This window comes from Hyphomicrobium sp. MC8b (genome assembly GCF_905067615.1).
In the GTDB taxonomy this organism is placed as follows: Bacteria; Pseudomonadota; Alphaproteobacteria; order Rhizobiales; family Hyphomicrobiaceae; genus Hyphomicrobium_B.
Genome location: NZ_LR898465.1, coordinates 113479 through 224702, shown reverse-complemented (window position 1 = coordinate 224702; position 111224 = coordinate 113479). Strand labels below are relative to the sequence as shown.

Below are 111224 nucleotides of genomic sequence, written 5' to 3'. Positions count from 1 at the left end.
TTGCAACGGCAATAGGTGGCTGGCTCAACGCCTATCTGCTGTGGGCCACACTGAGCCGCCACAGCGATTTCGTCGCCGACAGCCGCATCAAGCGCAACATCCCCCTGATCCTGTTGGCCAGCGCGGTCATGGTCGCGGCCCTCCTCGCCATCAGCCACTGGCTGTCGCCCCATTACGGGCACGATACAGGGTTTTTGGTAAAAGCCTCGATTCTCGGGATCGAGATCGGCGCCGGCCTGATCATTTACGCCCTAATCATCTTGGCAACCGGCGTCATGACGCTCGGCCAGCTCGGCCGTCTGGCGCGCAAGCAACGTTAGGCAACAACGTTAGACAATGAGCAAGACTTGCGCGGCGGCCGCATGCACGCGATAAGGCCGCCAAATCATTTCAACACCGGTACGGATCCCATGAAAATCACGCCGCGCGTCTTCTCGGGCATGCAGCCGACAGGCAGCCTGCATCTCGGCAACTATCTCGGCGCGATGGTCAACTGGATCAAAATGCAGGACACGCACGAGTGCATCTATTGCGTCGTCGATCTGCACGCGATCACAGTAGCGCAGGACCCGGCCGAGCTTCGCACCGCCATCCGTCAGGTCACGGCCGCCTACATCGCCGCCGGTCTCGATCCGAAGAAGAGCATCCTCTTCAACCAGTCGCAGGTCTCCGCCCACGCCGAACTCGCCTGGATCTTCAATTGCGTCGCCCGCTTGGGTTGGCTCAACCGCATGACGCAGTTCAAGGAGAAGGCCGGCAAGGATCGCGAGCAGGCCTCCGTCGGCCTGTATGCCTATCCCAACCTGATGGCCGCCGATATTCTCGCCTATCGGGCGACGCACGTTCCCGTCGGCGAAGACCAGAAGCAGCATTTGGAACTCGCTCGCGATATCGCACAAAAGTTCAACAACGACTATTCGGCTTCGATCATCGAGAACGGCTTCGCCGACGGCATTTTCTTCCCCCAGCCGGAGCCCGTCATCACCGGGTCGTCGACGCGCGTCATGAGCCTGCGCGACGGCACGAAAAAAATGTCGAAGTCCGACCCATCCGACCTCTCGCGCATCAACATAACGGATGACGCCGATACGATCGCGAAAAAGGTCCAGAAAGCCAAAACCGATCCCGAACCGCTGCCAAGCGACGAGACAGGTTTCGCAGGCCGCCCGGAAGCCGAAAACCTGATCGGCATCTACGCGACGCTTGTCGATAAGCCCGTTGATGCCGTTCTCGCCGAGTTCGGCGGTCAGCAGTTCTCGTCGTTCAAGAAGGTCCTGGCGGACGTGCTCGTCGCCCGCATCGAACCCATTGCTATCGAGATCAAGCGGCTGTCAGCCGATCCTGCCGAGATCGACCGCGTCCTGGGTAACGGCTCGGCGCGCGCCCGCGAAATCGCGTCGCCGATCATGGACAAGGTCAAGGATATCGTCGGCTTCATCCGCAGCTGATCGCTTACCCACACGTTCCCTGAAGTTGCATATGGCGGCAGCACTTGCCGCCATTGCGGCCGCAGGGCGGGAGTGGCAGCATCCGGACCATGAAACCGCGTCGCTCATTCGAAGAAGGCCATCGCCGCAAGTTCCTGATCGTCGTCGACGAGAGCCAGGAAGTCGAAAGCGCGCTCTATTACGCTGCGAGCCGCGTCCAGCGCTCTTCGGGCATGATCATCATGCTCTACGTCATCGAGCCGAGCGAGCTGCAGAACTGGGCGGGCGTCCGTCAGATGCAGATCGACGAAGAGACGACGAAAGCCAAGGCCCTGTTCCGCCTCTTCCGCCGCAAACTCGCCCACGCCGGTTTCGAGGCTGTCGAAACCGAAGATGTGATCCGCGAAGGCCGCACGCCCGAAGAGGTCAACAAGCTCATCGCCGAAGACGAAGACATCGCGATCCTGGTGCTCGGCGCGTCTATCGACGCCAAAGGCCCCGGACCCCTTGTCGCATCCCTGGCGGCAGGCCGTGCGGGCGGCGGATTTGCGGTTCCCGTAACGGTCGTGCCGGGCCAACTTTCACTCGCGGAAATCAAGGCATTGGCCTAAATTGGCCACAAATCCGAGCCGGGCGATAACCTCGACACGGCGATTTGGCGTACCTATATTGGAAGCGTTCCAATCACCCGCCGGCGGGCGATGCTCATTCGGCATCGGACACGAAGTGAGGCCAGCATGTTTATTCAGACCGAAGCGACGCCAAACCCGGCAACGCTGAAGTTCATCCCCGGCCGTGACGTCCTCGCTGACGGCACCGCCGATTTCCGCTCGAAAGGCGACGCTGTAGCCTCACCGCTTGCGGCCCGGCTTTTCGCGATCGACGGCGTCAACGGCGTGTTCCTTGGCTCAGACTTCATCTCGGTGACCAAAGGCAACATCGAGTGGCAGCACCTGAAGCCGATGGTCCTCGGCGCGATTATGGAACACTACATGTCCGGCGCCGCGGCAACGGACGAGGAAGACGCTAACGACAGCAGCGCCGAAAACTATGATCCGCAGGACGAATCGATCGTCGCCACGATCAAGGAGCTGCTCGAAACCCGTGTGCGCCCCGCTGTCGCACAGGACGGCGGCGACATCACCTTCTCAGGCTTCCGCGACGGTGTCGTCTACCTGCACATGCGCGGCGCCTGCTCGGGCTGTCCCAGCTCGACCGCGACGCTGCGGCACGGCATCGAAAATCTCCTGAAGCATTTCTTGCCGGAAGTGCAGGCCGTAGAACCGGTCTAAACTGAGAATTTCTTCCTTTGAACCCCGCCTCGGCGGGGTTCTTCGTTTCTGGACCTAAAAACAACCACGGAAATGGAAATGACCACACCACTCGATCATGCCGCATTCGATCAATTGTTTGATAAGGCACGCACAAACAATAAATGGCAGCCGCGCGACGTGCCTGACGATCTATTGAAGCAGATTGTCGAGCATATGAGATGGGGTCCGACGAGCGCCAACTGTTCGCCCGCTCGAATTGTTTTCGTGAAATCGCCAGAAGCGAAGGAGCGTCTAAAACCGCACCTCAGCCCTGGAAATGTCGATAAAACAATGGCCGCACCCGCGACCGCGATTATCGCCTACGACTTGAAATTCTACGAATATCTGCCGCGCCTCTATCCGCCGGCAGACGCCAAAAGCTGGTTTGTCGGCAAAAAAGAGCACGCCGATACGACGGCATTTCGAAATGGCAGCCTGCAAGGCGGCTATTTTATTCTGGCAGCCCGCGCGCTTGGCTTGGATTGCGGGCCAATGTCAGGCTTTAACAATGCCGCCGTCGACGCCGAGTTCTTCGCTGGAACCGACATAAAGGCGAATTTCCTATGTAATCTGGGATATGGCGACCCTGCGGGTGTTTATCCACGTTCGCCACGATTTAGCTTCGACGAAATGGCATCAATCGTATAAAAAGCCGCCCGGAATGAATATTCTTTCGCTCGATACCTGTTTTGATGCCTGCTCCGTCGCGGCGGGCCGGGGGCTTCGTTCGCTCACCCCCGGCATTTCGTTCGCATTCGAGGGTATGCAGCGCGGCCATTCCGAGCGATTGATGCCCATGATCGAAATGGTCATGGCCGAAGCATGCCTGAAATTCAAATCGCTCGACCGCATTGCGGTCACGTTTGGACCGGGCACATTTACAGGCACGCGCATTTGCGTTTCTGCAGCGCGCGCGCTTGCTCTCGCGACGGACGCTCAATTCGTCGCGATTTCGAGCCTCAAGCTTATGGCGATGAGTCCGAGAATACCCGCAGCACCGACTCGCTATGTCGCTATCGCGACCGACGCTCGGCGTGACGAAGTTTATATTGAGGTTTTCGATCGCCATTCGCTGCAAAGCCTTGCCGCTCCGCAATGCCTTGCAATCACCGACGCGGTAAAAGCCTTAGGGACAGCGCCCATCGTCGTCGCCGGTTCCGGTGCTGAAGCGCTTGCCGCAGCCGCCAACCGCGAAGGCATCGAAGCAACGGCGATCCTGCCGGACCTGCTGCCCGATGCCCTCGATCTGCTGTTTCCGGCCTGCGAGATGCCGGTAACGGATAGCCTCCGCCCGCTTTATCTCCGCCCGCCCGATGCCAAGCCGCCTGCCCCAAGCCCGTTCCTCGGAGCCGGTGCATGACGAACGTCACGCCGTTTCGGAACGTGAAACACGCAAGCATGCTTTGGGCGTCGCCGGATCGAGCGGAGGAAATCGCGGCGCTGCACGCTAAACTCTTCAATCCGGCCTGGGACACCGATGCGATCAAGGGCCTGCTCGAACACCCCGCCGCCACTTCGTTGATCGCCGTCGCCGGCGGCCAGAAAAAATCCGTCATTGCCTTTGTCATCGGCCAGCTCGCCGCCGATGAAGCCGAAATCCTTTCCATTGGCGTCTCGCCCGATTGGCAGCGGGTCGGCCTTGCCACCGGTCTGCTGGAGGGCTTGAGCCGGGCCGCCCGCCGTGGCGGCGCCAAACGCATCTTCCTTGAAGTTGCAGAGGACAACGAAGGCGGCATCGCGCTTTATCGCAAACTCGGCTTTACCGAAGCCGGACGCCGCAAGCGTTATTACGAACGCCCCGGCAGCACAGCCGTCGATGCTTTGACGCTCGTTCTCGATCTCGACGCCGCGAAAGCCTAGCGTCGATATAGACGCGAAGCCTTGCCACAGCCTATATGGCCGCCATACTCGGGCGATGAGGAATCGTCTTCAGCCAAAGCTTGATCGTCATGACCGCACCTTCGGCGAAGTCCGAGACATCCATCGAAAAACGATGCACGGAGTATGGCCTGCGCATGACCGGCCAGCGGCGCGTCATCGCCCAGGTCTTATCGGCAGCAACTGATCATCCCGACGTCGAGGAGGTGCACCGGCGGGTCGTCGCCGTCGACGCACGCATTTCGCTTTCGACGGTCTACCGCACGCTGAAGCTTTTCTCGGAAAAGGGCATCCTGGAACGCCACGACTTCGGTCATGGCCGCGGCCGCTACGAACCGGCGCCCAGAGAGCACCACGACCATCTGGTCGATATCGAAACCGGCCGCGTGATCGAATTTTCCAACTCGGCGATAGAGGCGCTACAGGAGCGCGTCGCGCGTGAGCTGGGCTTCGAGCTTGTCGGCCATCGACTGGAGCTCTACGGCGTGCCGCTCGGAAAAAAGAAGTCGTCCGCCCGGAGAGGCTAGGCCAGATGGCACAGGGATCGCTCCGCGCTTCGGCTGTTCTTACAGGCTTCTTCGGCTTCACGCTGCCGCTGATGCCGGTGCAGGCGCTGCTGCTTAAGGTTTCGCCCGCCGCCGCCCGCCGCTTTCCCAATTGGTATCATCGCAACGTCTGTCGGATTCTCGGCGTCAAACTGAAAATCGAAGGACAGGTCGTTGACGACAAGCCGGTGCTGCTCGTCTGCAATCACACATCCTGGCTCGATATTCCGGTGCTCTCTGCCGTTGCTCCGGTGTCGTTCGTCGCCAAGCTCGAAGTCGGTAGCTGGCCGTTCGTCTCGGCGCTCGCGCGGCTTCAGCGCTCCGTCTTCGTCGATCGCACGCGACGACAAGCAACCGGCGACGCCGCAATCGAAATCATGAAACGGCTGAAACTCGGCGACACCATCGTACTGTTCGCCGAAGGCACATCGAGCGACGGCAATCGCGTACTGCCCTTCAAGACATCTCTGTTCGGTGCAGTCTCGGGCCAAGGCGCGACGGGCAACGGCGACGCCGTCGTACAGACCGCGGCCGTCGTCTACACCCACCTCCGCGGTGTCCCCCTGACCCGCGCCGACCGCCCGCGCATCGGTTGGTACGGTGACATGGAAATGACCTCGCATGCCTGGGGTGTGCTCAAATCCGGGCCGATCACGGCAACGATCAAGATCAGCCCGCCCGTCCCGCTTTCGGAATTCAAGGATCGCAAGGACCTGGCGCTGAAGACCGAACGCGCCGTACGTTCCGCCGTCCTCGGCATTCTCCGCGGCCGCCCCGGCGACCCCGGTCTCGTTCCCGTCGAGCCGAGCCAGGAAATCCGCCGCCAGAAACTGGGCTTGCCCGCGGCCCGCAGCGAGAAATGGACATAACCGGACTATTCTGTGCTATGCGCTTGCCTCTCAGGAAGCCTGAGCCAAAACCCCAATCTTAATTGGCCTATCGACGTGCAGCGCCCGAACACCAAAAGCTATTTTCTGAAGACCTTCGGTTGCCAGATGAACGTCTACGACAGCGAGCGTATGACGGAGGCGCTGGCGCGCGACGGCTATGCCGCAACGGACGACATAGCTAGCGCCGATCTCGTCATCCTCAATACCTGCCACATCCGCGAGAAAGCCGCTGAGAAAGTCTATTCCGATCTCGGCCGCATTCGTGACATGAAGGATGCGCGAAAGCGCGACGGCAAGGAAACCGTGATCGCCGTGGCAGGCTGCGTGGCGCAAGCCGAAGGCCGCGAGATCACAACCCGTCAGCCTGCGGTTGATCTCGTCATCGGTCCGCAAAGCTATCATCGTTTGCCCGAACTGATCGAACGCACAGCTAATACCCGCGAGCACATCGTCGAAACCGAATTTCCCGGCGACGAAAAGTTCGAGCGCATGAAAGCGCCGCGCCGCGTGTCGTCGCCATCCGCATTTCTGACCGTGCAGGAAGGCTGCGATAAGTTCTGCACCTTCTGCGTCGTACCCTACACACGCGGCGCTGAGTTTTCGCGCTCTCTCGTAAAGCTCGAAGCCGAAGCCCGCGAGCTGATCGCGGCAGGAGCCAAAGAGCTTGTGCTGCTTGGCCAGAACGTCAACGCCTATCACGGCGAAGGCCCTGGCGGCCGCACGATCGGCCTCGCCGAATTGATCCGCAGGCTGGCGGATATCGAAGGCATCGAACGCATCCGCTACACCACAAGCCACCCGCGCGACATGGACGCCGATCTGATCGCCGCCCATGCCGAAGTTCCCCAGTTGATGCCGTTCCTGCACTTGCCCGTGCAGTCTGGCTCCGACCGCATGCTGGCTGCCATGAACCGCAAGCATCGCGCCGAGGAATATTTGGACCTCATCGGCCGCCTGCGCTCCGCCCGCCCCGACCTGGCCCTGTCGAGCGATTTCATCGTCGGCTTTCCCGGCGAAACCGACCAGGATGCCGAAGACACCCTTTCGCTCATCAGGGCAGTCGGTTTTGCTCAGGCCTTTTCTTTCAAATACAGCCCCCGCCCCGGAACCCCGGCTTCAACCCACGAGGGTCAGGTCCCCGAAGAGGTCAAATCCGAACGTCTCCAGCGCCTTCAGGCGCTGCTGGACGACCAGCAGGCCGACTTCAACGCCCAGGCCCTCGGCACGATTGTTCCGGTGCTGTTTGAACGCCGTGGCCGCCAGCCGGGTGAATTTGTCGGCCGGACACCCTATCTACAGCTCGTTCACGTGGCCGCCGAGGGCGACCTCGTGGGGTCCACGGCAAACGTGGCCGTGACCGATGTTCGCCGCGTCAGCCTGTCGGGTGTCATCGCGGCAGCATAATCGGAAGATAGGGGTGAACCGCGCTTGTTGTGCGTTAACCACACCTCGCTGTGCCGAAGGCATATTCCGCATGCTAACGTTGCTTCTACGGTCGATTCGATTTTGACTTCTGCGCGTAGAAAAATCGCAACCAAAGGAGAGTCAGGATTGGCAGCATTCCGCGGGTCCTCCGCGTCAGCATCGAGACGGCCCAGCCCCGCCGGCAAGGCCGAACTTGAAACTGCTCGCGTCGTTGTACCCTTTGAAGACAACCGGCTGCTCACGCAGCTGCTTGGGGAATACGATAGCCACCTGGCCCTTATTGAAGACCGATTGGGCATTGATGCCCACGCCCATGGCAACGTCGTCATCCTGACCGGCCCGGCCGCCGCCTGCGACATCGCCCGAAACGTTCTGGAACGCCTCTACGCCCGCATCCGCAAGGGTGAGACGGTTGGCGCTGGCGACATCGACGGCTTGATCCGCCACGCCCGGACCGAGGGCTCGGAAACCGACGGGCAAGCCCAGATCGCGACGCGCCGCAAGGTCGTCAAAGCCCGCACGCCGACACAGAGCGACTACATGCGCGCGATCCAGAAGAAGGATCTCGTGTTCGGCGTCGGCCCTGCCGGTACCGGCAAAACCTATATCGCCGTGGCATTCGCCGCCCATTGCCTCGAGCGCGGTCTCGTCGAGCGCATCATCCTGTCTCGCCCCGCCGTTGAAGCCGGTGAGCGTCTGGGCTTCCTGCCCGGCGACATGCGCGACAAGGTCGACCCTTATCTTCGCCCGCTTTACGACGCCCTGTACGACGTCCTGCCGCCTGAAAAGGTCGAACGCGACATCGAAACCGGCGTCATCGAAGTGGCGCCTCTCGCCTTCATGCGCGGCCGTACGCTGTCGAATGCCTTCGTCATCCTCGATGAAGCGCAGAATACGACCAGCATGCAGATGAAGATGTTCCTGACCCGTATCGGCGAGGGCTCGAAAATGATCGTGACGGGCGACCCGTCCCAGGTCGACCTGCCGTTCGGCACCAAGTCCGGCCTCGTCGAAGCTGTCGAGCTGCTCGCAGGAGTTGACGATATTTCCATCATCAACTTCATGGCTGGCGACATCGTCCGCCGCGACCTCGTCGCCAAGATCGTCGACGCCTACGAAAAGCCGAAGTGAACCAATGCCTGCGTCACCAAATGCGGCTAAGCCCGTCTTCGAGGTCGAAATCGTTGAGGACGACGGGGACTGGTCGCAGATTTCTGATCTCGATCATTTGATCGAGACCGCTGCCCAAGCTGCCGTTGCGGCAGCCGAGGGACAAATACCGGGTTTTGTTTCCGTCGCCCTGTCTTCCGACGCGATCGTCACCGACCTCAACGGCCGCTTCCGCGGCAAGCCTAAGCCCACGAATGTCTTATCTTTTCCGGCTGGGGACGGGGCGCCCGACGGTCAGATTGGCGACATAATCCTCGGGCTTGAAACGGTCGAGCGAGAAGCCGCCGAGCAAGGCGTCCCAATCGCGCATCATCTGCAGCATTTGGTCGTCCATGGCGTGCTGCATCTTTTAGGCTATGATCACGAAACCACGGCAGATGCGGAACGCATGGAAGCCATTGAAATAGATATACTTTCTAAATTAAGCATCGCAAATCCCTACACGGGCGAGCTGGAAACCGGTACAAGTGAGTGACCGGGTTTCAACCCATGACCATGACTGACAACACACAAGATAAGCCTCTGTCCGATAGTTTAGCCGATGAGGCGCGGGCATTCGGTTCCCTGGGCTGGCTTCACCTGCTGCGGTCGAAGCTGGGCTTGGTGGTCCCGCAGAACGTTCGCGACGCGCTCGAAGGCGCGTTGAAGACCGGCGGCACCGACAATTTCACGGAAGCCGAACGCAAGATGTTGGAGCGGCTGCTCCAGTTCGGCTCAAGCCGCGTCGCTTCACTGATGGTGCCGCGCGCCGACATCACGGCGCTCGATGAGAACGAGCCGATATCGGAGCTTCTGCAGACCTTCAACGAGGCAGGTGTCTCGCGCATCCCGCTGTTCCGCGAAACGCTCGACGATCCGCGCGGCATGATCCACATCAAGGATGTGCTGCGCTGGCTGATGGCCGAAGCAACCGGCCAGTCGTCAAAAAACGGCAAAGTCGATCCCGACGCTCCGGCGCCGGTGAACCTGTTCGATCTGCGAGCGATCGACCTCAACAAGCCGATCACGACGGTGAAGATCCGTCGGCAGATCCTCTACGTGCCGCCTTCGATGCCGGCCGTGGATCTTCTCATCCGCATGCAGTCGACACGCATCCACATGGCGCTTGTCGTCGACGAATACGGTGGCACCGATGGCCTCGTCACCATTGAGGACCTAGTCGAGCAGGTCGTCGGCAACATCGAAGACGAACACGACGACGACGACGAAACGAACATCATCGTCGATCCGAAACTCGGCATCGTCGCCGTCGCCCGCACGCCCATCGAGGAACTCGAAAAACACCTTGGCGTGAAGCTTGTTCCGGACGACGAAGAAACCGACGTCGATACGATTGGCGGCCTCATCTTCTCGATGCTTGGCCGCGTACCGGCGCGCGGTGAGCTGATCCGCCACCCGACCGGCGTCGAGTTCGAAGTTCTCGACGCCGACCCGCGTCGCGTCAAAAAACTGAAAATCCATCCGCCGCGTCCGCCTCTGACCAACACCAAGTCGTTGCCCGAAGCGCCGAAGGCGTGATGGACGCTGTCCCAGCCATCGCGCCGGAACAACCGCCGCTGATCGCGCGTATGCGCGAGAAAATCATGGCGCTCCGCGGCTGGCGGCGCGTGCTACTTGCAATAGCGGCAGGCGGCCTTTCGGCCTTGGCGTTCGCGCCGATGTTCGTAACGCCGATTCTGTTTCTGACGCTTCCCGTCTTCATCTGGCTGATCGACGGCAGCGCGAATTGGCGACGTGCCTTTGGCGCCGGCTGGCTGTTCGGCTTCGGATATTTCTTCTGCAATCTCTTTTGGATTGGAGAAGCGTTCCTCGTCGAAGCCGATAAGTTTGCGTGGCTCTTGCCCTTCGCGATTACGCTCCTGCCTGCCGGGCTTGCGCTGTTCTGGGGCATTGGCGGTGCAGCGGCGCGACTGTTTTGGAGCGACGGCCTTTCGCGTGTTTTCGTCTTTGCCATCGCACTCTCGATCGTCGAATGGCTGCGCGGACATATCCTGACAGGCTTCCCCTGGGACCTGCCGGGCTACGCGCTGACCTATCCGTTGCCGCTGATGCAGGGCGCGGCACTGTTTGGCGCCTATGGATTGACGGCGATTGCGTTGTTTGTCTTTCCCGCCCCGCTCGTCGCCCTGAGCGACAAGCGCAAACGCCCGCCCCTGCGTACCGTCTCAACCGCCTTGCTTCTCGCCGTCGGGCCGATCGGCCTGCTGTGGGCTTACGGTGTCTGGCGTCTGCAATCGCCGCAAGAGTTCGTCCCGAATGTAAAAATGCGCATCGTACAGCCGAGCGTTCCCCAGCGCGAAAAATGGATGGCGGAGTACCAGCGCCGCATCTTCGATGATCACGTCGCGCTGTCGCTAACGAACCCCTCCGGCAAAATGGATTCGCTTCAGGGCATCACCCACGTCATTTGGCCCGAAGCGGCGATGCCGTTCTTCCCCCTTGAAGCCCCTGTCGCGCTCGACATTCTCGCGAATATCCTGCCGCCCGGCACGACGCTGATCACCGGTGCGCTCCGTCACGATCCGACGCTGCCGCCCGGTTCGCCAATCACGCCTGAGACGCGCACGCTCAACAGCATTCTGGTGCTGAACGAGAAGGCCCAGCCGATTGCGACCTACGACAAAACCCATTTGGTGCCGTTCGGCGAGTACCTGCCCTATGAGAAAACGCTCTCCGCCATCGGCATCGAAAAACTGACGCAGGGCCGCGGCTCCTTCGCCACCGGCCCCGAACCGCGCCCGCTGATGCACATTCCCGGCCTGCCCCCGGTTTTAGGCCTCGTTTGCTATGAAGCGCTCTTTCCCGGGAATGTCGTTCAGGGCCACGAGCATCCCGGCGTCATGATCAACGTGACCAACGACGGCTGGTTCGGCGAGACGACGGGACCGTATCAGCATTTCCATCAGGCCCGCGTCCGAGCCGTCGAAGAAGGCGCTCCGCTCGTCAGGGCCGCCAATAATGGGATATCGGGCGTCGTCGATCCCTTCGGCCGTGTCCTGGCGTCCCTTGGCCTCGATGTCCGTGGCCAGATCGACAGCACCCTGCCCAAAGCCGTGCCGCTACCCCCCTATGCGCGCCTCGGTGACTGGCTCCTTGCCGCCATTCTCGCGCTTTTTGCCGTCTTGGCTGCCGGGCTCAGGAAAAAAGGCCGTTAATCAAAGTCTTGAAGTCAACTTGTCGCGGAAGCGCTCGGTCATTGACGCCTTGCGCCCGTGCACCTACGAAGTGCAAAGCCTTTGCCTTTGGAACTGCTGGCTGTACGAGTGATGGTGGATCAAATCTCTATCGAAGACGATTCGAGCGAAGAGGCCCCGAAGGGATCTCGCCGCGCTAACCCCATGGATGTCCATGTTGGATCACGCGTCAGGTTGCGGCGCATGCTTCTCGGCATGAGCCAGGAAAAGCTTGGCGAGCATCTGGGACTGACGTTCCAGCAGGTTCAGAAATACGAAAAAGGCGTCAATCGTATCGGCGCCAGCCGCCTCTTCGACCTCGCCAAGGTCTTGGGAGTTCCGGTTCAATTCTTCTACGACGAAGCCCCTTCCGGCGCCCAAAGCGCCGGCGCTGCAGCGCCGGGCTTCGCCGAGCAACCCGACGAAAGCTACGTCGTCGATTTTCTCGGCACCCGCGAAGGCCTCGAGTTGAACAAGGCTTTTGCCCGTGTCACCGATCCGAAAGTTCGCCGTTCGATTGTCGAACTCGTTCGCGCGCTTGCTGGCGAGGAAAGCTGAAGCCTTGCTGTTTTGTGACGGATTGGCTCGCCTCCGATAAAACGGAAGGGCGCTAGGTCGCGGCCCATTTCGCGTCTCTCGGCGCACCTCGGCTTGACCGGGCGCAACAAGATTGCGACAACCCGGCGCCTTTCGTCGGTTTGAAATCCGCACAGTGTTGCGGCGTTCGTCCCGCAAATCTTCAAAACATGGGGGCCAAAGTGGCGCGCAAGTCCTTCCTTTTCACAAGCGAATCCGTCTCCGAAGGCCATCCCGATAAAGTCTGCGATCGTATTTCCGATGAGGTCGTCGATGCGTTCTATCGCGAAGGCGCGAAGGAAGGGCTCGATCCCTGGACGATCCGCGCCGCTTGCGAAACGCTGGCAACGACCAACCGCGTCGTGATCGCCGGTGAATCGCGCGGCCCCAAGGGCATCACTGTCGCAGCCATCGAAGACCTGACCCGCAACGCGATCAAGGATATCGGCTACGAGCAGGACGGCTTCCACTGGGCCAACTGTAACATCGAAGTTCTGCTGCACTCGCAGTCGGCCGATATCGCAGCCGGCGTCGATGCCCAGCAGCCGACGAACCAGGAAGAAGGTGCGGGCGACCAGGGCATCATGTTCGGTTATGCCTGCAACGAGACGCCGGAACTGATGCCGGCGCCGATCTACTACGCGCACAAGATCCTGTTCGATCTTGCGGCCGCACGTAAAGGCAAGGTCGGCGACGCCGCAAAGCTCGGCCCCGACGCCAAGAGCCAGGTCACCGTCCGCTACGAAAACGGCAAGCCGGTCGGCGTGACGCAGATCGTCGTCTCACACCAGCACATCGTCGAAGACCTGAGCTCCCGCCAGGTTCGCGAGATCATCGAGCCCTACGTCCGCAAGGCACTTCCTGAGGGCTGGATCGGCAAAGACTGCATCTGGCACATCAACCCGACGGGTAAGTTCTTCATCGGCGGCCCTGACGGCGACACCGGTCTCACCGGCCGCAAGATCATCGTCGATACCTACGGCGGCGCGGCTCCCCACGGCGGCGGCGCGTTCTCCGGCAAGGACCCGACCAAGGTTGACCGCTCAGCAGCTTACGCAGCCCGCTATCTCGCCAAAAACGTTGTGGCGTCCGGCATTGCCGATCGTTGCACGATCCAGCTCTCCTACGCCATCGGCGTCGCCAAGCCGTTGTCGATCTACGTCGACACCTACGGCACCGGCAAAGTTGATGAAGCCGTCATCGAGAAGGCTCTCGGCGAGGTCATGGATCTGACGCCGCGCGGCATCCGCAACCAGCTCGACCTCAACAGGCCGATCTACGCGCGCACCGCGGCTTACGGTCATTTCGGCCGCCACGCCGAAGCTGACGGCGGCTTCTCGTGGGAGCGCACCGACCTCGCCGATAAGATCGCGAAGGCCGTCGGCTAAAGCCGCACGCACGAATTGAGTTTCGGAAAACGGCTGCGAAAGCGGCCGTTTTCTTTTACCGGATTTTGTTTCAACTAGCGCCCCATCGACGCGGAGTGCGTATCGCCAATGCCGACGCAAAAGCCTGCAAAACCCGCTGTTTTCTTCTGGTAACACATCATGTCTGACAGCGAACACGAGCTGAGATCGTTTGGACGGCGCCGCGGCCGCAAACCGAGCGCGCGCCAATCGGCACTGCTTCTCCATGATCTTCCGCGCCTCGCGTTCGATCCTGCAGCCCCGCCCGAAGGCTTCGCGCAAACATGGCTCGAAATCGGCTTCGGCGGCGGCGAACACTTGCTCTGGCAGGCGCGGCACAATCCGGGTGTTGCGCTGATCGGCTGCGAGCCGTTCGAAGACGGCATGATCAAAGTCCTGACGGCCGTCACCGAAGAGAATTTGAAAAATATTCGCCTGCACATGGACGACGTGCGCGACATCCTGCGCGCCGCTCAGTCAAACAGCATAGATCGCGCCTTTATCCTGTTTCCGGACCCTTGGCCGAAACGAAAGCACCGGAAGCGCCGCTTGGTTAATGCTTCGTTACTGGCGCTGCTCGCGAACGTGATGCGCCCCGGCGCTGAGCTGCGCATCGGCACGGACATTGGCGACTATGCCCGCACGATGCTTGAAGCTTTCGCCCACGAACCGCGCTTTCTCTGGCAGGCCGCAAGCCCCGGAGACTGGCGCATTCGCCCCGCCGACTGGCCCGAGACACGTTACGAAGCAAAGGCCGTTCGCGAAGGCCGCAAACGCTATTATTTCCGATTTCTGCGGGCCTGACGCCGCCGAAGCCTTGCGCAAAAGGCCAAAGTCGCCTATTTAGCTGCTATTCCAATAACACGACGCACTGATTGGAGAGTGGACCGCAGGGCCCGCTCCGAACGGACTTTAAACTCAGGAACGCCATTGCAAGACACGGTTGCCAACGATCAGGATCAGGCTTCGCCTGCAGAAAACGCCGATACGACGCGTTTTTTGCGCGAGACCGGCATTGCGGCTGAAATTGCTGCCATTGTCGAGCCGGTGCTTGCCGATCTCGGCTTTCGCTTGGTGCGCGTGAAAATTCAGGGCGACGGCCGCGACCGCATCGTGCAGTTGATGGCGGAACGGCCAGACGGCTCGATCACGGTCGATGATTGCGAGGCGATCTCCAAGGGCGTTTCTCCGGTCCTCGACGTCGCCGACCCAATCTCCGGCGCCTACCGGCTCGAAGTCTCCTCGCCCGGCATCGACCGTCCGCTGGTCCGCCCGAGCGACTTTGAAGACTGGTCCGGCCACGAAGCCAAGATCGAGCTGAAAGAAGCCGTTGACGGCCGCAAGCGTTTCAAGGGCATCCTTGAAGGCTTCGAAGACGGTGAGGTCCGCATCAAAGCCGATACCGGCGAACAGGGCATTCAGCACTTAGGGCTGCCCGTTCATCTCATTTCGGATGCCAAGCTCGTTTTAACCGACGAATTGATCCGCGAAGCGCTGCAACGCGCCAAAGAGCGCCATTCAACCCGGCCCGGCGACGGCGCTGAACTCGACGAAGACGATCTGGAGGATTGATCCCATGGCCATGGCAGGCATCAGTGCCAACCGCCTTGAGCTTCTGCAAATTGCAGACGCCGTCGCCCGCGAAAAGACGATCGACAAGAAGATCGTTATCGAGGCGATGGAAGACGCCATCCAGAAAGCCGCGAAGTCGCGTTATGGCGCGGAAAACGACATCCGCTGCGAAATCGATCCGAAGACCGGCGAAGCCAAGCTCACGCGCGTGCTCGCCGTCGTCGATGAAGTCGAGAACGACGCCACACAGATTACCGTCGAAGACGCCAAGAAGCGCAACCCCGATGCCAAAGCCGGCGACATGATCGCCGAAACGCTGCCGCCTCTCGAATTCGGCCGCGTTGCCGCTCAGAACGCCAAGCAGGTTATTGTCCAGAAGGTGCGTGAAGCTGAGCGCGACCGCCAGTTCTCCGAATTTAAGGACCGCACCGGCGACGTCATCAACGGCACCGTGAAGCGCGTCGAATACGGCAACGTCATCGTCGATCTGGGCCGCGCCGAGGGCATCATCCGCCGCGATGAGATGATCCCGCGCGAAAACGTCCGCCTCGGCGATCGCATCCGCGCCTACATCTACGAAGTCCGCCGCGAACAGCGCGGACCGCAGATTTTCTTAACGCGCGCCCGCCCCGAATTCATGTCGATGCTGTTCCGCTCCGAAGTGCCGGAAATCTACGATGGCGTGGTCGAGATCAAATCGGTTGCCCGCGACCCTGGCTCCAGAGCGAAAATCGCCGTCATATCCAAGGATTCCTCGATTGATCCGGTCGGCGCCTGCGTCGGTATGCGCGGCGCTCGTGTCCAGGCCGTCGTCAACGAATTGCAGGGCGAGAAAGTCGACATCATCCAGTGGAACCCGGATGCTGCGAGCTTCATCGTCAACGCGCTTGCTCCGGCCGAAGTCACCAAGGTCGTGCTCGACGAAGATTCAAATCGCATTGAAGTCGTCGTCCCCGAAGCCCAGCTTTCGCTCGCGATCGGCCGTCGCGGCCAGAACGTGCGGCTGGCCTCTCAGCTCACCGGCTGGGACATCGACATCCTGACCGAGCAGGAAGAAAGCGAACGCCGCCAGAAGGAATTCGCCGAGCGCACACAGCTTCTCATGGATTCGCTCGACGTCGACGAGGTCATCGCACAGCTTCTCGTCACCGAAGGCTTCGCGACGATCGAAGAAGTCGCCTACGTCGACATCGCGGAAATCGCGCACATCGAAGGCTTCGACGAGAATACCGCCGAGCAGATCCAGAGCCGCGCCCGTGAATACCTCGAACAGCAGGAAGCCGAACGCGATGCCAAGCGCCGCGAGTTGGGCGTTGCCGACGACATGGCCGAGATTCCGGGCATCACGACCGCGATGATGGTTGCGCTCGGCGAGAACGGCGTCAAAACCGTCGAAGACTTTGCCGACTGCGCGACCGACGAACTGATCGGCTGGACCGAGCGCAAGAAGGAAAAAGATTCAGAGCCGGTTCGTCACAAGGGTTATCTCGACGGCTTCGAGCTGTCGCGGACCGACGTCGAAAGCATGATCATGGCGGCGCGCGTGCACGCGGGCTGGATCAAGGCCGAAGATCTCGAACAGCCTGCTGAGGCTGAAGGCGAAGCTGAAGCTGCTGATGCCTCCGGCGTCAGCGCCGAAGGCTAATAGGAATGACCGGAAGGACGACAAACGCGCGTGATGGCGAAGCGACAACAACGGTCGATGCTGGACGACACGGAACAGGGTTCCGGCGTTGGTCCCGAGCGCCTGTGCGCCGTCACGCGGGAAAGCCGTGATTCGAGCGAACTGATCCGGTTCGTCTTGTCGCCGGAAGGCATTGTCGTTCCTGATCTCGACCGGCGGTTACCCGGACGTGGCGTCTGGATCGGTTGCGACAGAAAGTTGGTGGAAAAGGCCATCTCGACGCAGGCCTTTTCAAAAAGCCTTAAAACGAAGGCCGAAGCACCCAAGGATCTTGCAGATCTCGTTGACGCTCTTATCCTTAAGCGCGTGGCGGGAACGCTGTCGCTGGCCAATAAGGCCGGTCTCGCAGTCGCCGGTTTCGAAAAGGTTTTTGCGGCTCTCGAGAAAGGGCCGGTCCGCGTCATCCTGCATGGCGCCGATGCTGCCGCCGACGGCTGCTCGAAAATTGATCGAAAATACAAGGCTATTCAGGCAGATCGTGGCCAACCGGCTGCCATCGTCAATGTTCTGACGATCGCGCAAATGAGCTTGGCCATTGGGCGCGGAAGTGTGGTACATGCTGCGCTCATACCCGGAGGACTGTCGGATCGGTTTCTGGAGGAAGCGGAGCGGCTTACCCGCTACCGGCGCTCCACGATTGAAGCCGCCCCCGAAACCGCCCCTGGGGCGGCCGATGATATTTCTGAACTTTCTAGTGAAGGCTGAACGGACAACGCATGACGGATTCGAACGACCAGACCGATAAGACCATCCGGGTCGGAGCGCGAAAGCCGCTATCGCTGCAGCGAACGGTCGAGTCTGGCCACGTGCGGCAGAACTTCAGCCACGGGCGATCCAAGTCCGTTGTGGTCGAGAAAAAGAAGACCAGGCGATTGGGATCCGAGGGCGAGGGCGCTGCGCCTCCCGCTCCGAGCGCCGTAACGATCGAGAAATCGCAGGCACCGCATCGCGTGCCCCCGGCACCGCCGAGCCAATCGTCTGGCGACCGTTCCGCTGGCCGCGTCCTTTCGAATGAGGAACGCGCCGCTCGCGAACGCGCGCTTGCTGCAGCCCGCGCCGAGGATACGAACCGTGCGCCGGAAGTCGAACCGGTTCGCTTCGAGCCTGTCGCTCGACCGCCCGAGCCGCAGCCGCGCGCTGAAGAACGGCCGCAGCCGACGGCAACGGAGCCTGCAGTTGCCGCAAGCGCTGCTCCCGCTGCGCAAGCGCCCGAGCAAGCAGCGCCGCAGACCTCGGCTCCGGCATCCGCTCAGCCTTCGTCTGCTCCGACACCGCCGCCTGCCGGACGTGGAAACGCCCCGCAGCGTGAGCCGCGCCACGAAGGACGCCATGAAGGCCGCCGTGATGGCGGTCGCGACGCCGGTCATGCGCCGCGCGGCGATGGCGGCCGTCCGCAATTCAACCGCGGTCCACGTCCGTCGGGCAACACTGCATTCATGCCGCGTGAAGCCGGTCGCCCGCGCGAGATCGAGCTGCCGATCCCGGCCCGCCGTGGCGCGTCCGCAGGACCGGCCGATGCGACGACGATTGAAAAGCCGTCCCGCCCGGTGCGTCCCCCGGTCGTTCGCGAGCAGGTCGAAGAGGATGATGCTCGCAAGCGCGGCCCCGGCGGCGTCAAGGTTCCGCGCCCGGCCGTCAAAACCAACGATGATGGCCGCCAGCGCCAGAAGCTGACGATCACGAACTTCGATCGCGAAGCTCAGGTCCGCTCGCTCGCATCCTTGAAGCGCAAGCGCGAGAAAGAAAAGCTGAAAGCCATGGGCATTCAGCAGACGCGCGAAAAGATCGCCCGCGAGGTCGTCATTCCTGAAGCCATCACGATTCAGGAACTCTCCAACCGTATGGCCGAGCGCGCCGTCGACCTCATCAAATACCTGATGCAGCAAGGCGCGATGCATAAGATCACCGACGTGCTCGACGCCGACACGGCTGAGCTGATCGTCCAGGAATTCGGCCACACATCGAAGCGCGTTTCTGAATCGGACGTCGAAATCGGTTTCGTCGGCGAGAAAGACGTTGACGATTCCTCGCTCGAATCGCGTGCGCCGGTCGTCACGATCATGGGTCACGTCGACCACGGCAAAACGTCGTTGCTCGACGCCATCCGTCAGGCCAACGTCGTCTCGGGCGAAGCTGGCGGCATCACCCAGCATATCGGCGCTTACCAGGTGACTGCGCCCGACGGCGACAAGATCACGTTCATCGATACACCAGGCCACGAAGCGTTCACCGCCATGCGTGCACGCGGTGCCAAGGTGACAGATATCGTCGTGTTGGTCGTTGCAGCTGACGACGGCGTCATGCCGCAAACGGTTGAAGCCATCAATCACGCCAAGGCTGCGAACGTGCCGATCATTGTTGCCATCAACAAGATCGACAAGCCGCAGGCCGATCCTAACCGCGTCCGCACCGAGCTTTTGTCCTACGAGATCGTGGTCGAAAGCATGGGCGGTGAAACGCTCGAAGTGCCGGTCTCGGCGCTGAAGCACACCAACCTCGATAAGCTGCTCGAAGCGATCCGCCTTCAGGCCGAAATTCTCGACCTCAAGGCCAACCCGAACCGCACGGCCGATGGCGTCGTCATCGAAGCCAAGCTCGAGCGCGGCCGTGGTCCGGTCGGCACCGTCCTTGTTCAGCGCGGTACGCTGCACGTCGGCGATATCATCGTCGCCGGTACGGCCTGGGGTCGCGTCCGTGCACTCCTCAACGATCACGGCGCCAACATCCAGGCGGCTGGTCCCTCGGTTCCCGCCGAGGTCCTGGGCTTTGACTCTGCACCGGAAGCTGGCGATCAGTTTGCGGTCGTGGAAAACGAAGCCCGCGCACGTGAGCTGACGGATTACCGCGTCCGCAAACGCCGCGAGACGCTTGGCTCTGCTGGCACCAAGAGCACGCTTGAGCAAATGATGCAGCAGCTCAAGGATGCTGGCCGCAAAGAATTCCCGCTCGTCGTCAAAGGCGACGTGCAGGGTTCTGTCGAAGCCATCGCTGGTGCGCTGAAAAAGGTTGGCAACGACGAAGTCGAAGCCCGTCTCGTGCACTCGGGCGTCGGTGGCATCACCGAGTCTGATATCGCGCTGGCAGCTGCCGCCAAGGCCGTCGTCATCGGCTTCAACGTCCGCGCCAACGCGCAGGCGAAACAGGCCGCCGACACCGCGGGCGTCGAAATCCGCTATTACAACATCATCTACGATCTCGTAGACGAAGTGAAAGCGGCGATGTCGGGTCTTCTGGCTCCGACCCGGCGCGAGATCTTCCTCGGCTACGCCACGATCAAGCAGGTCTTCAATATTTCGAAGTCAGGCAAAGTTGCCGGTTGTATTGTTACCGAAGGCAAGGTCGAACGCGGCGCCAAGGTCCGTCTGCTCCGCGACAACGTCGTTATTCACGAAGGCACGCTTGCGATCCTCAAGCGCTTCAAGGATGACGTCAAAGAAGTTGTCTCAGGTCAGGAATGCGGCATGTCTTTCGCCAACTACCAGGACATCCGTGAAGGCGACCAGATCGAGTGCTTCCAGGTCGAGACGATTGCTCGATCGCTCTAAGCATTTAAACCAAGCGATCCCGCGCGAATATTCATCGCGCGGGCTTGCGCGGATGTGAGACGATCCGCTACTCCCTCGACCCAGTAACCTATTTCTATCAAGAGGCCGCGCGCGGTCCCATCCCGCGGCGGATAACAAATGGCAAAGAAACCAGCCCCATCGGGCGCCAAAGGCCCGTCGCAACGCATGTTGCGCGTTGGCGAACTGATCCGTCACAAACTTTCCGAACTGCTGTCTCGCGGAGAAATCCACGACGACGTGCTGGCTTCCCACGTCATCACCATTCCGGAAGTGCGTCTCTCGCCGGACCTGAAGCTCGCAACGGTCTACGTCATGCCGCTTGGCGGCAACGATGTGAAACCCGTCATCGAAGCCCTCACGCGGAACAAGAAATACATCCGCGCCGAAGTCGCGCACACGCTGAACCTGCGTTATGCGCCCGACCTTCGCTTTCGCGAGGACGAAACCTTCGAAGAAGCAACCCGCATTGACCGTCTTCTCGATAGCGAGCGCGTTCAGCGCGACATCAAGAAATAACGAACATGGCACGACGCAAAAAAGGCAACGCCGTTCACGGCTGGCTCATTCTCGACAAGCCGATCAACATGACCTCGACGCAGGCTGTTGGTGCGGTTCGCCGCGCCTTCAACGCGCAAAAGGCCGGACATTCCGGCACGCTCGATCCGCTCGCAACAGGCATCCTCCCGATCGCGCTCGGCGAAGCCACGAAGACCGTATCGTTCGCGGTCGATGGCGAAAAAGCCTATCGCTTCACCGTGCGTTGGGGTGCTGAGACCGAGACGGACGACACCGAAGGCGCCGTCTCAAAAACGAGCGACAAGCGCCCCGAGCGCGCGGAGATCGAAGCTCTGCTGCCGCGCTTTCACGGCGAGATCATGCAGGTGCCGCCCGCCTATTCGGCGATCAAGATCGACGGCAATCGCGCCTACGATCTGGCACGCGACGGCGAAACGGTCGTCCTTGAACCGCGACCCGTCGTGATCGAGAGCCTGAAGCTTGTCGACATGCCGGATGACGCGACAAGCGTATTCGAAGCCCGCTGCGGCAAGGGCACCTACGTCCGCGCACTGGCCCGCGATCTCGGCCGGCTGATGGGCTGCTATGGCCACGTCATCGCGCTCCGGCGTACCGAAGTCGGCCCCTTCGACGAAGCTCGCGCCATCAGCATGGACACGCTCCTCGCGGCCGCGCAGTCGGAAGATCCGGGAGAGATCGCCAAGTTGCTGCTGCCCGTTGAGGCGGCCCTCGCCGATCTCCCCGAGTTGCTCGTCTCCCAAAGCGACGCCGCCACGCTGGCGCGCGGCCAAACGGTAATCATTCGCGGCCGTGACGCGCCGATCATGACCGGCCCCGCCTACGCGACCTCGAAGGGTCGCCTAATCGCGCTCGGCGAGCTTGCCAAGGGCGCGCTGCACCCGACGCGCGTCTTCAATCTCGGCTAATTTTCGTTAATTCATTGAAGAAAATCACGAAATTTCCCACGAAATCCGCCTCGCCTTTGGCTGAGGTTCGTGTATAAGTAGCGCACCCGCGCGGGCCTCGTTCCCGCGCGGCTTTCGTTTGCGACCCCGCTGGACGACATCCCGGCCGTGGCCGCTGATCTCAAACTCCCAATTTCGAAAGGAGCATTCGATGTCGCAGATCGCACCTCACCGCCGTGAGGCCAAGACGGCTATCATCAAGGACAACGCCACGAAGGCCAACGACACCGGCTCGCCGGAAGTCCAGATCGCCGTCCTGACGCATCGCATCAACGAGCTGACCGAGCACTTCAAGGCGCACAAGAAAGACAACCATTCGCGCCGTGGCCTGCTCAAGATGGTCAGCCAGCGCCGCCAGCTCCTTGACTACGTCAAGGCCAAGGACAACGCCCGCTATCAGAAGATCATCGAGAAAAACGGCATCCGCCGCTAATTGCGCGCTCGCAAGAGCGTCCAAGACAGGACGGGCCCCGATGGCCAGTCACGCGATCTACTGAACAAGAAGAACGTCGGCGCCCCGATCGGTGCCGGCGCGATACGCGCTCTACCGGCATGAGGCCGTTTGAGCTGACCGACCGAACAGAAAAAGCGAAAACGAAAGATCAAACATGTTTGACATCCATCGCGTCGAAATCGACTGGGGTGGCCGCAAGCTGAAGCTTGAAACTGGCCATTATGCCCGCCAGGCGGACGCCGCCGTCATGGCGCAATATGGCGACACCACGGTGCTCGCGACCGTCGTCGGCGCCCGCTCCGCCAAGCCCGGCATCGACTTCTTCCCCCTGACCGTGAACTATCAGGAACGCACGTACGCAGCCGGCAAGATCCCCGGCGGCTATTTCAAGCGCGAAGGCCGCCCGAGCGAAAAGGAAACGCTCGTCTCGCGCCTGATCGACCGTCCGATCCGTCCGCTCTTTGTTGATGGTTTCAAGAACGAAACCCAGGTCGTCGTGACGGTCATGTCGCACGATCTCGAAAACGATCCCGACATTTTGGGCATGGTCGCGGCCTCCGCCGCACTGACGCTCTCGGGGCTGCCCTTCCTCGGCCCGATCGGCGCCGCCCGCGTTGGCCTCATTGGCGGTGAGTTCGTCTTGAACCCGATGATTGACGAGATGGCGGAAACCTCCCTCGACCTCGTCGTCGCCGGCACGACCGACGCCGTGATGATGGTCGAATCGGAAGCCAAGGAACTTCCGGAATCCCAGATGCTCGAAGCCGTCATGTTCGGCCACACGCACATGCAGCCGGTGATCCAGGCGATCATCAAGCTGGCCGAAAAAGCCGCGAAAGAACCGTGGGATATCAAGATCGCCGACAAGGCGAAATACGCCGCCGACGTCAAGAAGATCGCCGAAACGAAGCTGAAGGAAGCCTTCTCGACCAAGGAAAAGGGCAAGCGTCAGGACCTCGTTTCGGAAGCCAAGAAGGCGATCACCGAAGGAATCGCCATTCCGGCTGACGACCCGAACGAGAAAGTCCTGCTCGGGGACGCGTTCAAGTCGCTCGAAATGGACATCATGCGTGGTGACGTCCTGAAGACGAAGCGGCGCATCGACGGCCGCGATCTCAAGACGGTTCGTCCGATCCTTTCCGAAGTCCACGTTCTGCCGCGCACGCACGGTTCTGCGCTCTTCACCCGCGGTGAGACGCAGGCGCTGGTCGTCGCGACGCTTGGCACAGGCGAAGACGAGCAGTTCATCGACAGCCTCGAAGGCACGAAGAAAGAGCGCTTCCTGCTGCACTATAACTTCCCGCCATACTCGGTCGGCGAAGTCGGCCGCATGGGGTCTCCGGGCCGCCGCGAAATCGGCCACGGCAAGCTCGCATGGCGCGCGATCCATCCCATGCTGCCGAGCCAGGAGGAGTTCCCGTATACGCTCCGCGTTGTGTCCGAAATCACCGAATCGAACGGCTCCTCGTCGATGGCGACGGTCTGCGGTTCGTCTCTCGCTCTGATGGACGCCGGCGTGCCGCTGAAGTCTCCGGTGGCTGGTATCGCGATGGGCCTGATCAAGGAAGGTGATGACTTCGTCGTCCTCTCCGACATCCTTGGCGACGAAGATCACCTCGGCGACATGGACTTCAAGGTGGCCGGCACCGACAAGGGTGTTACGTCGCTGCAGATGGACATCAAGATCACCGGCATCACCGAAGAAATCATGCGCGTCGCTCTCGAGCAGGCGCATGAGGGCCGCATCCACATCCTCGGCGAAATGTCGAAGGCGATCACGGGTGCGCGTTCCGAACTCGGTGAGTTCGCCCCGCGCATCGAGACGATCAAGATCCCGGTCGACAAGATCCGCGAAGTCATCGGCTCGGGCGGTTCGGTCATCCGTGAAATCGTCGCGGAATCCGGCGCTAAGATCGACATCGAAGACGATGGCACCGTGAAGATCGCTTCCGCCAACCGTGAATCGATCGAGAAAGCCCTCGACCGCATTCGCGGCATCACGTCGGAGCCCGAGGTCGGCCACATCTACAAGGGCAAGGTCGTGAAGGTCATGGAGTTCGGCGCGTTCGTGAACTTCTTCGGCGCGAAGGACGGCCTGGTCCACATCTCGCAGCTCGCGCAGGGCCGTCCAGAGACGGTCAGCGAAGTCGTGAAGGAAGGCCAGGAAGTCTACGTCAAGCTTCTGGGCTTCGACGATCGCGGCAAGACGCGTCTGTCGATGAAGGTCGTCGATCAGGCGACCGGCCAGGAAATCCCGCGCGCTGAAGGCGAGCCGGAAGAAGTCTTCGAGAGCCGTCCGCCGCGCCGCGAAGGTGGCCGTGGCGGTCGCGGTCCGCGCCGTGAGCGCGGCTGAGCCCTCGCCTCACTGCTGAAATGACGAAAGCCGCCGGAACCCGCAGTCCGGCGGCTTTTTTTTACCCCGCCTGATCTCTCAAACGGCCATCCTGGCGATACCGCTTGCGGGCCTAGAACTCGTAGGAGAAGCCTCTTCCCCGCTGTATCGAGCTCCCGCTCGCGACACCTCGTCCGAGATGACAACTGCGCCGGATCAATACCAGCGGCAGCGGCGAATACCCCAGCTATTGCGCCAGCATTTGCGCGCCGTGCATTGCACACGGCCGACGCCCGGCACCCACTTGTGATAGCCGCCGATGCCCCATCGGCAGCGATTCCAGTAGCCCACTTTTTGAACTGTAGTCCCCTGAGCAGCAGCCACGGTCTTCAGGCTGCCGACGGCGACGCTCGTATTCGCAATGCTTGGTCCGCTTGCAAACATCAGCCCCGCAGCGATCACCATGGCAGCGAACGAAAACTTTGTTGTCATCGGGCCTATTCCTCTCCCCTATGCCTTCGGCACCCGCCGGAGTTGTAGACACCATGACGTCTACCAGCGGGGAACTCTTCCGCCAACGGATCAATGACAAATGACTAGCGAAAATGTCGCAGCGTTGCACGGACGCTTCAGGCCTTGGCGAAGGCAGGGACGTCGGGCCAGAAAACCCGGGCTTTCTCGCTGACGTCCTGAGGGTCGCCTGTTGTCAACAGCGTGAGCTTTCCCCGTTCATTGCCGCTGAGGTAATTCGACCGCCGCGCCAAGTAATCCTCGAAACTGTCGGTCACGACCTCGGGCTGAGAAAGAATGCGCGTAAACGGCGGCAGGTATTTCCGGAACAGATGCTCAACGAGCGGAAAATGCGTGCAGCCGAGAATAGCGCGATGCGGCGGCATGTTGCCGTTGCTGGCAAGCATCGCCTCGACGCCCTCGCGAACGAGCGCATCAAGCTCCGCTTCCGGCCGCTTCTGCTCGATGGCGCCCGCAAGCTCCGAGCAGATCTGCTGCACGACCGTGACCTTCGGACAGCGCTTGCGGATCTCTTCCGGATAGACGCCCGACGTGATCGTCCGCGTCGTGCCGAAAACGGCAATCGTGTCGGTGTTGTACTTCTGCGGATATTGCGGCGACGTCACCGCCCACGGCGTCTGCGTTGCGCCTTCGACTGTCGGCGCGACGATGCCGAGCACGTTGTGTCCGCCGGCCCAGCGACTACCCGGCAGCCATTCCTGCTGCAATCGCCGAAGCGCCACCGCCGTCGCCGTGTTGCAGCCCAGAAGCGCGAGCTTGGCGCCGCGCGCAAACAGCTCTTCGACACAGTCGCGCGTATAGCCGACGATGGCTTCCGACGCCTGATTGCCATAGGGGACGTGGGCGTGATCGGCGAGATAGACGAAATCGACCGTGTCGAAACGCGCAACAAGCGCGCGAAGCACCGTCAGTCCACCCAGCCCTGAATCAAACACCCCGATCATGGCCGGAGTGTTTGCGACGGCGAATTGTGGACGTCAACGGGCCAGACGATCGCCTCAGGCCAGATGGGCGGATTTTACTCCGCTGCAGCCGACGGCGATGCGCTGGCGGGCTTGGCTTCCGCGTCCTGCTCTTTCAGGCTCTGCAGCGACGGCATCGACACGGTGTTATAGCCGCAATCGACGAAGTGAACTTCGCCCGTCACTGCGCCCGACAGCGGCGACAGCAAATAAAGCGCCGACCCCGCCACTTCATCGAGCGTCGGCGTACGCTGCAACGGCGAGTTATCGCGCTGGAAATTGAAGATCACGCGCGCATCCGAAACGCCAGCGCCCGAGAGCGTGCGCATCGGACCGGCCGAGAGCGCATTGACGCGAACGCCCTGCGGTCCAAGATCGGCTGCGAGATAGCGCACCGAAGCCTCAAGCGCGGCCTTCGCAACACCCATGACGTTGTAGGACGGCACCCAGCGCGTCGCACCGCCATAGGACAGCGTAATGAGCGAGCCCCCGTTCGGCATCAGCGCCGACGCGCGCTTCGCGATCTCAGTGAACGAGAAGCACGAGATCACCATCGAGTTGATGAAGTTTTCGCGCGTCGTGTCGGCGTAGCGGCCGGCAAGCTCTTTGGGATCGGAATAGGCCAGCGCATGCACGACGAAGTCGATGCTGCCCCACTCGTCCTTGATGCGATTGAAAACGCGATCGACGCTTTCGAGATCGAGAACGTTGCATTCCTCGATGATCTTCGAGCCGATCGACTGCGCCAGCGGCACGGCGCGGCGGCCGAATGCACCACCTTGATAAGTGAATGCCAGCTCGGCGCCTTGACCGTGAAGGACACGGGCAATGCCCCACGCGATCGAACGGTCGTTGGCAACACCCATGATGAGGCCACGCTTGCCGGCCATGATTGGGCCGGGCTTAGCGATATCGATGTCGGTCATAGGAAGCCTCTTTTTGTCACCAAAGGTACGCCCGCGTACGTCAAACCAGCCTGAACCACGCTTATATACTCTCATCGCTCTCAACCGTTCGCCGCTGAGCAGTCCTAGCGGCGACCAGGAAAGCATCGGTTAATCAGGCATCATGCCGGCAGAAAATGAGAGTGGCATTGGTGCCGCCAAAACCGAAGCTGTTCGACATCACACAGTTAAGGCTGGCGTTGTCGATACGACTGCGAGCGATTGGCACATCAGCGAACGCCGGGTCAAGCTCGTCGATATTTGCACTTTCGGCGATGAAGCCATTGTTCATCATCAGCAGTGAGAAAATCGCCTCTTGCACACCAATAGCGCCGAGCGAGTGCCCCGTTAACGACTTGGTAGCCGAGATCGGCGGGATTTTATCGCCGAAGACGGCCCGGATGGCGTCGATTTCCTTGGCGTCGCCGACCGGTGTGCCGGTTCCGTGCGGATTAATATAATCGATCGTGGGCAAGCCCTTACCGTCGAACCCTTTCATGGCCAAACGCATGCAGCGCTCCGCACCTTCGCCGGACGGTGCGACCATGTCATAGCCGTCGGATGTCGCGGCGTAGCCCTTGAGTTCGCCGTAAATCTTGGCTCCGCGAGCCTTGGCTCGTTCGAGCTCTTCAAGCACGACGACGCCTGCGCCGCCCGCGATCACGAAGCCGTCCCTGTTCTTGTCGAACGGCCGGCTGGCCCGCTCCGGCGTGACGTTGAAGCCGGTGGACATCGCACCCATGGCGTCGAACAGGTCCGACAGCGTCCAATCGAGTTCCTCGCAGCCGCCTGCGAACATGATGTCCTGCTTGCCCCACTGGATCATTTCGGCAGCATTGCCGATGCAGTGCGAGCTTGTCGCGCACGCCGACGCGATCGAATAGTTAACGCCCTTGATCTGGAACGCGGTCGCAAGCGCGGCCGACGGCCCCGAGCACATGCCTTTGGGCACCTCGAACGGGCCGATCTTCTTCGGACTGCCGGTCCGGAGCGTCGTCTCCGCCGCCTCGACGATGGCCTTCGTAGAAGGTCCGCCCGAGCCCAGAATGACGCCCGTGCGCTCATTCACCACATCCGACGGCTCAAGGCCCGCATCGCGAATGGCCTGATCCATCGCAATCCAGTTCCAGCCGACGCCCGCGCCCATGAAACGCTTCGGCTTGCGCGGCACCATGCTTTCCCAGTCGATATGGGGCGCGCCATGGACCTGACACTTGAAGCCAAGCTCAGCGTATTTCTCGGCGCGAGAAATGCCGGACTTCGCCTCTCTCAGCGAAGCAAGAACTTCCTGGGTGTTGTTCCCAATCGAGGACACAACACCCATCCCAGTCACAACTACGCGCCGCATGCGCTCCTTCACTCCTGCGGTTCCTGCTGCCGCCCACCCTGGCAACCGGGCGCTAGGCCCACGCTTAAGGGCCTTCGCTCGACTTGAGTAGGACCCTCAGGTCCTTGGCTGTGTATATCACTTCGCCGTCGGCTTTCAGGACCCCATCAGCCTCGGCGAGCTTCAGCTTTCGAGCAATAACCCGCTTGATGTCTATGATATATTCAAGCTGCTTCACGTCCGGCGTCACTTCTCGCGTGAACTTCACCTCGCCGACGCCCGATGCCCGGCCCTGCCCCGTAAGTCCGAGCCAGCCCAGAAAAAATCCGGTCAATTGCCACAGTGCATCGAGGCCGAGACAGCCCGGCATGACCGGATCGCCCTTGAAGTGGCAGGCAAATAACCAGTCCAGACGCTCGTTTCCGGCGACTTTGAGTTCGGCAACGATCTGGCCCTTGCCATGTGCGCCGCCCGTCTCCGAAATCGACGCGATCCGGTCGACCATCAGCATTGGCGGCAGCGGCAATTGGGCATTTCCCGGCCCGAACAGCTCCCCACGGCCGCAAGCGAGCAGATCATCGAATTCGTAGCTAGAACGGCGTTCTGCCATGTATCCCCTCGTTTCATGGCCGATAGTGTCGTGTAAGTGCACAATATGCTCCGGCCGTTCAAGATCAGCGGGTCCTAACACACGCTTGGCCGAGCGCCTAGCATGACCAGCCGGTGCGTGTAACAGGCCAAATCCCCGCCTCAAAGCCGTTTTGACCGCAAGTTGCGGGTTTTCCGGCAAGTGACTATACTTAGATCTTCGAAGCACGTTGCATCACGGGCGATTCTTGCGATCGAACGTGGTGACGCCAACACGGTTCTGCAAACGGAAATGTCCGAGAAATCTCCGCTCGATATGGAAACCGGGATGCCGGCAAACACCTCCGACCTCCTCCGAAAGGCGGGTCTGCGGCCAACGCGCCAGCGCATGACGCTCGGCCGTTTGCTGTTCGAAGGCGGTGACCGCCACGTGACGGCAGAACAGCTTCATGCCGAGGTTGCAGGTCTCGGAGAGCATGTCTCGCTCGCGACCGTGTATAATACCCTGCATCAGTTCAAGCGCGCGGGTCTACTGCGCGAGTTGGCGATCGAAGGCTCGAAAGCCTACTTCGACACCAACATCTCCAATCACAATCACTTCCTGCTCGAACCCAATGGCGAGCTGATGGATATTCCCGGCGACGCGATTTCGGTCGAAGGCCTGCCCGAACCACCGGAAGGCATGAAGATCACGCACGTCGACGTCGTCGTGAGGCTCGCGAAAATCTAACTGCGACGAATAGCCTGCAAAGCCCAACCGCGCTGGCGGCGCTTGGGCTTTTGCATCAGCGCGTCCTTTATTTGAAGGTCTCGCCCTCGTAGACGCCCCAGAGCTTCTTTTGCTCTATGTAGCCGCTGTACTGATCGACGGTCACGCGGCACCAGCGGCCGTCGCAGGAATGCAGATCGGCGATCACGCCGGCTTCCACCTTGGCGACGACGCCCGACCGTGAGCTGTCGCTGGCCATGATCGGCACGAGCGGCGACGATCCGGATTTTCGCTCCCAAGGCAGCACGAGCCCGGTTCTCCGACCCGACAGCAGCGACTGCAGCACCCAGCCCGTGACGCCGTCCGAATCGCGAACCTCGCGCCACGTCTCGAATTCCTTGATCACTTCGACCGGCAGCCCGGCCCGGCGATAGACCCAGCCAGTAGGATAGTCCGTCCCTGGGCCGTTCCTGAGGTTTACGCGATCCGATTTCAAACTGACGAAACGCGGAACCGGCAGGCCGCTGCCGGTCACAGGCGGCGAATCATCGGCCTTTGCCGGTACGACGGCCGACATTGCCGCAATCGCCACGGATATGGCCGCAACGACGAACCTAACCCACGAGACCGCAAGCAAAATTCTTCCGCGCGTCGGATTTGTGATGGCGAATTCAGTCATTTGGAATAGCTCGTAGCCCCCGCGTTCGAGCATGGATCGATGCATGCCCGGCAGTGGGGCGTCTGCTATTTGATTTCAGGACTTTGTCTTAGCAAAGGCCATCTGATAGACACGGGGCCGCACTTTCTCAAGCGGCCGAGTCATCTCGTCCAAAGCCGCATTTTTCAAGCAATGGGAAACGAATGCCGACGTCCCCCAAGAAACCTGTTGTCGTTGTTACGCGAAAACTCCCCGATGTCGTCGAGACACGGATGTGTGAATTGTTCGATACGCGCTTGAATGTCGACGACAAGCCGATGAGCCATGCTCAACTCGTCGAAGCTGTAAAAACCGCCGACGTTCTCGTCCCGACCGTCACCGACCGCATCGACCGCTCGGTTCTGACCCAGGCCGGACCAAAATTGCGCCTGATCGCAAACTTCGGCACCGGCGTCGACAATGTCGATCTCGACACCGCGCGCAACCGGGGCATCCTGGTTACGAACACCCCGGGCGTGCTGACCGAAGACACGGCCGACATGACGATGGCCCTGATCCTCACGGTTCCCCGCCGTCTCGCGGAAGGCGCTGCCTACATGCGCGATCCCGCAACGACATGGACGGGCTGGTCGCCGACCTGGATGCTCGGACACCGCATTTATGGCAAGCGCCTCGGCATCATCGGCATGGGCCGCATTGGTCAGGCGGTCGCCCGCCGCGCCAAGGCGTTCGGCTTGCAGATCCACTATCACAACCGCCGCCGTGTCACGGAAGAGGTCGAGGAAGAACTTGAGGCCACCTACTGGGAAAGCCTCGATCAGATGCTGACACGAATGGACATCATCTCGATCAATTGCCCGCACACGCCTGCGACGTACCATCTGCTTTCGGCGCGCCGTCTGAAGTTGATGAAACCATCGGCTTATCTCGTGAACACCGCGCGCGGCGAAGTCGTGGACGAGAACGAGCTGGTCCGCCTGCTCGAATCGGGCGCCATCGCAGGCGCCGGTCTCGACGTGTTCGAGCATGAACCGGCCGTCAATCCGCGTCTGCTCGCATCGAACCGCGTCGTCGCGCTTCCGCATATGAGTTCGGCAACGATCGAGGGCCGCATCGACATGGGCGAGAAGGTCATCATCAATATCAAGGCCTACTCCGACGGCCACGCACCGCCCGACCGCGTCCATCCGGCGATGCTCTGACGCAATCCCTGTCTCGCGGGCGGCTTCAAGAACCGCCCGCGACGAGCGGCGTATTCCAGGTGCGCTCCGCCACACCGATGTAAAAAAGTAATGTCGCGCCGTAGCCGCAGACGAGCCACGCCATCTCCCGGCGTGTCAGTGGCATCACCTGGTTGAGCGCATACGTCTGCTTCGACAAAACGCCGGGCGCAATCAGCAGAATGAGCGCCATCAAAAGGTAGTCGCCGAACCAGGCGGCAAGTCCGACACCGACGAGCAGCAGTGCGCCATGAATGGCACGTGCCCCGCGCGGCGACAGGCGCGACGTCAACGCCTGCAATATCCGGCCGCCGTCGAGCGGCAGGATTGGCAGCAGGTTCAAGCCGTTCACCACCGCACTCAACAACACCAGGTCTGCAAGAAACGGATCGTCGTTCTGCAACGACAGCCAGAAGAAAATCCCCGTCGTCAGCATGCTGCCCGCCGGTCCCATCAGCGCCACGAAACCGCGCACCGCTTCGCTTTTGCCGAAACCCTCGCCGACCGCCACACCACCGAAAAACGGAATGAAATAAATTCCGCGCACGGGAATGCCGACCCAGCGCATGGCCAGCACATGCCCAAGCTCATGCAGCAACACCACGAGCAGCAAAATCACGGCGGCCGACATATCGAAAAGCGCTGAGAAGCTCGCAAACGTCAGCGCCCCGGTAATAACCGCGCTCGTCAGTTGATCGCCAAAATTGCGCCCGCGCCGTCCCGCGCGAGCCTCCGCAGTTCGCTTCAGGCTGTAGAGACTGCGCAAGACCGTCAGCGGCATTAACAGCCGCGTCGAAATCCTGGTGTGCGTCAGCTCGCAACATTCCGTGATGACCGATTGCCGGTCGTCGCCCGCAACGGCAACAGCGCCGATGTAATCGTCGCCGACCTGGTAGATCGGATCGCATTCATCCGCCAGCAGACGCAACGTCATCGCTTCGCCCGGTGTCTCCGCCAGGATCTGGTAAGCGAATTTGAGCCGCTTGTCGTTGTACTGACAGGTTCCCGTAAACACGCCCGGACGCGCTGGATCGGGCTCGGTATCGAGCTCCATCGGCGGCGGCCCTTCGAGCTTGATCTTGTGCGCCGAGACGACGTTCCACGCCACTGTCTTCGGCGCATCCACAAAGCGCGAAACCTCATAGATCCGCCGCTTCGTGCCGACGACAAGATCGAACGGCACCCTGAGCAGTTCTATGATCAGAAAGAAAAGATTCTGCAGAAGAGGCAACACGCGGCGACCTCGCAATTGACGCCGGTACTTTTATCGCGAGCCACGCCGGGTACGCAAACGATAGGAAGAGACGTCCCTTGATTGCGCGCGACAGTGGTCAGCATAGAGACGGGGTCACTCGGCTGCGCAGGCCGAATTCTGCGACGCCCGGTGCGAAGACAGATCGACAATCGTCGGCTGCTTGCCTGACAGCGGATTGTCCGGATCCCAGGCGATGGTGACGACCTCGAAGCGCGCCGCGAGCGCGTCATAGATCAGCAGTCGCCCTGCCAGACTTTCACCGAGACCAAGAATTTCCTTCACCACTTCCGTCGCCTGCAGCGTGCCGACGACGCCGGCAACCGGCCCGAGTACGCCCACTTCTTCGCAGTTGGCGACAAGCCCTTGCGGCGGTGCCTCTGGAAAGAGACAGCGCAGTGTCGGATAAGGCTCGCCCTCGGCGTTCCGCTCATACGGCTTGAACGTCGAGACATAACCGTCGAACGACCCGAGCGTCGCATAGACGAGCGGTCGCTTGGCAAAATAACACGCGTCCGCCACGAGGTAGCGTGTCGCGAAGTTGTCCGAGCCGTCAGCAACGATGTCGTAGTTGGAAATCAGCGCAATCGCATTATCGGCATTGATGCGCTCCGCATGCGTCTCGACCATGACGAGTGGATTAAGACGCAGCATCGTATCGCGTGCGCTCTCGACTTTCAGTCGCCCGGCGTCCTCGGTGCGATGCGCGATCTGACGCTGCAGGTTGTCGATCGAAACGGTGTCGTCGTCGACGATGCCGATGGTGCCGACTCCCGCCGCCGCAAGATAGGTGACGACCGGCGAACCAAGTCCGCCGGCACCAACTACGAGTACACGCGCGCCCTTCAGCTTCTGCTGCCCAGGCGCACCGACATCACGCAGCACAAGGTGACGCTTGTAACGCTGCACCTCTTCGGACGTGAGTGTCGCCATAAGAACCTCTTGCGCGTTTAGCTCCGCGGCTGCGGATCGACGAACAGCTCGCTGGAATAATACCGCTCCGCCGAGGACGGTGCGAATGTCACGATCGTTTTGCCTGCGAATTCCGGCCGCTCGGCAACCGTGATCGCGGCGGCAACGTTGGCACCCGTCGAGATGCCGCCCGGAATGCCTTCCACCTTCGCGACCATGCGCGACACATCGAATGCCGTCTCGCTCGAAACCGTCACAACTTCGTCAATCAGGCCTTTATCGAGAATGCTCGGAATGAAACCGGCGCCGATGCCCTGGATCTTGTGCGGACCGCGCGGCTGCCCCGACAGTATCGCACTCGTCGACGGCTCGACGGCAATGACCTTGAGGCCTGGAATGCGCTTCTTCAGCGCCCGGCCGACACCGGTCAGCGTGCCGCCTGTGCCGACGCCAACCACGAGCGCGTCGACCTTGCCGTTGGTGTCGTTATAGATTTCTTCCGCCGTCGTCTTTTCGTGAACGAGCGGGTTCGCCGGATTATCGAATTGACCCGGAATGACCGCGTCCGGCAACGTCTTCGCAAGCTCTTCCGCGCGCGTGACCGCCGCCGGCATGCCGCCCGGTCCAGGCGTCAATTCAAGCTCGGCGCCGAGATGCGCCAGAATTTTTCTGCGCTCGATCGACATCGTCTCTGGCATGACGAGGATGAGGCGATATCCGCGCGCCGCTGCAACGAACGCAAGACCAATACCCGTGTTGCCCGACGTCGGCTCGATCAGAACGGTCTTACCCGGCTTGATGCGGCCTTCCGCTTCGAGCACGTCGATCATCGCCACGCCGATACGATCCTTGACCGACGACAGCGGATTGAAAAATTCGAGCTTCAGCAGAATGTCTGCCTTGAGCTTCGCAGCCTCTTGGATTTTCGAAAGGCGCACGAGCGGCGTATGACCGATGGTCTCGGTGATGCTGTCATAGACGCGGCCGCGCCCCCAGCTCTTTGTGGCGTCCAGTGTCTTGATCTCAAGCGTCTCTGTCATGGCCTGTCTCGGTTTGAGAAGTCTCGGGTTGCGTTGGCGCGTGTCTGCACCAGATACATCTGAATGTAGGGTCGTTTCTCGCAGGTTCGAGCACCGCTCTCAAGAGGCGATGCACAGCCGTAGGCGTCGATAAGCATTGCATTTTTTGTGCTTACGACGAGTGTCCCCGCTTTTGAGAGCCGGATTTTGTTTGCGCCGTCTCCCCCTCGCCGGAAACGGATTTCTCCTTGCGGGACTTCGGTTGGGATGTCGCCTCACCTACGCCCGTCGAGCCGAAACCGCCGGCGCCTCTTTTCGTCTTCGAAAGTTTTTTGACCTCGCGCAGTTTTACGCGGGCAACGGGCGCGATAACCATTTGCGCGATGCGCTCGCCCCTAGTCACGACGAACGGCTCTTTGCCGAGATTGATCAAAATGACTGCGACTTCGCCGCGATAGTCGGCGTCGATCGTACCGGGACTATTGAGAACCGTCACGCCATGCTTGATGGCAAGACCGGAGCGCGGTCTCACCTGAGCTTCCATCTTCTTCGGAATCTCGAAGATCAACCCCGTCGGAATGAGCACGCGGGCGCCCGGCAGGATCGTCACTGTCGTATCGGGAGCAACCGCCGCTACAAGATCGAAACCGGCCGCGTCGGGTGTTTGATAATCGGGAAGCGGAAGACTGTCGGCGTGCGGCAGCCGCTTGATTTTCACTTTCATTCTGCAGCCGTCCGCTTGCTGTGAAGCTCTCCGGCCGCACGCTCCATGAGCTTTCGCGCCACCTTGGCTTTGCTCATCTCCGGCCAACTCTCGACGCCGCTCGCCATTATCACGTGCACAGTATTGTTCTCTCCTCCCATCACGCCGGACGACGGCGAAACATCATTCGCAACGATCCAGTCCGCGCGCTTTGTCTTCAGTTTCTTTTGCCCGTACGCCAGCACGTCCTGCGTCTCGGCCGCAAAGCCAATGACGAGCGATGGCCGCATCTGACCGGATTGAGCAATCGTTTTCAGAATGTCGGGGTTTTCCGACAGCGTCAGCATCGGCGCGCTTTTGCCTTCGGCCTTTTTGATCTTTTCCGTTTGCGGCCGGTCGACACGCCAATCGGCAACGGCTGCCGCAAACACGGCGATATCGGCGGGAAGCGCCGCGCGCACCGCCGCAAGCATTTCATCAGCCGTCTTGACCCGCACGACCGTGACATCGCGCGGCTCAGGCAAGGACACAGGCCCGGTAATCAGCGTTACGCGGGCGCCAAGTTCGCGCGCGGCCGCCGCGAGTTCAAAACCCTGCTTGCCGGATGACCGGTTCGCCAGATAGCGGATCGGATCGATAGGCTCGTGCGTCGGCCCGCTTGTAATAACGACATGCCGCCCTGCGAGCGGACCAACGGCATCCGTGTTCAGTTCCAGCACACTCTCAATCGCTTCAATGAGCTGCGGAACCTCGACGAGACGGCCAGGGCCAGCTTCGCCGCGCTCCGCCATCTCGCCAACAGCCGGTCCGACGAAGCGAATGCCGTCTTCTTTGAGTTGCGCCACGTTTCGTCGCGTCGCCGGATTGAGCCACATCGCCGGGTTCATCGCTGGCGCGACCAGCACCGGCCTGTCGGTTGCCAGTAGCACCGCCGTCGCGAGGTCATCCGCATGCCCGCCTGCCATCCGCGCCATCAGATCCGCTGTCGCGGGCGCGACGACGATCACATCACTGTCGCGCGCCAGCCGGATGTGGCCGATCTCGCGCTCCTCGTCGAGATCGAAGAGATTCGTTAGTACGCGCTCATTCGTCAGCGCTCCAACCGATAGCGGCGTCACGAAGTGATGCGCGGCCTTGGTCATCACCGCCCGGACGCTGTGGCCGCGCTCCTTGAGCCGGCGGATCAGTTCTAGGCATTTGTAGGCCGCGATACCGCCGCCGATGATCAATAAAATGCGTTTAGCCGATGCCACAGCGTTCAATCCATTTCCTGGCCAGTTGCTGGCCGATCGAAACCAAGTTTAGCACGTCCTGGCGTGCGGGGCGTTAAACGGCTCTGAATACCGGTCAGTCAGACACTCTTGGCGTCCCAGGAAGCCAGGGGCGGCATAAGTTGCACAGGCTCGACGGCACCTCACGATGGCGATTTCCACGCTCTGAGGGCAGGCGAAACCCGCCTGCTGCTGCGGCACGCATTTCCTCCCGCCAATTCGCCATAATCGAGCAATAACCGAGCGCGGTGCACCCCTCCGAGGCAACAAAATTGACCATCGATTAGGCAGTCACAAAATCGAAATTATTTATGTCGCGCGGTGACTTGACGCAGAAGACACAATGGTACATGGTGCGCCCACTCAGCGATGGTTGGGACCGGTCGCAGGGATAAAAACGAATAAAGGTCCAAGTCTAGGGACGAAACTATTGGGGTGGTTCGCCAGTCGAGCCGCCCCAATTCAATTCCGGCATTCGAACGAGCGAAACAACGTTCGTTCTGGCCCGCCATTCCGCCGCCACCGACATTTTTCTGATCTTAGTTCAGAAGCTCTCATCGGTAATGTTCCCCGCCTTGATCGGAACGCCTTTCTGACGCCAATAGCGCGCGTTCGATGCTAAGCGGGGATGGGAAGAGGTTTTCAGAATGAGTTTGGGGGATATCGCAGGCGCCAGCCGGCCGTCGGGCCGCCTTTTGCTCGCAAGCTTGATGCTATGGCTGATCTTGGCTGTGGCTCTGCCGCTGTGCGCGCTGACGCTCAATCTCTTCCACTTCGCCGGCTTCCCGCTCGGCTTCTGGATCGCAGCCCAGGGCGCCATCATCGGGCTCGTTGCACTCGTCGCATTTTACGCTTGGCGCGCGGGCGGTACGTCGGCGCGCGAAGGCATCGGCCCCGCGCTCGTCTTTGCCGGTGAATGCGTCGGCGCGGTCGCGCTGTTGGGCTTCACCGGTTATATCGCGGCCATGGGATATGACGGCTTGGCACTACCTCTTGGTATGGTCGCCGGCATCGCGCTTCTCGCCATTCTCGTCGCGCCGCGCTTCGTGCTCTATCCGGTACAATCGATCAGCGGCTTTTTCGCCATCCGCTACGGCAGCAATGTCGTGCGCCGCCTCGCATTCCTGATTGCCTTCGTCGGCTGCGTGCTTTTGCTGGCAGCCGATATCCGCGCCGGATCGCTGGCCTTTCAAAGCTTATCGAACCTGCCGCTGCCGCAGGCGATCCTCGTTCTTACCCTCACGATCACCGCCATCTGGTTGGCCAGCTCTCTGCTGCCCGGCAAGAAGATCAACGGCATCGGCTTTATCATCATCTGCGGCGGCTTGCTCGCAACGCTGATTGGCCTTGCGCTTTACGCCGACGGGTCGGTCATACCCCATCTAACACTCGGGGCAGCACTGCAAAGTCATGCCAGCATCAGCCAGAAACTGATCATCAATCGCCTCTCGGACTTCCAATCGCTGAAGCCGATGGCGTCGCCATTCCTGCAGCTGTCGATGAAAAACTTCGCCGGCCTGCTACTGGCCGTCGCGTTCGGCATTGTCGTCGCGCCGCATCTTCTCGGCCGCCACGTCTCGCAATCCTCCGTCGCACCAGGCTCTGCCGTAAAGCGCACCGCCGCCGCACTTTTCGCGGTTGCCATCATCATCGCGAGCTTGCCGCCGCTCGCCGTCTATAGCCGCCTCGGCTTCGAACAGGCGATGTCGAAAGGCATCGAGATTGCCGCCATTCCGCAATCGCTGGCGGAGGCCAGCGCGCTCGGCTGGGTGAAGGTCTGCGATCGCAATTCCGAAGCGCCAACCGAACTGACGGCGGCCTGCCAGAAGGCCTCAGGCCAGCGCGGCTTCGTCCGGCTGCAAGACCTCGCGTTTACGACGGACGGTTTCGTCGTCGCCGCACCGAAGATCTCGGGCCTCGATCCTTGGCTGCAATACCCGCTGCTGATCGGCGCCGTGCTGGCCTCGATCCTTATGGGCAACGCGCTCATCTCCGGCATCGTCGTCGAGGATGGCGAAATCCGCGCGAACCGCGACGCCAACGAGGTCGTAAACCTCGATTTCCGAGCCGTGACAGTCGGCGGCACAATGCTTGTCGCAGGTGCGCTCGGCGCACTTTATGCGGCGATGAGCACGGGCCTGCTCGCCGCTGAAGGATTTGCGATCCTGGCCGCAGGGCTCTTCCCCGCACTCGTTTTAGGCTTGCATTGGCGGCACATGAACAAGGTCGGCGCCATCGCCGCGATGTTCGTCGGCATTGCCATCACCGGCATCTACCTTCTCGGCGTCCACCTCTGGCCGGTGGAACTGTTCAGCCTGAGCGGCAGCCTGTCGAACGCCATGCCCGAAGCCGCCGACCGTTTCGCAGAGTTGCAAGCCGCACTTGCTGCAGCGACGACACCGGAAGCTCAAGCTGCCGCTCGCGCCGCGCTCGTCGCCCATGTCACGACCATCGCCAACTGGGGCGGACTGCAACCGGCGGCCATCACGCTGGTTTCGGTACCCGCGGGCTTCATCGCCGGATTGGTTTTCAGCCTGCTGTTCCGCAGCCGCAAAGCCGGCGGCCCGACAAAAAGCTGATCCTTCGCGCTTCTGAGCGAGTCGCCTAGAATCCCGCAATGACCAACGTCGCGGAGCGGGTTCCCCATGGGTTTTGCATGACCGATGAAGTCTACGACTTGCTCGTGATCGGCGGCGGCATCAACGGTGCCGGGATCGCCGCCGACGCCGCGTCACGCGGCCTGTCGGTTCTGTTGGCCGAAGCCGAAGACCTGGCAGGCGCAACGTCGTCAGCAAGCTCCAAGCTGATCCACGGCGGCCTCCGCTACCTCGAACACTTCGAATTTCGCCTTGTCCGAGAAGCACTCGCCGAGCGAGAAGTCCTGCTGGCGAAAGCCCCGCACATCGTCCGTCCGCTGCGTTTCGTGCTGCCGCAAGTCGAAGGCATGCGACCGGCTCTGATGATGCGCGCCGGACTTTTCCTTTACGACCACCTCGCCACGCGCCAATCGCTCGGCGCCTCGCACGCGATTGATCTGCGGCGCGAACCGGCGGGCAAACCGCTTCAGCCAGAGATCGCGTCTGGCTTCACGTATTGGGATTGCGCCGTCGACGATGCCCGCCTTGTCGTTCTGAATGCACTCGCAGCCCGCAATGCCGGAGCCCGAATTCTGACGCGCACCGCCGTCGCAGCGCTCACAACTGAAAATGATCTATGGATCGCTTCGCTCGGACGCGATGGCCAACGCTGCGCTGCCCGCGCCATAGTCAATGCGGCTGGTCCTTGGGTCGCTGACGTCGCGAAGCTGGCGACTACGACACAACCGCCGGCAAACGCGATTGCCATTCGCCTCGTCAAAGGCAGTCACATCGTCGTCCCGCGCATCGCCGGCGCTGATGACGCTTACACGTTCCAGAACAGCGACGGCCGCGTCGTGTTTGCAATACCGTTCGAAGATGATTTCACGCTGATCGGCACGACGGAAGAAAAACTGTCGGGCGATCCACGCAATGCCACGCCGACGCGCGTTGAAGAAACATATCTGCTCGACGTCGCGCGCCGCTTTTTTCGGAATGCTCCAAAACATAGCGACATCGTCTGGAGTTTCGCAGGCGTGCGCCCGCTCGATGACGATGGCGCGCAAAGCGCATCCGCCGTCAGCCGCGATTACCGGCTCGACTTGGAAGCCAAGCAATCGCCGCCAATCCTTCACGTCATCGGCGGCAAGATCACCACCTATCGCAAGCTCGCCGAAGCCGCTCTTAGCGCGCTCCATCCCTACTTCCCGGACATGCCCCGCGGAACGACCGCAACGACGCCATTGCCGGGAGGCGACCTTGGTGGACAATCGTTCGAACAGTGGTTGGCAGACTTCGTCCGAGCGAACAGCGGTTTTGCGCCAACTCGTCTCCGCCGTCTCGCTCGCCGCTATGGCACGCGCGCGCAAGACCTCATCGCCGGAGCGCGATCGGAACAAGACCTTGGCGAAGACTTAGGCGGCGGTCTAACGGCCCGCGAAATCGCCTATCTCAAATCGGAGGAATGGGCCGTGACCGCCGACGATATTCTTTGGCGGCGCACGAAAGCAGGCCTGCACTTGGCGCTCGGCGAGCGCGCGATGGCCGCCGAACGCATTCAGAACGATCTCGATAAAGCGTAGGCCTCTGTGCTTACATCAACCGCCGACGCGACGCGCGAAGGCCGCACGTGGCCGGGCAGATCGAATCCGCATCGAGCATCTGGTTGGTCTTGCGCAACGCCGCTGCCAGCGCCTGCGCACCGTTAAGCGTATCGCCGATATCGCCCGAACCGATCAGCGCTTCAGCCGCAGCCGTCAGCGCCTGACGCTCATCATGCTGACACGCAGCGATAATCGAGATCGCGAGGCACTCGTCGCGGCAGAAGCTGCGGCAGCCTGCCGGCGAAATCTCGATGTCGCGCTGCGCATTGGCTTTGACGGCGCGAACGAACTTCGAAAGGTCGAGCAACAACGCCTTGGCATTGTCCGGGCCGAGCATGCCCGAAAACGTGTTCCACGCGTCTTCCCAGCATTTGATATCGCCGGTCGACAATCCGGCGAGCCAGCAGCGGAAGCCGACGGCAACCAGCCGCTCAGGTGCACGCGCCGGCAACGGAACGACCTTCGCCGAACGCGCCGATTGTCCGAGAGAGGAATTGGATGCCGAATTAGCCATTGTGCGAACCCTCCGACGAGAGGCTCACGAGCGCGGCGACGACGCCGGAGTCGAGACCTGATGAAACGAGTGCTGATGATTGAGAAAGTGCGCAATGAATAGCGCTGGAGAAAAAGTCCATTGTCCGCTCCAATAATCGAGGTTCAAGGCCCCGGTATCGGTTGACGCCAGCAACTGACGAGTGACTGACGCGCGATGTCGCCGATGACATCGTCATCTGAGCTAACGCGACGATAGCGACTCGGTCAACACTTACTAAGTCGCATCGCTCACATTAGAATTTTTATAATTTTCAACTAGCTATGGCGTGCTTCCGACGCCCTCACCGGATCACTTGAAACGGCGTGCGAAGTCGCCGAACAGGATCGTCGCCGCCGTCCCTTTCTGAGGCGCGCTCTCGATTTCCATCTCCGCCCCCATGTCGCGCACCAGCGATTCGACGAGCGGCAGTCCGATGCCGTTGCTGCGTGCCCACGCGGGCTTCAATTCGCTGGCCGATATCGATCCCGCCGCCGCACCGACGCCGCTCATCCCACCGCCGGTATCACGGACCGTGAGAAACACGCGACCGTCGTCCAGGTGTCCGGTCGCGACGTGGACATCTCCGCCCCGCGGGGTGAATTTGATCGCGTTGGTCAGCAGATTGAGCAGGATCTGCCGCAGCGCCGTCGGATTGGCGACGACATGCGGCGTGCTTCCATCGGAGTCGAATGAAAGGTTCAATCCACACGATTCCGCCAGCGCCTTCACGCTCGAAACCGTGCGGTCAACGATGGCATTGAGATCGATTGCAATGAGGCGTGACGCAGCCGTCGCGGGCTTGGCGCGTTCTGCGAGCAGCGACGTGATGACGTCGAGGGCGTGCGTTGCGCTTTCGTGAATGTCCGCAGCGTAGCTCAAGTAGCGCTGGTTCTTCATCTCGCCGAGCCGTTCGTCGCGCATGATCTCGGCAGCAGCCGCAATCGCCGTCAGCGGCGTCTTGAGCTCGTGCGCGAGCTTGGCGATGGTATCAACGTCGAGACCGGCGGCTATAGACGCCGCCACCGGCTGGGCCGCGACCGGTGCGCTCGCCGGCGCGTCCGGCAGCTTTTCGACCGCGCCGGCCGAAGTGCCCGCACGGCGGGACGGCGGATAACTATCGTCCGGAGCCTCAACCATCTCGATGTGAAGCAGCAAAACCTTCGAACCCTTGCCGCCGCGTTGCGCAACCTTGCATTTCACGCGTTTCAGCCGACCGCTGTTCCAGAACAGCAAGGTCTCCGGCGTCCCCTTGCCGAGGTTTGTTGCCGCCGCAATCTGCCGAAGGCGCGCAACGGCAGGCATCGCCGGATCAAGCGCGATCGGAAAGGTTGCATAAGGGAAAAGCCCGAGCGCAGACCGCCCGCGCGCGTTCGCGGCGAGAATTTCCGCAGCCTCAGTGTCGATGACGACAGTGGGTTGCGCGTCCTGCTCGGCATCGAGCGGCGCTGCATCGTCACGGCCATTCGGGAGTACGGGTTTAGCCGCGACAGCCATCGTGAAAGTTCGCCCGTTCCAAAGGCTTATTCGCAACGCACCACGTCAACGTACGTGATTTGCGGACACCTAGAACGGCGAAACGCACGATTTTCCACTGCCAACCGCGGGACGGGCGCGATCGCCTCGCTGCACCGCGGGTGGAACCACATCAACCGATTGAACGAAAACGCAGAATGACAATCTAGGCGCGCACCGACCTCGTCGGTTTACGCAGCCTTGGTCAGAATGGCCTCGCGGAGCTTCTCCGGGTCGCGTTCGCCGCGATCGGCCAGGTCGTAGAGTTTCTCGATAATGTCCTCATCTGGAATATTGAGCGACATCTGGTGTGCTTCGTCGATGATGCTTTTCAGCAATTGCTGAAGCTCATCGAGCTCTTCCGAGCTGTAATGACAAAGGGTCATGATTTTCCGTTTTCCCCCGAAAACAGTCCCTACGGTTTCCCCACTAGCGCACTATACTCGCGTCGGGGGACCGAGTTCCATGCGTTCATGCAAAGTTAATATTCAATCGTGTAGGCCCCCCCGAAAATTCGGGGCTGACAGCGCAAAGAGCGATAAGTCGCCCTTGACCCTCGCCCCAGGCTGTGATGGAACCAGCGCTCGCCGAGTGCACCTTCGGGGCCGCTCGACAATCGGGGATCTCCGGCGCGACGGATGAGGCGTTTGCAGATGCACTGCGCCACCCAAACGCGCTAAAGTTACCCTGAAAACGGCTTGTGCCGCCTTAGCTCAGTTGGTTAGAGCGCTAGATTGTGGATCTAGAGGTCCCCGGTTCAACTCTGGGAGGCGGTACCATTTCCGATTGCGTGGGCGGATCATCTGCTCGACCGGAGCGGATCAGGGCGAAACTGGCATGACCTCCGACAACACGCCCGAGCCGAAACCCAAGCATGATCTGACCTCGCGCCGCGCGTGGCTGCTCGCCATCTATATTTTCGTACTCGTCGTCCTTGTGCGGCTCTACTGGCCGGGCTGGCCATTTCCCGACAAGCCGCATCCCGCGCCGCAAGCTCCCGTATCCGGCCCGCAAATCCCGCAGAACTAAACGCCCGCTACGAAGGCCTCGCTTCAGTCCTGGCTCGGCGCTTCGCTGGGCAGCGGAAGATTGGAGTCCGGATCGGCGCTCGGCCCGGTGAGCACATTGACGTTATCGTCAACCGTCATGCCGTCGGCCTGATCCTGTTCGTCATCGGATTGCTGATCGCTCTGCGCGTCGTTTGCCGGCAATGCCATCGGATCTTCATGCTTCGTCGCATAGGCCTGACAGCCCGCAATGAAGTCGGCGGAATTTCCTCCGCATTCCGAGGGATCGTCAATGCCGAGTTCCTTGCCCCAGGCATAACCGGCGTCGCGGCTCACGCAATCGACATCGCACGGCGGCGTCCGATGCGCTTCTTTCGTTTCTGCAAAGCCGACTGCAATAAGCAGCGTCAATCCCATCACTCCGACAAACGTCGTCGACTGATGAAAGGAAACCGAACCGCTGCGCATGATGCAAAACCCCTCCGCTCGCTGATGTTAAGCTAGCAGAACAGGATTGCGGCGACAGCTATTTTACGCGCCGTTTTTCAAGCTTCCGCGCCAGCGTCCGCCGATGCATGCCAAGCCTCCGCGCCGCCTCGGAAATATTGAAATTCGTCTCAACCAGGATCTGATGAATGTGCTCCCACTCGACGGTCTTGATCGACGTCGGGCGTTCCGTGAGCGCAACACCGGGGTCGCCTTGGGCGCGCTCGAACGCATCCTCGATATCGTCCGTACTCGACGGCTTCACGAGGTAATGCCGCGCGCCGAGCTTGATCGCCTCGACCGCGGTGGCGATACTCGCAAAGCCCGTTAGCACGACGATTACGGTCGACGGGTCATGCGCATGCAGGGCTTCGACGCATGTCAAACCGGAAGCCCCAGCAAGCTTCAGGTCGACGACGGCAAAGCCCGGCGTGCGGACCTGCAGGATGTCGTGAAGTTGCTCGGGGCCTTCGGCGTGATCGACCTTGTACCCGCGCCGCTCGAACGAACGCTTGAGCGTCGCGGCGAAAGACGCATCGTCTTCGACGATCACCAGCGTTGGGTTGGCATCATCCATGTCTAGCGGGCTCCAAGGGCAAGGGCCGAAAGCGGCAGCTTGAGCGTCACGGACGCACCGCCTTCGGGACGGTTGGCCGCTATGACGCTGCCGCCGAGTTTGCGGACCACATTCACAACCAAAAACAATCCAAGCCCGCCGCCCGGCTTCCCCTTGCTCGATTGATAGGGCTTTCCGAATTGCGCGAGCATTTGCGGCGCAAATCCCGGACCGCGGTCCAGCACGCGCAGAATAAGCATGTCGCCATCACGCGAAATCGAAACGCCGACCCAGTCGGGCGATGAATCGTATGCGTTGTCCAGCACGTTGAAGATGATCTGCTTCAGCGTCGAATCGGAAACGATCGACAGATCGGTACCGAACGCGTTGCTATAATCGAGATAGTTTGGAGTTCGCGCTTCCCGCCACTCGTTGATCAGAGCGTTAAAGAAGGTCGTCACCGTGGTCACGCTCGGGGCTTCGCCGCGTGCCTCTCCGGCCGACAGCAGCACGCCCGTCAGGATCGATTTGCAGCGCTTCACGGCTGCTTGCATTTCATCGACTTCCTGCAACAGCTCGGGATTGCCTGTGATGACCGGAATCCGACGCCAATCGCCGAGAATGACCGACAGCGATGCCAATGGCGTGCCAAGTTCATGCGCAGCACCCGATGCCAAAAGCCCCATGCGCACGATATGATCCTCTTCGGCGGCATGCTGCTTCAGCGCTGCAAGGCGCGCATCGCGCTCCCTGAGATTGCGCGTGATGCGCGTGACAAACACGAACAGCAAGGCCGCATCGACCACGAAACAGACCAGCATGCCGATAACATGCAGGGTAAAGAGGTCGATCTCTCCGGCCGGAATTTCAAGTGGACGATAAAACCGCGTAAGCAAAAGGAAGCTCGCGCACGTCGCGGCCAACACCACCGACGTCAGCCGTACATTGAGCAGCACCGCTGCCAGCGTGACCTGAAGGAGATAAAGGAAGGCAAACGGGTTCATCGCCCCGCCGCTGAGATAGAGCTGTGCCGTCAGACCGGCAACGTCGAGCAGCAGCGCGATGAGCAAGCCCACAGCGCTGACGTCACGGCCGCGCCGCAGCCACCAGAGGCTCGCGAGATTGAGAACCACCAACGACGCCGCAACGAGACCCATCGGCACGAGCGGAAGATTGACCCCCAGGACGGTCCAGACGAACACAATCGTCGCCACCTGGCCCGCAACCGCGATCCAGCGAAGCTGGACCAGCAGCAGCATGTTTTCCACGCCAATGGCATCGGCTCCATTGGCAGGCGATGCCGCGAGTTCGTCGCTCTGAAAAGGGAACTGGTGGTCACTGAACTTCGACATACCGGGCGCACAGACTAGCGATCGGAGGACCTCAATCCGGAGCCACACCGCCGGCCCCCTGCGGCGTTTGCCGGATGCGAATCTCTTCGCGCAGGAACCGGACGAAGGCAGCCGCGAGCATCAGCGCCAGCGCAAACCACGTCAACGCGTAAACGAGGTGATTGTTCGGGAATTTGATCACCGTCAGACCACCGACCGGATAGCCGCCAGGATTGGGCGTTGCATCGGCGTCGATGAAGTAAGGCGCATAATTGTCGAGCCCGCGCTTGATCGCGATGGCGTCAACGTCGCGGGAATACCAGCGATCGGCCGAGATATCGTTGCCGCGCAGAAAAGCGCCCTTCGGCTCCGTCATGCGCAGTAGACCCGTAACGGTTACGTTGCCGTCGATCTCTCCCGCAAGCCGCGTCTCACGCTCCTTCTTTTCGGTCGGTACGAAACCGCGATTGACGAGCACTTCAAAACCCGTCGCGGTCTTGAGCGGCGTCATCACCCAATAGCCACCGCCCTCGTCGGTGACGGCCATGACGAGCGTCTCGCGATCATGAAGAAAGTGGCCGGAAACCGTGACGCGTCGATACTCGTCGTTATTGGCGGTGATCGAAGGCCAATCGGTCGGACCGGGCGCGGGCACCGGAGTTGCGTGAACCCGGATCTCGACGCGGGAAATCAAATCGAGCTTCCAAGCCCGCCGCTCAACCTGCCAAATGCCAAGCCACATGAGACCGGCAACACCGAGCAGCGCCACGAGGCTGATGACTGCCAGCGAAGACAGCGAACGAGGTGTGCGCGCCGGATCGCGACCCGGCGCATCCGCATCGAACTCCGTTGCGCCCGATGGCGCCGCTTCTTGTCCCCCGCGCCCGCCGGCGTCGGATGTCACGGCAGTTGGCTCGGATCCATCGGCATCATGTTGGTCGTCAGGTGATACATCACCCACAGCGAGCCGGTCAGCGTGATCACGACCATGACGACCGTGAAGATCAGCGCCATCAGCGTCCAACCGCCCTCCGAACTCGGCGACATGTGCAGGAAGTAGATCATGTGGACGACGATCTGGATCGCACCGATAGCCAGGATCGAGATAGCCGTCGCTTCCTTGCTTCCGAGCGCGCCCGACATCACGAGCCAGAACGGAATGGCCGTCAGGATGACGGAAAGAACGAAGCCCGTCAGATAGCCGCCGAGCGTCGACTCGGGATGGCCGCTGCCATGCCCGTGATCGTCGTGACCGCCGCCAGGAGCAATATGCCCATGCGCAGCATGTCCGTGATTGGCGTGCGCGTCCGTGCTCATCGCAGCACTCCCATAAGATAAACGAAGGTGAAAACGCCGATCCAGACGACGTCGAGGAAGTGCCAGAACATGCTGAGGCACAGGATACGACGCTTGTTCGGCTCATTCAGGCCGAACCTCGTCACCTGAACCATCAGCGTGATCATCCAGATGATGCCGAACGTCACGTGCAGGCCGTGCGTGCCGACGAGCGTGAAGAACGACGACAGGAACGCGCTTCTCTGAGGCGTCGCGCCTTCGAGGATCATGTGCGTGAATTCAAACAGCTCAATGCCGATGAACGCGGCGCCGAACGCCATCGTGATCGCCAGCCACATCAGCATGCCCTGCTTGCGGTTCTTCTGCATCTCAAGCACAGCAAAGCCATACGTGATCGACGAGAACAGCAGCATCGACGTGTTGACTGCCACCAGAGGCAGGTCGAACAAATCTTTCGGCGACGGCCCGGCCGCAAAATTGCCGCCAAGCACGCCGTAAGTCGCGAACAGCACCGCAAAGATGAGACAGTCGCTCATCAGGTAGAGCCAGAAGCCCAGCTGGGTGCTGCCACCGTCACCGTGCTCGTGCTCATCGGCCACGTAGAAGGGGCGCGTTTCCTTTGCCTCTCCGGCCCCGGACGCCGACGCACTTGCCGTCATTGTCGTCATCGCTCAGGCCCCCACCGATTGAAGGAGCTGAGTGCGCTCGCTCTCGGTTTCAACGATCTGCTGCGTCGGAATGTTGAAGCTCCGATTGTAGTTGAAGGTATGACCGATCGCGGTCGCCAGTAGCGCAACGAAGCCAACGGCGGCCAGCCACCAGATGTACCAGATCAAAGCGAAACCGGTGATGAAGCTGAGACCGGCGAGAATGACACCGGCTCCGGTGTTCCTCGGCATATGGATCGGCTTGAAGCCTCCCATCGGCCGCTTATAGCCGTGCTCCTTCATGTCCCACCACGCGTCGTGATCGTAGACGACCGGCGTAAAGGCGAAGTTGTAGACCGGCGGCGGCGATGACGTCGACCATTCGAGCGTCCGTGCATTCCAGGGATCGCCGGTGAGGTCGCGCAGCTTCTCGCGGTTCTTGATGCTTACGGCGAGCTGGATAAGGAACGAACCGATACCGAGCGCGATCAGGAACGCACCGAACGCCGCGATGACGAAGTAGATCTGCAACGACGGGTCGTCGAACACGCGCAGGCGCCGCGTCACACCCATCAGGCCAAGAACGTAGAGCGGCATGAAGGCGAGGTAGAAGCCCGAGACCCAGAACCAGAACGACATCTTGCCCCAGAACGGATCGAGCTTGAAACCGGTGACCTTCGGGAACCAGTACGCGATGCCCGCAAAGCAGCCGAACACGACGCCACCAATGATCACGTTATGGAAATGCGCGATCAGGAAGAGGCTGTTGTGAAGCACGAAGTCCGCCGGCGGGACTGCGAGCAGAACGCCCGTCATGCCGCCGATCACGAACGTCAGCATGAACGCGACGGTCCACATCATCGGCAGCTCGAAGCGAATCCGGCCGCGATACATAGTGAACAGCCAGTTGAAGAGTTTCGCGCCCGTCGGGATCGAGATGATCATCGTCGTGATGCCGAAGAACGAGTTGACGCTAGCGCCCGAGCCCATCGTGAAGAAGTGGTGCAGCCAGACGAGGTACGACAGGATCGTGATACAGACCGTGGCGTAGACCATCGACGTGTAGCCAAAGAGGCGCTTGCCCGAGAACGTCGCGGTCACCTCGGAGAACACGCCGAACACCGGCAGCACGAGAATGTAAACTTCCGGGTGGCCCCAGATCCAGATGAGGTTCACGTACATCATCGGGTTGCCGCCGAAGTCGTTCGTGAAGAAGTTCGTGCCGACGTACCGATCGAGAGAAAGGAGGGCCAGCACGCCCGTCAGAACGGGGAAGGCCGCCACGATCAGAACGTTGGTGCAAAGCGCGGTCCAGGTGAAGACCGGCATCTTCATCATCGTCATACCGGGGCAACGCATCTTCACGATCGTCGCGATCAGGTTGACGCCCGATAGAAGCGTTCCGACGCCAGCTATCTGCAGCGCCCATATGTAGTAATCGACCCCGACATCTGGACTGTAGGCGTAGTTCGAAAGCGGCGGATAGGCGAGCCAGCCGGTCCGTGCGAACTCACCGACGAACAGCGACGCCATAACAAGCACGCCGCCCGAAACCGTCATCCAGAAGCTGAAGTTGTTGAGGAACGGGAAGGCGACGTCGCGCGCGCCGATCTGCAGCGGCACGACATAGTTCATCAAACCCGTGACCAGCGGCATCGCCACGAAGAAGATCATGATCACGCCATGCGCCGTGAAGATCTGGTCGAAGTGATGCGCCGGCAGATAGCCCTCGTTGCCGTTGAAGGCGATGGCCTGCTGCGCGCGCATCATGATGGCGTCGGCGAAGCCGCGCAGCAGCATCACGAGGCCGAGCACGATGTACATGACGCCAATCCGCTTGTGATCGACGCTCGTGAACCATTCGTGCCAGAGGTAGCCCCACAGCCTGTAGTAGGTGATCGCGCCCAGAACCACCGCGCCGCCGATAGCGACGCCGATGAACGTCATCACCAAAATCGGCTCGTGATAGGGAATAGATTCGAGCGTCAACCGCCCGAATATCGCTTTCTGAAGGTCAAAGTTTTCGAACATCTCTGGAAACTATCCCGGTCAGGAGCCTGACGGCTCAGGAATTTGATGGCTTTCGCGCAAACGATTGGAACATGCCCGGCTGCGGCAGTCCGGCCCCGACGAGCGGCGTCGAACTGACAGGCGTGACTGCGGCAGCAGCCTGCGCATCCATGCCCATCGGCGCCGTCTTCGTGCACACGCTTGCGACGTACGACTTCTTCACGACCGGCCCATCACCGCGACGTGCATACTTGTCGTACTCAAGAGACTGCACGATGTTGTTGCCCGCGAGCCCAAGCCCACCCTTGGCGTCGATGGCTGCCATTTCGTGCATACACATTTTGCCGGGCTGGACACACATGTTGACGATTAGATCGAAGAGCTGCGGATCGACGCTCGAGAATTTCTTGACGGGCACAGCTTCGCTGGGACGCTCAAGATCAAGATACTCGGTCCGGCCAAGATTGCCGGTCTGCGATGCCTTGACGCCCGACACCCACTTGTCGAAGCCGGCATCGTCCATTGCCAGAAAGTCGAACCGCATCTCCGAAAAGCCGTTGCCGCTATAGTTCGAAGAGAAGCCCTTATAGGTGCCCGCTTTGTTGATTACCGCGTGCAGCTGGGTCTGCATGCCCGGCATCGCGTAAATCATGCCGGCGAGCGCCGGAACGTAGAACGCGTTCATCACCGACGAAGCAGAAATTTTGAAATTAAGCGGCCGGTCGACGGGAGCCGCCATTTCATTCACAGTAGCGATGCCCTGTTCGGGATAGATGAACAGCCACTTCCAATCGAGCGCGACGACCTGAACGGTAAGCGGTTTCGCAGTGGCCGCAACTTCCTTGTCCGGGCCGGTGCGGTTAAGCGGGCGCCACGGATCAAGCATGTGCGTCGCCATCCACGTTACGGCGCCAAGGCAGATGATGATCAGAAGCGGTGCCGACCAGATGATCAGCTCAAGATGGGTCGAATGCGACCAGTTCGGCTCGTATCGCGCGTTCGTGTTCGATGCTCGATAGTGCCAGGCAAACCAAGCCGTGAGTGCCATGACCGGAACGATGATCAAGAGCATCAGAACGGTCGAGATAATCACGAGATCGCGCTGCTGGATGGCAATATCGCCGGCAGGATTGAGCACGATTGCGTTGCAGCCGCCCAGAAGGGCAAGAACCGGCAACAGAGCGAATATATAAAAACGTTTCAAGGCAGGTCGCGTCCTATCGACAGAGCTTCCCCTGATCTCCCGCTAAACGCGCACAGGTTGAAGCAAAATTGGACAATTTGCCCAACGCCAGTTGGCCGCAGGACATCCCCGGCCTGGGTAACACACCTAGATATAGCTTTCAGTGACGATCGAACCGGTGTTGAGAACTCCGAAAAACTACACCTGATTTGAACGAAATTTGCCATCCAATTTGTCGCTCGGAGGCGCCGTGCCCAAAAATGCCGAACCTCGCCACCCCCGTGCGAGAGGCGCGAGGACGCTCCGATCGCACAGCGCCACTTGCGTCCGGGCGTTCCGATGACGATCCCTTTGGCCGCCAAAACCGCGCAAGGCCTGATGAAGGCTGCGATGCGTCAGAAGCATGCTCCGGGAAAATACGATGTCTTCGCCTGGCAGGTCGGCCCGGACTTGCATGCAATTCCGGTCGCCTGGAAGTCCTTCACCAAGAGGTCTGTTGCGCTTGAGGCCATGACGCTGAGCGATGGCAACGAAATTCAAACCAACGCCGCGCCTTTGCCGAACGGCGTCGGCAGCAAGGCAGCCCGCTATGTCGGCTCGTTCCGGATCGACAAACGGACAGGAGAGAACGAACCCTGACGGGAAACAACCGACGGACTGCGCCGCCTGATGGCCTGGCTCGTCGGAACGACGGCGCACCGGTCGGCGATCTAAGATATGACAAAGCGCTCCTCGCAAGGCTGAGATCGTCCCAGCCTGCAAGAAGCGCTTTGAGTTTCAGTTATAGATCGTGTCTGAGCGCGCCGCTTAAGCCTGCGGCGAAAGCCGCTTCAGTTCACCGACGAGCGTATCGGCCATGCGCTTCGCATCATCGTCCTTTGCGGCGGCAAGTTCCGCTTCCGCAGTCTTGAGCTCCGCCGCAATCGTTGCCGCCGACATCTCGTCGACGTCGTAGGCTTTCTCAGCCAGAACCGTCAGGCGCGCGGGATCGACTTCCGCGAAGCCCGACTTGACGAAGAGCCGCTTGCGCACGCTGCCGGCCGTAACATCGAGAACGCCCGGAACAAGCGTCGAGATGACCGGCACATGACCGGCGAGAACCGTGAACTCTCCGTCTGTGCCAGGCACGACCACCTGCTCGGCGTCGACCGACATCAACACCCGCTCGGGAGAGACGAGTTCAAACCTGAATGTGCCTGCCATGGTGATTTCCGACCCTTCGAAGGCGTTCGACCTGTTTAATGCCGTCGTTTTTTATTTTGGCGCCATCAAGCCTGGCGCGGCTCTTCTTCGCCATCGTCTTCGGCACCGGCTTTGGCTCTCACCTCTTCCGGCGTCTGCAGCTTGGTGCCACAGAACGGGCAAAAGAAAAGCGGATGATCGACGAGTCCCGGCTCTTCTTCTTCGAGATCGACGAGCCCGACGGTCATGTAGATGACCTCATCGGGCCCGACCGTGATCAAGGGCTCAAAGTCGCCGCCCTCAAGAGCCTCTTTCAGCTCTTCGCAGCAGCTTCCAAACGTCTTTCCGGCTTCCGCCATGAACTCTCTCTCCTGGCGGCGCCTTCGGACGGGTTCTCCGCTCGAAAACGCTCAGCCTTATTGTTATGCCGCTTCCGCGAGCTTCTCTGCCTTCGCGATCGCTTCGTCGATCGAACCGACCATATAGAACGCCGGTTCGGGAAGGTGATCGTACTCACCGTCGCAGAGACCCTTGAACGCCTTGATGGTATCGGCGAGCGGAACGAGCTTGCCGGGCGAGCCGGTGAACACTTCCGCGACGTGGAACGGCTGCGACATGAAACGCTCGATCTTACGAGCGCGGGCAACCGTGAGCTTATCCTCTTCGGAAAGCTCGTCCATGCCGAGGATCGCGATGATGTCCTGCAGCGACTTGTACTTCTGCAGGATCGCCTGAACCTTACGGGCAACGGCGTAGTGCTCTTCGCCGACGATGCGCGGATCGAGCATGCGCGACGTCGAGTCGAGCGGATCAACCGCCGGATAGATGCCCTTTTCAGCAATCGAGCGCGAAAGAACGGTCGTCGCATCAAGGTGAGCGAACGAGGTTGCCGGCGCCGGGTCGGTCAAGTCGTCGGCCGGAACGTAAATGGCCTGCACCGACGTGATCGAACCCTTCTGCGTCGTGGTGATGCGTTCCTGCAGGGCGCCCATGTCGGTCGCCAGCGTCGGCTGATAACCAACCGCCGAAGGAATGCGGCCGAGCAGCGCCGACACTTCCGAACCCGCCTGCGTGAAGCGGAAGATGTTGTCGACGAAGAACAGCACGTCCTGGCCCTGGTCACGGAAGTGCTCGGCGACTGTCAGACCCGAAAGAGCGACGCGAGCACGCGCACCCGGCGGTTCGTTCATCTGACCGTAAACCAGAGCGCACTTCGAACCGGCAGCCGACCCGTTGTTCTTCTTCGGGTCCTTGTTCACGTTGGACTCGATCATTTCGTAATAAAGATCGTTGCCCTCACGCGTACGCTCGCCGACGCCCGCGAAAACCGAGTAGCCGCCGTGGGCCTTAGCGACGTTATTGATCAACTCCATGATCAAAACCGTCTTGCCGACGCCTGCGCCGCCGAACAGGCCGATCTTGCCGCCCTTCGCATAAGGAGCGAGCAGGTCGACGACCTTGATGCCCGTGACGAGGATCTGTGCTTCCGTTGCCTGATCTTCAAACGTCGGCGCCGGTTGGTGGATAGCACGCACCGAGCTGCTGTTGATCGGACCAGCTTCATCAACCGGCTCGCCGATAACGTTCATGATCCGCCCGAGCGTCTCGTCGCCGACGGGAACCGAGATCGGAGCGCCCATGTCGGTGACTTCCTGACCGCGGACCAAGCCTTCGGTAGAGTCCATCGCGATCGTGCGCACGGTGTTTTCACCAAGGTGCTGCGCGACTTCGAGAACCAGACGATTGCCGTTGTTGGTGGTCTCAAGCGCGTTCAGAATTTCCGGCAGCTTGTCGGCGAAATGCACGTCAACGACGGCACCCGTCACCTGGTGAATCTTCCCTACGTTTTTAGCCATTTTTATCTCCAGCGGAATTGTTTCAGGCGACCGAGAGCGTCACCGGGATATTGTTGCGTGTCGCTTTGGAATACGGGCAGATCTGATGCGCTTCTTCGATCAGCGCCTGCAGCTTGTCCTTATCGGCGCCAGGAATCGCGAGCGTCAGATGCGCCTTGAGGGCGAAGCTCGTCGCGTCCTTGTCGAGTTCAACTTCGCACGTAACCTTGGCGGCCTGACCGTCGAGTCCGTGCTTCTTGGCCAGCAGCAGAACCGCCTGACCGAAGCAAGACGACCACCCGAGCGCAAACAGCTGCTCGGGGTTGTGGCCTTCACCCGATCCACCGAGATCCTTCGGCAGCGCCATCGCAAGAGCGAGCTTGCCCTCTTCGAGAACTGCGCGGCCGTCCCGGCCGCCCTTCGTCGTTGCACGCGTTACATAGGCCATGATCTATCTACCTCGCCCTAGACCGCTTCCGCTCCGGAGATGATCTCGATCAATTCCTTGGTGATGTTCGCCTGACGCTGACGGTTGTAGGCGATCGTCAACTTATTGATCATGTCACCCGCGTTGCGCGTCGCGTTGTCCATCGCGGTCATCTGCGCACCATAGAACGATGCCGAGTTCTCGAGCAGACCGCGGAAGATCTGCGTCGAGATATTGCGCGACAGCAGGAAGCCCAAGACTTCTTCTTCGCTCGGCTCGTACTCGTGAATGGCGCCTGCGCCCTTCGCAGCGTCCGGCGCCGCCTCAGGCACGGTTGCCGGAATGAGCTGCAGCGCCGTCGGCTTTTGTGAGATGATCGACTTGAACTCTGAGAAGTAGACCGTGGCGACGTCAAACTCGCCGGCTTCGAACATCTCAAGCACACGCTTCGCGAGGCCCTCGGCATGCCCGAACGTCAGCTGACGCACACCCTGAAAGTCTTTGCGCTCGACAATATTGCGGCCGAGATCGCGACGCAGGTTGTCGGCGCCCTTGCGGCCGACCGTCATGATCTTCACCGTCTTACCCGCGGCGATCAAACGGTTCGCATCTGAACGCGCTAGCTTGGCGATGTTCGAATTGAAACCGCCGCATAGACCACGTTCCGCCGTCATGACAATCAGCAGATGCACCTGATCCTTGCCGGTGCCGACGAGAAGTGGCGAAGCGCCGTTCTTATCCGCAACTTTCGAAGCCAGACTACCGAGCACGGTTGCCATCCGCTCGGCGTAAGGCCGGGCGGCAGTCGCAGCTTCCTGCGCGCGGCGCAGCTTCGCCGCCGCAACCATCTGCATGGCTTTCGTGATTTTCCGCGTCGCCTTCACCGAGGCGATGCGGTTGCGCATATCTTTTAAGCTCGCCATCGGGCGTTCTCCTCAAGGAACCCGATTAAGCTGCAAAACCTTTGGCAAACTTGTCGAGGAACTCGACCAGCTTCTTCTCGGAATCTGCCGACAGAGCCTTCTCTTTCGCGATCGTTTCGAGAAGCGTCTTTTCAGAGCGAAGCCCGGCGAGAACGCCTTCTTCGAACTTGCCAACGGCCGAGACCGGAATGGCGTCGAGATAGCCGCGCGTACCCGCAAAGATCACCGCAACCTGCTCTTCCATCTTGAGCGGCGAGAACTGCGGCTGCTTCAGAAGCTCCGTCAGACGTGCGCCGCGTGCGAGCAGCTTTTGCGTGGCGGCGTCGAGGTCCGAACCGAACTGCGCGAAGGCCGCCATTTCGCGGTACTGCGCCAGCTCGCCTTTGATCTTGCCGGCGACCTGCTTCATCGCCTTCGTCTGCGCCGAAGAGCCGACGCGCGACACCGACAGACCGACGTTCACGGCCGGACGGATGCCCTGATAGAAGAGATCCGATTCAAGGAAGATCTGGCCGTCGGTGATCGAAATGACGTTCGTCGGAATGAACGCAGACACGTCGTTGCCCTGGGTCTCAATGACAGGGAGCGCCGTGAGCGACCCCTTGCCGGCGGCGTCGCCCATCTTTGCAGCGCGCTCAAGCAGACGGGAATGGAGATAGAAAACGTCGCCCGGATAAGCTTCGCGGCCCGGCGGACGGCGCAGCAGCAACGACATCTGACGGTAAGCGACGGCCTGCTTGGAGAGGTCGTCATACGCGATCACGGCGTGCATGCCGTTGTCGCGGAAGTATTCGCCCATCGTGCAGCCGGTGAACGGCGCGAGATACTGCATCGGCGCCGGATCGGATGCGGTCGCCGCGACGACGATCGAATATTCAAGCGCGCCGCGCTCTTCCAGGACCTTTACGAACTGAGCAACCGTTGAGCGCTTCTGGCCGACGGCAACGTAAACGCAATAAAGCTTTGCGCTTTCGTCGTTGCCCGCGTTGAGCGGCTTCTGGTTGAGGAAGGTATCTAGAACGACGGCGGTCTTGCCCGTCTGACGGTCGCCGATGACCAACTCGCGCTGGCCACGGCCGATCGGGATGAGCGCGTCGATGGCCTTGAGACCCGTCGCCATCGGCTCGTGCACCGACTTGCGCGGCAGGATGCCCGGCGCCTTGACGTCGACGCGCATCTTTTTCTCGAACTGGATCGGGCCCTTGCCGTCGATCGGGTTGCCGAGACCGTCGACGACGCGACCGAGAAGACCCTTGCCGACCGGAACTTCGACGATGGTGCCGGTCCGCTTGACGGTGTCGCCTTCCTTGATCGTGCGATCGTCGCCGAAAATAACGACGCCGACGTTATCGGCTTCGAGGTTCAGCGCCATGCCGCGGATGCCGCCGGGGAACTCGACCATCTCGCCCGCCTGGACGTTGTCGAGACCATAGACGCGCGCGATGCCGTCGCCGACCGACAGCACCTGGCCAATTTCGGAAACCTCGGCTTCCTTGCCGAAGTTTTTGATCTGATCCTTCAGGATCGAAGAAATTTCTGCGGCCCGGATTTCCATTGAGACCTCTTCCCTGGTCGTTTCCATTTACGGAGCCTGGTCCGGCCCCTTATGCCAATTTGTTAAGTGCAAACCTTGCCGTGACACCGCCAGCCTCGCAGCCAGCAGCGAAACTGTCAGGCCTTAAGCCCCGGCTCCGTTCAGCGCCGTCTTCATGTTCTGAAGCTTGGTCTTGAGCGAGGAATCGATCATGCGGCTGCCAACCTTGACGATCAGGCCGCCGAGAATGCTCGGATCGACGCGCGACTGCAGCGTCACATCCTTGCCGACAGAAGCTTTGAGCGTCTCTTTAAGAGCCGAGACCTGCTCGTCGTTGAGGGCAAACGCGCTGGTGACCTCAGCCGTGATTTCGCCGCGCGCCTTGGCGGCGAGCGAGCGATAAACTTTGATCATGTCTTGAATGACGAACAGGCGCCGATTGGCGGTCACGAGCTTCAGGAAGTTCGCGGTCAAGCCGCTGATGCCTGCCCTGTCGAGGATGGCGGCCATCGCCTTCTGTTGATCGTCCGCTGCGATCACCGGGCTGCGCACGAGGCGCACGAGATCCGGGCTTTCATCGAGCAACGATTGGAAATTTACGAGATCGCTTTCGATCCCCTCGATGTTCGAGCTTTCCTTAGCCAGCTCGAACAAGGCCGACGCATACCGTCCGGCCACTCCGTCCACGCTTGTTTCGTCCGTCGCCACGTCGCTCTCACCTCGCGCCTTCGGGCGCATAGAGGGCGGGGCACGAAAAGGCCCGAAATTGCGCCCGCTCCAAGGAAAGGCCTTTGACAAAAAAAGAGCGCCGGGGCCGGAACCCACCAGCAGCCCCCTTCCAAAGCCGGGCTGTCCTTAACATGCACTCTGCAAGGCTTCAACAGTGCGCCAAGAGGGCGCGTTGCCGCATTACATTTTCGCAAGGAGCCTGAATTTCGGGCGTTTCGCGGCCCGGCCAACTTCCAGAGGGATGAACGAAGGGATCGAGCGCCGTTCAAACTACGTTCAGGCTCGACCAGCTAAACGTTCGTCAACATGCAGCGCAAATCTATCGCGCTCGCGCGTTCCTAGACGATGACGGTCCCTGCACTTCACGTTCAATCACTCAAAGACCCGCTTTGGCGGGTCTTTTTTTGTCTCAAAGCGCATCCCGCATGATGATCGGAAAGCGCCACGGCAAGACAAACACCAAATCGAAACCGACATCGAATTCGCGATATTGCGGGTTCCGCGCCAGCCACAGATCGGCAGCACGGCGCACGCGGCGGCGCATCGTCAGGGTAATCGCGTCTTCGGCATCTTCGGTCGTTTGCCGCCGTTTGACCTCGATGAAAGCCACCCGGTTCTTCCTGATCGCGATCAGGTCGATCTCCCCGACCGGGGTCTTGAACCGGCGCCCCAAAATGCGATGCCCGGTGGCCATATAGACCACTGCGACGATCGTCTCTGCCCTGACACCACTATGGTGCCGCCGCTTGCGCTCAAGCCGCTGCCGGAGCTCATCATTGACGTTCGAACTCATCGTCCCACGTCCTTCGCCTTTAGTTCGTCTTTTGCCTTGATCCCAAGCCCATAAACGCGCGCTTTCGGAACCCCAAATTCGTCGGCCAGGGCTTTGGCGGCATCCTTGAGGCTCATAACCTCAAGAGCCCCCGCCAGCCGCGCCGTCAACGTCTCGTCACTGACGGCCTGAGCCTGCTCCGGCCCAACGACAATGACAACCTCGCCCTTAAGGCCTTCCATTGGAGTTGCTTCGGCAAGCTCCGCCAGGGTGCCGCGACGAACATCCTCGTGTAGCTTCGTCAGTTCGCGGGCGATGACGGCGTCCCGGCTACCGAGCAAACGCGCCATATCCGGAATCGTCTCCGCGACACGGTGAGGCGCTTCATAAAAGACGAGACTGCCAGGAATGGCCGATAATTCCGCAAGCCGCGCCCGCCGGGCCGCCTGCTTCGGCGGCAAAAAGCCCGCGAAGAAGAACGCATCCGTCGGCAGACCGCTGGTTGTCAGCGCTGGCAGCAGTGCCGACGCGCCGGGAATAGCGACGACTGGAATGTCCTCCGCCGCCGCAGCGCGCACAAGTTTGAATCCCGGATCAGAAAGCAGAGGCGTCCCGGCGTCCGATATGATCGCAATGCGCTTATCGGCTTTGAGTTCGTCGATAACGCGCGCGCTTTCGCGCTCTTCATTATGGTCGTGAAATGGCCGCGTCCGCGTGGCAATGCCATAATGCTGCAAAAGCTTCGCGGAATGGCGCGTATCTTCGCAATAAATGATATCGGCCCGCGCCAGCACCGACAGTGCGCGCAGCGTGATATCCCCGAGATTGCCAATCGGCGTCGCGACCAGATAAAGCCCGGCCGCCAATGGCTCCGACAAAAGCCCCGCAATCACGCCCTGCGCACGCGCCGCCGGTCCGAGAGTTGGCGTCGCTATGGCGGAATGAGAGGAACGATCGTCGGCCACGGAGAAAGTCTCGATCCTGTAATGCGGGCAGTTGCACTACCCATATCAACCCAGGACGAATGCCGAAAGCCGTCTTGCCTTAAAGCATTTAAGCAGCGATTGCGCCGCCGATCGGCCGCAGCGCCGGCATCGGCGCCACACCCAGCACATGCACCGTCGCGCGACGGCGGACCCGATCGCCCATATCCATGACGGACGACAATTCATCGATCAAAGACGACAAGGCATATTGCGCCAGATCGATCTGCTGGGTTGCAGAGACATGGCAGCGTGTCGCCGTTTCGGCTTGCTGCACCGCCCCGACCACGATGTCGGACAGCCGGCTCCATTGGTCGGCAAGCGACAGCCGGCGCGGCTCGACCGGCCTTCGAATTTCAACCGTTTCCGGAACGTCGGCAAAGGCCCAGATGACGAATTGACGGACGATTGCAAGTCCGCGCGCAATTGCGGCGGATAATCTGGCACCGACAATTTTCGATATTTCTGCCATAAATGCGAGAATCCGGTGGATAGATTAGAGAACGATTAAAATTGACGTGATTTGGCCAAAGTTACAAGGAGGGGCCAATTTGCTTTTCAAATATTTTTGAATCTTAAGAGTAATAAGGGAAATATCGCGCACGAATCCGGCGCGGAATGCGACCGGGAAACGCGGCAATGAAATATGGCACCGACGCCGAATCAAAAAAGTTGGCGCCTTAGGGAATTTAATTCCGCCCCGCGCCTCGCCATATCGCAATGGCCACAAAAACGTTCCGGCGCGATCAGACTTCGAAGATGACCCGCCGGATATCGTCCGCTGTCGCCCCTTCGTCGCGCAGCACCCGGAGCCCCATATCCTGATTGGACTTCGAAAGCTTTTGTCCGTTGGCCCATCGGATCACCCGATGATGCGAATAGACCGGCTGCGGCAGATCCAATAACTCTTGCAGCAGACGCTGCAGATCTGTCGCCGCCAGCAAATCCTGTCCGCGCGTAACATGCGTCACGCCTTGCCGCGCATCGTCGACGACGACAGAAAGATGATAGCTCGCAGGCACTTCCTTACGCACGATCACGGCATCGCCCCAGCGCGCCGGATCGGCCACAACAGTCCTCTGCGAACCGTCATCCCCAATCTCGACGAACGTCAACGGCTCATCGCCGCGTTTCGATTTCAGAACCTGCAACGCGCCTTCCATGTTGAGACGAAGCGCCGGCGTCTCTCCTGCAGCCATCCGCTCACCAACTATTTCGGCGGAAGCGCCACGCCAAATTCCTGGATAAAGCGGAGCGCCATCAGGATCGGTTTTTGTCGGATCCGCCGCAACGACAATTTCCTTGCGCGTTGCAAAGCACGGATAGAGCAAACCCATCGCGATCAGCCGCTCTGCAGCCGCGAGATATTCAGCGAAATGCTCCGACTGTACCAGCACCGGCTCTTCCCACGTCAGTCCGAGCCAATTGAGATCTTCAAAGATGGCCGTGATGAATTCAGGCCGCCTCCGTTCGACATCGATATCCTCAATGCGTAGCAGAAAGCGTCCGCCGTTCCGGCGTGCTGTATCGTGCGCAATAATCGCGGAGAGTGCGTGCCCGATGTGCAAGAGCCCGTTGGGCGACGGCGCGAAGCGCGTAACAGAATCCATCACGCGCTTTGGCTCGCAAAACGCGCGTCACCGACGCAATGACCGGCCTTCCACTCAGCAGACTGATAAATCATGACCTCAACTACGACCCAAGCTGTTGAACTTATCCGCGAATGCAACGCCTAGCATGCCAAGGCAATTTCACCGGCACACGATCTGAATGCACCGAAAAGCCGACCGGAGATCAGGGAAGTTTTGAAAATCTTCGATAGTCGGATGGTCGCCTTTTGCGGAAAGATCGGCATGCTTGCAATTGCCATGCACGTCTTACGTCGGCGCCATACTCATTGATCTGAGATGCCTCCGTGTGTCATTCCAAAACTTGTCGAACCTCGCCATGGCGAAAGCGTGACGCCTCAGAATCGCATTGCCGCACTGTCTGAAATCAGCAAAGCGATAAAGAGCGCCGCCAATAGAATTCCAGCAATCCGTGTCATTTTCCACGTCCTCTTTTCGCCGGCTCCGCATTGCGCGATAAGATCGCCCGCGAATTGAATGAGGCAAATCCTTCCCGGAACAACGCGTTTGACCCCTCGCCACCATGCGACCGTAACGACCGAACGCCAGCTCAAGGCAGCGGCGATTATGCTCGCCGCTCAATGCAAGGTCATGTCGCGCATATTGAAACGCACCGGCCTTCCACCGCCACGGGATTTTCCCGCCGATTTCTCCGGACTGGCAAAAATCGTCGTCGGGCAACAGCTTTCAACCCAGAGCGCCGCTGCCATCTGGACACGCGTCGCGGAAGCGCTTTTCCCGTTCACGCCTGATGCAATCCAGGCGGCGAGCGACAGCGATCTGAAACGGCTCGGACTTTCGGACGGCAAGATCCGCACGCTGCGCGCCCTGACGCGCGCTGTCCTCGACGAAGGCCTCGACTTCGAAGCCCTCAACGCCGCCAATGATCTCGTCATCGTCGAACGTTTGACCGCAATCCATGGCATCGGCCCCTGGACCGCCGACATCTATATTCTTTTTGCTTTGGGCCGCCGTGATGCATTCGCGCCGGGCGATCTCGCCTTGCAGCTCGCCGCGCAACACCACTTCAAGCTTGAAAATCGCCCCACGGCCGAGGAACTGGAACGAATCGCCGAGCGCTGGCGCCCCGCACGCGCTGTCGCCGCCAGGCTGTTATGGGCCGATTACGCCTTTGCGCGCCGCGCTCTCCTGGGGAAAGCCCAACAGACGATCAGGACAAAAACAAATAAATTACTGAAATAGAACGAAAAAATCATTTCCGCGACAGATGGGCTCGAATGCTTCACAGAACTGATACGCGCGGCTAGTATCCCGGCGTCCGAGTGGGGCCAAGACGCGATTCGACGGATCGAAAAACCGCGAGGTTTGCGCGACTGTGAATGCTCACGTGACAATACCGGACAATTGTCCGGCTCTTGTGCTGAACGCCGACTTCCGGCCGCTCAGTTACTACCCGCTGTCCTTGTGGAGCTGGCAGGACACGGTGAAGGCGGTCTTTTTGGACCGCGTAAATATCGTCTCGGAATACGAACGCTATGTCCGAAGCCCGTCATTCGAGCTGAAGCTGCCGAGTGTCGTTTCGCTGAAGACCTACGTGAAGCCGGCGCTTTATCCGGCATTCACGCGTTTCAATGTTTTCCTGCGCGATCGCTTCACCTGCCAGTACTGCGGCGACAGGAATGATCTGACGTTCGATCATCTCATTCCGCGCTCGCGTGGCGGTCAGACGCGATGGGACAACGTCGTCACCGCTTGCGCACCCTGCAATTTGAAGAAAGGCGGATTGATGCCGCGCGCTGCAGGCATGTTCCCAGCGCATGAGCCATATCGGCCAACCGTCTTCGAACTGCATCGCAACGGCCGGCTTTTTCCGCCGAACTATCTGCACGAAAGCTGGCTCGACTATCTCTACTGGGATACCGAACTCGAGCCGTAGCCGCGCACTCTATTCAATGGCCGGGCAAAACCCGGCCATCATCTTCCGAGCGCAGCAAGGGCCTGATCTTAAGCAGCCCGCGCCATCGGATGCGCACACAGCTCGGACGCAACGAGATCGACCACGCGCTCCCAGTCTGCGCCTTCCTCGCGCTTTAGGCCGAACGCGACCAGAGCGTCGCGAGGCGCACCGCCATCGCGAAAGATTCTGGCGCACTGCTCGCGGCTCACTGCGACGGCCTGATGCCACTGAATGGGGCTGACGTGTTCCGGAACCGAGGGGGTCATTGTCTTCGCACTCCGCTAAACCGAAAATCGTGGAACGATTCCCGAAGCTTCTGAGTTTCAAACGATGGCGGCAGACACACAGAGCGCTGTGACATCACTACGCGAGACCGTGTCACATGATGTCTCGATTGAGGGCTAACTCCAATCACGCTCCGTGCGTCTGCCAGCTCGTTGGAAAGCCAGCGCTCTCCGAAATCCTTTTTCCCAACTCTTAAAACTCGACGCATACGCGACCGGATACTCAACGCTCGACTTAGGGGTTCACTGCGCCTTTGCGAGAGCCGCAGCGACCATGGCGTTTCGCACCACATCGCCCGCGACGTCTCCAACTGGACGCCATCCCCAATCGGGTGAACGCGCACTTGCCTCAAAACCGTTGGAGGTCCGCTCCGGGAAAGAGCGATCTCCGTGAGGAGTGCGGGCGAACCGCGAGGACATACGCTTTGACGAGTTTGTCGAAGCAGTTCGCCTAAATTTTGCAAACGTCTCGGACAGAACGTCTTTCGGGCTCGGTCCGTACACAGACACCACGCTACGCAACGAACGCCTACGAAACGCAACAACGCCACTCGTACTCAAAGATGGTGCGGACTGGGCCTCGGACAATGGATTGCTGTCACTCGTCCCAAGCATTGCACTCGACAAACTCAACGCAGACGCCACCACGAACGCTCCCAACGCTGGTACGATATCCACACAATCCACATGGGCCGGCTCGGGTTTCGTTCCGTGCCCCGCGAACGAAGCAAGAATAGCCGTCACATTCGGGCAACGCGAAGGCGCGATCACGGCTTACCGGTGATATTCACCGCGACATTGCCTTGACAGTATTAGGCCAGCAACAAAATCAACGTTTTCATGGATTTTGAGAATTGTGGACAAGCGTCAGAACATTGGGAACGCTGCCGCGCCTCAGATGTTACGGCGCGCCCAAGCCGCCGAAGCCGCACCGAACGCAACCACCATCAGCAGCACCGAAGCGACGACGTTCCAGCCAGCAAAAGAGATGCCGAGGAAGCGCAACGCCGCTTCATCGCACTTGATGACTTTGATGTGCTCGATGTCGTTCAGAAGATTTCCGGCGGACGACGTGAGGGATTCCCCGCCGCCGCAGGCGCTCGGGCCAGGCCAGAACTTCCACTCCGCTCCGGCGTGATAGATGCCAAGCCCCGTATTCGCCAGAAACGCCAAAGCGACCAACACGAAGAGCAGCGAGGCCATCCGCCGATAGCCGCCCGCCGTCAGCACCAACGCGATGAAAAGAACCGGAATTCCCGCGTAATAGGCGTAGCGTTCGATCAGGCACAGCATACACGGCACGTAGCCGCCAATGTATTGAAACCCGAGCGCCGTCAGGATCGTCGCAATCGCTCCAAATAGCGCCAGCGCGCCGAGCTGATAATCCGCACCCCGACCCGACCGTTCTGCAAACGCCATGGCTTCAACCCAACTTAGAAGATGTATTTGACGGCCACGAACCCGCCGACCAGCAGCACGAGAAACACCGTCATCACCATTCCGAGCCGCTTCTCGATAAAGGCACGGATTGGCTCGCCGAAGAAATATAGGAGGCCAGCGACCAGATAGAAACGCATCGCGCGGGCGATGATACTCGCACCGAGAAAGGCCCAGATGTTCATCTGACCAACGCCGGCCGCAATCGTCACAACTTTGTAAGGGATCGGCGTCGCGCCCTTGATGATGACCGCTTCGACACCGTACTCCTGCACAAATGCCATGAAGCTATCGAGCGCATGCTCGCGGCCGTAGAACTTCAGGATGGGCAGTCCGACCGCCTCAAAGAAATAGTACCCGATGGCGTACCCGAGAATGCCGCCGATTACGGAGGCGACGGTCGCCACCGTCGCATACCACCACGCTTTCCGCCGGTTGCTCAGGACCATCGGGATCAGCATGATGTCGGGCGGTATCGGAAAAAACGAACTCTCGGCGAACGAAACGGCGGCGAGCGCCCACGGCGCCCGTTTACTGGCCGCCATTCGCATCGTCCAATCGTAAAGTCCCCTCAGCATGAGCGCTGCTTAAACGGCGCTTCTGAGCTTGTCCATGCGGTCCGTCAGCTGAAAGCTGTTTGAGAGTTTGGCGACGACGGCGTTAAGCACGAGCCGGCCATGCGGCGTCACCCGGATGCGCACGCCAGACAGCGGTTGCGTCTCGGGAGCAAGTCCTGGACTTGAGCACATGACGATCTCGTCAAGCTCATTCCGCCGCCAGTCGCCACCGGCCGGGGAGGCGCGCAAGGACGCAGGCAGCGTCTCCAGAAGCCCGAGTTCCGCCAGTTCGTCGATTGTTGCTTGGCTGGGGCGCACCCCCCCGATCTTAGCAAGCTGCGCCAGATCGACCCCTTCGGAAAGCCGCAGACCCATCAGCAGCATCTCGTCCGCCTGCTCGGCGTCAGACAATGCGATCCGCTCAATGAAACCATGACCGTTGCCTTCGACGTTTTCGACCCACGCCTCAGGATTGCGCTCGGCAATCGTCGCTTCACGCCGGCCATCGACCACAATCCGGCCATGCGCCCCCGGCCCGATCCCTGCATACTCGCCGTAGCGCCAATAAAGGAGATTGTGCCGGCTTTCCGACCCGTCGCGCGCGTAGTTTGAAACCTCATAAGCCGCGAGCCCGCGTGCCGCCGTCATCTCCTCGGTGATCTCGTAAAGCGCCCCTGCATCGTAGTCGTCCGGAATGACGAGCTTACCGGCAGCGTGAAGTGCGGCGTAAGGCGTATCGGGCTCGATGGTCAGCTGATAAAGCGATAGGTGATCGCCTGCCAGCTCGAGCGCCTCGCCAAGCTCGCGACGCCATGCGTCTGCGGTCTGACCGGGACGTACATAAATCAGATCGAACGAAAACCGCTCGAACGTGCCGCGCGCTACATCGAGCGCCGCCTTGGCTTCCGCCACGCTGTGAATGCGCCCAAGCTTGCGCAGTTCGTCATCTCGCAGCGATTGCACGCCGATCGAAACGCGGTTGATGCCCGCGTCGCGAAAACCGCGAAAGCGCGCGGCTTCCACGCTGCCCGGATTGGCCTCAAGCGTGATCTCGGCGTTGTCCGCAATGCCCCAGCGTTTCGCAATGTGATCGAGGATGCCCGCAACCGTCTCGGGCTGCATCAGCGATGGCGTGCCGCCGCCGAAGAACACGCTCATCGCAACGCGTGCTCCGATGCGATCCGCCACCCAGTCGATCTCGCGCTTATAGGCCGAAAGAAACCGCGACTCGTCCCAGCCTTTATGGCGAACGTGACTGTTGAAGTCGCAGTACGGACACTTCTGCGCGCAGAACGGCCAGTGCACGTAGACGCCGAATGTCGTGTCGCGATCAGTCATCGCTCGCAGCCAGCATTGCTTTTGTGATTTGCCGCCACGCCGGTTCATCCTTCGAAGGCGCACGCTCTAACTCTCGGGCAAGTGCACCAAGAAACCTTTCGAGCGTCGTGTTGTTCCATTCGGCGCCGTGCGTGACGAGATCGTCTTTCAAACGTGCAACGAACGCCGCAGCCTCGACCCGCGTCGAAAGACTCGCGGCTGCCGCTGCAAACGCATCGACGTCGCGGCCCCTACGCACCTTCGCGGCGGTCGGCGCAATACCATCGAGCATCGCCGCCTTGAAGGCCGCAAAGGCCCGTGTCCGATGCGAAATCGCATACTTCTCTTTCGGCTCCATCTCGCCGAACGTGCGGGTGTCGCCGTCCGGCACGAACATCGGATCGTAGCCGAAGCCGTTGCCGCCACGTGCCGGCCAGACAAGATGGCCAAACACCTTGCCCTCGAATAGCTCCACCTCGCCGCCTGGCCACGCAAGACACAAGACCGAAATGAAATTGGCGCGCGGGCCTTCAGCCGTCCAGCCGTGACACGCGCTGATCTCGTCTGCGACTTTCTTCATAGCGACGCCGAAGTCTTTTGCCGGACCGGCCCAGCGCGCCGAATAGATCCCCGGCGCGCCATCCAGGCATTCGACTTCAAGTCCGGAGTCATCGGCAAGCGCCAGCAACCCAGAACCCTCAGCCGCTGCGACAGCCTTCAGCCGCGCGTTGCCAGCAAACGTCGTCTCCGTCTCTTCGGGTTCCGAAAGCCCAAGCTCGCCCGCCGAAACGGCATCGAGTCCATAAGGCTGGATGAGTTGATTGATCTCCCAGACCTTGCCAGGGTTGTGGCTCGCCACGACGAGCTTCATGCCCTTCGAAAGAGTCTTCATTGCAGTCCCCAGATGCGCGGCTCGGCAAATTCGAGGCAATTGCCCGCCGGATCGCGAAAGTAGATTGAGCGGCCGCCGCGCGGCCATTCGAGTTCGGCTTCGATCGGAATATGGAGGCTCTCAAGTCGATGCCTCCAACGCACGAGGTCGTCGCGCGTGGCTCGAAAGCAGACATGCCCCTCGCCACGCATGCCGTGAGGCGGCACTGGCAGCGCATCGTGCGCGGGCGGAATACGCGATGTCTCCGGATTGAAGATTAAAAGCATCTGCGTACCTAGTCGGTAAAAGAGGTGGCGGCCGGCAACGGCTTGAAATGGTCGAATGCCAAAGACCCGACGATAAAAGTCTTCAATCGGCACGAGATCCCGCGCGTAAAGCACCGTTTCGAGCACACCAGGCAGTGCCGGCGGTATGTTTAAATCGACGCCCATAGGAAAAGCCCCAGGCTGAAGGCGCCAAGCACGCTGCGCACGCCGTGCAGCATGCCCCAGCGCTCGATCAGCGCCCGTGTCTCTTCGTTGGCCCGTTCGAACGGGGTCTCTTCAAGGATCTTATTGACCGGCATGATCGCGAAGATCGTAAACGGCCAATTGGCGAGTAGCGCCGCGCCACCGGCAAGCCAGATCACCTTGCCGGTGACCAGCCACTCGAGCGTTCCCAGAATGAAGCCGATGACGGCAAGCGACGCCTGCATCTGGAATCCGCGCCGGTAGGCGGGTTTCCATTCCGCAAGCATCGCAGCATCGTCGAGAGAAAGCCGCGCCGGTTGCTCTGCCCAGTTGATATAGATCGCCGCGCCGGTGAACAGCGCCGCGACCGTCAGGGCAAAAGGTCCGAACATGGCCTCGCTCCGTTGTCTGGTCTTAAGCGACCGTCAGCTTCTGCAGCTGAACGAGTTCGCCGATCCCCTTCTTGGCGAGCCCCATCAGCTCGGTGAACTTGTCTTCTGTGAAGGGCGTCGTCTCGGCCGTGCCTTGGATTTCGACGATGCCACCCGAACCGGTCATCACGAAATTGGAATCGGCATCCGCGTTGCTGTCCTCGGCATAGTCGAGATCGAGCACCGGCTCACCTTTATAGAGACCGCACGACACGGCAGCCACGTGATCGCGCAGCACGGCATCCTTCACCATGTCGCGCATTTTCATCCACTGGATGCAATCGTGCAGAGCCACCCACGCGCCGGTGATCGACGCCGTGCGCGTGCCGCCATCGGCCTGGATGACGTCGCAGTCGACCGTGATCTGCCGTTCGCCAAGCTTCGTCAGATCGACGACCGCACGAAGCGCCCGGCCGACGAGACGCTGAATTTCTTGCGTCCGCCCTGACGGATGGCCGCTCGTCACCTCGCGCCGCGTCCGGTCGTGCGTCGACCGCGGCAGCATCGAGTATTCGGCCGTCACCCAGCCGCGGCCCTGACCCTTCAGCCACTGCGGGAGGCGCTCTTCCAAGCTCGCCGTGCAAAGAACATGGGTGTCGCCGAATTTGATGAGGCAGGAGCCTTCGGCATATTTGGAAACGGCCCGCTCGATTGAAACACGGCGCAACTCGTCTGGCTTGCGTTTGGAAGGTCGCATGAGTTCCCTGAATTGTTGGTATTGCGGCCGCGACCCTAATGAAGGCCCCCCCAGCCTTCAACCGGAAACCTTATCGGTTGAAAGAAGGGTGCAGATACCCAGAAAACACCGCAGGATTTGACGTAGGCCCCTGTCATTCATAGATTTTGACGGTGAACACGGAAGATCAAATCGTGGCAGCACCCATCCTGGACGGCAAAACGCAGCTGCAAAAGCTTAACGAGCGCTCGCGGACGATCCTGCGGCGCATCGTCGAAAGCTATCTGGCGACGGGTGAGCCGGTTGGCTCTCGCAATCTGTCACGCGCCTTGCCGATCGCGCTCTCGCCAGCCTCGATCCGCAACGTCATGTCGGACTTGGAGCAGCTCGGCCTCATTATCGCGCCGCACACGTCTGCGGGGCGCCTGCCCACCCAGCTCGGCCTGCGTCTGTTCGTTGACGGCCTTCTTGAAGTCGGCGACATCACCCCGGACGAGCGCCGTCAGATCGAAGCCCAGATCGCCGTCCGCCGCGAAAAATCGGTCGATCAGCTTTTGAGCGAAGCGGGCGAACTGATGTCCGGTCTGTCCCACTGCGCGGGCGTCGTCCTCGCCGAAAAACAGGTCGCCCGCCTGCGCCACATCGAATTCGTGCCGCTCGAACCCGGACGCGGCCTCGTCATCCTGGTCGATGAAGACCAGAACGTTGAGAACCGCATCATCAACCTTCCCGATGGCTTGCCGCCGTCTGCCTTGCAGGAAGCTTCCAACTATCTCAACACCCACTTGCGCGGCCTGACGCTCGCCGAAGCCAGGGCAGAACTCGAAAAGTCGTTGAACGCCGCCAAGGCAGAACTCGACGTATTGACCCAAAAGGTCATCAAGGCCGGGCTCGCCGAATGGTCAGGTGTCGCCGATGATCGCAAGAGCCTCATCGTCCGCGGTCAGAGTAACCTCCTAAAAGACGTGACCGCCGCCGAAGACCTGGAACGCATCCGCCAGCTCTTTGACGCCTTCGAATCCAAGCAGGACATCGTCGAGCTGCTCGGCGCCTCCGAAACGGCCGAAGGCGTCCGCATTTTCATTGGCTCGGAAAACAAGCTGTTTTCGCTTTCGGGCTCATCGTTGATTGTTGCCCCATTTCGGGATGAGACCCGCCACGTCGTCGGCGTGCTAGGCGTTATCGGCCCGACGCGGCTCAATTATGCCCGCATCATCCCGATGGTGGATTATACAGCCAAGCTGATGAGCCGCTTGATGGGCTGAGGCATCGAGACCTATTTGACCCGCTTCTGACGCACCCCAACTTGAACTGCCTTGATTTTTACGGCCTAGCGGCCGATACCCCGGCACCGGAATTTTTGCAGTGCTATTCCAGCGAAGAGAAAAATGAGCGACGACAAAAAGCCCATAGACGAGACCGTGCAACCGTCCGCGGCAACGCCCCCCGAAATGGGAGATGTGAGCGTCGAGCAGCTCAAGGCGATGATCGCCGCCCTTCAGGCCGATCTCGAAAAGAAGTCCGCCGAAGCTGCTGCCAAGCAGGATCAGTACCTGCGCGCCGTTGCTGAAACGGAGAACGTCCGCCGCCGCCTCGAAAAGGAAAAGGAAGAGACGGCGAAGTATGCGATCACCAAGTTTGCCAAGGATATCTTGACAGTCGGCGACAACTTCCAGCGCGCTATCGCCGCCGTGCCGAAGGATGCCGTCGAGAGCGATCCGGCCCTGAAAACCTTGCTCGATGGGGTCATTCTCGCCGAGCGTGATTATAAGACGGCCCTTGAGCGTCACGGTGTCCGCGCCATCGACCCGGCCGGCCAGCCCTTCAATCCGCACCACCACCAAGCCGTGATGGAGCAGGAGAACGCAAACGTCCCAGCTGGCACCGTGCTGCAGGTCTATCAGGTCGGTTACATGATCGATGACCGCAACCTGCGGCCGGCGATGGTCGTCGTCTCCCGCGGCGGCCCGAAAGTCGCCAAGGCTGACGATGCTGCCCCTGCCTCGTCGGAGCCGCCCGCCGATGCTTGATGCGGCTGCGACGTCGCGACCAGCGTCGCAACAGAACAAACGTTGAGCGAAATCAAGGCGCCTCCTCCTCTCCAGGGATGCGCTTCAACCGCAGAAAAAAGCTTGCAAACTGAAGCATTGCGTCACGGCGGGTAGTTCCGTTTTGACGCAATCAAAAGGCGATAAAGTTGATCTATGGAGGGGATAAGAAGCGTTGCACGCTGAAATCAGGCCCCTATATAACCGTCGGTCACACAATTGAAATCCTGGGGACCGGTGCCTCTGACCTCTCGTTGGGGAGCACGTTGGATGCCAATAGAGGGTCCACCCGGTCTGCCGCAACTGAGAAGGATTGATGCGAATGGCAAAAGTAATCGGTATTGACCTCGGCACGACCAACTCGTGCGTCGCCGTCATGGATGGCGGCAAACCGAAAGTCCTTGAGAACTCCGAAGGCGCCAATACCACCCCGTCCATTGTTGCATTTACCGCCGACGACGAACGTCTCGTCGGTCTGCCAGCCAAGCGCCAGGCAGTCACGAACCCCACCAACACCTTTTTCGCGATCAAGCGCCTGATCGGCCGCCGCTACGACGATCCCGAGGTCACGAAGGACCAGAAGCTCGTTCCGTACAAAATCGTGAAGGGCACCAACGGCGACGCCTGGGTCGAAAGCCACGGCAAGCAGTATTCCCCGCAGCAGATCTCGGCTTTCATCCTTCAGAAGATGAAAGAAACCGCCGAAGCCAAGCTCGGCGAGAAGGTCACGCAGGCGGTCATCACCGTTCCCGCTTACTTCAACGACGCCCAGCGCCAGGCAACGAAAGACGCCGGCAAGATCGCGGGCCTTGAAGTTCTGCGCATCATCAACGAGCCGACGGCAGCCGCGCTCGCCTACGGCCTCGACAAAAAGACGGACGCCAAGACGATCGCGGTCTACGACCTCGGCGGCGGCACCTTCGACGTGTCCATTCTCGAAATCGGCGACGGTGTCTTTGAAGTGAAGTCGACGAACGGCGACACGCACTTGGGCGGCGAAGACTTCGACATGGTGCTCGTCACCTATCTCGCCGACGAGTTCAAGAAAGAGCAGGGCATTGACCTGCGCTCCGATAAGCTCGCCCTTCAGCGTCTGAAGGAAGCCGCCGAAAAGGCCAAGATCGAGCTGTCGAGCGCCCCTTCGACCGAAGTCAACCTGCCGTTCATCACGGCCGACGCGACCGGTCCGAAGCATCTCACGATGAAGCTGACGCGCGCCAAGCTCGAAAGCCTCGTCGATGGCCTCATCAACCGGACCAAGGGTCCGTGCGAAAAGGCTCTGAAGGATGCTGGCCTCAAGGCTGCCGAGATCGACGAAGTCGTTCTCGTCGGCGGCATGACGCGTATGCCGAAGGTCCAGGAAGTCGTGAAGCAGCTCTTCGGCAAAGAGCCGCACAAGGGCGTCAACCCGGATGAAGTCGTCGCCGTCGGCGCCGCGATCCAGGGTGGCGTTCTGCAGGGCGAGGTCAAGGACGTCCTGCTGCTCGACGTCACGCCGCTGTCGCTCGGCATCGAAACGCTGGGTGGCGTCTTCACCCGTCTGATCGATCGCAACACGACGATCCCGACGAAGAAGAGCCAGACTTTCTCGACCGCCGAAGACAGCCAGAACGCTGTCACCATCCGCGTCTTCCAGGGTGAGCGTGAAATGGCGGCCGACAACAAGATGCTCGGCCAGTTCGACCTCGTCGGCATCCCACCGGCGCCGCGCGGCGTCCCGCAGATCGAAGTCACTTTCGATATCGACGCCAACGGCATCGTCCACGTTTCGGCGAAGGACAAGGCGACCGGCAAGGAACAGTCGATCCGCATCCAGGCCTCCGGTGGCCTCTCGGACGCCGACATCGACAAGATGGTCAAGGACGCCGAAGTCCACGCGGCCGAAGACAAGAAGCGTCGCGAGGTCGTCGAGCTTCGCAACCAGACCGAAGCCCTCGTCCACGGCACCGAGAAATCGCTCGCCGAGAACGAGTCGATCCCGGCCGTCGCCGCGATCAAGGGCGAAGTCGAAGCTGCGATCACTGCCGCCAAGGAAGCCATCGCCGGCGAAGATGCCGATGCGATCCGCTCGGCTTCGACCGCGTTGACCCAGGTCGCCATGAAGATCGGCGAAGCCGTCTACACGGCCAAAGGTGGCGCTGAAGGCATGGAAGGCGGCCCGGAAGCGTCGGCTGAAAAATCTGCCAGCGGCGACGACGTCGTCGATGCGGATTTTGAAGAAGTCAAAGACGACAAGAAGAAATCGGCTTAAAAGTCGAACTTAGATTCGCCCTTGGGTTGTCGCAGCGTTCTCAATTTTGGACGCTGCGCCCGGCCTGAGGGCGAAAAGTTAATATAACCGCTTGTTATTGCTGCGACTTCATCGACCAGCAACTTGCCAATCAATAGGTCATAGAACAGCGCACCATGGCTAAGCGCGATTATTACGAAGTTCTGACCGTCAAGCGGTCCGCTACCGAAATCGAGATCAAATCCGCCTATCGGTCTCTCGCCAAGGAATATCACCCCGACCGCAATGCGGGCGACAAAGAAGCCGAGCGCCGCTTCAAGGAAGTCAACGAAGCCTACGAAGTTCTGAAAGACCCTCAGAAGCGCGCCGCTTATGACCAGTTCGGCCACGCCGCTTTCGACGGCGGCATGGGCGGTCGCGGCGGCCCCGGCTTCGGACCGGATTTCGCCTCTTCGATGTCGGACATCTTCGACGATCTGTTCGGCGAATTCATGGGTGGACGACGCGGCACCCAGGGCCGCTCGCGCACAGCTCGCGAAGCAGGCGCCGACCTGCGCTACAATCTCGAAATCACGCTGTCGGAAGCCTACACCGGCAAGACCGCGCAGATCCGCGTTCCCGCCAGCGTCAAATGCGAAACCTGCTCCGGCACCGGCGCAAAACCCGGCACCAAGGCGAAGACCTGCACCACCTGCGGCGGCATGGGCAAAGTCCGCGCCAGCCAGGGCTTCTTCACGATTGAGCGCACCTGCCCACACTGCCAGGGCCGCGGCGAGATGATCGACGATCCGTGCGTCGACTGCGCCGGTTCCGGCCGCGTCCAGAAAGAACGCACGCTCTCGGTCAACATCCCAGCGGGCGTCGAAGACGGCACGCGCATTCGGCTTGCGGGCGAAGGCGAAGCCGGTCTGCGCGGCGGCGCGCCCGGCGACCTTTACATCTTCCTCTCAATCAAGCCGCACGAATTCTTCCAGCGCGATGGCGCCGACATTTTCTGCAAGGTGCCGATCTCGATGACGACCGCTGCTCTCGGCGGCCAGATCGACGTGCCAACACTCGAAGGCACGACGACGCGGGTGAAAATCCCCGAGGGCACCGAAAGCCGCAAGCAGTTCCGTCTGCGCGGTAAGGGTATGCCCGTGCTCCGCGCTAAGGTCTCGGGCGACATGTATATCGAGGTCGATGTCGAAACGCCCAAGAACCTCACGCGTAAGCAGCGCGAACTGCTCGAAGAGTTCGAGCGAGCAAGTCATAAGGAAACGAGCCCGGAAAGCGCCGGTTTCTTTTCGCGCGTGAAAGAATTCTTCGAAGGCAAGAGCGGCTGATTCATTGTCGCTCCTGCTCGCGTTCAAGCCTTCTGCGCAGCCTTGCCAACGGTGCGAAAGCCGCTAGGGTCCGGCTCACAAAGCGCTCTCATTATCCGGACCTTCGACCCAAATGACCGACGCCCCCGCGCCCGATCCGCGCCTTCTGTTCTTCGCAGGCAGCGCCCGCCAAGCCTCGTTCAATAAGCGCGTGGCGAAACTCGGCGCCGTGATTGCCGAAGCCAATAGTATCCCCGCGACGTTCGTCGATCTCTCCGACTACCCGATGCCGATCTATGACGGCGATCTGGAAGCCGCGTCCGGCCAGCCGGAAAATGCGCACAAGCTCAAGAACCTGATGATGGCCCACACCGGCGTTTTCATTATGAGTCCCGAATACAACGCGTCCTTCACGCCGCTCTTGAAAAACACGCTCGACTGGGTCAGCCATATCCGCGACGACGGCGAGAGTCCGCTCGAAGTGTTCCGCACACGCGTCTTCGCTCTTGGCGCAGCCTCGAACGGCGGCACCGGCGGTCTGCGCGGCCTCTCGCAACTGCGCCTGATGCTGGAATTGGGAACCGGCGCGCTCGTTCTACCGAACCAGTTCCTTCTTCCACGCGCCGCCGATGCTTTCGACGAGCACGGCCACCTGAAAAACAAAGAGCAGACCGAACAGTTCAAGACCGTCATTCAGCGGCTCGCACGCGCCGCCCGCGTGCTGCACGGCTAGAGGAACGAGACCGCGATGATCGACGCCGCCACACGAGACAAGCTCATCGTCGCCCTTGACCTGTCGTCTTACGATCAAGCGCGCGCGCTTGTTGATCGCCTCGACGATACCGTCAGCTTCTACAAGATCGGCTTGGAACTGTTGTTTGCGGGCGGTCTCGATCTTGCTCAGGAACTGAAGCGCGAGGGAAAACGCGTTTTCCTCGATCTGAAATTCCTCGATATCGCTAACACCGTCGAGCGCGCGGTCGCGTCAGCGGCCGGGCTGGGCGTCGATTTCGTTACCGTCCACGGCCACGACACCAAGACGCTGACAGCCGCCGTCAAAGGCCGTGCCTCCTCGAACCTGAAGCTGCTCGCCGTCACGGTGCTGACGAGCCTCGATCAGTCCGACCTCGAAGAACAGGGCATTACCGACATAACGCCGGCGGGCCTCGTGGTCGGCCGCGCCCGCATGTCGGAGCTCGCGGGCTTCGACGGCGTCATCGCCTCTGGCCAGGAAGCCGCCGCCATTCGCGCCGAAACCGGGCCGGATTTCCTCATCGTCACGCCAGGCATCCGGCTGCCCGGCGCCGAAGCCGGCGACCAGACCCGCGTCACGACGCCCGAAGAGGCTATCGGCTTCGGCGCCAACCACATCGTCGTCGGCCGCCCGATCAACGCCGCCAAGGACCCCAAAGCCGCCGCTGAAGCGTTCCTGCAGCACATCGCCCAGGCTTAGCGGCGAAGGCACTTACGCGCGATAAGTCGCTGGCCGATCATGGCCTTGCCACATCCGCGCCCAGCTCTCACCACGCCCTGCGCACACTCGCCGTTTACCTCCCCTTAACCGTCTTTGGCCATGAACTGGACGGTCCATGATGGTTAAGCGTTTGCGTAAGCGGGGTTCACGGACAGCATGCGTTGGCTTTGGCACTTGACCCAGCAGGTGCGTCTGCTGGCTGCGGCAATCGCCGTTGCCGTCCAGGTTTTTGCGCCCGTGGCGCTTGCGGACGAGCGGTCCGCCGAAAAGCCGCTTCCTTCCGCCGTGGAAGCCGCCCTGATCCTCAAGGACATCGACCAGAATTCCCCTGTCTATCTTCGTATCTTCAAGGAAGAATCCGAGCTTGAGGTCTGGAAGGCCCGCCCGAACGGCCGTTACGCGCTGATCAAGACGTTCCCTGTCTGCAATTGGGGCGGCACGCTCGGACCAAAGCGCACCCAGGGCGATCTGATGTCGCCCGAAGGCTTCTACCGTATCACGCCCGGCGCCATGAACCCGAACAGCAAATATCATCTGGCGCTCAACGTCGGCTATCCGAACGCTCTCGATCGTTCGCTCGGCCGCACCGGCAGCTACATCATGGTCCACGGCGACTGCAAAAGCGTCGGCTGCTTCGCCATGACCGACAATCAGATCGAAGAAATCTACGCTTTCGTGCGCGATGCGCTCGCTGGCGGCGAAACATCCGTGCCGATCCACATTTTCCCGTTCCGCATGACCGCCGCCAACATGAAGCGCCATGCCGACAATCCGGCACGAGATACGTGGGAGCCGTTGAAAGAAGCCTACGACGATTTCACCCGAACGCGCGAGCCGCCGCGGATCGGCATGTGCGGCAAGCGCTACATCGTCAATCCGCTGACCTCGGTCGGCGACGATCCGAATGCCGCCTGCCCGGTTCTTATCGGCAAGCGCTTGGCGCCGCTGTCGCCGCGCTTCCGGAAGCGATTGGTTAAGGCCGATCCTGACCTTGAAGGGAACGGCAAGAAGCTCAAGGGCGTGATGATCGCGAGCCAGAGTTGGGAAACCTATCTGCTGGGCACCTCCGTCGCGACGGCATCCAATCCGCCGCGCCCTGCGCCGCACCGGCAGTCGTACGCGACCAGCAGCGACACCGCTCTCGGCGCTCTTCAGTCGATCGTGAAATAACGCCTGCTCCGCCGCCATTGACGTCGCATGGGTTGCCGAAGCGCCGCCGCACCGGCTATGGCTCCTCGTCCAAAAATCCACGCTCTGCGTCGAAGGAAAGAACAAGCCAATGCCCAAGGGATACGTTATCGCCCGCTCCATCGTCACCGACCCCGACAAGTGGGCTCAGTACGCTGCCAAGACAAAGGCTGCGCTCGACAAGTTCGAAGGCAAGCCCATCGCACGCGGCGGCAAGAGCGAGACCCTGGAAGGCGAGGGCGTCGCCCGCAACGTCATCCTCGAATTTCCGAGCTACGAACACGCCGTCGGATATGCCAAGTCGCCCGAATATGCCGAAGCCAAAGCGCTGCGCCAGGGCGCCGGCACGATGCACATGACCATTGTCGAAGGCGTGTAATCGGACGCTCAACGGTGTCATCCTCGGGCTTGTCCCGAGGACCCATCGGTCATCGTCCCGCTGCAAAATGGATCCTCGGCGTGCAGCCGAGGATGACAACATAAATGGCCCACTTCCCAACGAGCGACGGACGCGCCCCGTGGCGAGCGCAGGTCCTAACCCTCTTCCCCGAGATGTTTCCGGGACCGCTCGGCATCTCGCTGCTGGGACAGGCGCTCGACGCCGACCTCTGGTCGCTCGACGCTCTGCAGATCCGTGACTTCGGCTTGGGCCGTCACCGTCAGGTCGATGATACGCCCGCGGGCGGCGGCGCAGGCATGGTGCTGCGTGCCGACGTGCTCGGCCCAGCACTCGATCACGCCCAAAAACGTTCGCCCGATGCACCGCTGATCTATCTCTCTCCGCGCGGCACCCCCCTGACGCAGCAACTCGCCCGCGATCTCTCCGAAGGACCGGGCGTCACGCTGCTCGCGGGCCGCTTCGAAGGCATCGACCAGCGTGTCATCGAAGCCAGGGGGCTACGCGAAATTTCGATTGGCGATTATGTGCTGGCGGGCGGCGAGTTGGCCGCCATGGTTCTGATCGAGGCCTGCGTCCGCCTCATCCCGGGCGTCCTGGGCGCCGCCGACAGCCTAACCAGTGAAAGCTTCGAGACCGGCCTGCTCGAATACCCGCAGTACACCAAGCCCCGCGAGTGGGAAGGTCGCGCCATTCCCGAAATTCTGCTCTCCGGCAATCATAAGAAAATTGAAGACTGGCGCCGCCGCCAATCAGAAGAACTAACGGCCGCCCGCCGCCCGGATCTTATTCGTCCCACCCGCGCCCCAAAGTGAGGCGTCACAGCCGCTTCGCCTTTGCATGGCCAGGATTTCTTGGGCAAATGACGCGGGGGAAGATTCGCGAAACGGTTCTTTAGACCGCGCGCATGAAGCTCTCGGCACGGACGCGTGACCAATCGAGAGATGGCGATGGGACATTACAAAAATCTGCTTCTCGGCATAGCGGCTATGGTGCTGCTGACGTCTCCCGCAATCGCCGATCCGCTCCCCGCCGCGCCCGATCCGGTGCCCGTTCAAACCAATACGCCCAATCCAAAAGCCGCAGCCGAAACCCCGGCCGCTCCGGCAGCAACGCCGGCCGCGACCGCGCCCCCATCCTCTGAAGCGGCTTCTGCCGCACCGCAACAAACGCAAGACGATCCGGTTCTGGCTGCCGCTCGCGCCAAGCTCGCCGCCGAACCAGCGGCAGACGACGAACACGACCGCGACGATCAAAAGGCGCTCGTCGAATTCTACAACAGTCGCCACGGCGACGGCTTGTGGGTGACGGCCTCGGGCCTCAAACCCGAAGCCAAGGCGCTTGCCGCCGAGATCGCCAACGCCGATCACTACGCGCTCGATGTCCGGCGTTTCAAGGTCCCCAAACTCGCCAACGGCGCGCTGACGGTAACGGACACAGATTCTCTGGCCGACGCCGAGATCATGTATTCGAAGGCCGCGCTGCTCTATGCTCGCGACGCCCGGGGCGGCCGGATCCCCGACCCGTCGGCGCAGCTGACGACCAACCTCGATCGCCGCCCGCAATGGATCGAGCCGAAAATCGTCATCGACGCGCTCGCCGCCACGCACGAGCCCGACGCCTATCTGCGCAGCCTCGAACCGCAGCATCCGCAGTTTGAAAAGCTGCGCCAGATCTACATCACGATGCTGCCGAAGGACGGTAAAGGCAAACTGAGCCCGGCCGCCAAGCGCATTCGCGCCAACATGGAAGAGTGGCGCTGGATGTGGCTCGATATGGGCAATTTCTACGTCCTGAACAACGTCCCCGAGTTCATGCAGTACGTCTATAAGGACGGAAAGATCATCCGCTCCGAAAAGATCGTGGCTGGCCTCGTCGACAAGCAGACGACGATCTTCTCGCGCCCGCTGAAATACGTAGTGCTGCGTCCTGCCTGGCGCGTGCCCGAAAGCATCATGGTCAACGAGCTGTGGCCGAACCTGATCCGTGGCGGCGGCATGATGACCAAATACGGACTGCAAATTCGCTCGAAGGACGGTAGCCGTAATATCGACTATCGCAAGGTCGATTGGGCCTCGACGGACATCCGCAATTTCGAGGTCATCCAGCCGCCTGGACGCAGGAGCGTGCTGGGCCACGTCAAATTTTCGTTCCCGAGCCAACACACGATCTTCATGCACGACACGCCCGACAAGTGGATGTTCAAGCCAGCGGTCCGCACGTTGAGCCATGGTTGCCTGCGCGTCTGGAAGCCGATGGACCTCGCCAAGATGATCTTGAAGGAAGACAAGGGCTGGGACGCCGCCAAAGTCGATGAGCTTGACCAGACGGGACCGCTCAACAACGAAATCCCGATCACCAAGGAAATCCCGATCCACATCGTCTACTTCACCGCCTGGGTGACGGACGATGGCAAGCTGAAGACCTTCCCCGACGTCTACGGCCACGAGCGCCGCATCACGCAAGCTCTCGATGGTCAGTGGAGCAAGATCAACAAGGGTCACGACCACCTCGCACCCGTCGAGCCCGACTTCAACCCGGAAGCGCTCGCCGCCCGCACCCGCGATAACGACGTGGATGACGAACAATATCCGGCCCGCCAAAACGCGACGCTCGGCAATATGATCGGCAACGCGCTCGGACTAAGTAATTGATTTTATAGCAATATATATATCAAAAATCGAACGCGCGTTCGGGTTCACCGCACCGCCCATTAAATTAACAGCGTATACGAACTAATCGGTGGATAACTCGCCGCCGACTAAGGACTTTCGCACTGCAACGTGATCAGTTGCCTGCGCAAGTGAGTTGGTTCCTCAATTTTGAGAAAGTGAGTAAATCGTCATGGCTCAGAATGAGAAAACATCTGCGCGCGTGAGTTCGATCGCCTCAAGGGCCCTATCGAACCCACAGTCCCTGAACTCTGAAGAGATCAAAGAGCTTGCAGCGTCCGTGTTGTCGCAATCTCAAGATCCTCAGAGATCGCAGCAAAATGCCCAGAACCAGCAATACCAGCAGAACCAGGGGCAGCAAAAGCGTTAGTACCGCGTTCAACTTCCGTCAGCCTTTCAACCGAAAGGACGCAGCGAGTGGGTATCGTCATGATCCCGCTCGCTTGTGCTTTTTCGGGGGTCTCGAGATCGCCGACGTTCTGGCAGATGACAATCACCTCCGCAGTATCCCGCAGCAGCCAACCGACGCTCGCCACTTCGACTGGCCGCGCCTCCGGCAAATCCGCAAGATAACGCCATTGCCCTGACGGTTGCCGGCTATCGAGCCACCGAATGATGACGAGCGGGCAATCGGCCATTCCGCACCTCCGAATGTGATTCGAAGGAAATCATAACAGACTGAGGCGCCTGACGGCGTGGCCGCCGCTTTTGGCTGTGGTAACGTGGCTCACCGGAACCACGCCGGTTTTCGCTCGCCCTCTCGCGCGACGCCCTCGACAAAACCAGGCGCTTCGGTTATCAACCGCCCCAACAATATTCCCCCTCAAACGGGTTGCCCTTCGGGGTTGCATGAACGGCTCGGGCGCCAACGCTGCTTAGCCGATCCTCTGCGTCATCAAAAAACTATATGGAATCAACAAGATGAACCTTATCCAGCAGCTCGAACGCGAGCAGATGGACGCCATTCTTTCCAAGCGCGGCGTCCCCGAATTCGGCCCCGGCGATACCGTCAAAGTGATGGTAAAAGTCATTGAGGCGGCCGAAGCCGATCCTAAGGACAAGAAAAAGAAGGTCGAGAAAGAACCGACCGTTCGCTTCCAGGCCTATGAAGGCGTCGTGATTGCCCGTTCGGGTGCAGGTCTCAACGAGAACTTCACGGTCCGCAAGATTTCCTACGGTGAAGGCGTCGAGCGCGTTTTCCCGATCTACTCGCCCTTCATCGCCGAAATCGAAGTCCTGCGTCGCGGTAAAGTCCGCCGCGCGAAGCTTTACTATCTCCGTGGCCGCCGCGGTAAGGCCGCCCGCATCTTCGAACGTACGGACGCTCGCGCGCGCCGCCTGAACGCCGCCTGGAAGGGCTTCAAGAAGCCGAAGGGTGAGGCCGAAGATCTGACGCAGATCAAGGGCATCGACATCGACCTGCAGAACCGTCTGAAGCAAGTCAACGCCTACAAGATCGAGCAGATCGCGAACCTCTCGGATGAGGATATCGCCAACCTCGATGAGACGCTGAAGCTCAAGGGCGCCATTGAGAAGCAGGATTGGGTCGGCCAGGCTCAGCGTCTTCTCGCCGAGCTGACGGCTGCCGAAGTTCCGGCTGAAGAAGCCAAGGAATAAGCGCCTCGTGCAGGCCGCTTCTGAAATTTTAAAAAGCGCCGGGATCTCCTGGCGCTTTTTGCGTTAATGCCGCCGCGACGATGCCATGTATTTTGTTGGCCGCGGTTTCGCACTAAATATACTGACGAACGATTGCCCCGCCGTGGAGTCCCATGTCCAACATTGAAGTGAGCAAAACAGCAAGCCGCGACGGTAAGATCCCGTTGCACGGCCCCGACGCCTTCGCCGCCATGCGCAAGGCCGGCCAATTGGCAGCCGCCGCGCTCGACATGCTGGTTCCGGTCGTGCAACCGGGCGTCACGACGGCCGAAATTGACGAGCTTGTGCTCTCATTCGCCCTCGATCACGGCGCCATCCCGGCAACACTGAACTATCGCGGCTATCGCTACGCGACGTGCACCTCGATCAATCACGTCGTCTGCCATGGCATGCCGAACGACAAGCCGCTGCGGCCTGGCGACATCGTCAACATCGACGTGACGCTGATCGTCGACGGCTGGCACGGCGACACCAGCCGCATGTATCCGGTGGGAGACGTGTCGCGACGCGCCGAACGGCTGATGGACGTCACCTATGAATCTCTGATGCGCGGCATCGCCGTTGTGAAGCCCGGCGCGACGACCGGCGACATCGGCGCCGCCATCCAGCGCTTTGCCGAAGCTGAGCGTTGCACCGTCGTCCGCGATTTCTGCGGTCACGGCCTCGGCCGCGTCTTCCATGACCGCCCGAACATCCTGCACTATGGCGAACCGGGCGAAGGCACCGTGCTCGAACCGGGCATGCTCTTCACGATTGAGCCGATGATCAACCTCGGTAAGCCGCACGTGAAAATCCTGGCTGACGGCTGGACGGCGGTCACGCGCGACCGCGAGCTGTCCGCGCAATTCGAGCATACCGTCGGCGTCACCGAGACCGGCTGCGAGATCTTCACGGAATCGCCCGCCGGTTATCATTACCCGCCCTACAACGTCCGCGCCGCGGCGTAATGGAGTAAGGCATGTCGCGCTCCGGGGGGTCTCGCGACAAGGCAAGCGCCGAAGAACAGGCGGCGTTTTTCGCCGCCGCGCCTGAGAAGCCGAAACCCGAGCCGGACGATCGACACGGCCACCGCAAGCGCCTTCGCGACCGCTTCCAGAACGGCGGCGCCGAAGCGATCCCCGACTACGAGCTTCTCGAAATGATCCTGTTCCGCGCCTTCCCGCGGATCGACACCAAGCCCATCGCCAAACGATTGCTCGCCAAGTTCGGCTCGTTCGCCGACGTCGTCTCCGCAGCACCCCAACGCTTGAAAGAAGTCGAAGGCGTCGGCGACCGTGCTGTCGAAGAACTGAAGCTCATCAAGGCCGCTGCCGAGCGTTTGACGAAAGGCGAGATCAAGTCCCGCTCGGCGCTCACTTCGTGGAGCGGCGTCATTGATTATCTGCGCTTGGCGCAAGGCTTCGAGACGCGCGAGCAGTTCCGCATTCTTTTCCTCGACAAGAAGAACCAGATCATCGCCGATGAAGTGCAAGGCCACGGCACTGTCGACCACACACCTGTCTATGTGCGCGAAGTGGTGAAGCGCGCGCTCGAGCTGTCAGCGACAGCGATCATTCTCGTCCACAATCATCCCTCCGGCGATCCGACCCCGTCGCGCGCCGACATCGACATGACGAAGCAGATCATCGAGGCCTCGCGGCCGTTTGGCGTCACCGTGCACGACCACATCATCGTTGGCCGCAACGGCCACGCGAGCCTCAAAGGGCTGCGATTGATTTGAACCACATCCGTCAAACATGATGTCTCAATCAATCTCCGAGCGATCTCGCGTATCCCGCATCGTCGCATAAACGATGAGAGAAAGCGCGATGCAGCCCGTGACGTACCAATAGAAATAGGTTTCGTGTCCGGCCTGCTTGAGCCACAGCGCAATCCACTCAGCCGTTCCGCCGAACAGCGCGACCGCTAGCGCATACGGCAATCCGACGCCGAGTGCGCGCACGGATGTCGGAAACAGCTCTGCCTTCACGACAGCGTTGATCGCCGTGTAGCACGAGACGATGCAAAGCCCGACGACGATCAACAAGAAGGCCTCCCACGGATCGCGCACGTTTCCGATGGCGCTCAAAAGCGGCACCGTACACAGCGTGCCGAGAACACCGAACGTGACGAGCACCGGCCGCCGCCCGACCTTGTCCGATATCGCGCCGACGATAGGCTGCAACAGCATGTAGACGAACAGCGCGGATGCCGACACGAGCGTTGCGGTGTCCTTCGAAAATCCCGCCGTGTTGGCGAGAAATTTCTGCATGTACGTGGTGTAAGTGTAGAACGCCAGCGTACCGCCCATCGTCAGCCCAATGACGATCGCAACCTCGCGCGGATGTCGCATGAGTGCCGCAAGCGAACCCTCACGCCGCGTCTCACGCGCAAACGAATCCGTCTCGACGAGATCGCGCCGCATCACGAATGCGATCAGCGCAAGCAGCGCCCCGATGACGAACGGAATGCGCCAACCCCAGGCTTCAAGCTGAGTAGCCGTCAGCACGAACGTCTGCAGCACGATCAACACCAGCATCGCCGTCAGTTGCCCGCCGATCAGCGTCACGTACTGAAAGCTCGAATAGAACCCGCGATGCTTCGACGTCGCCATCTCGGATAGGTACGTCGCGCTCGTGCCGTACTCGCCGCCGAGGCTCAGCCCTTGGATCATGCGCGCGATGAGCAGAATGATCGGCGCAGCTACGCCGATCGTTGCATAGACCGGCGTCACCGCGATCATCGCCGAGCCGAAACACATCAGCAGCACGGACGCCGTCAGCGACACACGCCGCCCGTGCCTGTCCGCCATCCGCCCGAACAGCCACGCCCCGATCGGGCGCATCAGAAAACCGACGGCGAAAATCGCGGCGGTATTCAAGAGCTGCGCGGTCTGATTGCCTGCCGGGAAAAACGCTTTGGCGAAATACAGCGAAAACGCCGCGTAAACGTAGAAATCGTACCACTCGACCAGATTGCCCGAAGAGCCGATGAGGATGGCTCTGATTCGCTGGCCGAAGCTCATCTCCGGCGCGGACTTCGCGTCATTCACCCCTGGTCACCCCCGGTTTTTGATGAAGCCTAACACGGCCCGCGCCGCTGTGCCGCACGTATTCCCCGGAAACGACGGCGCTCGGGCCGACGAACATTGACGATGGGCAAACGGCACCCCTAATTAGCAAACCCTGACCCGCAGGCTGCGGTCGGAGAGTGAGAGCCATGACTAAAAAACCGCATCACGCCAAGGTTATCGTTCTGGGCTCCGGCCCCGCCGGCTACACCGCCGCGATCTACACCGCGCGCGCCATGCTTTCGCCGACGCTCATCCAAGGCACCCAGCCTGGCGGCCAGCTGACGATCACGACCGATGTGGAAAACTATCCGGGTTTCGCCGATCCGATCCAAGGCCCGTGGCTGATGGAGCAGATGCAGGCGCAGGCCGAACACGTCGGCACGCACATCATCATGGACCACATCAACAAGGTTGATCTGCGTGTTCGCCCGTTTCGCCTGGAAGGCGACAGCGGCGACACCTACACGTGCGATGCGCTCATCATCGCGACCGGTGCACAAGCGCGTTGGCTTGGCCTGCCGTCGGAAGAGCATTTCAAAGGTCACGGCGTCTCGGCTTGCGCGACATGCGACGGCTTTTTCTACAAGGGCAAGGACGTCGTCGTCATCGGCGGCGGCAACACCGCCGTTGAGGAAGCGCTGTTTCTTACGAACTTCGCCAACAAGGTGACGCTCGTTCATCGCCGCGACTTCCTGCGCGCAGAAAAGATCTTGCAGGAACGCCTGTTCAAGAACCCGAAGATCGACGTCATCTGGGATAGCGTCGTCGAGGAAGTCATCGGCGCACCGTCGCCGAAGTCGGTGACCGGCATCGTACTGAAGAACATCAAAACCGGCATGACGTCCGAACTCGCGACAGACGGCTTCTTCGTTGCGATCGGCCACGCGCCCGCAACCGAGCTGTTCAAGGGCCAGCTTGAGACGACACCCTCGGGCTATCTCATCACTGCGCCCGACTCGACCGCGACGGCCATCCCCGGCGTCTTTGCGGCGGGTGACGTCAAGGATGAAGTCTTCCGCCAGGCCGTGACGGCGGCCGGCATGGGCTGCATGGCGGCGCTCGAAGCCGAGCGCTATCTCGCGCAGATGGAAGACCAAGCCGACGCCGCTGAATAGAAACGGCGCATTCATCGCGACCAGAGATGCCTTTGATCTGTGGACGGAGCGCGACAAGACCGCGCTCGGCCCATTTGTCTATTGCTTATCTGGCATACCCCCGTTGCAATGCATCCAGTGCATAGCTAATTATGTACCGTCCAGTAACCCCCCACTGGTGAGCCTCCGAAATGGATTGGGATAAGCTTCGAATCTTCCATGCCGCAGCCGAGGCAGGGAGCTTCACGCATGCCGGCGAGCAGCTTCATATGAGCCAGTCGGCCGTCAGCCGGCAGATCTCGGCTCTCGAAGCCAACCTTCGCGTCACGCTCTTTCACCGGCACGCCCGCGGCTTGGTCCTGACCGAGCAGGGCGAGCTGCTGAACCGTACGGTCGCTGAGGTCTTCGCCAAGCTGCAGACCGCCGAAACCTTGCTCTCGGACTCGACGACGAAGCCTTCGGGCGAACTTCGCGTCACCGCGCCGATCGGCTTCGGCACGATTTGGCTTACGCCGCGTTTGAAGGAATTTGGCGAGCTTTATCCCGAAATTCGCATCGAGCTGATCCTCAACGACGATCAGGTCGATATCGGCATGCGCGCCGCCGACGCCGCGATCTGGACGCGCGAACCGGAGCAGGCTGACCTCATCCGTCGCCCACTGTTCGAGAGCCGCGTCCGCGCCTTCGCATCTGCACACTACATTCGCAAATACGGCACGCCGAAGAGCCTTGAGGATCTCAGCCAGCACCGCATCATCGGCTATACCGGTCCGTCCGCCCAGCACCTCGACGCCATGTCCTGGATCGAAACCGCGGGCAGCCTGAACGGCGAGCCGCGCGAAGCCGCCCTGCGCGTCAACAGCGTCGTCGCCATCAAATACGCGATCAAGGCCGGCATCGGCGTCGGCATGATCCCGGATTATCTGACCGACGACATCACCGACCTCGTGCCTGTCCTGACCGACATCGAGCAGCCGTCGCTCAACATGGTGTACGCCTACCCGGAAGAGCTGAAATCCTCAAAGAAGGTCCAGCTTCTGCGCGACTTCCTGATTTCGAAGATTGCGAAAAATAAAGGTAACTGAACGCTCTGCGCGCCTTGCTGGCCGAGCGCGAGCACCCCATGTCCCTGACATGCGTGGAGCGGCGAACTGGTTTGTTTGCCACCACCGGTCGGCGCTCCGTTTGAAATGCCAGCTCCCTGAACTGCCGGGCCCAAAAGGCCCGGCTTTTTGCTGATCGGGCCTGCGACCAGCACTGATTTGCGGAAATCGATCTCTGACGCTATCTAACGCGTTCGTTTTGATCCGCCGCACCCAAAAGGCTCTCGAAAAGTCATGGCAAAGACGCTGTACGATAAAATCTTCGACGATCACGTGGTTGAGCAATCGCCGGACGGAACGAGCCTCCTTTATATTGACCGCCACCTTGTCCACGAGGTCACGAGCCCGCAGGCATTCGAAGGCCTGCGCATGGCCGGCCGCAAGGTTCGCGCCCCCGAGAAGACGCTCGCCGTCGTCGACCACAACGTTCCGACGACGGACCGTTCCAAGGGCATCGCCGACGAGCAGAGCCGCGTTCAAGTCGAAACGCTGGCAACGAACGCGCGCGACTTCGGCATCGAGTATTTCAACGAGCGCGACAAACGCCAAGGCATCGTCCACGTCGTCGGACCGGAGCAAGGCTTCACGCTGCCGGGCACGACGATCGTTTGCGGTGACAGCCATACCTCGACGCATGGCGCATTCGGCGCACTCGCACACGGCATCGGCACCTCCGAGGTTGAGCACGTTCTGGCGACGCAGACGCTGATCCAGAAGAAAGCCAAGAACATGCGCGTGACGGTCGATGGCGTCGCCCCGAAGGGAGTCGGCGCCAAGGACATCACGCTCGCGATCATCGGCGAGATCGGCACCGCTGGTGGCACTGGCTCGGTCATCGAATATGCGGGCGAGGCCATTCGCGCGTTGTCGATGGAAGGCCGCATGACGGTCTGCAACATGTCGATCGAAGGCGGCGCCCGTGCCGGCATGATCGCACCGGATGAGAAAACGTTTGCGTTCCTCAAGGATCGTCCCAAGGCGCCGAAGGGCATGGCCTGGGACATGGCGATGAAGTACTGGGAAACGCTGCGCACGGACGACGGCGCGCACTTCGATCGCGAAGTTCGCCTCGACGCCGCAAAGCTGCCGCCCATCGTCTCGTGGGGCACGAGCCCCGAAGACGTGACGTCGATCGCGAGCGCCGTGCCCAATCCTGCCGATGTGCACGACGAGAACAAGCGCGCCTCCATGCAGCGTGCGCTCGAATACATGGGCTTGACGCCCGGCACCCGGATGACCGACATTCCGCTCGACGTCGTCTGGATCGGCTCATGCACCAACGGCCGCATCGAAGATCTTCGCGCTGTCGCCAAGATCGTGGATGGCAAGAAGATCTCGTCGCGCCTCGCTTACGCGATGATCGTTCCGGGCTCGGGCCTCGTGAAAGAGCAAGCGGAAGCTGAAGGTCTCGACAAGATCTTCCTCGACGCCGGCTTCGAATGGCGTGAGCCGGGCTGCTCGATGTGCCTCGGCATGAACCCGGACCAGCTGAAGCCCGGCCAGCGCTGCGCCTCGACCTCGAACCGCAATTTCGAAGGCCGCCAGGGCTACAAGGGTCGCACGCATTTGGTCTCGCCGATCATGGCCGCCGCCGCAGCCCTCGAAGGCCACTTCGTCGATGTGAGAGAGTGGCAGGGCTAAGAGACTCGCACCACGCCGTCTCCTGTCATCCCGGGCGAGCCGCTCTTTGCTGCGAAACCTGGGAACCAGAATGTTGCTACAGGTCTGCTGATTGATGGGTCCCGGCTGTCCGCTACGCTGCGGCCGGGATGACAAATGAGGAATGTGCGCTATGGCCGACGACACAACCACTTCCGTCCAATCGCAGTTCGGCCGCGCCGCCGCCGACTACGCAACGTCGGAAGTTCATGCCAAGGGCGAAAGCCTCGCACGCATCGTCGAACTGACGGCCCCGCAAAAAACCTGGGAAGCCCTCGACGTCGCGACCGGCGCCGGACATACCGCCGCGATCTTTGCGCCGCACGTCGCCAGCATGATCGCGAGCGACGTCACCGACGAGATGCTGCAGGAAGCAGCAAAGCTCGCCAATGCGCGGCGCATCTCAAACATGCTGACGGCGCGCGCTTCTGCTGATGCCCTGCCGTTTCCCGACGAAAGCTTCGATCTCGTCTGCTGCCGCTTGGCGGCGCATCACTTCCCGAACCTTGAAGCCTTCGTGCGCGAAGTGCGCCGCGTCCTGAAAAAAGGCGGACGCTTCGCGTTCGTCGATAACGTCGCGCCGGATCGTGTGCGTCTGCCGAACGCGAGCGACGCGGAAATCGAAACAGCCGTCGTTGACTACAACAGCTTCGAGAAACTGCGCGATCCGAGCCACGGCTTCGCGCCGCCGCCTGAAACCTGGGTCGCTTTGCTCAAAGCCAACGGCTTCTCGATTGCTGCGCATGAGCAAATGGAAAAGGAACTCGACTTTGCATCGTGGGTCGCGCGTATGCGCTGCACACCCGATGTTGTCGCCGAGCTCGATCGCATCCTGACTGCCGGTCCGACGCCGCTCAGAGCTTTCCTCAAGCCACGCACCGACGACACCGGCGCACTGCACTTCACGTTGCAGGAACTTCTCATCGTCGCTGACCGGACCTGATCGAAAACGGCCTTTCCATTTCGTCCAGCGAGGCCTATCTCCTGCGCTCAACCACAGGAGAGCGCCGAGATGCCGATCGATTGGAGCAATGCCATCGCCCCAAGCCTTGCCGACTTCGAGATGCTCGCGCAAACCGCGTGGAATAAGCTACCCGCCGAATTCCGCACGATGGCTGGCGACGTCATCATTCGCATCGAAGATTTTGCGTCCGACGACATCCTCGACGAGTTGGACATCGAAGATCCCTTCGAACTGACGGGCCTTTACCAGGGCGTCAGCCTCGACCGCAAAAGCGTGACCGAGACCACGCGCGAACCCGACATGGTGTTCCTCTATCGCCGCGCCATTCTCGACGAGTGGGCCTCCGAGGGCGAAGAGCTGGGCCACCTCGTCGCGCACGTCCTCGTCCATGAAATCGGCCATCACTTTGGCTTCTCGGACGATGACATGGAGGCCATAGAGACCCGCATAAGTGACTGAACCGTGGCCGGAAGTCACATCGGATTAACTGTGTTCATGCCACAAGACGGCTAAGCTTGAGCACTACGACATTTCGGTCCATGTTGTAGGGGCAGGCTGAAAGAACGCGGGGCACGTTTTTGAATGTTTGAACGGATGAGCGGCCGGCGATTCCTATTCAGGATCGTCTTGGCGGGATGTTTGGGCTTTGCGGTTGCGTTCGCGCCATCCGCTGACGCGCAAGACACGTCGGCAACGCTGCGCGACGGCATCCCGACGCCGGAGCAATACGTCTCGACCGTCGGCGGAGACAGCCACATCGTTGGCCCTGGAAAATTCAAACTCGACGGCCAGACGCAATATTGCGGCCAACGGCCGACGGTCATCGACAACAAGCTTGATGACTACGGCGCGGCCTATCCGGGCTTCCTGATCATGAATCCGCGCCTGCTCGACAAGGTATCGACGCCCGTCAAGCAGTGGATCTACGCGCACGAGTGCGGACATCAGTTCCGCGGCCCGGACGAGGAAACCGCCGACTGCTTCGCCGTCCAGCGCGGCCGCCGCCAGGGCTGGCTGAAGCCCGAAGGCCTGGAAGAGATCTGCACGTTCATTACGCCCGCCAAAGGCGATGCCATGCACTTCTCCGGATCGTACCGCTGCGAATACATGCGCAAGTGCTACGCCGACCCGAAGATCCGGTGACGATTTAGGTTTAGCCGCGGCGGCCGGCTCCGGGAACGGGAGTCGCCGCGGCCCGCCAAAAAAGCCAAAAACTTATCCCCGCCCATTCCGGCGGCCGTAAAATCCCAGATCCGTTAGACCTGAGGATCTGCCATGCGGCTCGCCGACTACGCCCAGCGCCTTCTTGACCTCGCCCGCACGGTCAACCGCTGGCTGGCGCTCGCCGCCAAGCTGGACGGCCTCCGGCGCGAGAAGGTCGCCCTCTATGCCGAGGAAGTTGCAGCAACATTGGCCCGCGCCGCCTCAAGCCTTGCGGTCCTCGAAGGCGAACCCCATAACCGCCTAGCGCTCCTGACCGCCACCCGCGAGTTCGGTCGCGTCAGTGGTTACGTCGAAACGATTGTCGCGACGCTCGAACACCATCTTGACGGGCGCAAGCAGGCTGGCGTTAAACGGCGGCTGGAACATCTGAAGCCCTTCGATCTCGAAGCCGCCATCCGGGAGTTCGGCGCTTTCCGGCACGCTCGGCGGCTTGCCTCGGCGGAAGGCTATTTCCGGGCGCTGGCAGACACACTGCGCGCCTGAAGAGGAGACGTAAGCATGGATAAATTCACGGTTCTGACCGGCGTAGCGGCGCCCCTGCCGATCCGCAATGTCGACACCGACATGATCATCCCGAAGCAGTTCCTGAAAACGATCAAGCGGACCGGCCTCGGCAAGTCGCTGTTCTATGAAATGCGCTACGACCCGGCGACGGGCAACGAGCTGTCGGACTTCGTCCTGAATAAGCCGCAGTACCGCAACGCGACGATCCTCGTTGCCGGCGACAACTTCGGCTGCGGCTCTTCGCGCGAGCATGCGCCCTGGGCGCTGTTGGACTTCGGCATTCGCTGCGTGATCGCCACCGACTTCGCCGACATTTTCTACAACAACTGCTTCCAAAACGGCATCCTGCCGATCAAGCTGCCGCAGGCGGACGTCGATAAGCTGATGGACGACGCCAGCCGCGGCGCCAACGCGACGATCACCGTCGATCTGGAAAAACAGGAAATCCGCGGTCCCGATGGCGGCGTCATCAAGTTCGACATTGATCCATTCCGCAAGCACTGCCTGTTGAACGGCCTCGACAACATCGGCCTGACGCTGGAGAAGGGCAAAGCCATCTCGACGTTCGAAGAAGGCACCGCCTCCTCGCGCCCCTGGCTGTGACGCCTTTTTCCTCTTGTCATGGCCGGACTCGATGTGGCCGTGACGTAAAAAGAACGAAAACGAAAAGGGAGAAACGGACAGAATGGCCAAAGCGATTCATATGATGATCCGCGTTCTCGACGAGGCGCGCTCGGTGAAGTTCTACGAGGCGTGCTTCGGTCTCAAAGTTTCCGAAAAGAAAGATTGGCCGGACTTTTCGCTCACCTATCTGAAGAACGCCGAGAATGATTTCGAGGTTGAGCTGACGGTCAACAAGGGCCGCACCGAGCCCTACAATCTTGGCGATGGCTATGGCCATATCGCCTTCGTCGTTGACGATCTCGAAGCAACGCGCGCGAAAATCGTCGCTGCCGGCTACCAGCCGAAAGACATCAAGAACATGACACACGACGGCAAGCCGTTCGGCACGTTCTTTTTCATCGACGATCCGGACGGCTACAAGATCGAAGTCCTGCAGCGAGGCGGGCGATTCCAGTAACGATCGAGGACCAAAGTTGTCTCGCGTTGCCGGTTAAACGTGCTCGAGTGGAATTCCGGGAATCCCCCATTACGCGAGATATGCTATGCTTCGATAAAACCTACGGGGGGAAGCATTGGCGCAAAAAACCAGGGCACAGCTAGAAACTGAGCTGCGACTTCTTCGATCGGCAAAACGCTCAGAAGGGTTCGTTGCCCTGGGGCGGGATATAATTCGATGGGGCGGCCTATGTTTTATAGCGTGGTGTGCATATCTGGCCGTGGAGGCATTGGCCGGGAAAACGACGACTGCGGACGTTGACGTTGGGTTTTGGGGAACTTTCAACGTTTCTGTCGCATTGTCGTGGACGGTTGCGATCATTGGCACCGCATATGGAGTACAGCAGCGCCGATTGCGGCGCGATACTGTTGAACGTTTGCAAAGCCGAAATATCTATCTGGAAGGATTAGTTGACCCTCATCGCTCTTCGAGCAAGCTGACACCACGAGGAGACACGAGACCGGAGGATCGAAATTGACATACGTATACGCATTGGTCTCGCTGGGGTCCTTGGCATTTATTTGGTATTATATCTTCTGGCTTTATCGCGATTTTCGCATCGATCAGTTCCGACAGCAGATGTTCTGTTTAAGAGATGAGCTGTTCGACAATGTCGTGGACGGTGATCTCTCGTTCGACGATGAGGCATACGGAACGTTGCGGGTTACGATGAACGGATTTATTCGATTTGCTCATGTATTGAGCTTGTCGAACGTTCTCGCCGCTTCCTTTTGGATGCACGAGGAGGGCGTCAGCATTCCCAACCAAAAGGAGCGACTAGATCGAAGTTTGGCAGAGCTACCAAAAGAAAAACGCGATAAGTATGCGGAATACAGACTGCGAATGCATCGCATAGTGTTACGCCATTTATTACTCAGTTCCCCCGTCTCCCTTATAACTATCGTGATCCCCGCCTCGTGCTTTTTTCTTGCTGCGGCCATTCTCGAACGCGCCACGGTTGCTGCTCGGTTACAGCTTGAAAGGATCGATTCCGTTGCGTATGTGGCGGCGGATCCGAACTAAGCCAAGGACTACTAAATGGCCGACGACGATTTCAAGTTCGATGCGGCCACGATGGGGCGTCTCGCGGGCGCCCTGTCCTTTGTCGTAGGCGCCGATCACCCCGCAACGAAAGCATTGAAGACCGCCGCCGAAACCGGCGCCGCAAAAGACGTCAAGGCTGCGCGTACGCAGTTCCTGCGCTTAAAGCCGGGCGACCGCCGCGCCGCGCTGACGATGCTGAATGATTAGCTAGAGCGTCTACTAAAACCTTGACCCGCGCGACGCGATAAGCGCCCCGGTCAGAGCATTGGCGAAATCACGCCGCTCGTCATCCGTCAGAAACTTCCCGAACCGCACCGCCTTGCCCTGCGCCGACAGCCAGAGCGACGTCCTCCCGTCCGGACGATCGACCGTGCAGTTCACCCGCGTCCAATACGGGTTGAACTCGAACACTTCGCGCCTCCCCGAGGGATGCACATGCGTGAGCGTCAGCACGTCGGGAGTGACGTCCACGGTCTCGTATTCCCGGCCGTCGCGATAGTTGCGTTTGAAGGCCCAGTAGATCAGCGCGACGTCGAGCCCGAAAAACCCGAACACCGGCCACGCGCCCATGAGATAAAACACCAGCCCGACGATGAAGCTTACCGAGCTGACCAAGCTCATCATGATCAGGAAACCGCTCGGCGGCAGCGAGCGATGAGGATGAAGCACAAACTGCGTATCTTTCGCGGATTGCATTTCAGTTCGTTTATCGCTCATGTCTCGTGGCTGGCGACCCGTCTCAACCCATCACTGCGCAGCGCCAACGGCGCCAACACAGCGGAGCTCTGATGGCCAAAGCGTCCTCGGATGTACACCATACAAGCATCGGAAGTTCCGAAAAAAAACGCAAGGCGGCAAAACCTGCGGCAATTGCGGCCAAGAAGGCGCGTAAATCCGCGCTGCTCGACAAAGCCGAAATTCATGAGGTTTTCCGGAGGTTTCACGCCGCAAACCCCGAGCCCAAGGGCGAGCTGGAGCATACCAATCCGTTTACGCTATTGGTCGCCGTTGTGCTGTCCGCCCAGGCAACCGACGCCGGCGTCAACAAAGCAACCCGGGCTCTCTTCAAGATCGCCGATACGCCGGCAAAGATGCTGAAGCTCGGCGAAGACAAACTGCGCGATTACGTGAAAACGATCGGCCTCTATCGTGCCAAAGCGAAGAACGTCATCGGCTTATCGCAGCGCTTGGTCGACGACTACGACGGCATCGTACCGTCGGATCGCGATGCGCTGGAATCGCTGCCCGGCGTCGGCCGCAAGACCGCGAACGTCGTCATGAACATCGCCTTTCACCAGCCGACGATGGCGGTTGACACGCACGTCTTTCGCGTCGCGAACCGCATCGGACTATCACGCGGAAAAACACCGCTGGGGGTGGAAGAAGACCTGATGCACGTCGTGCCGGAGCAATACGCCATGCATGCCCATCATTGGCTGATCCTGCACGGCCGCTACGTCTGCAAGGCGAGAAAGCCCGAATGCTGGCGCTGCCTCATCAACGACATCTGCCGCTTCCCGGATAAAACGCCCGCGCCTTAGAAACCGGACGCCATAGCCCCAAGGCGGCGCCCTTTTGGTTCCTCATACCGTCATCCCGGCGCAGGCCGGAATCTAGTCAAACCTCGACAGGTGAAATGGTGATGCCTGTCTGAATGCCGACCTCCGTGGGCATGACGGAGGGCAGGGCGCCATTCCAAACTCAAGAAAATCTAGGAATCCATCCGCATCGCGAGTCCGGCTTTGGCCATGTAGTCTTTCGCTTGCGGGATCGAGTACGTCCCGAAGTGAAAGATCGACGCTGCCAGTACGGCGCTCGCGTGGCCGCCTTCGACGCCATCAACCAGATGCTGCAGCGTGCCCACGCCGCCCGAGGCAATGACGGGAATTGTTACGGCATCCGACACGGCCCGCGTCAATTCCACGTCGAACCCGGCTTTGGTGCCGTCGCGATCCATCGAGGTCAGCAGAATCTCCCCTGCCCCGAGTTCTGCAACTTCGCGTGCATATTCGACGGCATTGATACCGGTCGGGTTACGTCCGCCGTGCGTGAAGATCTCCCACCGCGCCGGCTCGCCTTCGGCTGAGACGCGCTTGGCGTCGATCGCGACGACGATGCACTGCGCCCCGAATTTCTCGCTCGCTTCTTTCACGAACGCACGATTATTGACCGCTGCCGTGTTGATCGAAACCTTGTCTGCGCCCGCTTCCAAGAGCTTCCGGATATCCTCGACGGTCCGAACGCCGCCGCCGACCGTCAGCGGCATGAAGCAGCGGTTCGCCGTGCGTTCAACCACGTCGAAAATGGTGTCGCGGTTTTCATGGCTCGCCGTGATGTCAAGAAAGCAAAGCTCGTCGGCGCCGGCTGCGTCATAAGCGGCGGCCGCCTCGACCGGATCGCCCGCATCGATGAGATCGACGAAATTGACGCCCTTTACAACTCGTCCATCTTTGACATCAAGACATGGAATGATGCGGACTTTCAGCATATTTGTAAAAGCGACTTCCTTTGCACCTCGGAGCTCCGGTATCACGCCCCGTGGCTAGGCAACTATCACGCCGTATCCGTCAGCGTCGAGCATATTAACGGTCTCCCTGAGGGAACTCTCGCGCACTTCGGAAGTTATGCCGTCTCGCGGGACTACGCGCAAAAATTTGCAAGGGAACCTGAAAATCTATGGTCGACGAATTTGCCCCTAAGAACCTTCGCGCCCGGTTGGCCGCAATCCAGGACCGTATTACACAGGCCCGCACCCAGCTCGAAGCCCATGGCATCATTGGCGATCAAGCCGACGCCCTGACCAATTTCATTGATCAGCACGACACCATTCGCGGCTCGCTGGACGCGGAAGGCACCATAACGGAGCTGCAGCACAGCAAGGCGTCCGCCCAGACGGATGCCCTCGAAACCGCGCTGCATAAGTGGCTGGAAGGCGTGGAAGGCAAGTTCAACAACCCGCAGAGGCGGGAGCCAAATATATCGGTCTGAAGCCGCGCCTTATTCGTCTGTTTGCGGGAATTTGACGCGGATCAAACCTCCGACGGCGATCGCCGGAATATCAAATTGGCGGGAGTGGCCGCCGCAAGCGGCAATGTTCTCGCAGATACCCGTTTTTGGGCGCAGCAGCGGTCGCTCCCGCAGCCACGCCGCCTTTAGCTGCTCAGCATGCCTACAATCGAATTAGGATTCGCCGCGTTCCCGGAGTGCGGCGAATTTGATTTCGGGGAAGCGCTCGGTCTTGTATTTCAGCATCCAGGCGCTCTCCGCAAGGAACACGAGCGCCCCGTCACGATCGGTCGCGATCTCGCCCCGATGCGCATTGACGAACTTCTGCAACGCCGCCGGATCATCCGCCGAGATCCACCGCGCCACTTCGAACGGCGACTGTTCCAGCGACACCGGTACGCTGTATTCGTTGGCCACACGTGACTGCAAAACTTCGAACTGCAGCTGCCCGACGACGCCGAGAATTTGCCGCCCGCCCGCGATCGGGGTGAACACCTGCACGATGCCCTCTTCTGCCAGATCGTCCAAAGCGCGGTTGAGCTGCTTCGCCTTCATCGCATCCTGAATAACGACGCGGCGCAGAAGCTCCGGCGCGAAATTCGGGATGCCGGTGAATTTCAGGCTCTCTTTTTCCGTCAGCGTATCGCCGACGCGCAGCGTTCCATGGTTCGGTACGCCGATGATGTCGCCCGCCCAGGCTTCGTCCGCAGTCTCGCGGCCCTGGCCGAAGAAGAACGTCGGCGACGAGATCGTCATCGGCTTGTTGTCTCGGACGTGCAGCATCTTCATGCCGCGCTTGAACTTGCCCGAGCAGATCCGCATGAACGCAATACGGTCGCGATGGTTCGGGTCCATGTTGGCCTGCACCTTGAAGATGAAGCCGGTAACCTGATCCTCGCCCGGCTGCACCGTCCGCTGCGTGGCATCGCGCGGCAGCGGCCCCGGCGCCCAGGCGCCAAGCGCGTCGAGAAGCTGCTCGACGCCGAAATTCTTCAAGGCGCTGCCAAAGAACACCGGCGACAGATGCCCTTCGCGGAAGGCCTGTAGATCGAACTGCGGCAGCGCACCCTGCGCCAGTTCCACAGCCTCGATCGTCTTCTCAGCGATACGCTCGTCGATTCCCTCGATGCGGCGCAGTCCCTCGAACGTTTCGAGCGGTTGCGAATGCCCGTACGAAGCGCCGCGCTCGGCGCTCTCGGGAAGCAAAATCTTATTGCCGACGAGATCGAGTACACCGCGAAAATCCGTGCCCATGCCAACGGGCCACGCCATCGGCACGAGGTCGAGCGCGAGATCGGCCGCAATCTGATCAAGCAGTGTCAGCGGATCTTCCGCTTCGCGGTCGATCTTGTTGATGAAGGTGATGATCGGAATATCGCGCAGGCGGCAAACTTCGAACAGTTTGCGCGTCTGGCTTTCGATGCCCTTCGCCGCGTCCATCACCATCACCGCCGCGTCGACCGCCGACAGCGTACGATACGTGTCTTCGCTGAAGTCGGAATGGCCCGGCGTATCGAGCAGGTTGTAGACGATGCCGTTACGCTCGAACGTCATCACCGACGACGTCACCGAGATGCCGCGCTGCTGCTCGATCTGCATCCAGTCGGAACGCGTGCGCCGCCGCTCGCCGCGCGCTTTCACTGCGCCCGCCATCTGGATCGCTCCGCCGAACAGCAACAGCTTTTCCGTCAGCGTCGTTTTACCGGCGTCAGGGTGCGAGATGATCGCGAACGTGCGCCGCCGCGCAATTTCAGGCGGCTGCATCGGCTCGGCCGACGCGCCTTGCGTCATGACGTTCAAAGTTCAGGCCTCAATCAATTGCACTTGGCTCGGATCGAGCCAGATTTGGTGATGCTCGGCGGACTTGCCGAAAACTTCGCCGACATGCAGCTCGACCAGTCCGTCGTCGAACTTGACGATCGGAAACGTCTTGCCGACGCAGCCGCGAAACAGCGTCATGAGCTGCTTGTTATCTTTGGGCACGCCATCCGGAACGCCCAGCACACGAACTTTGTCACCGATCTTCATGCCGTCTCCAGAAGTTCGAGCGCTTCTTTGGCATCGAGGCGGCCATCGTAGAGCGCGCGGCCCGTGATGGCCCCTTCGAGCATGCGGTATTCAGGTTTCATCAGGTCGCGCACATCGGCGATGGACGCAAGACCTCCCGACGCGATGACCGGAATGCGCGTCGCCTGCGCGAGCGCAGCTGTGGCAGGCAGATTAAGCCCCTTCAACACACCGTCGCGCTCGATGTCGGTATAGATGATAGCCGCAACGCCCGCGTCTTCGAACCGCTTCGCCAGATCGACAGCCGTCAGCTCCGATGTCTCCGCCCAACCCTCGACGGCCACCTTGCCGCCCTTGGCGTCAATTCCGACCGCGACCTGGCCTGGAAAGCGTTTCGCCGCGTCCTTCACAAGCGCCGGATCGCGCACCGCGACCGTGCCGAGGATCACGCGGCGAATGCCCTTATCCAGCCAAGCTTCGATGGTCGCAAGATCGCGAATCCCGCCGCCAAGCTGCGCCGGCATTTTGATCGCCGTTAGAATGGCTTCGACCGCCGCACCATTGACCGGCTTGCCGGCAAACGCGCCGTTGAGATCGACGATATGCAGATACTTGAAGCCCTGGCGCTCGAAGCTCGCCGCCTGCGCCGCCGGATCGTCGTTGAACACGGTGGCGGCATCCATCTCGCCGAGCTTCAGCCGCACGCACTGGCCGTCTTTCAAGTCAATGGCAGGGAATAGGATCAATGCTTTTGTCTCGCGGGTAAATTCCTGCTCCCGTCAGGGAGAGGACGAATTCGCGCCATATCCGGCGCGACAATCCGGCCATCAGATTGCTGTCTTGGGTTCCTAAATGTTCCGTGCGATCAATCGCGGATCGCAGGCTACGTCAAGACCTACACGCTGCGGCCGGCTCGCGGAACGCGTGTCGCAGCGCGCAATCGAAGAAACAGCCGACTCCACCGGAAGGAGTCGCAATGCGCAAAAATAAGAGTGTTCCATGGCTACCGCGTTTCTTGTCGAGCCGCCGCCTGCCGTTGCCCGCCGTCCCCTAACCGAGGACGACGCGGTCGACATCTGGATCGCCCGCTGGATGCGCATCCGCCCGACGGACCTGCAGCGCCGCTACGCCTGCGACCCGCGCCGCCTCTATGAAATCTGGGAGGAAGTGCGCTTCCCCGGCGCCCGCGCCAGGGCGCTGGCTGAGTTCCAGCGGCGTTTTCCGGGCCTTGAGCCGCGCTTCGATCCCGGTCCCCACCGGCGCATTCCGACGTCCGCGCACCCTGATCCCAATCAGCTGAGCCTGTTTCCCGAGGCGTAACGGGCCGCCGGCACATGTTCCGCTTGGGCCCGGGGTGCAACGCCCCGCTTAAGGCCGAAATTCTTAATTATTTTAACCTGTTGTTCCTACCACGACGTTAAGACTCCGACAAGAACAATTTTAGAACAAATGCTGGACAACTGTTCTGAGTCGTGGCATGTTCTTCCTATGTTCACGACGCCGCAAGTCAGGCGCCACCCTGGGTCAGAGTAGCGTGTTCGACCCTCCCGAAACACTAGGAGAGCCCCCATGCGCACCTACCTCATCTCGTACGATCTCGCCCACCCGACCCGCAATCAGCACGTCGTCGCCCAGGCCATCATGGGCATTGGCGACAAGTGGGCCCGGCCACTGTCGAACACCTGGTACGTCATGTCCGAACGCGAAGAAGTGGAACTCGAGACCGATCTCCGCGCGCTCCTCGCCGAAGATGACGGCCTCCTGATCCAGGCGACGAAGCGCGACGCCGCAATGACGAACACGTCGCTCCGCTGGTTCCGCCAGCGCCGCCCCAGCGTCGATCTCGCACCCGATGGCAACGTCATCGCCTTCCCGCTTCCCGCAACAGCTGCCGCCGAGCCGATGGAGCCCGAGCTGCCGTTCGCGAAAGCCGGCTGACGCTCACGAATTCCGGTCTTTGGGCGGGGCGGGTCTTTCTCTCCCCCTAGCCTTCCCCCGACGGGCTCGTCTCGTCCAAAGGCCGATGCTGGAGACCCGGGGATCATGCCCCCCAACTGCCTCATGATCCCCGGCTCCTTTTTTCACTTTGCGTTTTTTCACGTCGCGTACTGCGTACCTCATGCCTGCTCCCCCAAAGCTTCCCCCGCCCAGTACCGGATTAGCGCCATGAAGACCTTCCTTCTCCATCACACCCCCAAATCCGCCAACCAGGACACCTGGACGGTGACGTTCTCGCTCCCCTACATCGCGACCGAATACGCCCCCGCCGGCAACGGCGTCTGGTACGTCAGAACCTGGCTCGGCGCCGAACAGATCAAGCGACGCCTCGCGATCCTTTTCGATTCTCCTGATGAACTCGCCGTCCACGAACTTGGTCGCGCCGACGCGGCCGGCACGTCACGTCTCACCTGGCTCGAAGGCCGCCTCGAAGACGACGATACCGATGGCACATGGCACGTCCCGCGCGGCGTCTGGACGGTCATTCAATCGGCCGTCGGCACGCTCGCGCGGTGACTTCGGCTTCTGACTTCCTGCTCCCTATCGGGAAGGGGTTAGAGATCGGGGGATAGACACGCCCGCTGAACGTCATCCCGGCGCAGGCCGGGATCCAGCCAAGCCTCAGCTTGCCAGACATTTGCTCGCTGACTGGATGCCGACCTCCGTCGGCATGACGTCAATATCTACGGCTTCCACTTCAAGAAATTCGCAATCAGCTTCAGCCCGAGCTTCTGGCTCTTCTCGGGGTGAAACTGCGTGCCCGCGATATTGCCGTCGGCGACGAACGCCGTGATCGGCCCGCCGTAATCTGTCTCGGCAACGACGACGCGCCGCTCTGTCGGCACCATCGCGAACGAATGCACGAAATACGCGTGCCAGCCGTCCGGGCCGGTCGGAATGCCGTCGAGCAACGCATGCGGATGGACAACGTTGAGCGTGTTCCAGCCCATGTGCGGAATTTTCAATTCCGGATCGCTGGGTGCAATCGCACGCACTTCCCCTTTGATCCACCCAAGCCCCGGCGTCTCGACGAATTCGAGCCCCCGCTCGGACAAAAGCTGCATGCCGACGCAAATGCCGAGAAACGGCCGACCCTTCTGCCGCACCGTCTCTTCCAGCGCCGGGATGAGCCCCGGCACGCGTTCGAGCCCATGCTTGCAGTCGCCGTATGCTCCGACACCCGGCAGCACGATCCGATCCGCCGCCAGCACATCATCAGGCCGCGGACTGACGATGATCCGGGCATCGGCCTCGCTCTCGCGCGCCGCACTTTCAAACGCTTTCGCCGCCGAGTGCAGATTGCCCGACCCGTAATCGATGATAACGACGCTTTGCATGAGAAGACCGGGCCTCGGAGGAATCTTCAGTGAGATAAATTGTGCCAGCTTCCAATGCCGCAAGCCGCGCCAATTGTCATCCCGGGTGAGCCCTCTTGCGAGACCTGGGACCCAGTCTCAACGACGCGGACTATGCGACCTGGATTGCGATCGTCTCACGACGCATACCCGGAAGAACAATGCGCGCGCGTGACGCTCAAGCCCCAATGCCGAATGGCCAGAAGCGCGATCCGCGCGCCCTCGACGACGCACCAGTGGCGTCATCGCGCGCTATCACCGGCTGCTCCGGCAGCCAGCCTTCGAAGAACCGCCGCTCGCTCTCAGCAATCGACTTGCCGTTGACGACGCCAATCATCTGCCAGCCACGTTGGTCCAACATCCACCGCTTCAGGCTCGACACCTCGAAGCCAAGGTAGACGTTGATCATCAGAAAGATGATGCCGATGCTGTCCGGGCTGACTTTCAGCGCATTCAGCACGTAGCCGAGCAGCGCCGAACCCGCGAGATAGGCAATCGCCATCAGCCAGACGCCGTTCGCCACAAACCCGAGCGGCGGACAGATTGCGGTCAACCACGAAAACCCGTCTTTGACGAACTCAAGCTCGACGCCGCGATCGATGCGATCGGCATCGGCATCCGGCGGCTCATGCACGGTGTAGGTCGACACAGAACTCAAAGCTCCTTGCTCCATTCGAACGGCGCGCCGCCCAGATCCGTCAGCCAGATCCGTCAGGACGACCGGCTCGAACGTTAAAGCGCGCCTTTCGTCGACGGAATGCGACCCGCCTGCCGCGGATCGATCGCAACCGCCGCCTTTAGGGCCCGCGCGAGGCCCTTATAGCAGGTCTCCGCGATATGGTGATTGTTCTCGCCATAAAGGTTTTCGACGTGCAGCGTGATGCCGGCATTCTGGGCAAACGCCTGGAACCATTCGCGGAACAGCTCCGTGTCCATCTCGCCAAGCTTCGGCCGCGTGAAGTCCACCTTCCAGACCAGAAACGGCCGCCCCGAAACGTCGACCGCCACGCGCGTCAGCGTCTCGTCCATCGGCAGATGCACGTCGGCATACCGCACGATCCCGGCTTTATCGTCGAGCGCCTTGGCGATCGCCTGCCCCAGCACGATGCCCGTATCCTCGGCCGTGTGGTGGAAATCGATGTGCAGGTCGCCTTTGGCCCTGAGCGTAATGTTGATGAGAGAATGCCGGGCGAGTTGCTCCAGCATGTGATCGAGAAAGCCGATCCCCGTCGAAACGTCGTAGGCGCCCGTCCCGTCGAGGTCGACGGTCGCGGAGATCTCGGTCTCCTTGGTCTTGCGCGTTATCGTCGCCTGCCGCTTCACGTGAATCGTTCCTTTTCGTTTGGCCCCGGCGACTCCCGTACCGGAAGCCGGCCGCCGGGGCCAGAAAACCATCAATGTTTGCCCGCGAGGCCACGAGCCTTTATCAGCTTGTCACCCGACAGGCCAAGGCCCACCCACCTTGCATCTTCCCGCCAAAAGCTTAACTGACGCGATACATATGACGCACCAGAGCCAAAATGCCGGCCTTCCGAGTTGGCACGCCACGACGATCCTGACGGTCCGGAAGGGCGGCAAAGTTGTAGTTGCCGGTGATGGCCAGGTCAGCCTGGGCCAAACGGTCATCAAGTCGAATGCCAAAAAGGTCCGCCGCCTGGGCAAAGGCGACGTGATTGGCGGCTTCGCAGGCGCGACGGCCGACGCCTTCACCTTGTTCGAGCGGCTCGAGGCCAAGCTTGAGCAATACCCCGGCCAGTTGACCCGTGCCGCCGTCGAACTGGCGAAAGACTGGCGCACTGACCGCTTCCTGCGCCGCCTGGAAGCTATGATGATCGTCGCCGACGCCACAACGACCCTCGTCCTGACAGGCACCGGCGACGTGCTGGAACCCGAAAACGCCATCGCCGGCATCGGCTCCGGCGGCAACTATGCGCTTGCCGCCGCGCGCGCCTTGATCGACCAACCGCTCGACGCCGAAGCCATCGCCCGCAAGGCCATGTCCATTGCCGCCGAGATTTGCGTCTATACGAATTCGAACATCGTCGTCGAAAGCCTCGACGCGAAGACATCGTAACGGCGCGAGCCCGCTCATGGCCAACGGACCATCCTCTGACGATCTTCAGGCAGCCGTCGACGCGGGCGTCATCGACGCCGCGCAAGCCGAGAAGCTGCGTGCCATGCGCCATGGTCCCGCCGCTGCGCCGCTCGGACCCGACGGCGAACCGTCCGTGCTGGCCGATGAGGAACGCTTCCGCTTCCTCAACGGCTTCAACGACGTTTTCCTGACCATTGGCGTGCTGCTGATCGCGGCTGCGTTTCTCACCGTTACGTCCACCGGACTTTTCGGCATCAGCTGGGTCGCGACACTGGCTGTCGCCGCCGCCACGTTCTGGATCTTGAGCGAAATTCTCGTCGGACGGCTGCGCGCCGTGCTGCCGGGAATGGTGCTCTCTCTGCTGTTCGTTGCGTTCGCAGCCTCCGCCGTCGTCGTCCAGCTTCACTGGGACAACTTAAAATCCTCCAACTGGGATACCGCTTCCGAACTCGCATTCTGGCGCAATCCGACACTTGTGTTCGGCTTGCCAGCCCTCATCGCGGCGTTCGTCTATTACTTGCGCTTCCGCCTGCCGTTCGCGCTCGGCCTGATGGCGTTCTTCGGCTACGCCGTCGTCAGCAAAGGTCTTTACTCGATAGGGCTCGGCTTATCGTTTGCGGCATTCGGTTACGGCATCTTCGTGTTGCTTGTCGCGCTGTTCTACGATGCGAAGGACCCCAAGCGCGTCATGCGCTTTTCCGATTGCGCCTTCTGGCTGCATCTCGTCGCCGCCGCACTGATCGTCTCGCCGATGATCATGCTGATCAAAAGTTCAACCAACGGCTTGATGACTTCTGGCGTCGTGCTTCTGACCGTTCTGGCACTTGGCCTCTTTGCGCTGGCCATAGATCGGCGCGCACTGCTCGTCTCGTCGCTCGCCTACTTCTGCGGCGCGGTCTACGATCTCTTGAGCGGTGGCGTGGAGCTGCCTCATAGCGGCAACGCTCCCTCGTCCTTCACCTTGACGCTTGCCCTCGTTGGCGGCTTCGTCTTGATCCTCGGCGTCTTCTGGCACCCGCTGCGCAACCGCCTGCTGCCGGTGCTGAACGCCACACCCATCGGTCCCTACCTTCCGCAAGCGAGACAATGACCAACTTTTCCCCGCGTGAAATCGTATCCGAACTCGACCGCTACATCGTCGGCCAAGCGGACGCCAAGCGCGCCGTCGCCATCGCGTTGCGCAATCGCTGGCGCCGCCAGCAATTGACCGGCGAGTTGCGCGACGAAGTCCTGCCGAAGAACATCTTGATGATCGGCCCGACTGGCGTCGGCAAGACCGAAATCTCCCGCCGCTTGGCGAAACTCGCGGGCGCGCCGTTCCTCAAAGTCGAAGCCACGAAATTCACCGAGGTCGGCTACGTCGGCCGCGACGTCGAAAGCATTATCCGCGATCTCGTCGAAGTCGGCTTGGGCCTCGTCAAAGAATCGAAACGCCAAGGCGTCCGCGCCAAAGCCGAGAAAGCCGCGGAAGAACGCGTACTCGATGCGCTCGTCGGCTCGAACGCCTCACCATCCACGCGCGATAGCTTCCGCAAGAAGCTGCGCAACAATGAATTGAACGACAAGGAAATCGACATCCTTGTCGCCGATACGGCGTCTCCCATCCCGACGTTCGACATGCCCGGCGGTTCGATGGCAACCATCAACATCAGCGAGATGCTGGGCAAGGCGCTCGGCCAGCGGACGAAGTCGCGCCGCGTGACCGTTAAAGACAGCTTTGACATTCTCATTGCCGAGGAAAGCGACAAACTGATCGACAGCGATCAGATCTCCGGCGAAGCGATCGCTGCGGTCGAAAACAACGGCATCGTCTTCCTCGATGAGATCGACAAAATCTCTTCACGTAGCGACGGCGCGCGTGGTGGCGCCGATGTCTCGCGCGAAGGCGTCCAGCGCGATCTTCTGCCGTTGATCGAAGGCACCACGGTCGCGACAAAGTACGGCCCGGTGAAAACCGACCACATTCTCTTTATCGCATCCGGCGCCTTCCACGTCTCCAAGCCGTCGGACCTGCTGCCTGAGTTGCAAGGCCGCCTGCCGATCCGCGTCGAGCTCAATGCGCTTACGCGCGATGACATGAAACGCATTTTGACGGAACCCCAGGCGAGCCTCATCAAGCAGTACGTCGCCCTGATGCAGACGGAAGGCCTGACGCTCGAATTCAAGCCCGACGCCATCGATGCGCTGGCCGACGCCGCCGTCGAAGTGAATTCGACCGTTGAGAACATCGGCGCCAGACGCCTGCAGACGGTTCTGGAACGGGTACTCGACGAGGTTTCGTTCGAAGCGTCCGACAAGAGCGGCGCCACCGTCGTCATCGACGGCCCCTACGTGACAGAGCGCGTCGGCCCACTCTCGAAAAACGCCGACCTCAGCCGGTTTATTTTGTAGTTTCCGTCATCCTCGAACCGACGAGCGCGGCGAGGCAGTTCGGGGATCAGGCGTAAAGTGTGCCGCAGGCTCTATATTGTGTCTTCGACAAGTTTAACGCTGGATCCCGTCTTCGCTTTCGCTCGACCGGGGATGACGAGAAAGCGGGAGGACAATTAGGCCCGCTATCCACAGCGCCCAAACGCCTGTAAAAGGGCCACTTCCGCAACTCAAAGCTGATTTTTTAAATTATGACCGCCGCGCCCTTAGTTAAAATTGATCCAGAAGCGCCCGCTGCGAAGCCATCGCTGGCAGGACTGACGCGCGACCGCTTGAAGCTCGCACTCGCCGCCGCAGGCGTGCCGGAGAAGCAGCTTCGCATGCGCGTCGGCCAGCTCTGGAGCTGGATCTACGTCCGCGGCGTCACGAGCTTCGACGACATGACGGATGTCTCCAAAGACCTCCGCCGCCAGCTCTCCGACATCTATTCGCTCGACCGTCCAGAGATTGTTTCCGAGCAAATCTCGGTCGACGGCACGCGCAAATGGCTGCTCCGCCTCGCAAAGCGCAGCCATGAAGCCCGCCCGCCGGAAATCGAAACCGTCTACATTCCCGAAAGCGACCGCGGCACCCTCTGCATTTCGAGCCAGGTTGGTTGCACGCTGAATTGCTCGTTCTGCCACACCGGCACCCAGCGCCTCGTGCGCAATCTCGAAGCCGAAGAAATCGTCGCCCAGATCATGCTGGCGCGCGACCGTATCGGCGATTGGCCCGGCGCCAAGGGCCCCGACGACGGTCGCTTACTCCCGAACGCGGAACGCAAGATCACCAACGTCGTGCTGATGGGCATGGGCGAGCCGCTTTATAACTTCGACAACGTCAAAGCCGCGATGGACGTAGCGTCGGACGGCGAAGGCCTGTCGCTGTCGAAACGGCGCATCACGCTCTCGACGTCCGGCGTCGTTCCCGAGATTCCGCGGTGGGGCGAAGAGGCCGACACCATGCTGGCAATCTCGCTGCACGCCACCAACGACGCGCTGCGCGACGAACTCGTCCCGATCAATAAGAAATACCCGATCGCCGAGCTTATGGAGGCCTGCCGCAACTACCCAGGGCTTTCGAACGCGCGCCGCATCACCTTCGAATACGTGATGCTGAAGGGCGTCAATGACAGTCTCGCCGAAGCCCGCGCGCTGGTGCGGCTCCTGGCCGGAATCCCAGCTAAAATCAACCTGATCCCGTTCAATCCGTGGCCGGGTACCCGCTATGAATGTTCCGATTGGGAAACGATCGAACGCTTTGCCGATGTTGTGAACCGCGCCGGCTACGCGAGCCCCGTCCGCACGCCGCGTGGACGCGATATTCTTGCGGCCTGCGGGCAACTTAGGTCCGAAAGCCAGCGCCTGTCCGCGAAAGATCGGACCGCTCCGGCAGCCAATCCCTGATCAGCGGCCAATCCGAATTTCTGTTGAGCCTCGACCCGCCGCCTATATACACTCCGCGCCAGGGTGGCTTGGGGCGGAGTTCTTGTGCTCAGACTAATCGGCACGTTGGCGCGCATCGTATTTGGCTTGACGCTCGCGAGCTTAGCGGCGGGCCTCGTGACCGTGCTTTTCATCGATATCGGCGCTCTTTCCGGCACGACCGGGCAATGGCCTAAGACGCTTACCGAGGTCATCGACCTCGCACTGCTCGCGGCGACCCACATCGGAATTTTTTCATCCGCCTTCGTTTTGATCGCGGCCTTGATCGGTGAATGGTTCTCGATTCGCGCTCTGTCGTATTATCTGCTCGCCGGCATCGTCATCGCCCTGCTCGGCTTCAGTGCCCAATACGCCAGCGAAGTGGCAGGGCAGCCAACGATCTTCAACAATTACGCAATCAAGACTTTCCTGACCGTCGGCTTCTTTGGCGGCTTCGTCTATTGGCTCGCAGCCGGCCAGTTTACGGGCCGCGGTCACGACCCGACTCCCCCGCTCGCAGACGTGCCCGCCACAGAAACAACCGCGCGGCGAGCCGACAAGGGCGATGGCGTCAGCGTCGTCATCACTCGTCCTCCGGCCGCCGACACGACCGCAGACCGGCGTCTCTGGCGTATGCCGGCGCTCGAACGGCTCAAGTTCGCGAAGCGTGACGGATCGGCGGTGCCGGGCGTCACCCACGCAGCCGTCGCCGACGACGACACCTCGCCAAGCTCCCGCGATTGATCGCGATCGCCCCCGCGTCCTCTCGCAGACGTGATTAACCAAAACAGTTGCCCGCACGCTTCGCTGTTGCTGCATCGCAGCAAGGCTGCTATATTGTCGCAGAGCTAGAGGGATAACGCCTGTGTTCGACTGCGCGCTGCATTTTCGCTTTCTGCAGAAAGCGACGGAAGCCATGTTCGAGATGGGCCAGGCCTCGGTCGCCGCCTCCCTCGCCTGTCAGAAGCGGCTTTACGAAGACATGACGCCGGAGAGCCTCCGACCCGCGGAGCCCGTCGCCCCCTGGGCCGCTTGGTTCGAAGCTTGGACACCTGTCCCAAAGCCGCAGCCGCCCGCGCAACCCGATCTCATGCAATCCTGGCTCGCGATGGCCGACGCCTGTGCGGCCTATTGGTCGGCCGGACAATCAGCGCCACGCCCGTCGATGATGGCGCCCCCCGCATTTCCGCCTGCGGTCCAGGCCTTCTGGGCGGCCACGCCGTGGACGTTCTATCAGGCGCCGATGGTAGCGATGATGCTGTCCTACGGCGTCCCTTATGCCGTCGCAGCTCCAACTGCCCGCGCCAGCACATCGGCCATGGACGCCGCCGACGCCGCTTGCGCTCAGTGGCGTTTGGTTTTTGGCAGCGACGAAGGCCGAAAAAGCCTGGAGCGCAACGTCCCCGTCACACCGCGGTGGCCGGGCTACCTGCACTAACCCCTAGCTAGCAGCGAAGAAAATCGGCCCGCGCGTTGGGAATGGCGGCTTAGTCTGCGCCGCCCGCGTCGGACGGAGGCGCAGCGTCACCGCCCGCAGCAGCCGGAGCTTCAGCGGGAGCCGCAGCAGCTGTCGGCGTCGCGGCGGCAGGCTTCGCCTTTGCCTTCTTGTGGTGAACGGGCTTCTTCTCTGGCTTTGTCTCGGCCGTCGTCGCCGTTGCGGTCGAGCCCGTGGTCGTCGGCTTGGCCCACGGCAGAACTTCCGGCTCTTTCGTCTTGGCAGCTTTCGCCGCCTTGTCGATTTCCCGTTTCAGGATCGCCATCGAGCGGCACCGCGCCTTGGTGGCCTTGCCGGCATCGTTGGTGCCGGCTGCGACCCAGATGCAGGCCGTGTTAGAGCCGCATTGGTCTTCGGTGAGATTGAGACATGACGCCTTGGCCGACTTGGTCTTCGTCACCTTTTTCGCAGGAGCGGCTTCGGCGGTACCCGTGGCCGGCGCGGCTGCTGGGTTGGCTGCTTTCTTGGTTTTCTTATGCGTTTTCTTCACGACGGGAGCCGCAGGCGCCGCCGCCGGAGCAGCTTCGGCAGCAGCCGGTGCTGGCGTTTCTGCCGGCGCTTGCGCAGCGGGAGCCGGCGTCGCCTCCGGTTGAGGCTCGGGCGCTGCCGGCGCAGGCTCGGAAGGAGCGGATTCAGCCGGCGCATCGGCCTGAGCCGAACTTTGTGGCACGCTGTCGTCGGTCGGGTGTGCGGTCGGATCGTAAGCTGGATTGCTTGGCTGCGCCTGCGCGGGCGTATCATCCGGCGGGACCGTTACCGTGATTTCTTCAGCGCCGAGCGGCAATGCCATTGCGGCACAGAAAAACCCGATCCAAACGAGTCTTCCGACAATGCGAATCGATCTGGCCACGCCCCATCTCCCCCACTGAGATTAGTTCCCGCGCTTCTAACAGCTTCCGCAGGTCAGAAACACCGCAAACACCCCTTGAAAGCCTTTTTTATGTTCACGAATCGAGTGCAATGCAAAAGCACGAAAGCGCAGCAATACAATCTCGTA

Annotated in this window: 120 protein-coding genes and 1 tRNA gene (1 of these 121 running past the window's edge); 69 read left to right on the top strand and 52 right to left on the bottom strand. The window is 60.9% G+C overall.

What is annotated here, in order from left to right:
* From murJ to pnp, 25 genes are all read left to right on the top strand, one after another.
* Positions 1-320, top strand: the 3' portion of a protein-coding gene (gene murJ, locus ACLB1Z_RS01195; protein WP_409561670.1) for a murein biosynthesis integral membrane protein MurJ. The gene continues 1261 nt to the left of window position 1, outside the view; the window shows 320 of its 1581 coding nt (coding positions 1262-1581); its start codon lies beyond the left edge, outside the window; the stop codon is at positions 318-320.
* Positions 321-410: 90 nt separating this feature from the next.
* Complete coding sequence (trpS, locus tag ACLB1Z_RS01190; RefSeq protein WP_409561669.1) at positions 411-1448, top strand: tryptophan--tRNA ligase; 1038 nt, start codon at positions 411-413, stop codon at positions 1446-1448.
* 89 nt (positions 1449-1537) lie between these two features.
* On the top strand, positions 1538-2038 hold the full coding sequence (locus tag ACLB1Z_RS01185) for a universal stress protein (protein WP_409561668.1): 501 nt from the start codon (positions 1538-1540) through the stop codon (positions 2036-2038).
* A 126-nt stretch (positions 2039-2164) separates the two neighbouring features.
* Positions 2165-2719, top strand: a complete 555-nt coding sequence (locus ACLB1Z_RS01180; protein ID WP_409561667.1) for a NifU family protein — start codon at positions 2165-2167, stop codon at positions 2717-2719.
* A 78-nt stretch (positions 2720-2797) separates the two neighbouring features.
* Positions 2798-3388 carry a malonic semialdehyde reductase gene (locus ACLB1Z_RS01175; RefSeq protein WP_409561666.1) on the top strand — a complete coding sequence of 197 codons (591 nt, stop codon included), beginning with the start codon at positions 2798-2800 and terminating at the stop codon, positions 3386-3388.
* A gap of 13 nt (positions 3389-3401) precedes the next feature.
* Positions 3402-4100, top strand: a complete 699-nt coding sequence (gene tsaB / locus ACLB1Z_RS01170; RefSeq protein ID WP_409561665.1) for a tRNA (adenosine(37)-N6)-threonylcarbamoyltransferase complex dimerization subunit type 1 TsaB — start codon at positions 3402-3404, stop codon at positions 4098-4100.
* Entirely contained in the window at positions 4097-4600 is a 504-nt protein-coding gene (gene rimI / locus ACLB1Z_RS01165; RefSeq protein ID WP_409561664.1) for a ribosomal protein S18-alanine N-acetyltransferase, read from the top strand. The genes tsaB and rimI overlap by 4 nt, the downstream gene beginning before the upstream one ends.
* 89 nt (positions 4601-4689) lie before the next feature.
* Positions 4690-5145, top strand: a complete 456-nt coding sequence (locus ACLB1Z_RS01160) for a Fur family transcriptional regulator (RefSeq protein WP_024275044.1) — start codon at positions 4690-4692, stop codon at positions 5143-5145.
* A gap of 5 nt (positions 5146-5150) precedes the next feature.
* Complete coding sequence (locus tag ACLB1Z_RS01155) at positions 5151-6032, top strand: lysophospholipid acyltransferase family protein (protein WP_409561663.1); 882 nt, start codon at positions 5151-5153, stop codon at positions 6030-6032.
* A gap of 126 nt (positions 6033-6158) precedes the next feature.
* Positions 6159-7457, top strand: coding sequence for a tRNA (N6-isopentenyl adenosine(37)-C2)-methylthiotransferase MiaB (gene miaB / locus ACLB1Z_RS01150; protein ID WP_409563323.1), 1299 nt, complete (start codon positions 6159-6161; stop codon positions 7455-7457).
* Between the two features lie 147 nt (positions 7458-7604).
* Positions 7605-8609 (top strand): PhoH family protein, encoded by a 1005-nt coding sequence (locus ACLB1Z_RS01145; RefSeq protein WP_409561662.1) that lies wholly within the window; start codon positions 7605-7607, stop codon positions 8607-8609.
* A 4-nt stretch (positions 8610-8613) separates the two neighbouring features.
* Complete coding sequence (gene ybeY, locus ACLB1Z_RS01140) at positions 8614-9123, top strand: rRNA maturation RNase YbeY (protein WP_409561661.1); 510 nt, start codon at positions 8614-8616, stop codon at positions 9121-9123.
* A 14-nt stretch (positions 9124-9137) separates the two neighbouring features.
* Positions 9138-10166 carry a hemolysin family protein gene (locus ACLB1Z_RS01135; protein WP_409561660.1) on the top strand — a complete coding sequence of 343 codons (1029 nt, stop codon included), beginning with the start codon at positions 9138-9140 and terminating at the stop codon, positions 10164-10166.
* Positions 10166-11803 carry an apolipoprotein N-acyltransferase gene (gene lnt, locus ACLB1Z_RS01130; protein ID WP_409561659.1) on the top strand — a complete coding sequence of 546 codons (1638 nt, stop codon included), beginning with the start codon at positions 10166-10168 and terminating at the stop codon, positions 11801-11803. Before ACLB1Z_RS01135 ends, lnt begins: the two co-directional genes overlap by 1 nt.
* Positions 11804-11986: 183 nt before the next feature.
* Positions 11987-12379 carry a helix-turn-helix domain-containing protein gene (locus tag ACLB1Z_RS01125; RefSeq protein ID WP_409561658.1) on the top strand — a complete coding sequence of 131 codons (393 nt, stop codon included), beginning with the start codon at positions 11987-11989 and terminating at the stop codon, positions 12377-12379.
* 200 nt (positions 12380-12579) lie between these two features.
* On the top strand, positions 12580-13785 hold the full coding sequence (metK, locus tag ACLB1Z_RS01120; RefSeq protein WP_013950367.1) for a methionine adenosyltransferase: 1206 nt from the start codon (positions 12580-12582) through the stop codon (positions 13783-13785).
* Positions 13786-13944: 159 nt separating this feature from the next.
* On the top strand, positions 13945-14607 hold the full coding sequence (locus ACLB1Z_RS01115) for a tRNA (guanine(46)-N(7))-methyltransferase TrmB (RefSeq protein WP_409561657.1): 663 nt from the start codon (positions 13945-13947) through the stop codon (positions 14605-14607).
* Between the two features lie 126 nt (positions 14608-14733).
* Positions 14734-15375: a ribosome maturation factor RimP gene (gene rimP, locus ACLB1Z_RS01110; RefSeq protein WP_013950365.1), complete on the top strand. Its 642-nt coding sequence runs from the start codon at positions 14734-14736 to the stop codon at positions 15373-15375.
* 4 nt (positions 15376-15379) lie between these two features.
* Positions 15380-17020 (top strand): transcription termination factor NusA, encoded by a 1641-nt coding sequence (gene nusA / locus ACLB1Z_RS01105; protein ID WP_409561656.1) that lies wholly within the window; start codon positions 15380-15382, stop codon positions 17018-17020.
* Positions 17021-17053: 33 nt separating this feature from the next.
* The gene (locus ACLB1Z_RS01100) at positions 17054-17764 is read left to right on the top strand and encodes an RNA-binding protein (RefSeq protein WP_409561655.1); all 711 of its coding nucleotides are present in this window, start codon (positions 17054-17056) and stop codon (positions 17762-17764) included.
* Positions 17765-17775: 11 nt separating this feature from the next.
* The gene (gene infB, locus ACLB1Z_RS01095; protein WP_409561654.1) at positions 17776-20604 is read left to right on the top strand and encodes a translation initiation factor IF-2; all 2829 of its coding nucleotides are present in this window, start codon (positions 17776-17778) and stop codon (positions 20602-20604) included.
* A gap of 138 nt (positions 20605-20742) precedes the next feature.
* Positions 20743-21141, top strand: a complete 399-nt coding sequence (rbfA, locus tag ACLB1Z_RS01090; protein ID WP_013950361.1) for a 30S ribosome-binding factor RbfA — start codon at positions 20743-20745, stop codon at positions 21139-21141.
* A gap of 5 nt (positions 21142-21146) precedes the next feature.
* Positions 21147-22067, top strand: a complete 921-nt coding sequence (gene truB, locus ACLB1Z_RS01085; protein ID WP_013950360.1) for a tRNA pseudouridine(55) synthase TruB — start codon at positions 21147-21149, stop codon at positions 22065-22067.
* 118 nt (positions 22068-22185) lie between these two features.
* Positions 22186-22539: a 30S ribosomal protein S15 gene (gene rpsO / locus ACLB1Z_RS01080; RefSeq protein ID WP_409561653.1), complete on the top strand. Its 354-nt coding sequence runs from the start codon at positions 22186-22188 to the stop codon at positions 22537-22539.
* A 175-nt stretch (positions 22540-22714) separates the two neighbouring features.
* Entirely contained in the window at positions 22715-24913 is a 2199-nt protein-coding gene (pnp, locus tag ACLB1Z_RS01075; protein WP_409561652.1) for a polyribonucleotide nucleotidyltransferase, read from the top strand.
* A 195-nt stretch (positions 24914-25108) separates the two neighbouring features.
* On the opposite strand, the gene ACLB1Z_RS01070 is transcribed toward pnp, so the two are convergent.
* From ACLB1Z_RS01070 to fabA, 5 genes are all read right to left on the bottom strand, one after another.
* Positions 25109-25384 carry a hypothetical protein gene (locus ACLB1Z_RS01070; protein WP_409561651.1) on the bottom strand — a complete coding sequence of 92 codons (276 nt, stop codon included), beginning with the start codon at positions 25382-25384 and terminating at the stop codon, positions 25109-25111.
* 137 nt (positions 25385-25521) lie between these two features.
* Positions 25522-26367 (bottom strand): glutamate racemase, encoded by an 846-nt coding sequence (locus ACLB1Z_RS01065; protein ID WP_409561650.1) that lies wholly within the window; start codon positions 26365-26367, stop codon positions 25522-25524.
* Positions 26368-26441: 74 nt separating this feature from the next.
* Positions 26442-27311, bottom strand: a complete 870-nt coding sequence (fabI, locus tag ACLB1Z_RS01060; protein ID WP_409561649.1) for an enoyl-ACP reductase FabI — start codon at positions 27309-27311, stop codon at positions 26442-26444.
* Between the two features lie 133 nt (positions 27312-27444).
* Positions 27445-28677 carry a beta-ketoacyl-ACP synthase I gene (fabB, locus tag ACLB1Z_RS01055; protein ID WP_409561648.1) on the bottom strand — a complete coding sequence of 411 codons (1233 nt, stop codon included), beginning with the start codon at positions 28675-28677 and terminating at the stop codon, positions 27445-27447.
* Positions 28678-28741: 64 nt separating this feature from the next.
* A complete protein-coding gene (gene fabA / locus ACLB1Z_RS01050; RefSeq protein WP_013950352.1) occupies positions 28742-29266 on the bottom strand; it encodes a bifunctional 3-hydroxydecanoyl-ACP dehydratase/trans-2-decenoyl-ACP isomerase in 525 nt (174 codons plus the stop codon).
* 270 nt (positions 29267-29536) lie between these two features.
* Between fabA and irrA the strand changes: the two genes are divergently transcribed.
* On the top strand, positions 29537-29974 hold the full coding sequence (gene irrA, locus ACLB1Z_RS01045) for an iron response transcriptional regulator IrrA (protein ID WP_409561647.1): 438 nt from the start codon (positions 29537-29539) through the stop codon (positions 29972-29974).
* 67 nt (positions 29975-30041) lie between these two features.
* Here the strand turns inward: irrA and ACLB1Z_RS01040 are convergent, their stop codons facing one another.
* A complete protein-coding gene (locus tag ACLB1Z_RS01040) occupies positions 30042-30632 on the bottom strand; it encodes an SH3 domain-containing protein (RefSeq protein WP_409561646.1) in 591 nt (196 codons plus the stop codon).
* 182 nt (positions 30633-30814) lie between these two features.
* Between ACLB1Z_RS01040 and ACLB1Z_RS01035 the strand changes: the two genes are divergently transcribed.
* Entirely contained in the window at positions 30815-31813 is a 999-nt protein-coding gene (locus ACLB1Z_RS01035) for a 2-hydroxyacid dehydrogenase (protein ID WP_409561645.1), read from the top strand.
* 25 nt (positions 31814-31838) lie between these two features.
* On the opposite strand, the gene ACLB1Z_RS01030 is transcribed toward ACLB1Z_RS01035, so the two are convergent.
* The 5 genes from ACLB1Z_RS01030 to coaBC all read right to left on the bottom strand — a co-directional run bounded on the left by ACLB1Z_RS01030 (position 31839) and on the right by coaBC (position 36970).
* Entirely contained in the window at positions 31839-33065 is a 1227-nt protein-coding gene (locus ACLB1Z_RS01030; RefSeq protein WP_409561644.1) for a metalloprotease, read from the bottom strand.
* A gap of 114 nt (positions 33066-33179) precedes the next feature.
* Positions 33180-34016, bottom strand: coding sequence for a HesA/MoeB/ThiF family protein (locus tag ACLB1Z_RS01025; RefSeq protein ID WP_409561643.1), 837 nt, complete (start codon positions 34014-34016; stop codon positions 33180-33182).
* A gap of 17 nt (positions 34017-34033) precedes the next feature.
* Entirely contained in the window at positions 34034-35035 is a 1002-nt protein-coding gene (gene cysK, locus ACLB1Z_RS01020; protein WP_013950346.1) for a cysteine synthase A, read from the bottom strand.
* A gap of 151 nt (positions 35036-35186) precedes the next feature.
* Positions 35187-35738 (bottom strand): dUTP diphosphatase, encoded by a 552-nt coding sequence (gene dut, locus ACLB1Z_RS01015; RefSeq protein ID WP_409561642.1) that lies wholly within the window; start codon positions 35736-35738, stop codon positions 35187-35189.
* Complete coding sequence (gene coaBC / locus ACLB1Z_RS01010; RefSeq protein WP_409561641.1) at positions 35735-36970, bottom strand: bifunctional phosphopantothenoylcysteine decarboxylase/phosphopantothenate--cysteine ligase CoaBC; 1236 nt, start codon at positions 36968-36970, stop codon at positions 35735-35737. Before coaBC ends, dut begins: the two co-directional genes overlap by 4 nt.
* Before the next feature lie 665 nt (positions 36971-37635).
* Here coaBC and ACLB1Z_RS01005 point away from each other — a divergent pair.
* Together ACLB1Z_RS01005 and glpD are read left to right on the top strand one after the other, a co-directional pair.
* Complete coding sequence (locus ACLB1Z_RS01005) at positions 37636-39567, top strand: sodium/substrate symporter small subunit (RefSeq protein ID WP_409561640.1); 1932 nt, start codon at positions 37636-37638, stop codon at positions 39565-39567.
* A 77-nt stretch (positions 39568-39644) separates the two neighbouring features.
* Positions 39645-41147, top strand: coding sequence for a glycerol-3-phosphate dehydrogenase (gene glpD, locus ACLB1Z_RS01000; protein ID WP_409561639.1), 1503 nt, complete (start codon positions 39645-39647; stop codon positions 41145-41147).
* A 10-nt stretch (positions 41148-41157) separates the two neighbouring features.
* On the opposite strand, the gene ACLB1Z_RS00995 is transcribed toward glpD, so the two are convergent.
* The 3 genes from ACLB1Z_RS00995 to ACLB1Z_RS00985 form a co-directional block, all read right to left on the bottom strand.
* Positions 41158-41682, bottom strand: coding sequence for a hypothetical protein (locus tag ACLB1Z_RS00995; RefSeq protein WP_013950341.1), 525 nt, complete (start codon positions 41680-41682; stop codon positions 41158-41160).
* A 330-nt stretch (positions 41683-42012) separates the two neighbouring features.
* A complete protein-coding gene (locus ACLB1Z_RS00990; protein WP_409561638.1) occupies positions 42013-43197 on the bottom strand; it encodes a sensor histidine kinase in 1185 nt (394 codons plus the stop codon).
* Positions 43198-43406: 209 nt separating this feature from the next.
* Positions 43407-43601 carry a hypothetical protein gene (locus ACLB1Z_RS00985; protein ID WP_013950339.1) on the bottom strand — a complete coding sequence of 65 codons (195 nt, stop codon included), beginning with the start codon at positions 43599-43601 and terminating at the stop codon, positions 43407-43409.
* Between the two features lie 316 nt (positions 43602-43917).
* Between ACLB1Z_RS00985 and ACLB1Z_RS00980 the strand changes: the two genes are divergently transcribed.
* A tRNA-His gene (locus ACLB1Z_RS00980) sits at positions 43918-43994 on the top strand.
* Between the two features lie 58 nt (positions 43995-44052).
* The gene (locus ACLB1Z_RS00975; protein ID WP_024275031.1) at positions 44053-44244 is read left to right on the top strand and encodes a hypothetical protein; all 192 of its coding nucleotides are present in this window, start codon (positions 44053-44055) and stop codon (positions 44242-44244) included.
* Between the two features lie 23 nt (positions 44245-44267).
* On the opposite strand, the gene ACLB1Z_RS00970 is transcribed toward ACLB1Z_RS00975, so the two are convergent.
* The 8 genes from ACLB1Z_RS00970 to cyoA are packed head-to-tail and all read right to left on the bottom strand — an operon-like array spanning position 44268 to position 51752.
* The gene (locus ACLB1Z_RS00970) at positions 44268-44690 is read right to left on the bottom strand and encodes a hypothetical protein (protein ID WP_409561637.1); all 423 of its coding nucleotides are present in this window, start codon (positions 44688-44690) and stop codon (positions 44268-44270) included.
* 58 nt (positions 44691-44748) lie between these two features.
* The gene (locus tag ACLB1Z_RS00965; protein WP_013950333.1) at positions 44749-45285 is read right to left on the bottom strand and encodes a response regulator transcription factor; all 537 of its coding nucleotides are present in this window, start codon (positions 45283-45285) and stop codon (positions 44749-44751) included.
* 2 nt (positions 45286-45287) lie between these two features.
* Positions 45288-46616, bottom strand: coding sequence for an ATP-binding protein (locus tag ACLB1Z_RS00960; RefSeq protein ID WP_409561636.1), 1329 nt, complete (start codon positions 46614-46616; stop codon positions 45288-45290).
* 31 nt (positions 46617-46647) lie between these two features.
* Complete coding sequence (locus ACLB1Z_RS00955) at positions 46648-47499, bottom strand: SURF1 family protein (protein WP_409561635.1); 852 nt, start codon at positions 47497-47499, stop codon at positions 46648-46650.
* A complete protein-coding gene (gene cyoD / locus ACLB1Z_RS00950; protein WP_409561634.1) occupies positions 47496-47912 on the bottom strand; it encodes a cytochrome o ubiquinol oxidase subunit IV in 417 nt (138 codons plus the stop codon). The genes ACLB1Z_RS00955 and cyoD overlap by 4 nt, the downstream gene beginning before the upstream one ends.
* Entirely contained in the window at positions 47909-48550 is a 642-nt protein-coding gene (cyoC, locus tag ACLB1Z_RS00945) for a cytochrome o ubiquinol oxidase subunit III (protein WP_024275028.1), read from the bottom strand. The genes cyoD and cyoC overlap by 4 nt, the downstream gene beginning before the upstream one ends.
* A gap of 12 nt (positions 48551-48562) precedes the next feature.
* Positions 48563-50569: a cytochrome o ubiquinol oxidase subunit I gene (gene cyoB / locus ACLB1Z_RS00940; protein WP_013950328.1), complete on the bottom strand. Its 2007-nt coding sequence runs from the start codon at positions 50567-50569 to the stop codon at positions 48563-48565.
* Positions 50570-50603: 34 nt separating this feature from the next.
* Positions 50604-51752 (bottom strand): ubiquinol oxidase subunit II, encoded by a 1149-nt coding sequence (cyoA, locus tag ACLB1Z_RS00935; RefSeq protein ID WP_409561633.1) that lies wholly within the window; start codon positions 51750-51752, stop codon positions 50604-50606.
* 318 nt (positions 51753-52070) lie between these two features.
* On the opposite strand from cyoA, the gene ACLB1Z_RS00930 reads away from it, so the two are divergent.
* Entirely contained in the window at positions 52071-52370 is a 300-nt protein-coding gene (locus tag ACLB1Z_RS00930; RefSeq protein ID WP_409561632.1) for a hypothetical protein, read from the top strand.
* 168 nt (positions 52371-52538) lie between these two features.
* Here ACLB1Z_RS00930 and ACLB1Z_RS00925 read toward each other — a convergent pair whose 3' ends face one another.
* From ACLB1Z_RS00925 to gluQRS, 11 genes are all read right to left on the bottom strand, one after another.
* Positions 52539-52934, bottom strand: a complete 396-nt coding sequence (locus ACLB1Z_RS00925; RefSeq protein WP_409561631.1) for a F0F1 ATP synthase subunit epsilon — start codon at positions 52932-52934, stop codon at positions 52539-52541.
* Positions 52935-52999: 65 nt separating this feature from the next.
* Entirely contained in the window at positions 53000-53272 is a 273-nt protein-coding gene (locus ACLB1Z_RS00920; RefSeq protein ID WP_013950323.1) for a hypothetical protein, read from the bottom strand.
* Between the two features lie 63 nt (positions 53273-53335).
* Entirely contained in the window at positions 53336-54769 is a 1434-nt protein-coding gene (atpD, locus tag ACLB1Z_RS00915) for a F0F1 ATP synthase subunit beta (RefSeq protein ID WP_013950322.1), read from the bottom strand.
* A gap of 22 nt (positions 54770-54791) precedes the next feature.
* Complete coding sequence (locus ACLB1Z_RS00910; protein ID WP_409561630.1) at positions 54792-55196, bottom strand: organic hydroperoxide resistance protein; 405 nt, start codon at positions 55194-55196, stop codon at positions 54792-54794.
* A 17-nt stretch (positions 55197-55213) separates the two neighbouring features.
* Positions 55214-56098 (bottom strand): F0F1 ATP synthase subunit gamma, encoded by an 885-nt coding sequence (locus ACLB1Z_RS00905; protein ID WP_409561629.1) that lies wholly within the window; start codon positions 56096-56098, stop codon positions 55214-55216.
* 25 nt (positions 56099-56123) lie between these two features.
* Positions 56124-57653 (bottom strand): F0F1 ATP synthase subunit alpha, encoded by a 1530-nt coding sequence (gene atpA / locus ACLB1Z_RS00900; RefSeq protein ID WP_409561628.1) that lies wholly within the window; start codon positions 57651-57653, stop codon positions 56124-56126.
* Positions 57654-57776: 123 nt separating this feature from the next.
* A complete protein-coding gene (locus ACLB1Z_RS00895) occupies positions 57777-58340 on the bottom strand; it encodes a F0F1 ATP synthase subunit delta (RefSeq protein WP_409561627.1) in 564 nt (187 codons plus the stop codon).
* Positions 58341-58770: 430 nt separating this feature from the next.
* Complete coding sequence (locus tag ACLB1Z_RS00890; RefSeq protein ID WP_409561626.1) at positions 58771-59154, bottom strand: YraN family protein; 384 nt, start codon at positions 59152-59154, stop codon at positions 58771-58773.
* The gene (gene rsmI, locus ACLB1Z_RS00885) at positions 59151-60098 is read right to left on the bottom strand and encodes a 16S rRNA (cytidine(1402)-2'-O)-methyltransferase (RefSeq protein ID WP_409561625.1); all 948 of its coding nucleotides are present in this window, start codon (positions 60096-60098) and stop codon (positions 59151-59153) included. Before rsmI ends, ACLB1Z_RS00890 begins: the two co-directional genes overlap by 4 nt.
* A gap of 88 nt (positions 60099-60186) precedes the next feature.
* Positions 60187-60588: a hypothetical protein gene (locus tag ACLB1Z_RS00880; RefSeq protein WP_409561624.1), complete on the bottom strand. Its 402-nt coding sequence runs from the start codon at positions 60586-60588 to the stop codon at positions 60187-60189.
* Between the two features lie 274 nt (positions 60589-60862).
* Positions 60863-61726, bottom strand: a complete 864-nt coding sequence (gene gluQRS, locus ACLB1Z_RS00875) for a tRNA glutamyl-Q(34) synthetase GluQRS (RefSeq protein WP_409561623.1) — start codon at positions 61724-61726, stop codon at positions 60863-60865.
* A 525-nt stretch (positions 61727-62251) separates the two neighbouring features.
* Between gluQRS and ACLB1Z_RS00870 the strand changes: the two genes are divergently transcribed.
* Both ACLB1Z_RS00870 and ACLB1Z_RS00865 read left to right on the top strand, forming a co-directional pair.
* Positions 62252-62947: a DNA-3-methyladenine glycosylase family protein gene (locus ACLB1Z_RS00870; protein ID WP_409561622.1), complete on the top strand. Its 696-nt coding sequence runs from the start codon at positions 62252-62254 to the stop codon at positions 62945-62947.
* Between the two features lie 133 nt (positions 62948-63080).
* Entirely contained in the window at positions 63081-63641 is a 561-nt protein-coding gene (locus ACLB1Z_RS00865; RefSeq protein WP_409561621.1) for an HNH endonuclease, read from the top strand.
* A gap of 68 nt (positions 63642-63709) precedes the next feature.
* Here ACLB1Z_RS00865 and ACLB1Z_RS00860 read toward each other — a convergent pair whose 3' ends face one another.
* The 8 genes from ACLB1Z_RS00860 to rph all read right to left on the bottom strand — a co-directional run bounded on the left by ACLB1Z_RS00860 (position 63710) and on the right by rph (position 69726).
* Complete coding sequence (locus ACLB1Z_RS00860) at positions 63710-63928, bottom strand: hypothetical protein (protein WP_409561620.1); 219 nt, start codon at positions 63926-63928, stop codon at positions 63710-63712.
* A gap of 912 nt (positions 63929-64840) precedes the next feature.
* The gene (locus ACLB1Z_RS00855) at positions 64841-65365 is read right to left on the bottom strand and encodes a disulfide bond formation protein B (RefSeq protein ID WP_409561619.1); all 525 of its coding nucleotides are present in this window, start codon (positions 65363-65365) and stop codon (positions 64841-64843) included.
* A 14-nt stretch (positions 65366-65379) separates the two neighbouring features.
* Positions 65380-65961: a YqaA family protein gene (locus ACLB1Z_RS00850; protein WP_409561618.1), complete on the bottom strand. Its 582-nt coding sequence runs from the start codon at positions 65959-65961 to the stop codon at positions 65380-65382.
* Positions 65962-65970: 9 nt separating this feature from the next.
* The gene (gene hemW, locus ACLB1Z_RS00845) at positions 65971-67278 is read right to left on the bottom strand and encodes a radical SAM family heme chaperone HemW (RefSeq protein ID WP_409561617.1); all 1308 of its coding nucleotides are present in this window, start codon (positions 67276-67278) and stop codon (positions 65971-65973) included.
* Entirely contained in the window at positions 67271-68149 is an 879-nt protein-coding gene (rdgB, locus tag ACLB1Z_RS00840) for an RdgB/HAM1 family non-canonical purine NTP pyrophosphatase (RefSeq protein ID WP_409561616.1), read from the bottom strand. The genes hemW and rdgB overlap by 8 nt, the downstream gene beginning before the upstream one ends.
* Entirely contained in the window at positions 68146-68580 is a 435-nt protein-coding gene (locus tag ACLB1Z_RS00835; RefSeq protein WP_409561615.1) for a VOC family protein, read from the bottom strand. The genes rdgB and ACLB1Z_RS00835 overlap by 4 nt, the downstream gene beginning before the upstream one ends.
* Positions 68565-68990, bottom strand: a complete 426-nt coding sequence (locus ACLB1Z_RS00830; RefSeq protein WP_409561614.1) for a DUF1772 domain-containing protein — start codon at positions 68988-68990, stop codon at positions 68565-68567. Before ACLB1Z_RS00830 ends, ACLB1Z_RS00835 begins: the two co-directional genes overlap by 16 nt.
* A 22-nt stretch (positions 68991-69012) precedes the next feature.
* On the bottom strand, positions 69013-69726 hold the full coding sequence (rph, locus tag ACLB1Z_RS00825; RefSeq protein WP_409561613.1) for a ribonuclease PH: 714 nt from the start codon (positions 69724-69726) through the stop codon (positions 69013-69015).
* Between the two features lie 173 nt (positions 69727-69899).
* Between rph and hrcA the strand changes: the two genes are divergently transcribed.
* From hrcA to ACLB1Z_RS00775, 10 genes are all read left to right on the top strand, one after another.
* Positions 69900-70970, top strand: coding sequence for a heat-inducible transcriptional repressor HrcA (gene hrcA, locus ACLB1Z_RS00820; RefSeq protein ID WP_409561612.1), 1071 nt, complete (start codon positions 69900-69902; stop codon positions 70968-70970).
* Positions 70971-71093: 123 nt separating this feature from the next.
* The gene (grpE, locus tag ACLB1Z_RS00815; protein ID WP_013950299.1) at positions 71094-71735 is read left to right on the top strand and encodes a nucleotide exchange factor GrpE; all 642 of its coding nucleotides are present in this window, start codon (positions 71094-71096) and stop codon (positions 71733-71735) included.
* Positions 71736-72075: 340 nt separating this feature from the next.
* The gene (dnaK, locus tag ACLB1Z_RS00810; RefSeq protein ID WP_024275018.1) at positions 72076-74004 is read left to right on the top strand and encodes a molecular chaperone DnaK; all 1929 of its coding nucleotides are present in this window, start codon (positions 72076-72078) and stop codon (positions 74002-74004) included.
* 155 nt (positions 74005-74159) lie between these two features.
* Positions 74160-75308, top strand: coding sequence for a molecular chaperone DnaJ (dnaJ, locus tag ACLB1Z_RS00805; protein WP_013950296.1), 1149 nt, complete (start codon positions 74160-74162; stop codon positions 75306-75308).
* 112 nt (positions 75309-75420) lie between these two features.
* Positions 75421-76020, top strand: a complete 600-nt coding sequence (locus ACLB1Z_RS00800) for an NADPH-dependent FMN reductase (RefSeq protein ID WP_409561611.1) — start codon at positions 75421-75423, stop codon at positions 76018-76020.
* A 15-nt stretch (positions 76021-76035) separates the two neighbouring features.
* Positions 76036-76740: an orotidine-5'-phosphate decarboxylase gene (gene pyrF, locus ACLB1Z_RS00795; RefSeq protein WP_409561610.1), complete on the top strand. Its 705-nt coding sequence runs from the start codon at positions 76036-76038 to the stop codon at positions 76738-76740.
* 177 nt (positions 76741-76917) lie between these two features.
* The gene (locus ACLB1Z_RS00790; RefSeq protein WP_409561609.1) at positions 76918-77931 is read left to right on the top strand and encodes a murein L,D-transpeptidase family protein; all 1014 of its coding nucleotides are present in this window, start codon (positions 76918-76920) and stop codon (positions 77929-77931) included.
* 109 nt (positions 77932-78040) lie between these two features.
* Positions 78041-78328, top strand: a complete 288-nt coding sequence (locus tag ACLB1Z_RS00785; protein ID WP_409561608.1) for a DUF1330 domain-containing protein — start codon at positions 78041-78043, stop codon at positions 78326-78328.
* A 104-nt stretch (positions 78329-78432) separates the two neighbouring features.
* A complete protein-coding gene (gene trmD / locus ACLB1Z_RS00780) occupies positions 78433-79161 on the top strand; it encodes a tRNA (guanosine(37)-N1)-methyltransferase TrmD (RefSeq protein WP_409561607.1) in 729 nt (242 codons plus the stop codon).
* 135 nt (positions 79162-79296) lie between these two features.
* Positions 79297-81000: a L,D-transpeptidase family protein gene (locus ACLB1Z_RS00775; protein WP_409561606.1), complete on the top strand. Its 1704-nt coding sequence runs from the start codon at positions 79297-79299 to the stop codon at positions 80998-81000.
* 278 nt (positions 81001-81278) lie between these two features.
* Here the strand turns inward: ACLB1Z_RS00775 and ACLB1Z_RS00770 are convergent, their stop codons facing one another.
* Positions 81279-81656: a hypothetical protein gene (locus tag ACLB1Z_RS00770; protein ID WP_409561605.1), complete on the bottom strand. Its 378-nt coding sequence runs from the start codon at positions 81654-81656 to the stop codon at positions 81279-81281.
* Between the two features lie 283 nt (positions 81657-81939).
* Between ACLB1Z_RS00770 and rplS the strand changes: the two genes are divergently transcribed.
* From rplS to radC, 3 genes are all read left to right on the top strand, one after another.
* Positions 81940-82635, top strand: a complete 696-nt coding sequence (rplS, locus tag ACLB1Z_RS00765) for a 50S ribosomal protein L19 (protein WP_013950287.1) — start codon at positions 81940-81942, stop codon at positions 82633-82635.
* 152 nt (positions 82636-82787) lie between these two features.
* Positions 82788-83621: a type I methionyl aminopeptidase gene (map, locus tag ACLB1Z_RS00760; protein WP_409561604.1), complete on the top strand. Its 834-nt coding sequence runs from the start codon at positions 82788-82790 to the stop codon at positions 83619-83621.
* 11 nt (positions 83622-83632) lie between these two features.
* On the top strand, positions 83633-84394 hold the full coding sequence (radC, locus tag ACLB1Z_RS00755; RefSeq protein ID WP_409561603.1) for a RadC family protein: 762 nt from the start codon (positions 83633-83635) through the stop codon (positions 84392-84394).
* A gap of 24 nt (positions 84395-84418) precedes the next feature.
* Here the strand turns inward: radC and ACLB1Z_RS00750 are convergent, their stop codons facing one another.
* A complete protein-coding gene (locus ACLB1Z_RS00750) occupies positions 84419-85678 on the bottom strand; it encodes an MFS transporter (RefSeq protein WP_409563322.1) in 1260 nt (419 codons plus the stop codon).
* Between the two features lie 194 nt (positions 85679-85872).
* Here ACLB1Z_RS00750 and trxB point away from each other — a divergent pair, with 194 nt between their 5' ends.
* From trxB to ACLB1Z_RS00695, 11 genes are all read left to right on the top strand, one after another.
* Positions 85873-86841, top strand: a complete 969-nt coding sequence (gene trxB, locus ACLB1Z_RS00745; protein ID WP_013950283.1) for a thioredoxin-disulfide reductase — start codon at positions 85873-85875, stop codon at positions 86839-86841.
* A 170-nt stretch (positions 86842-87011) separates the two neighbouring features.
* On the top strand, positions 87012-87905 hold the full coding sequence (locus ACLB1Z_RS00740) for a LysR family transcriptional regulator (protein ID WP_409561602.1): 894 nt from the start codon (positions 87012-87014) through the stop codon (positions 87903-87905).
* Positions 87906-88157: 252 nt separating this feature from the next.
* Entirely contained in the window at positions 88158-89564 is a 1407-nt protein-coding gene (gene leuC / locus ACLB1Z_RS00735; RefSeq protein ID WP_409561601.1) for a 3-isopropylmalate dehydratase large subunit, read from the top strand.
* A gap of 151 nt (positions 89565-89715) precedes the next feature.
* Positions 89716-90525, top strand: coding sequence for a class I SAM-dependent methyltransferase (locus ACLB1Z_RS00730; RefSeq protein ID WP_409561600.1), 810 nt, complete (start codon positions 89716-89718; stop codon positions 90523-90525).
* 69 nt (positions 90526-90594) lie between these two features.
* Complete coding sequence (locus tag ACLB1Z_RS00725) at positions 90595-91005, top strand: metallopeptidase family protein (RefSeq protein WP_013950279.1); 411 nt, start codon at positions 90595-90597, stop codon at positions 91003-91005.
* A 135-nt stretch (positions 91006-91140) separates the two neighbouring features.
* Positions 91141-91689, top strand: a complete 549-nt coding sequence (locus ACLB1Z_RS00720; protein ID WP_024275014.1) for a hypothetical protein — start codon at positions 91141-91143, stop codon at positions 91687-91689.
* Between the two features lie 132 nt (positions 91690-91821).
* The gene (locus ACLB1Z_RS00715; RefSeq protein WP_409561599.1) at positions 91822-92253 is read left to right on the top strand and encodes a hypothetical protein; all 432 of its coding nucleotides are present in this window, start codon (positions 91822-91824) and stop codon (positions 92251-92253) included.
* 15 nt (positions 92254-92268) lie between these two features.
* Positions 92269-92877 (top strand): 3-isopropylmalate dehydratase small subunit, encoded by a 609-nt coding sequence (gene leuD, locus ACLB1Z_RS00710; protein WP_409561598.1) that lies wholly within the window; start codon positions 92269-92271, stop codon positions 92875-92877.
* 82 nt (positions 92878-92959) lie between these two features.
* Positions 92960-93355, top strand: coding sequence for a VOC family protein (locus ACLB1Z_RS00705; protein WP_409561597.1), 396 nt, complete (start codon positions 92960-92962; stop codon positions 93353-93355).
* Between the two features lie 513 nt (positions 93356-93868).
* Positions 93869-94417: a hypothetical protein gene (locus tag ACLB1Z_RS00700; RefSeq protein WP_409561596.1), complete on the top strand. Its 549-nt coding sequence runs from the start codon at positions 93869-93871 to the stop codon at positions 94415-94417.
* Between the two features lie 15 nt (positions 94418-94432).
* Positions 94433-94645, top strand: a complete 213-nt coding sequence (locus ACLB1Z_RS00695) for a hypothetical protein (protein WP_409561595.1) — start codon at positions 94433-94435, stop codon at positions 94643-94645.
* A 12-nt stretch (positions 94646-94657) separates the two neighbouring features.
* On the opposite strand, the gene ACLB1Z_RS00690 is transcribed toward ACLB1Z_RS00695, so the two are convergent.
* Positions 94658-95155 (bottom strand): DUF2244 domain-containing protein, encoded by a 498-nt coding sequence (locus tag ACLB1Z_RS00690; protein WP_409561594.1) that lies wholly within the window; start codon positions 95153-95155, stop codon positions 94658-94660.
* Between the two features lie 71 nt (positions 95156-95226).
* On the opposite strand from ACLB1Z_RS00690, the gene nth reads away from it, so the two are divergent.
* Positions 95227-95979: an endonuclease III gene (gene nth, locus ACLB1Z_RS00685; protein WP_409561593.1), complete on the top strand. Its 753-nt coding sequence runs from the start codon at positions 95227-95229 to the stop codon at positions 95977-95979.
* A 170-nt stretch (positions 95980-96149) separates the two neighbouring features.
* Here the strand turns inward: nth and hisF are convergent, their stop codons facing one another.
* Positions 96150-96926: an imidazole glycerol phosphate synthase subunit HisF gene (hisF, locus tag ACLB1Z_RS00680; RefSeq protein WP_409561592.1), complete on the bottom strand. Its 777-nt coding sequence runs from the start codon at positions 96924-96926 to the stop codon at positions 96150-96152.
* A gap of 188 nt (positions 96927-97114) precedes the next feature.
* Between hisF and ACLB1Z_RS00675 the strand changes: the two genes are divergently transcribed.
* The gene (locus tag ACLB1Z_RS00675) at positions 97115-97426 is read left to right on the top strand and encodes a hypothetical protein (RefSeq protein WP_409561591.1); all 312 of its coding nucleotides are present in this window, start codon (positions 97115-97117) and stop codon (positions 97424-97426) included.
* Positions 97427-97618: 192 nt separating this feature from the next.
* On the opposite strand, the gene ACLB1Z_RS00670 is transcribed toward ACLB1Z_RS00675, so the two are convergent.
* Genes ACLB1Z_RS00670 through hisA form a run of 3 tightly spaced genes read right to left on the bottom strand, consistent with a single transcriptional unit; the run spans position 97619 to position 100197 of the window.
* On the bottom strand, positions 97619-99235 hold the full coding sequence (locus ACLB1Z_RS00670; protein ID WP_409563321.1) for a peptide chain release factor 3: 1617 nt from the start codon (positions 99233-99235) through the stop codon (positions 97619-97621).
* Positions 99236-99247: 12 nt separating this feature from the next.
* On the bottom strand, positions 99248-99472 hold the full coding sequence (locus ACLB1Z_RS00665; protein WP_409561590.1) for a hypothetical protein: 225 nt from the start codon (positions 99470-99472) through the stop codon (positions 99248-99250).
* Entirely contained in the window at positions 99469-100197 is a 729-nt protein-coding gene (hisA, locus tag ACLB1Z_RS00660; protein ID WP_409561589.1) for a 1-(5-phosphoribosyl)-5-[(5-phosphoribosylamino)methylideneamino]imidazole-4-carboxamide isomerase, read from the bottom strand. The genes ACLB1Z_RS00665 and hisA overlap by 4 nt, the downstream gene beginning before the upstream one ends.
* Positions 100198-100450: 253 nt before the next feature.
* Here hisA and ACLB1Z_RS00655 point away from each other — a divergent pair, with 253 nt between their 5' ends.
* The 3 genes from ACLB1Z_RS00655 (at position 100451) to ACLB1Z_RS00645 (ending at position 101965) form a co-directional block, all read left to right on the top strand.
* Positions 100451-100771: a hypothetical protein gene (locus ACLB1Z_RS00655; protein ID WP_409561588.1), complete on the top strand. Its 321-nt coding sequence runs from the start codon at positions 100451-100453 to the stop codon at positions 100769-100771.
* Positions 100772-101020: 249 nt separating this feature from the next.
* The gene (locus tag ACLB1Z_RS00650) at positions 101021-101389 is read left to right on the top strand and encodes a hypothetical protein (protein ID WP_013950265.1); all 369 of its coding nucleotides are present in this window, start codon (positions 101021-101023) and stop codon (positions 101387-101389) included.
* Between the two features lie 228 nt (positions 101390-101617).
* Positions 101618-101965 carry a hypothetical protein gene (locus ACLB1Z_RS00645; protein ID WP_409561587.1) on the top strand — a complete coding sequence of 116 codons (348 nt, stop codon included), beginning with the start codon at positions 101618-101620 and terminating at the stop codon, positions 101963-101965.
* Positions 101966-102132: 167 nt separating this feature from the next.
* Here the strand turns inward: ACLB1Z_RS00645 and hisH are convergent, their stop codons facing one another.
* The 3 genes from hisH to hisB all read right to left on the bottom strand — a co-directional run bounded on the left by hisH (position 102133) and on the right by hisB (position 104127).
* Positions 102133-102786: an imidazole glycerol phosphate synthase subunit HisH gene (hisH, locus tag ACLB1Z_RS00640; RefSeq protein WP_409561586.1), complete on the bottom strand. Its 654-nt coding sequence runs from the start codon at positions 102784-102786 to the stop codon at positions 102133-102135.
* Positions 102787-102982: 196 nt separating this feature from the next.
* A complete protein-coding gene (locus tag ACLB1Z_RS00635; protein ID WP_409561585.1) occupies positions 102983-103453 on the bottom strand; it encodes a DUF2628 domain-containing protein in 471 nt (156 codons plus the stop codon).
* Between the two features lie 83 nt (positions 103454-103536).
* Positions 103537-104127, bottom strand: coding sequence for an imidazoleglycerol-phosphate dehydratase HisB (gene hisB, locus ACLB1Z_RS00630; RefSeq protein WP_409561584.1), 591 nt, complete (start codon positions 104125-104127; stop codon positions 103537-103539).
* Positions 104128-104305: 178 nt separating this feature from the next.
* On the opposite strand from hisB, the gene hslV reads away from it, so the two are divergent.
* The 6 genes from hslV (at position 104306) to ACLB1Z_RS00600 (ending at position 110170) form a co-directional block, all read left to right on the top strand.
* A complete protein-coding gene (gene hslV / locus ACLB1Z_RS00625; RefSeq protein WP_409561583.1) occupies positions 104306-104878 on the top strand; it encodes an ATP-dependent protease subunit HslV in 573 nt (190 codons plus the stop codon).
* A gap of 16 nt (positions 104879-104894) precedes the next feature.
* Positions 104895-105989 (top strand): hypothetical protein, encoded by a 1095-nt coding sequence (locus ACLB1Z_RS00620; protein ID WP_409561582.1) that lies wholly within the window; start codon positions 104895-104897, stop codon positions 105987-105989.
* A complete protein-coding gene (gene hslU / locus ACLB1Z_RS00615) occupies positions 105986-107290 on the top strand; it encodes an ATP-dependent protease ATPase subunit HslU (RefSeq protein ID WP_409561581.1) in 1305 nt (434 codons plus the stop codon). The genes ACLB1Z_RS00620 and hslU overlap by 4 nt, the downstream gene beginning before the upstream one ends.
* Positions 107291-107520: 230 nt before the next feature.
* Positions 107521-108714, top strand: a complete 1194-nt coding sequence (gene rlmN / locus ACLB1Z_RS00610; protein WP_409561580.1) for a 23S rRNA (adenine(2503)-C(2))-methyltransferase RlmN — start codon at positions 107521-107523, stop codon at positions 108712-108714.
* Positions 108715-108798: 84 nt separating this feature from the next.
* Entirely contained in the window at positions 108799-109476 is a 678-nt protein-coding gene (locus ACLB1Z_RS00605) for a hypothetical protein (RefSeq protein WP_409561579.1), read from the top strand.
* Between the two features lie 121 nt (positions 109477-109597).
* Positions 109598-110170 (top strand): hypothetical protein, encoded by a 573-nt coding sequence (locus ACLB1Z_RS00600; RefSeq protein WP_409561578.1) that lies wholly within the window; start codon positions 109598-109600, stop codon positions 110168-110170.
* Between the two features lie 49 nt (positions 110171-110219).
* Here the strand turns inward: ACLB1Z_RS00600 and ACLB1Z_RS00595 are convergent, their stop codons facing one another.
* Positions 110220-111077: a hypothetical protein gene (locus ACLB1Z_RS00595; RefSeq protein ID WP_409561577.1), complete on the bottom strand. Its 858-nt coding sequence runs from the start codon at positions 111075-111077 to the stop codon at positions 110220-110222.
* Positions 111078-111224 lie beyond the last annotated feature (147 nt).

Excerpts from the sequence above, each read along its gene's own strand:
- trpS (WP_409561669.1), top strand. The coding sequence starts at position 411 with ATGAAAATCACGCCGCGCGTCTTCTCGGGCATGCAGCCGACAGGCAGC.
- ACLB1Z_RS01185 (WP_409561668.1), top strand. The coding sequence starts at position 1,538 with ATGAAACCGCGTCGCTCATTCGAAGAAGGCCATCGCCGCAAGTTCCTG.
- ACLB1Z_RS01180 (WP_409561667.1), top strand. The coding sequence starts at position 2,165 with ATGTTTATTCAGACCGAAGCGACGCCAAACCCGGCAACGCTGAAGTTC.
- ACLB1Z_RS01175 (WP_409561666.1), top strand. The coding sequence starts at position 2,798 with ATGACCACACCACTCGATCATGCCGCATTCGATCAATTGTTTGATAAG.
- tsaB (WP_409561665.1), top strand. The coding sequence starts at position 3,402 with ATGAATATTCTTTCGCTCGATACCTGTTTTGATGCCTGCTCCGTCGCG.
- rimI (WP_409561664.1), top strand. The coding sequence starts at position 4,097 with ATGACGAACGTCACGCCGTTTCGGAACGTGAAACACGCAAGCATGCTT.
- ACLB1Z_RS01160 (WP_024275044.1), top strand. The coding sequence starts at position 4,690 with ATGACCGCACCTTCGGCGAAGTCCGAGACATCCATCGAAAAACGATGC.
- ACLB1Z_RS01155 (WP_409561663.1), top strand. The coding sequence starts at position 5,151 with ATGGCACAGGGATCGCTCCGCGCTTCGGCTGTTCTTACAGGCTTCTTC.
- miaB (WP_409563323.1), top strand. The coding sequence starts at position 6,159 with ATGAACGTCTACGACAGCGAGCGTATGACGGAGGCGCTGGCGCGCGAC.
- ybeY (WP_409561661.1), top strand. The coding sequence starts at position 8,614 with ATGCCTGCGTCACCAAATGCGGCTAAGCCCGTCTTCGAGGTCGAAATC.
- ACLB1Z_RS01135 (WP_409561660.1), top strand. The coding sequence starts at position 9,138 with ATGACCATGACTGACAACACACAAGATAAGCCTCTGTCCGATAGTTTA.
- lnt (WP_409561659.1), top strand. The coding sequence starts at position 10,166 with ATGGACGCTGTCCCAGCCATCGCGCCGGAACAACCGCCGCTGATCGCG.
- ACLB1Z_RS01125 (WP_409561658.1), top strand. The coding sequence starts at position 11,987 with ATGGATGTCCATGTTGGATCACGCGTCAGGTTGCGGCGCATGCTTCTC.
- ACLB1Z_RS01115 (WP_409561657.1), top strand. The coding sequence starts at position 13,945 with ATGTCTGACAGCGAACACGAGCTGAGATCGTTTGGACGGCGCCGCGGC.
- nusA (WP_409561656.1), top strand. The coding sequence starts at position 15,380 with ATGGCCATGGCAGGCATCAGTGCCAACCGCCTTGAGCTTCTGCAAATT.
- ACLB1Z_RS01100 (WP_409561655.1), top strand. The coding sequence starts at position 17,054 with ATGGCGAAGCGACAACAACGGTCGATGCTGGACGACACGGAACAGGGT.
- infB (WP_409561654.1), top strand. The coding sequence starts at position 17,776 with ATGACGGATTCGAACGACCAGACCGATAAGACCATCCGGGTCGGAGCG.
- rbfA (WP_013950361.1), top strand. The coding sequence starts at position 20,743 with ATGGCAAAGAAACCAGCCCCATCGGGCGCCAAAGGCCCGTCGCAACGC.
- truB (WP_013950360.1), top strand. The coding sequence starts at position 21,147 with ATGGCACGACGCAAAAAAGGCAACGCCGTTCACGGCTGGCTCATTCTC.
- pnp (WP_409561652.1), top strand. The coding sequence starts at position 22,715 with ATGTTTGACATCCATCGCGTCGAAATCGACTGGGGTGGCCGCAAGCTG.
- ACLB1Z_RS01070 (WP_409561651.1), bottom strand. The coding sequence starts at position 25,384 with ATGACAACAAAGTTTTCGTTCGCTGCCATGGTGATCGCTGCGGGGCTG.
- ACLB1Z_RS01065 (WP_409561650.1), bottom strand. The coding sequence starts at position 26,367 with ATGATCGGGGTGTTTGATTCAGGGCTGGGTGGACTGACGGTGCTTCGC.
- fabI (WP_409561649.1), bottom strand. The coding sequence starts at position 27,311 with ATGACCGACATCGATATCGCTAAGCCCGGCCCAATCATGGCCGGCAAG.
- fabB (WP_409561648.1), bottom strand. The coding sequence starts at position 28,677 with ATGCGGCGCGTAGTTGTGACTGGGATGGGTGTTGTGTCCTCGATTGGG.
- fabA (WP_013950352.1), bottom strand. The coding sequence starts at position 29,266 with ATGGCAGAACGCCGTTCTAGCTACGAATTCGATGATCTGCTCGCTTGC.
- irrA (WP_409561647.1), top strand. The coding sequence starts at position 29,537 with ATGTCCGAGAAATCTCCGCTCGATATGGAAACCGGGATGCCGGCAAAC.
- ACLB1Z_RS01040 (WP_409561646.1), bottom strand. The coding sequence starts at position 30,632 with ATGACTGAATTCGCCATCACAAATCCGACGCGCGGAAGAATTTTGCTT.
- ACLB1Z_RS01035 (WP_409561645.1), top strand. The coding sequence starts at position 30,815 with ATGCCGACGTCCCCCAAGAAACCTGTTGTCGTTGTTACGCGAAAACTC.
- ACLB1Z_RS01025 (WP_409561643.1), bottom strand. The coding sequence starts at position 34,016 with ATGGCGACACTCACGTCCGAAGAGGTGCAGCGTTACAAGCGTCACCTT.
- cysK (WP_013950346.1), bottom strand. The coding sequence starts at position 35,035 with ATGACAGAGACGCTTGAGATCAAGACACTGGACGCCACAAAGAGCTGG.
- dut (WP_409561642.1), bottom strand. The coding sequence starts at position 35,738 with ATGAAAGTGAAAATCAAGCGGCTGCCGCACGCCGACAGTCTTCCGCTT.
- ACLB1Z_RS01005 (WP_409561640.1), top strand. The coding sequence starts at position 37,636 with ATGAGTTTGGGGGATATCGCAGGCGCCAGCCGGCCGTCGGGCCGCCTT.
- glpD (WP_409561639.1), top strand. The coding sequence starts at position 39,645 with ATGACCGATGAAGTCTACGACTTGCTCGTGATCGGCGGCGGCATCAAC.
- ACLB1Z_RS00995 (WP_013950341.1), bottom strand. The coding sequence starts at position 41,682 with ATGGCTAATTCGGCATCCAATTCCTCTCTCGGACAATCGGCGCGTTCG.
- ACLB1Z_RS00990 (WP_409561638.1), bottom strand. The coding sequence starts at position 43,197 with ATGGCTGTCGCGGCTAAACCCGTACTCCCGAATGGCCGTGACGATGCA.
- ACLB1Z_RS00985 (WP_013950339.1), bottom strand. The coding sequence starts at position 43,601 with ATGACCCTTTGTCATTACAGCTCGGAAGAGCTCGATGAGCTTCAGCAA.
- ACLB1Z_RS00975 (WP_024275031.1), top strand. The coding sequence starts at position 44,053 with ATGACCTCCGACAACACGCCCGAGCCGAAACCCAAGCATGATCTGACC.
- ACLB1Z_RS00970 (WP_409561637.1), bottom strand. The coding sequence starts at position 44,690 with ATGCGCAGCGGTTCGGTTTCCTTTCATCAGTCGACGACGTTTGTCGGA.
- ACLB1Z_RS00965 (WP_013950333.1), bottom strand. The coding sequence starts at position 45,285 with ATGGATGATGCCAACCCAACGCTGGTGATCGTCGAAGACGATGCGTCT.
- ACLB1Z_RS00960 (WP_409561636.1), bottom strand. The coding sequence starts at position 46,616 with ATGTCGAAGTTCAGTGACCACCAGTTCCCTTTTCAGAGCGACGAACTC.
- cyoD (WP_409561634.1), bottom strand. The coding sequence starts at position 47,912 with ATGAGCACGGACGCGCACGCCAATCACGGACATGCTGCGCATGGGCAT.
- cyoC (WP_024275028.1), bottom strand. The coding sequence starts at position 48,550 with ATGACGGCAAGTGCGTCGGCGTCCGGGGCCGGAGAGGCAAAGGAAACG.
- cyoB (WP_013950328.1), bottom strand. The coding sequence starts at position 50,569 with ATGTTCGAAAACTTTGACCTTCAGAAAGCGATATTCGGGCGGTTGACG.
- ACLB1Z_RS00930 (WP_409561632.1), top strand. The coding sequence starts at position 52,071 with ATGACGATCCCTTTGGCCGCCAAAACCGCGCAAGGCCTGATGAAGGCT.
- ACLB1Z_RS00925 (WP_409561631.1), bottom strand. The coding sequence starts at position 52,934 with ATGGCAGGCACATTCAGGTTTGAACTCGTCTCTCCCGAGCGGGTGTTG.
- ACLB1Z_RS00920 (WP_013950323.1), bottom strand. The coding sequence starts at position 53,272 with ATGGCGGAAGCCGGAAAGACGTTTGGAAGCTGCTGCGAAGAGCTGAAA.
- atpD (WP_013950322.1), bottom strand. The coding sequence starts at position 54,769 with ATGGCTAAAAACGTAGGGAAGATTCACCAGGTGACGGGTGCCGTCGTT.
- ACLB1Z_RS00910 (WP_409561630.1), bottom strand. The coding sequence starts at position 55,196 with ATGGCCTATGTAACGCGTGCAACGACGAAGGGCGGCCGGGACGGCCGC.
- ACLB1Z_RS00905 (WP_409561629.1), bottom strand. The coding sequence starts at position 56,098 with ATGGCGAGCTTAAAAGATATGCGCAACCGCATCGCCTCGGTGAAGGCG.
- atpA (WP_409561628.1), bottom strand. The coding sequence starts at position 57,653 with ATGGAAATCCGGGCCGCAGAAATTTCTTCGATCCTGAAGGATCAGATC.
- ACLB1Z_RS00890 (WP_409561626.1), bottom strand. The coding sequence starts at position 59,154 with ATGAGTTCGAACGTCAATGATGAGCTCCGGCAGCGGCTTGAGCGCAAG.
- ACLB1Z_RS00880 (WP_409561624.1), bottom strand. The coding sequence starts at position 60,588 with ATGGCAGAAATATCGAAAATTGTCGGTGCCAGATTATCCGCCGCAATT.
- gluQRS (WP_409561623.1), bottom strand. The coding sequence starts at position 61,726 with ATGGATTCTGTTACGCGCTTCGCGCCGTCGCCCAACGGGCTCTTGCAC.
- ACLB1Z_RS00860 (WP_409561620.1), bottom strand. The coding sequence starts at position 63,928 with ATGACCCCCTCGGTTCCGGAACACGTCAGCCCCATTCAGTGGCATCAG.
- ACLB1Z_RS00855 (WP_409561619.1), bottom strand. The coding sequence starts at position 65,365 with ATGGCGTTTGCAGAACGGTCGGGTCGGGGTGCGGATTATCAGCTCGGC.
- ACLB1Z_RS00850 (WP_409561618.1), bottom strand. The coding sequence starts at position 65,961 with ATGCTGAGGGGACTTTACGATTGGACGATGCGAATGGCGGCCAGTAAA.
- hemW (WP_409561617.1), bottom strand. The coding sequence starts at position 67,278 with ATGACTGATCGCGACACGACATTCGGCGTCTACGTGCACTGGCCGTTC.
- rdgB (WP_409561616.1), bottom strand. The coding sequence starts at position 68,149 with ATGAAGACTCTTTCGAAGGGCATGAAGCTCGTCGTGGCGAGCCACAAC.
- ACLB1Z_RS00835 (WP_409561615.1), bottom strand. The coding sequence starts at position 68,580 with ATGGGCGTCGATTTAAACATACCGCCGGCACTGCCTGGTGTGCTCGAA.
- ACLB1Z_RS00830 (WP_409561614.1), bottom strand. The coding sequence starts at position 68,990 with ATGTTCGGACCTTTTGCCCTGACGGTCGCGGCGCTGTTCACCGGCGCG.
- rph (WP_409561613.1), bottom strand. The coding sequence starts at position 69,726 with ATGCGACCTTCCAAACGCAAGCCAGACGAGTTGCGCCGTGTTTCAATC.
- grpE (WP_013950299.1), top strand. The coding sequence starts at position 71,094 with ATGAGCGACGACAAAAAGCCCATAGACGAGACCGTGCAACCGTCCGCG.
- dnaK (WP_024275018.1), top strand. The coding sequence starts at position 72,076 with ATGGCAAAAGTAATCGGTATTGACCTCGGCACGACCAACTCGTGCGTC.
- dnaJ (WP_013950296.1), top strand. The coding sequence starts at position 74,160 with ATGGCTAAGCGCGATTATTACGAAGTTCTGACCGTCAAGCGGTCCGCT.
- ACLB1Z_RS00800 (WP_409561611.1), top strand. The coding sequence starts at position 75,421 with ATGACCGACGCCCCCGCGCCCGATCCGCGCCTTCTGTTCTTCGCAGGC.
- pyrF (WP_409561610.1), top strand. The coding sequence starts at position 76,036 with ATGATCGACGCCGCCACACGAGACAAGCTCATCGTCGCCCTTGACCTG.
- ACLB1Z_RS00790 (WP_409561609.1), top strand. The coding sequence starts at position 76,918 with ATGCGTTGGCTTTGGCACTTGACCCAGCAGGTGCGTCTGCTGGCTGCG.
- ACLB1Z_RS00785 (WP_409561608.1), top strand. The coding sequence starts at position 78,041 with ATGCCCAAGGGATACGTTATCGCCCGCTCCATCGTCACCGACCCCGAC.
- trmD (WP_409561607.1), top strand. The coding sequence starts at position 78,433 with ATGGCCCACTTCCCAACGAGCGACGGACGCGCCCCGTGGCGAGCGCAG.
- ACLB1Z_RS00775 (WP_409561606.1), top strand. The coding sequence starts at position 79,297 with ATGGGACATTACAAAAATCTGCTTCTCGGCATAGCGGCTATGGTGCTG.
- ACLB1Z_RS00770 (WP_409561605.1), bottom strand. The coding sequence starts at position 81,656 with ATGGCCGATTGCCCGCTCGTCATCATTCGGTGGCTCGATAGCCGGCAA.
- rplS (WP_013950287.1), top strand. The coding sequence starts at position 81,940 with ATGAACCTTATCCAGCAGCTCGAACGCGAGCAGATGGACGCCATTCTT.
- map (WP_409561604.1), top strand. The coding sequence starts at position 82,788 with ATGTCCAACATTGAAGTGAGCAAAACAGCAAGCCGCGACGGTAAGATC.
- radC (WP_409561603.1), top strand. The coding sequence starts at position 83,633 with ATGTCGCGCTCCGGGGGGTCTCGCGACAAGGCAAGCGCCGAAGAACAG.
- ACLB1Z_RS00750 (WP_409563322.1), bottom strand. The coding sequence starts at position 85,678 with ATGAGCTTCGGCCAGCGAATCAGAGCCATCCTCATCGGCTCTTCGGGC.
- trxB (WP_013950283.1), top strand. The coding sequence starts at position 85,873 with ATGACTAAAAAACCGCATCACGCCAAGGTTATCGTTCTGGGCTCCGGC.
- ACLB1Z_RS00740 (WP_409561602.1), top strand. The coding sequence starts at position 87,012 with ATGGATTGGGATAAGCTTCGAATCTTCCATGCCGCAGCCGAGGCAGGG.
- leuC (WP_409561601.1), top strand. The coding sequence starts at position 88,158 with ATGGCAAAGACGCTGTACGATAAAATCTTCGACGATCACGTGGTTGAG.
- ACLB1Z_RS00730 (WP_409561600.1), top strand. The coding sequence starts at position 89,716 with ATGGCCGACGACACAACCACTTCCGTCCAATCGCAGTTCGGCCGCGCC.
- ACLB1Z_RS00725 (WP_013950279.1), top strand. The coding sequence starts at position 90,595 with ATGCCGATCGATTGGAGCAATGCCATCGCCCCAAGCCTTGCCGACTTC.
- ACLB1Z_RS00720 (WP_024275014.1), top strand. The coding sequence starts at position 91,141 with ATGAGCGGCCGGCGATTCCTATTCAGGATCGTCTTGGCGGGATGTTTG.
- ACLB1Z_RS00715 (WP_409561599.1), top strand. The coding sequence starts at position 91,822 with ATGCGGCTCGCCGACTACGCCCAGCGCCTTCTTGACCTCGCCCGCACG.
- leuD (WP_409561598.1), top strand. The coding sequence starts at position 92,269 with ATGGATAAATTCACGGTTCTGACCGGCGTAGCGGCGCCCCTGCCGATC.
- ACLB1Z_RS00705 (WP_409561597.1), top strand. The coding sequence starts at position 92,960 with ATGGCCAAAGCGATTCATATGATGATCCGCGTTCTCGACGAGGCGCGC.
- ACLB1Z_RS00695 (WP_409561595.1), top strand. The coding sequence starts at position 94,433 with ATGGCCGACGACGATTTCAAGTTCGATGCGGCCACGATGGGGCGTCTC.
- ACLB1Z_RS00690 (WP_409561594.1), bottom strand. The coding sequence starts at position 95,155 with ATGAGCGATAAACGAACTGAAATGCAATCCGCGAAAGATACGCAGTTT.
- nth (WP_409561593.1), top strand. The coding sequence starts at position 95,227 with ATGGCCAAAGCGTCCTCGGATGTACACCATACAAGCATCGGAAGTTCC.
- hisF (WP_409561592.1), bottom strand. The coding sequence starts at position 96,926 with ATGCTGAAAGTCCGCATCATTCCATGTCTTGATGTCAAAGATGGACGA.
- ACLB1Z_RS00675 (WP_409561591.1), top strand. The coding sequence starts at position 97,115 with ATGGTCGACGAATTTGCCCCTAAGAACCTTCGCGCCCGGTTGGCCGCA.
- ACLB1Z_RS00670 (WP_409563321.1), bottom strand. The coding sequence starts at position 99,235 with ATGACGCAAGGCGCGTCGGCCGAGCCGATGCAGCCGCCTGAAATTGCG.
- ACLB1Z_RS00665 (WP_409561590.1), bottom strand. The coding sequence starts at position 99,472 with ATGAAGATCGGTGACAAAGTTCGTGTGCTGGGCGTTCCGGATGGCGTG.
- ACLB1Z_RS00655 (WP_409561588.1), top strand. The coding sequence starts at position 100,451 with ATGGCTACCGCGTTTCTTGTCGAGCCGCCGCCTGCCGTTGCCCGCCGT.
- ACLB1Z_RS00650 (WP_013950265.1), top strand. The coding sequence starts at position 101,021 with ATGCGCACCTACCTCATCTCGTACGATCTCGCCCACCCGACCCGCAAT.
- ACLB1Z_RS00645 (WP_409561587.1), top strand. The coding sequence starts at position 101,618 with ATGAAGACCTTCCTTCTCCATCACACCCCCAAATCCGCCAACCAGGAC.
- hisH (WP_409561586.1), bottom strand. The coding sequence starts at position 102,786 with ATGCAAAGCGTCGTTATCATCGATTACGGGTCGGGCAATCTGCACTCG.
- hslV (WP_409561583.1), top strand. The coding sequence starts at position 104,306 with ATGACGCACCAGAGCCAAAATGCCGGCCTTCCGAGTTGGCACGCCACG.
- ACLB1Z_RS00620 (WP_409561582.1), top strand. The coding sequence starts at position 104,895 with ATGGCCAACGGACCATCCTCTGACGATCTTCAGGCAGCCGTCGACGCG.
- hslU (WP_409561581.1), top strand. The coding sequence starts at position 105,986 with ATGACCAACTTTTCCCCGCGTGAAATCGTATCCGAACTCGACCGCTAC.
- rlmN (WP_409561580.1), top strand. The coding sequence starts at position 107,521 with ATGACCGCCGCGCCCTTAGTTAAAATTGATCCAGAAGCGCCCGCTGCG.